Origin of the sequence: Bacteroides oleiciplenus YIT 12058 (assembly GCF_000315485.1) — a bacterium.
Classification (GTDB): Bacteria; Bacteroidota; Bacteroidia; order Bacteroidales; family Bacteroidaceae; genus Bacteroides; species Bacteroides oleiciplenus.
Genome location: NZ_JH992942.1, coordinates 57,672 through 158,631, shown reverse-complemented (window position 1 = coordinate 158,631; position 100,960 = coordinate 57,672). Strand labels below are relative to the sequence as shown.

Annotated in this window: 65 protein-coding genes and 1 riboswitch (1 of these 66 running past the window's edge); of the genes, 23 read left to right on the top strand and 42 right to left on the bottom strand. The window is 43.6% G+C overall.

Features of this window, described 5'->3' with window-relative positions:
- The first annotated feature begins 27 nt into the window (after positions 1-27).
- From HMPREF9447_RS29270 to HMPREF9447_RS14195, 11 genes are all read left to right on the top strand, one after another.
- On the top strand, positions 28-153 hold the full coding sequence (locus HMPREF9447_RS29270; protein WP_009130427.1) for a hypothetical protein: 126 nt from the start codon (positions 28-30) through the stop codon (positions 151-153).
- 83 nt (positions 154-236) lie between these two features.
- Entirely contained in the window at positions 237-2,708 is a 2,472-nt protein-coding gene (locus tag HMPREF9447_RS14240; RefSeq protein WP_009130426.1) for a leucine-rich repeat domain-containing protein, read from the top strand.
- 172 nt (positions 2,709-2,880) lie between these two features.
- Entirely contained in the window at positions 2,881-4,083 is a 1,203-nt protein-coding gene (locus HMPREF9447_RS14235; protein WP_052315201.1) for a Wzz/FepE/Etk N-terminal domain-containing protein, read from the top strand.
- Positions 4,076-5,755: an ABC transporter ATP-binding protein gene (locus HMPREF9447_RS14230; protein ID WP_044138198.1), complete on the top strand. Its 1,680-nt coding sequence runs from the start codon at positions 4,076-4,078 to the stop codon at positions 5,753-5,755. Before HMPREF9447_RS14235 ends, HMPREF9447_RS14230 begins: the two co-directional genes overlap by 8 nt.
- Before the next feature lie 5 nt (positions 5,756-5,760).
- Positions 5,761-6,633 (top strand): phosphoenolpyruvate carboxykinase (ATP), encoded by an 873-nt coding sequence (locus tag HMPREF9447_RS14225; RefSeq protein ID WP_009130423.1) that lies wholly within the window; start codon positions 5,761-5,763, stop codon positions 6,631-6,633.
- 104 nt (positions 6,634-6,737) lie between these two features.
- The gene (locus HMPREF9447_RS14220) at positions 6,738-7,859 is read left to right on the top strand and encodes a nucleotidyltransferase domain-containing protein (protein WP_148374832.1); all 1,122 of its coding nucleotides are present in this window, start codon (positions 6,738-6,740) and stop codon (positions 7,857-7,859) included.
- A gap of 9 nt (positions 7,860-7,868) precedes the next feature.
- Entirely contained in the window at positions 7,869-8,741 is an 873-nt protein-coding gene (locus HMPREF9447_RS14215; protein ID WP_009130421.1) for a hypothetical protein, read from the top strand.
- A gap of 119 nt (positions 8,742-8,860) precedes the next feature.
- Positions 8,861-10,348 (top strand): TolC family protein, encoded by a 1,488-nt coding sequence (locus tag HMPREF9447_RS14210; protein ID WP_009130420.1) that lies wholly within the window; start codon positions 8,861-8,863, stop codon positions 10,346-10,348.
- Positions 10,349-10,362: 14 nt separating this feature from the next.
- Positions 10,363-11,349, top strand: a complete 987-nt coding sequence (locus HMPREF9447_RS14205; RefSeq protein WP_009130419.1) for an HlyD family secretion protein — start codon at positions 10,363-10,365, stop codon at positions 11,347-11,349.
- A 32-nt stretch (positions 11,350-11,381) separates the two neighbouring features.
- Complete coding sequence (locus HMPREF9447_RS14200) at positions 11,382-12,560, top strand: ABC transporter permease (protein WP_009130418.1); 1,179 nt, start codon at positions 11,382-11,384, stop codon at positions 12,558-12,560.
- A complete protein-coding gene (locus HMPREF9447_RS14195; protein WP_009130417.1) occupies positions 12,560-13,795 on the top strand; it encodes an ABC transporter permease in 1,236 nt (411 codons plus the stop codon). Before HMPREF9447_RS14200 ends, HMPREF9447_RS14195 begins: the two co-directional genes overlap by 1 nt.
- On the opposite strand, the gene HMPREF9447_RS14190 is transcribed toward HMPREF9447_RS14195, so the two are convergent.
- Both HMPREF9447_RS14190 and HMPREF9447_RS14185 read right to left on the bottom strand, forming a co-directional pair.
- Complete coding sequence (locus HMPREF9447_RS14190; RefSeq protein ID WP_009130416.1) at positions 13,792-16,074, bottom strand: GH92 family glycosyl hydrolase; 2,283 nt, start codon at positions 16,072-16,074, stop codon at positions 13,792-13,794. The two genes, HMPREF9447_RS14195 and HMPREF9447_RS14190, sit on opposite strands and share 4 nt — an antisense overlap.
- 16 nt (positions 16,075-16,090) lie before the next feature.
- Positions 16,091-17,155 carry an SGNH/GDSL hydrolase family protein gene (locus HMPREF9447_RS14185; RefSeq protein WP_009130415.1) on the bottom strand — a complete coding sequence of 355 codons (1,065 nt, stop codon included), beginning with the start codon at positions 17,153-17,155 and terminating at the stop codon, positions 16,091-16,093.
- 622 nt (positions 17,156-17,777) lie between these two features.
- Between HMPREF9447_RS14185 and HMPREF9447_RS14180 the strand changes: the two genes are divergently transcribed.
- The gene (locus HMPREF9447_RS14180; RefSeq protein ID WP_009130414.1) at positions 17,778-19,679 is read left to right on the top strand and encodes a TlpA family protein disulfide reductase; all 1,902 of its coding nucleotides are present in this window, start codon (positions 17,778-17,780) and stop codon (positions 19,677-19,679) included.
- Between the two features lie 88 nt (positions 19,680-19,767).
- Here HMPREF9447_RS14180 and HMPREF9447_RS14175 read toward each other — a convergent pair whose 3' ends face one another.
- Positions 19,768-21,318 carry a Gfo/Idh/MocA family protein gene (locus tag HMPREF9447_RS14175; protein WP_009130413.1) on the bottom strand — a complete coding sequence of 517 codons (1,551 nt, stop codon included), beginning with the start codon at positions 21,316-21,318 and terminating at the stop codon, positions 19,768-19,770.
- 183 nt (positions 21,319-21,501) lie between these two features.
- On the opposite strand from HMPREF9447_RS14175, the gene HMPREF9447_RS14170 reads away from it, so the two are divergent.
- The 3 genes from HMPREF9447_RS14170 to HMPREF9447_RS14160 all read left to right on the top strand — a co-directional run bounded on the left by HMPREF9447_RS14170 (position 21,502) and on the right by HMPREF9447_RS14160 (position 25,309).
- Complete coding sequence (locus HMPREF9447_RS14170) at positions 21,502-21,864, top strand: BlaI/MecI/CopY family transcriptional regulator (protein ID WP_009130412.1); 363 nt, start codon at positions 21,502-21,504, stop codon at positions 21,862-21,864.
- 96 nt (positions 21,865-21,960) lie between these two features.
- Entirely contained in the window at positions 21,961-23,991 is a 2,031-nt protein-coding gene (locus HMPREF9447_RS14165) for a M56 family metallopeptidase (RefSeq protein WP_009130411.1), read from the top strand.
- A gap of 118 nt (positions 23,992-24,109) precedes the next feature.
- Positions 24,110-25,309, top strand: coding sequence for a peroxiredoxin family protein (locus HMPREF9447_RS14160; protein ID WP_009130410.1), 1,200 nt, complete (start codon positions 24,110-24,112; stop codon positions 25,307-25,309).
- 82 nt (positions 25,310-25,391) lie between these two features.
- Here the strand turns inward: HMPREF9447_RS14160 and HMPREF9447_RS14155 are convergent, their stop codons facing one another.
- Genes HMPREF9447_RS14155 through mnmA form a run of 7 tightly spaced genes read right to left on the bottom strand, consistent with a single transcriptional unit; the run spans position 25,392 to position 32,318 of the window.
- Positions 25,392-26,492: an Mrp/NBP35 family ATP-binding protein gene (locus HMPREF9447_RS14155; RefSeq protein ID WP_009130409.1), complete on the bottom strand. Its 1,101-nt coding sequence runs from the start codon at positions 26,490-26,492 to the stop codon at positions 25,392-25,394.
- A gap of 11 nt (positions 26,493-26,503) precedes the next feature.
- The gene (trmB, locus tag HMPREF9447_RS14150; RefSeq protein WP_009130408.1) at positions 26,504-27,262 is read right to left on the bottom strand and encodes a tRNA (guanosine(46)-N7)-methyltransferase TrmB; all 759 of its coding nucleotides are present in this window, start codon (positions 27,260-27,262) and stop codon (positions 26,504-26,506) included.
- Between the two features lie 3 nt (positions 27,263-27,265).
- Positions 27,266-28,285, bottom strand: a complete 1,020-nt coding sequence (locus HMPREF9447_RS14145) for a branched-chain amino acid aminotransferase (protein ID WP_009130407.1) — start codon at positions 28,283-28,285, stop codon at positions 27,266-27,268.
- A gap of 52 nt (positions 28,286-28,337) precedes the next feature.
- On the bottom strand, positions 28,338-28,553 hold the full coding sequence (gene xseB / locus HMPREF9447_RS14140) for an exodeoxyribonuclease VII small subunit (RefSeq protein WP_009130406.1): 216 nt from the start codon (positions 28,551-28,553) through the stop codon (positions 28,338-28,340).
- Positions 28,554-28,561: 8 nt separating this feature from the next.
- Complete coding sequence (gene xseA / locus HMPREF9447_RS14135; RefSeq protein WP_009130405.1) at positions 28,562-29,800, bottom strand: exodeoxyribonuclease VII large subunit; 1,239 nt, start codon at positions 29,798-29,800, stop codon at positions 28,562-28,564.
- A 39-nt stretch (positions 29,801-29,839) separates the two neighbouring features.
- A complete protein-coding gene (locus HMPREF9447_RS14130; protein WP_009130404.1) occupies positions 29,840-31,207 on the bottom strand; it encodes a S8 family peptidase in 1,368 nt (455 codons plus the stop codon).
- A gap of 16 nt (positions 31,208-31,223) precedes the next feature.
- Positions 31,224-32,318: a tRNA 2-thiouridine(34) synthase MnmA gene (gene mnmA, locus HMPREF9447_RS14125; RefSeq protein WP_009130403.1), complete on the bottom strand. Its 1,095-nt coding sequence runs from the start codon at positions 32,316-32,318 to the stop codon at positions 31,224-31,226.
- A 255-nt stretch (positions 32,319-32,573) separates the two neighbouring features.
- On the opposite strand from mnmA, the gene HMPREF9447_RS14120 reads away from it, so the two are divergent.
- Positions 32,574-33,047, top strand: coding sequence for an HU family DNA-binding protein (locus tag HMPREF9447_RS14120; RefSeq protein ID WP_009130402.1), 474 nt, complete (start codon positions 32,574-32,576; stop codon positions 33,045-33,047).
- Positions 33,048-33,115: 68 nt separating this feature from the next.
- Here the strand turns inward: HMPREF9447_RS14120 and HMPREF9447_RS14115 are convergent, their stop codons facing one another.
- The 4 genes from HMPREF9447_RS14115 to HMPREF9447_RS14100 form a co-directional block, all read right to left on the bottom strand.
- A complete protein-coding gene (locus HMPREF9447_RS14115; protein ID WP_009130401.1) occupies positions 33,116-37,243 on the bottom strand; it encodes a glycoside hydrolase family 2 TIM barrel-domain containing protein in 4,128 nt (1,375 codons plus the stop codon).
- A 149-nt stretch (positions 37,244-37,392) separates the two neighbouring features.
- Entirely contained in the window at positions 37,393-38,850 is a 1,458-nt protein-coding gene (locus tag HMPREF9447_RS14110) for a LamG-like jellyroll fold domain-containing protein (protein WP_009130400.1), read from the bottom strand.
- A 24-nt stretch (positions 38,851-38,874) separates the two neighbouring features.
- The gene (locus HMPREF9447_RS14105) at positions 38,875-40,617 is read right to left on the bottom strand and encodes a RagB/SusD family nutrient uptake outer membrane protein (RefSeq protein ID WP_009130399.1); all 1,743 of its coding nucleotides are present in this window, start codon (positions 40,615-40,617) and stop codon (positions 38,875-38,877) included.
- Between the two features lie 11 nt (positions 40,618-40,628).
- Positions 40,629-43,820 (bottom strand): SusC/RagA family TonB-linked outer membrane protein, encoded by a 3,192-nt coding sequence (locus HMPREF9447_RS14100; protein WP_009130398.1) that lies wholly within the window; start codon positions 43,818-43,820, stop codon positions 40,629-40,631.
- Positions 43,821-44,117: 297 nt separating this feature from the next.
- Here HMPREF9447_RS14100 and HMPREF9447_RS14095 point away from each other — a divergent pair, with 297 nt between their 5' ends.
- Positions 44,118-45,539 carry an alkaline phosphatase gene (locus tag HMPREF9447_RS14095; RefSeq protein ID WP_009130397.1) on the top strand — a complete coding sequence of 474 codons (1,422 nt, stop codon included), beginning with the start codon at positions 44,118-44,120 and terminating at the stop codon, positions 45,537-45,539.
- A gap of 45 nt (positions 45,540-45,584) precedes the next feature.
- Here HMPREF9447_RS14095 and HMPREF9447_RS14090 read toward each other — a convergent pair whose 3' ends face one another.
- Both HMPREF9447_RS14090 and xyn10D/fae1 read right to left on the bottom strand, forming a co-directional pair.
- On the bottom strand, positions 45,585-49,601 hold the full coding sequence (locus HMPREF9447_RS14090) for a hybrid sensor histidine kinase/response regulator transcription factor (protein ID WP_009130396.1): 4,017 nt from the start codon (positions 49,599-49,601) through the stop codon (positions 45,585-45,587).
- A gap of 177 nt (positions 49,602-49,778) precedes the next feature.
- Complete coding sequence (gene xyn10D/fae1 / locus HMPREF9447_RS14085) at positions 49,779-51,929, bottom strand: bifunctional endo-1,4-beta-xylanase/feruloyl esterase (protein ID WP_009130395.1); 2,151 nt, start codon at positions 51,927-51,929, stop codon at positions 49,779-49,781.
- A 322-nt stretch (positions 51,930-52,251) separates the two neighbouring features.
- Here xyn10D/fae1 and HMPREF9447_RS14075 point away from each other — a divergent pair, with 322 nt between their 5' ends.
- Positions 52,252-53,307 (top strand): porin, encoded by a 1,056-nt coding sequence (locus tag HMPREF9447_RS14075; protein ID WP_009130394.1) that lies wholly within the window; start codon positions 52,252-52,254, stop codon positions 53,305-53,307.
- A 28-nt stretch (positions 53,308-53,335) separates the two neighbouring features.
- On the opposite strand, the gene HMPREF9447_RS14070 is transcribed toward HMPREF9447_RS14075, so the two are convergent.
- The 4 genes from HMPREF9447_RS14070 to HMPREF9447_RS14055 all read right to left on the bottom strand — a co-directional run bounded on the left by HMPREF9447_RS14070 (position 53,336) and on the right by HMPREF9447_RS14055 (position 59,340).
- Positions 53,336-54,544, bottom strand: a complete 1,209-nt coding sequence (locus HMPREF9447_RS14070; RefSeq protein ID WP_009130393.1) for an ATP-binding protein — start codon at positions 54,542-54,544, stop codon at positions 53,336-53,338.
- A 174-nt stretch (positions 54,545-54,718) separates the two neighbouring features.
- The gene (locus tag HMPREF9447_RS14065; protein WP_009130392.1) at positions 54,719-54,961 is read right to left on the bottom strand and encodes a DUF3098 domain-containing protein; all 243 of its coding nucleotides are present in this window, start codon (positions 54,959-54,961) and stop codon (positions 54,719-54,721) included.
- A 14-nt stretch (positions 54,962-54,975) separates the two neighbouring features.
- Positions 54,976-58,110, bottom strand: coding sequence for a glycosyltransferase family 117 protein (locus tag HMPREF9447_RS14060; protein ID WP_009130391.1), 3,135 nt, complete (start codon positions 58,108-58,110; stop codon positions 54,976-54,978).
- A gap of 141 nt (positions 58,111-58,251) precedes the next feature.
- Positions 58,252-59,340: a hypothetical protein gene (locus tag HMPREF9447_RS14055; RefSeq protein ID WP_009130390.1), complete on the bottom strand. Its 1,089-nt coding sequence runs from the start codon at positions 59,338-59,340 to the stop codon at positions 58,252-58,254.
- A gap of 534 nt (positions 59,341-59,874) precedes the next feature.
- Between HMPREF9447_RS14055 and HMPREF9447_RS14050 the strand changes: the two genes are divergently transcribed.
- The 4 genes from HMPREF9447_RS14050 to HMPREF9447_RS14035 all read left to right on the top strand — a co-directional run bounded on the left by HMPREF9447_RS14050 (position 59,875) and on the right by HMPREF9447_RS14035 (position 64,087).
- Positions 59,875-60,726, top strand: a complete 852-nt coding sequence (locus tag HMPREF9447_RS14050; protein WP_009130389.1) for an exodeoxyribonuclease X C-terminal domain-containing protein — start codon at positions 59,875-59,877, stop codon at positions 60,724-60,726.
- A gap of 54 nt (positions 60,727-60,780) precedes the next feature.
- A riboswitch (TPP riboswitch) is annotated at positions 60,781-60,875 on the top strand.
- A gap of 61 nt (positions 60,876-60,936) precedes the next feature.
- Positions 60,937-61,557, top strand: a complete 621-nt coding sequence (locus HMPREF9447_RS14045; RefSeq protein WP_009130388.1) for a thiamine phosphate synthase — start codon at positions 60,937-60,939, stop codon at positions 61,555-61,557.
- Positions 61,558-61,574: 17 nt separating this feature from the next.
- Positions 61,575-63,293 carry a phosphomethylpyrimidine synthase ThiC gene (gene thiC, locus HMPREF9447_RS14040; protein ID WP_009130387.1) on the top strand — a complete coding sequence of 573 codons (1,719 nt, stop codon included), beginning with the start codon at positions 61,575-61,577 and terminating at the stop codon, positions 63,291-63,293.
- A 20-nt stretch (positions 63,294-63,313) separates the two neighbouring features.
- Positions 63,314-64,087 carry a sulfide-dependent adenosine diphosphate thiazole synthase gene (locus HMPREF9447_RS14035; protein WP_009130386.1) on the top strand — a complete coding sequence of 258 codons (774 nt, stop codon included), beginning with the start codon at positions 63,314-63,316 and terminating at the stop codon, positions 64,085-64,087.
- A 74-nt stretch (positions 64,088-64,161) separates the two neighbouring features.
- On the opposite strand, the gene HMPREF9447_RS14030 is transcribed toward HMPREF9447_RS14035, so the two are convergent.
- From HMPREF9447_RS14030 to HMPREF9447_RS13940, 17 genes are all read right to left on the bottom strand, one after another.
- Complete coding sequence (locus HMPREF9447_RS14030) at positions 64,162-64,764, bottom strand: thiamine phosphate synthase (RefSeq protein WP_009130385.1); 603 nt, start codon at positions 64,762-64,764, stop codon at positions 64,162-64,164.
- Positions 64,765-64,768: 4 nt separating this feature from the next.
- On the bottom strand, positions 64,769-65,596 hold the full coding sequence (gene thiD / locus HMPREF9447_RS14025) for a bifunctional hydroxymethylpyrimidine kinase/phosphomethylpyrimidine kinase (protein WP_009130384.1): 828 nt from the start codon (positions 65,594-65,596) through the stop codon (positions 64,769-64,771).
- Positions 65,597-65,608: 12 nt separating this feature from the next.
- Complete coding sequence (locus HMPREF9447_RS14020) at positions 65,609-66,664, bottom strand: Gfo/Idh/MocA family oxidoreductase (protein WP_009130383.1); 1,056 nt, start codon at positions 66,662-66,664, stop codon at positions 65,609-65,611.
- 74 nt (positions 66,665-66,738) lie between these two features.
- The gene (locus tag HMPREF9447_RS14015) at positions 66,739-68,769 is read right to left on the bottom strand and encodes a DUF3857 domain-containing protein (protein ID WP_009130382.1); all 2,031 of its coding nucleotides are present in this window, start codon (positions 68,767-68,769) and stop codon (positions 66,739-66,741) included.
- A gap of 698 nt (positions 68,770-69,467) precedes the next feature.
- Positions 69,468-70,946, bottom strand: a complete 1,479-nt coding sequence (locus HMPREF9447_RS14010) for an IS1182 family transposase (RefSeq protein ID WP_009130381.1) — start codon at positions 70,944-70,946, stop codon at positions 69,468-69,470.
- A 737-nt stretch (positions 70,947-71,683) separates the two neighbouring features.
- Entirely contained in the window at positions 71,684-72,700 is a 1,017-nt protein-coding gene (locus tag HMPREF9447_RS13995; protein WP_009130379.1) for a metallophosphoesterase family protein, read from the bottom strand.
- A 57-nt stretch (positions 72,701-72,757) separates the two neighbouring features.
- Positions 72,758-73,237, bottom strand: a complete 480-nt coding sequence (gene ispF / locus HMPREF9447_RS13990) for a 2-C-methyl-D-erythritol 2,4-cyclodiphosphate synthase (RefSeq protein ID WP_009130378.1) — start codon at positions 73,235-73,237, stop codon at positions 72,758-72,760.
- Between the two features lie 119 nt (positions 73,238-73,356).
- Positions 73,357-74,658, bottom strand: coding sequence for a histidine-type phosphatase (locus HMPREF9447_RS13985; protein WP_009130377.1), 1,302 nt, complete (start codon positions 74,656-74,658; stop codon positions 73,357-73,359).
- A gap of 27 nt (positions 74,659-74,685) precedes the next feature.
- Positions 74,686-76,383, bottom strand: coding sequence for a RagB/SusD family nutrient uptake outer membrane protein (locus tag HMPREF9447_RS13980; RefSeq protein ID WP_009130376.1), 1,698 nt, complete (start codon positions 76,381-76,383; stop codon positions 74,686-74,688).
- A gap of 21 nt (positions 76,384-76,404) precedes the next feature.
- Complete coding sequence (locus HMPREF9447_RS13975) at positions 76,405-79,347, bottom strand: SusC/RagA family TonB-linked outer membrane protein (protein ID WP_009130375.1); 2,943 nt, start codon at positions 79,345-79,347, stop codon at positions 76,405-76,407.
- Between the two features lie 274 nt (positions 79,348-79,621).
- Positions 79,622-81,241 (bottom strand): DUF6377 domain-containing protein, encoded by a 1,620-nt coding sequence (locus HMPREF9447_RS13970; RefSeq protein ID WP_009130374.1) that lies wholly within the window; start codon positions 81,239-81,241, stop codon positions 79,622-79,624.
- A gap of 156 nt (positions 81,242-81,397) precedes the next feature.
- Positions 81,398-82,027 (bottom strand): DUF6266 family protein, encoded by a 630-nt coding sequence (locus tag HMPREF9447_RS13965; protein WP_009130373.1) that lies wholly within the window; start codon positions 82,025-82,027, stop codon positions 81,398-81,400.
- A 307-nt stretch (positions 82,028-82,334) separates the two neighbouring features.
- Positions 82,335-83,951, bottom strand: a complete 1,617-nt coding sequence (locus HMPREF9447_RS13960; RefSeq protein WP_009130372.1) for a sulfatase family protein — start codon at positions 83,949-83,951, stop codon at positions 82,335-82,337.
- Positions 83,952-84,004: 53 nt separating this feature from the next.
- On the bottom strand, positions 84,005-85,870 hold the full coding sequence (locus HMPREF9447_RS13955; RefSeq protein WP_009130371.1) for a RagB/SusD family nutrient uptake outer membrane protein: 1,866 nt from the start codon (positions 85,868-85,870) through the stop codon (positions 84,005-84,007).
- A 22-nt stretch (positions 85,871-85,892) separates the two neighbouring features.
- Positions 85,893-89,282, bottom strand: a complete 3,390-nt coding sequence (locus HMPREF9447_RS13950; RefSeq protein ID WP_009130370.1) for a SusC/RagA family TonB-linked outer membrane protein — start codon at positions 89,280-89,282, stop codon at positions 85,893-85,895.
- Positions 89,283-89,425: 143 nt separating this feature from the next.
- Positions 89,426-90,424 (bottom strand): FecR family protein, encoded by a 999-nt coding sequence (locus tag HMPREF9447_RS13945; RefSeq protein WP_009130369.1) that lies wholly within the window; start codon positions 90,422-90,424, stop codon positions 89,426-89,428.
- Between the two features lie 73 nt (positions 90,425-90,497).
- Complete coding sequence (locus tag HMPREF9447_RS13940; RefSeq protein WP_009130368.1) at positions 90,498-91,103, bottom strand: RNA polymerase sigma factor; 606 nt, start codon at positions 91,101-91,103, stop codon at positions 90,498-90,500.
- 295 nt (positions 91,104-91,398) lie between these two features.
- On the opposite strand from HMPREF9447_RS13940, the gene HMPREF9447_RS13935 reads away from it, so the two are divergent.
- Positions 91,399-92,844 carry a retropepsin-like aspartic protease gene (locus HMPREF9447_RS13935; protein WP_009130367.1) on the top strand — a complete coding sequence of 482 codons (1,446 nt, stop codon included), beginning with the start codon at positions 91,399-91,401 and terminating at the stop codon, positions 92,842-92,844.
- Positions 92,845-92,846: 2 nt separating this feature from the next.
- Here HMPREF9447_RS13935 and porV read toward each other — a convergent pair whose 3' ends face one another.
- The 5 genes from porV to HMPREF9447_RS13910 form a co-directional block, all read right to left on the bottom strand.
- Positions 92,847-94,019: a type IX secretion system outer membrane channel protein PorV gene (gene porV, locus HMPREF9447_RS13930; protein WP_009130366.1), complete on the bottom strand. Its 1,173-nt coding sequence runs from the start codon at positions 94,017-94,019 to the stop codon at positions 92,847-92,849.
- A gap of 49 nt (positions 94,020-94,068) precedes the next feature.
- Positions 94,069-97,902 (bottom strand): type IX secretion system sortase PorU, encoded by a 3,834-nt coding sequence (gene porU, locus HMPREF9447_RS13925; protein ID WP_009130365.1) that lies wholly within the window; start codon positions 97,900-97,902, stop codon positions 94,069-94,071.
- A 16-nt stretch (positions 97,903-97,918) separates the two neighbouring features.
- Entirely contained in the window at positions 97,919-98,536 is a 618-nt protein-coding gene (locus tag HMPREF9447_RS13920) for a fumarylacetoacetate hydrolase family protein (RefSeq protein ID WP_009130364.1), read from the bottom strand.
- Complete coding sequence (locus HMPREF9447_RS13915; protein WP_009130363.1) at positions 98,536-99,198, bottom strand: redox-sensing transcriptional repressor Rex; 663 nt, start codon at positions 99,196-99,198, stop codon at positions 98,536-98,538. The genes HMPREF9447_RS13920 and HMPREF9447_RS13915 overlap by 1 nt, the downstream gene beginning before the upstream one ends.
- A 99-nt stretch (positions 99,199-99,297) precedes the next feature.
- Positions 99,298-100,960, bottom strand: partial view of a DUF5686 and carboxypeptidase regulatory-like domain-containing protein gene (locus tag HMPREF9447_RS13910; protein WP_009130362.1) — the 3' portion only. 827 nt of this gene lie beyond the right edge of the window; only the last 1,663 of its 2,490 coding nucleotides appear in the window; the start codon falls outside the window, past its right edge; it ends in the stop codon at positions 99,298-99,300.

The following is a 100,960-nucleotide window of genomic DNA, read 5'->3' as shown; positions in this document are numbered from 1 at the left end:
TTTTAATATTACTAACAATTAAATTTTATGATTATGAAAGTAGAAAAGGAAATGAAGTATGAAGCTCCGGAAGTGGAAGTTCTGGAAGTGGTTGTAGAAAAAGGATTCGCAAGTAGCGGAGATTTTAACGACGGTGATACAGAAGATGCATAGCCAACAGTTAAAGCATTAATTCTTAAACAAGGAATAAGTGTACTAAAGCTACAAAGAAATTATTTAATTAAATAAAAAAAGAAATGAAAAAAGAATTATTCACACTGGCCAGCGCGGCTCTCATCTTTGCCGGTTGCGCCAACGAGGAATTGCTTGACATTACAACACCTAAAGTAGAAAGTGAAGGTATTACCTTCGGTATCATTGATGATGCCATTACACGTGGTGACATTAATAAAGATCCGGCAGATGGTAAATTTAAGTCTTATTGGAATGCTGAAATTGACGAAATCTCTATTGCTTATTTTGGCGTAGAAAAGAATGGTGCTGGTGATATAACCTTGTGGAATGGATTTACGGGCGCAACAAGAGGTGCTAGTTCAGAGGTTACCGCTAAAAATTTGGGTACTGATATTGCTACATATAAAGCTACGCGCACAGGTAGATCCGGTTACTTTACAGCCAAAGAACCCGCGAGTCTTTTGACTTTTAAAGAAGACAAGAAAGCAGCTTTCCGAGTGTTCCGTACAAATAAAGCTTCTCTAGGGAATACAGATTTGATTTACGAATCTACTGACGAAAATGTAGAAACAATGAAATTGGCAGTGGCTGCCTTCAATACTCAAGATCAACCAAGCAAAAAAGCACCATTTGGCAACTTTGTAATGGTAGCTGACACTATAGGTGGTATAAATTCTGCCGATTTGGCTGTAGGTGAAAGTTTAAATTTGTCTTTCGAACGTGCTTTCTCCTGTTTGGTATTCAATACCAAAGGATATAATGTTGATACTTATGGAAAATTAGTGAGTATTGAAGTAGAATTGACTACAAATGATATCGCTTGGGATGATGCTACTGGTAAGGTGGATATTGCTAAAAAAACGGATGGAGAATGGGTTCTTTCTGATGGTAATGGAACAAAAAAAGTGACGTTGACTCTAAACCAAAGCAATAGTGGTCTTGAATGGAGTGATGATTACTATGCCTTCATGCAAATTCTTCCTGTGAAGCGTTCTGACTTGGAAAACTACACTGTTAAGTTTGAATTTGAGTATGGAACAATTCCTTTAGCGAAATCGTCTAATAGGTCATGGCTGGCTAATAATTTCTATACGATAGAACTTGACCTCACAGCACAGGACTATGTCGTTTTAGGTACTACTATGATTGTTAATAAGAATATGCCTACATTAGAAGAAGGAAATTTTCCTGGTACGAGTACAGCGGCATCAACTATTACGACTTTCACCTCTGATGTTCCATTGTCAGCTAGTCAGCTTGCAGATTTGAAAGAGAACTACACAGGAATCACTAATTTGACATTGGCCAATCCTGCTGCTGATTTGGGAACAAATCTGGAAAATGTAACTAAAGGTAGTAATATCACTACATTGACTTTGACAGCAGCTACTACGGCTCCGGTTATTACCTCTCTTACTGGATTTACTACACTGAATGGTCTGGCGGTAACTTCTGTTCCGGCAGGTGCTTACAAGGATAATACTGTGATTAATAAACTGAATTTCCCGAAAGTTGAAACTATCGGTGCAAATGCATTTGAAGGAGCTACGAATATTACGACAATTGGATGTGACAACGAAGCATTAGTTATTGGTACTATTGAAGGGAAAAATAAAACCTCAGTTTTGACTACCATTGGTGACAATGCTTTTGCCGGAGTAAGTCTGACATTGATTGATGCTCCTGCACTGACTTCACTTTCAAACCTACCTTTTGGTTATAAGATGGATAATCTTTGGACTAAAGTATTGCTGCCCAAATATGATTGGAGTGAAAATATGGTTTGCGTCCAGTTATTGAGTGGAACGGCATTGACTGAAATAGACCTTTCTGGAGTTAGTGCTATTGGTGGAAATACAAGTATTAGTTTAGAGAATAAAACAGCTCTTACAAAGGTTATCTTGAATGAAAATACGGCTATTGGAGCCAAAGCTTTCAAGGGCGCTGGTACTACTGGTTTTGAAGTTGAGAATATTAATAAGATAACCTCTGTAGGTGATGAAGCTTTCTCCGGCTGCACTAATTTGACTGCTGCTATTGACTTTGAAAATGTTATCACGGAAATTGGTAAGGAAGCGTTCAAGGGTACTGCAATCACAGCATTCGATTTTACAGGCATCACAACTATCGGAGAAGGAGCATTCCAAAATGTTGCAACATTAACTTCTGTAGTTATTGATGATGTTGCTACACTCGAAAAGAATGTGTTTAATGGAGCAAACAATTTGGCTACCATGAGTTTGAAGAATGTAACGACTATTAAAGAAGGTGCATTGACAGGACTTAAAACTGGTGCAATAATAATGTTTAATAAAGTATTGACAGACATTGACGGAAAAGCATTCCATGCTACTTTGGGTGCGGAAGCAGGTACTGAAGGAGATCCTATCATAGTAAATACTAATACTTCATTGGGTTATAATCTTTATGTATCTAGAAATCAAGAAGGTGTAAATGGCAATGTACTTACTTGGAAATCTGGCGATAAGTATTACCAAGCTACTTTCGCATCAATAGTTAAAGTATTTGATTAAAAAGTAGATTATAGATAAGGCATATGTCTTATCTATTGGGGAGTACAATCCCTATAAAGTAGAGGGTTGAATTTATTGAAACCTGAATAGAATTGAAGTTTAGGGGGATGTCATACAGATTGACATACCCCCTTTCTTATAATATATTAAATAATTCAGCGTGGTTGAGATCATGAAATCATGGTGTGATAATTATAACTTGGGGGCGAGCAATATAACAAACGAAGAAAGCGTGAAACAATCCGTTCAAGAGCAAGAAATCAATTTGCTGGAACTGGCAAAGAAACTATGGAATTGCCGGAAACTGATTCTTACAGTCTGTGGCATTGGAATTATAGTTGGAATGGTTATAGCTTCCGGCATTCCCAAAGAATATACAGCCAGCACTTTTATTGTGCCGGAAAATTCGCGCAGAAGCACTTCTTCAGGTATAAGCGAGCTCTCTGATATGGCCGGCATTGACATGAACTCTTCCTCTACTACCGAGAGGGATGCTATTTTTTCGCTTCTGTATCCTGATATCATCAAGTCTACACCATTTCTAGTCCAGCTTTTCGATGTCGAGGTTCGTGAGCAGAAAGACAGTACCGCAATACCCCTCTCGCAGTATCTGAAAGAACGACAGAAAAGCCCGTGGTGGAGTGCCGTCACGTCGGCGCCATCCAAGTTGATGGGCTGGGGTATGTCTCTGCTCAGTGAGAAACCGAAAACAGAAGAAGCATCTCGAAAAATTGATATTTTCCGATTGACCCGTGAAGAAGCAGGTATGGCGGCAGCTATAGCTTCAAGAATCGGTATTGATATAAATAAGAATAAGAATAGGAGAAGGACCATTACCTTGTCTGTCACCATGCAAGACCCACTAGTAGCCACCATCGTGGTGGACACCGTGCTGGCACACCTGAAGGAATATGTAACGGCATACAGGACGGGCAAGGCGCGTCGAATCCTGGCATATAACGAAGAACTCCGCAATAAGGCGCAGGCGGAGTTTCGTGCCGCCCAGGAGGAATATACCCAGTACGCGGATGCCAATCGGGGATTAGTGGGGATGGCTTCGCGCGCCGAGTTGGCAAGGTTGCAGAATGAAATGAAGCTGGCTTTGTCAGCTTATAACCGGACGGAACTGCAAGTACAGGCTGCCCAGGCAAAAGTGGAAAAGGTTATTCCCGTATTGGCGGTTATTCAGCCTGCGATAGTTCCTCTCGCTCCGTCGAAGCCCCGGAAGATGATAATACTTTTGGAATGCGTCTTGCTGGCCGGGGCAGGAAGTGTAAGCTGGATATTGTTTGTGAAGGACTTTATAAGAACAATGAGACAGAAAAGTAAAGATTGTAAGCGGGAGAAAGTAAGCAGTCAAATGACAGATGATTAAAAGAATAGTTCAGATGTTGCCGGAAGGGCAACGTAAACGCAGTATATGGGTGGCCTTTTCGGTATTGCTACGTGCCGTCCTCGACTTTGCCGGAGTGGCGGCACTGGTGCCGATACTGCTGGTGGTGGTGAAACAGGATGGTGGACGGGGAAGGATGCTGGCGTTGTGTGGAGCCGTGTTGCTATTTGTATTGTTAAAAAACACGTTGGTAGTACTTCTGGCACGTGTACAAAGCAGCTATCAATTGGAAATTTATCGTGAATTCAGCCGCCGGATGTTTGCCAATTACTATCATCGCGGACTGCTTTTTCTGAAAGGGAAGAGTAGCGTACAACTGGGACACGAGGTAAATTATGTCTGTTATACATTCAGTTCGTGTGTGCTGGCTCCGGTCTTTCGTATAGCAGGAGAAGCTGTGCTGGTGCTGCTGATGGTATCCGCTCTTGTTATCTGGGAACCGCTTGCCGGACTCTTGCTCTGTGCTTCCTTTTTTCCTCTGGCTGCTCTGTATGTGGGTTTGGTACGGAAGCGTCTGCGCCGTTATGGCATGGAGGAATTGGAAGCACGCCGCAAGCAAAGCCGCACGGTGGTGGAGGCTTTCCGTGGGTATGCAGAACTGGAAATTGCGCAAGCTTTTCATACTTCGCTTGCTTCTTTCGACCAGGGATTGGAACTTATTATCCGCAGTCGCTTACGGATGGAAGTGTACCAGTTATTTCCGTCATTCCTCTCGGAAATAGCCATAGTGGGCGGACTGGCATTGCTGATTGGCACGGGAAGCGGTGATTTGGGATTGATAAGCGGTGTATTTGCAGTAGCAGCCTTTAGACTGATTCCTGCAGTAAGAAGTATATTGAACAGTTGGGTGACGCTTCAGAATGCTTCGCATACCATAACAGTCGTGGAAGAAGGCATAAGCGATGAACCACGGCAAAATGCGCAAGGTTATCGACACCAGGAAGAGGATACACCGGAAGGAACATCGTTTACATTCGGGCATACGCTTGAATTACACGGACTCGGCTTCGCTTTCCCCGACGGATACACGTTGTTCAATGGTCTGAATTTAAGTATCCGTTGCGGTGAACGTATCGGAATACGTGGAGCAAGCGGTGCAGGAAAATCAACCATCTTTAATCTGATGCTCGGATTCTTCCCCCCTACATCCGGCAAGATACTTATAGACGGACGAGAACTGACTGTTGCTAACCGTAGTGAATGGCATAAACTCGTAGGATATGTGCCGCAGGAGATATTCATCATAGAAGGTACACTTGCCGACAACGTTGCACTGGGGCAACCACAAGCTGACCGAAGGAAAGTGATACAGGTATTGAAACAAGTACAACTTAAAGAATGGGCTGATGAACTGCCCCAAGGATTGGACACCCCGTTGGGTGAATACGGCAGCCGGTTATCCGGCGGGCAGAAACAGCGAATCGGCATTGCACGGGCACTTTACAAAGAAGCGGAAGTGCTGTTTTTTGATGAAGCTACGTCGGCTTTGGACAACAAGACTGAACAGGAAATCAACCATGCCTTGGAGGCTCTTTCGTCACAGCATCGGGAGTTAACACTGGTTATCATAGCTCACCGGGAAAGCTCGCTGGCTTTCTGTGACCGGATATTCGATCTGGACACTTGCGAAATAGTATATAACAATAAGGAATAAGAAAAATGGAACAGGATTATTTGATAGCCGGACACCGTATCCGGATAGAAGGAGGCAGACTGGTTACAGCAGTAAGGGCATTGACGGGCTTCACTCCATTTAAGGTGGCGGCAGACGGTGAACCCCTTTGTCACTTTATAGAATCTTTCGGAGGAGCACCCACATTCAAGGAGATGCTGTATGCGGATGAAATAGACGGTATTGTCAGTCACTTTGGTCGTTATAATGGCGGATTCCTCTTCGTGATGGCACCTCCTGAGGGTGGGACACTTGAAATGTGGCTGGACGAAAGCAAGCGGATAGTCAGTTTTAAGGGTAATTATAACCTGCGGTTACTTCGGTTTGCCTGCTGGATTGCTTATGGAGTAGCAACGGCACCTCTTGAAACTGTGGCAATTCATACCAGTACCATTGTATGCAAAGGGAAAGCGATTCTTTTTTTGGGAGAAAGCGGCACAGGCAAAAGTACACACACCCGCCTGTGGCGGGAACATATAGAAGGAGCCGTTCTACTGAATGACGACAGTCCCATTATTCGTATCATTGACGGGAAGCCATGGGTGTATGGTAGCCCGTGGAGTGGAAAGACACCTTGCTATAAGAATGAGAGTTATCCGCTGGCAGCATGCGTACGATTGTCCCAAGCCCCTTATAACCAGATAAAAAGACTCAGTATAGCCCAGGGATATGCCGCGCTTCATCCCTCGTGTCCGCCTGACTTCGCCTACAGCGATGAACTGTATGATTCTATCAGTGGAGTCCTGAGTATCTTGCTTTCCACTGTGCCGGTTTATCATCTGGCTTGTCTGCCCAATGCAGCGGCTGCCCGGCTTTCTTATGAAACAATATTTGGCATATGCGAAAAAGATAAAAAGTGAAAATAACCTGCACACGGCATAAAAAATGAACAAGTTCATTTTTTATGCCCTTGGTTTGCATTATCTTTGCCCCGGAAAAGAAAACAGTGAATCCAGCAGATAATATGACTCTTATACAAAAACAGTTTTTCGCACTTGTGCAATCAGGCCTATGGGGTACAACTGCAGATGTTACCTTATTTGATATACAAACTGATTGGCAACAATTGTACCAATCTGCCAAAGTGCAAGCTCTACTGGGCATTGCCTTCGATGGCATGCAAACTCTGCCGCAAGAACTGCGTCCCAAACGTGACCTTTACCTGAAGTGGTGTAACACGGTGCTGCAAGTAGAAGAAAACAATCACATCCTGAATCAGGAAATCGCTAAAGTGTTTACGCTCTATCGTGCCAACCAGATAGAGCCGGTCCTACTGAAAGGACAAGGAGTAGCACTAAATTACCGGAATCCCCTGCATCGCCAATGCGGGGACATTGATTTATATATAGGCCCCAAAAACTACGAAAAGGCCAATAAGTTGCTAAGGCAAGAATCGACCAGCGAACATGAAGAGAATCATAAACACACGTGCATACACTGGCACGGCGTGGATATAGAGAATCACCGCGTGCTCTCCCGACTCAGTTCTCCCTCCTCCGACCGGAGTTTCCAGCAAGAGATAGCCCGATGGCATGGCACCTCTGCTTGCCGGAATCTGGAAATTGAAGGTTACCCGGTAACTCTCCCTCCCCTATCATTCGATGCAGCCTACGTACTAATGCACTCTGCACTACATTTCCTTAATGAAGGAATCGGGCTCCGCCAAGTATGCGACTGGGCCAATATACTCCATGCACGGCGAGAAGAGATCGACCTCAAAGAAACCGCCAAGCTTTTGCAGGAATGGGGATTAAGCAAAGCAGCCAAAATCTTCGGAGTGGTAGCCGTCAATTATTTGGGACTCCCCATAGAAGAGCTGCCCATACCCTACACCGAGAAAGATATAAAAACCGGTGAATGGTTACTTAATGACATCTGGCAAGGAGGCAACTTCGGGAAGTTTGACCAAAAGCGCAAGCAACGCCCCAAAGGATATTGGCGTGGGAAATGGTATACTTTCACCCGAGCCGGTCAGCGATGCCGGGAATTCGGAGCCTTGGCACCGGCCGAAGCACGTTGGTACCCCCTTATGCTTGCCGTTCACTCCGCCCAGGTGCAATGGAATAAATTGTTGAACAGAATTTAATCAGGAAATATGAAAAAGAATAAGTCTCTAATCGTCATAGGAACCCTACTAGTTCTATTGTTAGTAGGACTCACCGTTTTATTAATCTCGGAAAAGCAAACCAACAAAGAACTGGTACAGGAATTTCAACTGGAAAAGGAAGACCTGGAGAATGAATATACCAACTTTGCACAACAATATGATGAGTTGAAACTGACTGTTTCCAATGATTCCCTGTCTATTTTACTGGAACAGGAACAGACAAAGACCCAACGTCTGCTGGAAGAATTGCGCACTGTGAAAAGCAGTAACGCCAGCGAAATACGCCGCCTGAAAAACGAACTTGCCACTCTGCGTAAGGTCATGATAGGCTACATCAACCAGATAGACTCACTGAACCGACTCACCGCCCATCAGAAAGAAGTCATTGCTCAGGTTACACAGAAGTATAACGATGCTTCCCGCCAAATCAGCAATCTATCGGAAGAAAAAAAGAACCTGAACAAAAAAGTGACCCTTGCCGCACAACTGGACGCTACAAATATCAACATACAAGCCGTGAACAAACGGGATAAAATAGCCAAAAAGGTGAAAGATGTAGTGAAGTTCAAGATAGGATTCACCATCGTCAAGAATATCACAGCCGAAACAGGCGAGCGCACCATCTACGTACGCATCACTAAGCCGGACAATGATGTATTGACCAAAAATCCTGCCAATACATTCCCTTATGAAAACCGCGAGTTGGGATACTCCATTAAAAAGTACATTGAATACAACGGGGAAGAACAAAACATAACTGTGTACTGGAATGTGGAAGAATACCTGTATGCAGGCACTTATCGAGTGGATCTTTTTGCGGATGGAACACTCATCGGCTCACAATCATTTGCATTGGACTAAAAAAAAGTTTAAAATATTTTGAGGTTTCATCGAAAGCCTATACATTTGCATCGTTGTTTATGCAATTATTGTTGCATTACAAACAACTTTTTAATCACCTTAATTAATGTATAGACACGATGAGAAAGTTCTTCTGTTTCATTTGGTTGGTATGTCTGACCTTCTCAGTCGGTGCGCAAGAGGTTTTAAGCCTCGATAGTTGCCGTGCATTGGCAATTGCCAATAACAAAGAACTACTGATAAGCCAGGAGAAAATAAACTCTGCGCATTATCAGAGAAAAGCAGCGTTTACCAATTACCTCCCCGACATTTCCGCCACCGGTGGATATATGCGTACCCAAAAAGAAATCTCATTGCTGAGCGATGCCCAGAAAGGTGCTTTAGGTTCCATGGGAACCCAAGTGAGCGGCGCCATGCAAAACGGTATACAGGGCATATTGACCCAGCATCCCGAGTTGACACAAAATCCGCAGTTTATGGCGTTGATTCAGGCATTGGGCAACGTCGATGTCGCCACTCCACTGAATGGACTTGGAAATTCCCTCGTTGATGCATTCCGCACAGATACCCGTAACATGTATGCCGGCGCACTCACGCTGACCCAACCTTTGTATATGGGTGGCAAGATACGCGCTTACAACAAAATCACCAAATATGCCGAGGAACTGGCACGTCAGCAACACGGTAGCGGTCTGCAAGATGTAATCCTCAGTACCGACCAGGCTTACTGGCAAGTGGTATCGCTTGCCAGTAAAAAGAAGTTGGCAGAAGGCTACCTTCAGTTATTGCAGAAACTGGAAAGTGATGTAGACAAAATGATTGCCGAAGGTGTTGCTACTAAAGCAGACGGGCTTTCGGTTAAAGTAAAAGTGAATGAAGCAGAAATGACATTGACCAAGGTGGAAGATGGATTGAGTCTATCCAGAATGCTACTATGCCAATTATGCGGTCTGGATCTCTCCTCACCTATCACGCTGAAAGATGAACAGAAAGATGACCTTGGTCCCAGTCCGGTAGCAGCTAACGGAGTCGATTTGAATACGGTGTATGCCACGCGCCCGGAAGTGCGCAGTCTGGAACTCGCAACCGAAATCTATAAGCAAAAGATAAACGTCACCCGCTCCGAATATATGCCGTCACTGGCTTTAATGGGTAGCTATATGATGACGAACCCTTCCGTCTTCAACGGTTTTGAAAAGAAGTTCAAAGGAATGTGGAACGTGGGCGTCGTGTTGCAAGTGCCCATCTGGCATTGGGGTGAAGGTATGTACAAGGTAAAAGCTGCCAAATCGGAAGCCCGCATCGCTCAATATCAACTTGACAATGCTAAAGAAAAGATAGAACTTCAAGTCAACCAGTCGGTTTTCAAAGTAAACGAAGCTGCCAAGAAGCTGGCTATGGCGGAAAAGAACCTGGAAAAAGCGGACGAGAACCTGCGTTATGCTACCCTCGGATTTGAAGAAGGAGTCATAGCTGCCAGCAACGTGCTCGAGGCACATACAGCTTGGCTTTCAGCTCAATCGGAAAAGATAGATGCACAGATTGACGTGAAGCTGACTGACATTTATTTGAAGAGAGCGTTGGGGAAATTAAAAATTGAGAATTAAAAATAAAAAAATAGATGGATACCAAATCACAAAACAGTAACATGCTACTGGCGTTCTTAACGCTGACTGGCGTCATTGCCATCGTAGCCATAGTCGGTTTCTTCATGTTGCGCAAAGGACCGGAAATCGTACAGGGTCAGGCTGAAGTCACGGAATACCGGGTATCGAGTAAAGTACCGGGACGTATTCTGGAATTTCGTGTGAAGGAGGGACAAAGTGTGCAGGCCGGAGATACACTTGCCATACTGGAAGCTCCGGATGTATTAGCGAAACTGGAACAGGCGCGTGCCGCGGAAGCTGCTGCACAGGCACAGAATGACAAAGCTCTGAAAGGTGCCCGCCACGAACAGGTGCAGGCTGCGTTTGAAATGTGGCAAAAAGCCAAGGCAGGACTTGCCATAGCTGAGAAATCTTACAAGCGTGTGAAGAACCTTGCCGATCAGGGAGTAATGTCTGCACAAAAGCTGGACGAAGTTACAGCGCAACGAGATGCTGCCGTGGCTACCGAAAAGGCTGCCAAATCCCAGTATGACATGGCCAAGAACGGTGCTGAACGTGAAGACAAGGCTGCTGCAGCTGCCATGGTGGACCGTGCAAAAGGGGCTGTTGCTGAAGTGGAGTCTTATATCAAAGAAACTTATCTGATAGCACAGACTGCGGGAGAGGTTTCGGAAATCTTCCCGAAAGTAGGTGAATTGGTAGGAACCGGTGCGCCGATTATGAATGTCGCCATATTAGATGATATGTGGGTAACGTTTAATGTCCGCGAAGATTTATTGCAAGGTTTGACCATGGGTACGGAATTTGAGGCTTTTGTCCCGGCACTGGATAAGAATATCCGATTGAAAGTGAACTACATGAAGGACCTCGGCACATATGCAGCATGGAAAGCTACGAAAACAACCGGACAGTTTGACCTGAAGACTTTCGAGGTGAAAGCACTGCCACAGGAGAAGATGGAAGGGTTGCGGCCGGGAATGTCGGTGATACTTAAGAAGTGATTAGAGATTAGTGATAAGTGATAAATAAGGGGATGGTACGAGATAAGAAATACATAGCTTTGTGGAACGTCATGAAACGGGAAGGCCGTCGGCTCGTTTCACGACCGCTATACTTGTTTTGCATGGTGATAGCGCCATTGTTCTGCTATGTGTTCTTCACTACGCTGATGGACTCGGGGCTTCCTGTAAATATGCCCGTAGGGGTGGTGGACCAGGACATGACGTCCACTTCACGCCAGTTGGTGCGCAACCTGGATGCTTTTGAACAGACCGCCGTGGTGGCCCATTATCCCACCATTAACGAAGCACGCACCGCCATGCAGAAGGGGGAGATTTACGGCTTCTATTACATTCCGCAAGGCACCACCTCCAAAGCACAATCCCAACGGCAGCCGACTGTATCATTCTACACCAACAACACGCTGCTCATTGCCGGTTCCCTGCTCTATAAAGACATGAAGATGATGAGCGAGCTGGCATCGGGAGCTGCCGCACGCACCAGCCTGTATGCCAAAGGTGCTACCGAGGACCAGGCTATGGCATTTCTGCAACCCATCATCATCGAGACACACCCGCTAAACAATCCGTGGCTGAACTACTCCGTATACCTGTGCAACACCTTCGCACCGGGTGTACTGATGTTGCTGATTTTTATGATAACAGTTTATTCCATCGGTGTGGAAATAAAAGACCGCACGGCTCGCGAGTGGCTGCGCATGGGAAATAATTCCATCTATATCTCCCTTGCCGGAAAACTGCTGCCCCATACGGCTATCTTTTTCCTGATGGGCATACTGTATAATGTATACCTATACGGTTTCCTGCATTTCCCCTGTAACAGTGGAATCATGCCGATGTTGCTTGCCACCCTCTGTCTGGTGTTGGCTTCGCAAGGCATGGGTGTACTCATGATAGGTACGTTGCCTACTCTACGTCTGGGATTAAGTTTTGCATCTCTTTGGGGAGTACTTTCGTTCTCCATGTGCGGACTGTCATTCCCTGCCATGGCCATGCATCCCGTATTGCAAGGATTGGCTAATTTGTTCCCGCTACGCCACTATTTCCTGATTTATGTAGATCAGGCATTGAATGGTTATCCGATGATTTATTCATGGATGAACTATGTGGCATTACTTATTTTCATGATGCTTCCTTTCTTCATCGTTCATCGTCTCAAGGAAGCGCTGATTTATTATAAATACGTGCCCTAATGAAACATCTGACGTTCAAACAGAAAGTAGTACAAGGTATCCACGATTTATTCTATATCTGGATACGGGAATTCCGCACAACCTTCCGCGATCAGGGTGTGCTCATCTTCTTTGTGCTTGTTCCGTTGGTATATCCGCTGATTTATGCTTTCATTTATACAAACGAAACGATACGTGAAGTCCCTGCCGTAGTGGTGGATAATTCCCGCAGTGCATTGAGCCGCGAATATCTGCGCAAAGTGGATGCTAGCCCGGAGGTAAAGATTGTGGCATATTGCGCGGATATGGAAGAAGCCAAGCTAATGCTGAAAGATCGTCTGGCTTATGGCATCATCTATATACCTGCTGAGTTCAGCAACGATATAGCCCAGGGGAAGCAAACACAAGTCAGTCTGTTCTGTGATATGAGCGGATTGCTTTATTATAAATCTCTGCTGAACACCAATACAAGTGTATCTCTGGATATGAATGCCGACATAAAGATACAACGGGCAGGCAATAGCACCAACCGTCAGGACGAAATCACTGTATATCCGATAAGATATGAAGACGTCACCCTTTTCAACCCGACAAACGGCTTTGCTGCCTTCCTGATACCTGCTGTATTGATACTGATTATCCAGCAAACTTTATTGCTCGGTATCGGACTTTCCGCCGGAACTGCACGCGAAAACAATCGTTTCAAGGACTTGGTGCCCATCAACCGGCATTACAACGGTACGCTACGCATTGTTTTCGGCAAAGGTTTGAGCTACTTTATGGTATATGCTCTTGTGTCAGTCTATGTGCTTTGTGTAGTGCCACGTTTGTTCAACCTCATCCAGATAGGACAGCCGGGAGTACTGACTCTTTTCCTGCTACCCTACCTGGCTGCTTGTATCTTCTTTGCCATGACAGCCTCGATTGCCATACGCAACCGGGAGACGTGTATGTTGATATTCGTATTCACATCTGTGCCCTTGTTATTCCTTTCCGGCATTTCCTGGCCGGGAGCGGCAATGCCTGATTTCTGGAGATATTTTTCGTATATCTTCCCATCAACTTTCGGTATCAACGGCTTTGTACGTATCAATAGCATGGGAGCCAGTCTCAACGAAGTAGCTTTTGAATACAGGGCTTTATGGATACAGACAGGTATCTATTTCCTGACAACCTGTTGGGTATATCGCTGGCAAATAATTCAAAGCCGGAAGCATGTGATCGAGAAATATAAGGAATACAAAGGCAAGCACTAAATCGGCTCTGCCCCCATTTCAAATTCCAGGACACCGCCTTTCACAATCTCATCATGCGTTATCCATAAGTGGTTCAACTTTTTGCCATTCAAGGACACGGAACGAATATAGATATTCTCCGGTGAATTATTATGTGCTACGATTTTGAAGTTTTTGCCGGAATAAAAGTGTGTGTCCAAATTGATTTCAACCGCATGGAAGACAGGACTGGTAATCTCATAACGCGGATTACCCGGACACACCGGATGGATGCCCATAGCTGCCAATACATACCATGCCGACATCTGTCCCACGTCTTCGTTTCCACATAGTCCCAGTACATCATCTCCATAGGCTTTATCACAAATCTTCCTGGTCCACTTCTGCGTCAGCCACGGACGAGAAGAATAATTGAAGAGAAATGGTACATGATGATTAGGTTCATTGGGATGGTTATAATAGTCGTTCCACAAAAAGTCTTCCGGAACATTGGCAAAGAACTCTTCCAGCTCTGCATCGAACTTTTCCTGTCCGCCCATCAAAGCCTTCATTCCTTCTATATCATGAGGAACAAACCAGCCTTGCTGGAAAGGGTTACTTTCCGTTGTGCCCTGGTCCTGTACTGTACGGCCACGCCAAGGCAGCCAACCGCCTCCTTTCACACGTGTACAAAACCATTTCACACTATCATTCCAGACATTCCGATAAGCTCCCGCCCTCTTTTCATATTCAGCCGCTTCCTTCTTCTTACCCAAAGAATGCATAAGTTGTCCCAGACACCAGTCCGTATAAGCATATTCCAGCGTATGGGAAAGACTGCCGGGAGTATAACCCAAATCTCCATTCCCAAAATGCTCCTGAGTATTGGCAGCATATTCCACCGCTTTCTGCACATCATACTCCCGTATACCTTTTTCATAAGCATCTGCCAGCACAGATATGGCCGGGTTGCCTAGCATACAACCGGAATATGCATTCACAACTTCCCAACGCGGATAATATTCTTTTCCACTTAATTGGGCTATCTGAATCAAAGAGTTTATTTCATCATTCACCAAACGGGGATTGATTAACGTTTGCAGAGGAAACTGGCTGCGGAACACATCCCAGCCACTAAAAACCGTACGATAGGTAAAGTTCCCTGTCCTATGAATTTTCTTGTCCGCCCCCACATACTGACCGTCACAGTCGGAGAAACAGCGCGGATCAATCATTGTGTGATACAAAGATGTATAAAAGATGGTTTTATCCCTCTCAGCTCCTTCTACTTTTACGGAGGATAAAGCTTGATTCCATAACTCCCGCGTAGCCATTCTTATCCGTTCAAAGTCCCAATCCGGAATATCCTGTTCCAAGTTACGCTGCGCCCCTTCCATGCTGACAAATGAGATGCCGCATTTCAGCAGGACCTGGTCGCCCTTCTGTGTGGGAAACTCCGTATAAAAGCCTAAATGCTTTCCTTGTACTTTTTCAGGAGCTTTCAATATCTGCGCATCTCTTATATAATTAAAATAGACAGGATTGTCATTTGCATCATTCTTTCTGCTGATACCATCGGGGATAGAGGCACTCCAAACGCCGTATTCCGCTAACGGGCGGTCGAAACAGCAATAGAAATAAACAGTGTAGTCTGCTTGTCCGGAACCGTTTCCCCAACCTCCACAGGCAGGTGTGCATTTCATCCAGCCCCGGATTGTGTATTCATTCACCTTTTCTACATATTGCTCATCAGAAGTACCGCCTATCCTACGGGCCAGATCTATCTGAATACGCGATGTCTCCGATTCAGGATAAGTGAAACGCAGGATTCCTGAACGGGGTGCGGATGTCAGTTCCACCTTAATCCGGTAGTCTTGCAACTGTACAGAGTAGTATCCCGCTTGCGTAATCTCCGTATCATGAGAATATCTGGAACGGTAACCTTCCTCCGGTTTATTATCGGTTCCTTTGAAAGTATGCAACGGCCCGGTAGTGGGCATTACCAAAAAATTGCCCAAATCACCATACCAGCCAATGCCGCTTAAATGTGTGAAACTGAATCCTTCGATCGTTGAGTGATGCCACGAATATCCGGGACCATTATCACCTCCGGTTTTAGTATCCGGACTCAGTTGTACCAATCCAAAAGGGGTACAACTACCCGGAAACGTTTTGCCCAAGCCATGACCGGATTTTCCAGCCTCAGCCGAAGTTGAAGCACCAATAATCGTATTGACATAATCTACCGGTTCTTTCTGAGCATAGCCGCAGAAAGAAAGCGAGATTAGTAAAACTGACACCAAAAATCTGCCTTGTTTCATTTGCACAAATAAAGAGTTATCGAATATGTTTCTTAATTAATGGATACAAAATTTCTGCATAGCGCATAAAGCCCAAATCTGTAAAATGGACGCCATCGACGGTTGCTTCACCATCATGGCCGATGATATCTTTGGAAGAAAGAAAGTAGATATTCTTATCACCTTGTTTCTTCAGCGACTGAAAAATAGCTGCGATTGTTTCATTCTTATGCTTCACTTCCTGCGCAACTTTTTTATCGAAGCGGGAGTGAGGAAAAATAGGATCTTCTACAAAGAGAATAGGGGTATCAGGATGCTTGGCACGAACAATAGAATAAAATTTCTCCGCACGCTCTTTCATCTGTTCCACCGTAGCGTTAGGCAAAAAGTCCAGAATAAACATAGAAGCATCAACGGAAGCTAATACCTCAGCTATTTCCAAATCGAGCAAAGCATTGCCACTAAAACCTAAATTGATACATTCACGATTAAGCCAGCGTTCCAGAATATTGGTGTGAGCCATACCGGGGCGAGATGCACAGCCACCTTGCAAAATACTGGTTCCATAGAAAACTACCGGTTTCTTACGTACCGGCAAGTCGACAGCCGGCTGTTCAATCATTGAAAGACTATCTACTCCGATAGCCAACGAAGTGACCCCGTCATACAAAGAAAGGTATAAAAGATATTCACGTTCTTCGGGGACCATGTTTTTTACCATTGTGGCTTCGTTGGTTTTGCCTTGCGGACGTCCGCTGCCGGCAAATACCCACTTACCATCTTGCAGGCAGTAAAGATCGAGTCCCTTGATACCTGTGGGCGTCATGTGATTCATACTCATATTATTCCGGACTTCCCACTTTGCCGCAATGCAAGTGGAGTTGGAGCGGAAGCGCAGGGCAAGTCCGGCACTGTTCCGTCCTAAATCCCAGAGAGGTTTACGGGAAATGTGTTCCAAAGAATCCGGAAGGCGTTCATAACGGGTAAGTGTGGCATCTGTAGCTTTACCCAAAAGAGGAAAAGCAGAAGCATCGTGATAGAGGATTTGGGAATTGGCTGACATGGTCAGCAACAATCCTACAATAAAAAGTCTGGTTCTCATGATTAGTAGATATTAAGATAAGCCAAAGGTACACTGAAAAATAACAAATCCCATTGGTTTTGCATCAATTAACAAACGGGGTTGTATACTACATTCGTATCAGTTCCCACGAAGGGGAACGAGCGTTCACGCAGTAGGGAACTACAGTTTCCACGGTAGGAAACTACAGTTTCCTCTTATGGGAACTGGAGTTTCTAAGGCTTGGAAACGAGCGTTCCTAAGCATAGAAACGAGAGTTTCCTGGCTATAGGAAACTGCAACCACTTATATATCAATACATACAGAACAGTATCTTTAAAACAAAACAAAGGGAGTGAAACCCTCAGAAGCAAGCATTTACGCAGGTTCTTCATCCTGTAACCTCCATCAGCAAAACAATACAAGAAAAAAAATGAATGGCTGAAGGCTGAAACAACAACCTTCTGGAAGCGGAATAGAATGTTTCTGTAGCGGTTATGAATAGAAGAGGCGATTATTGCGCAGCTCAAGGCTGAAAGCCTTTCAGGCTTAGGCTGCGCTAAATTATCATTTGATTCATTTCTTTTCACTTTTGCATCAATTAACCAACAAAAGGTTGCTCCTTTACGAAAGATTCGTAACTTTGAACAAAAAACTACATATTATGAAACGACTCAATTTATTACTCAGCAGTTTGTTGCTATGCATATGCTGCACTATTCAAGCTAAAAACAAAGTGATAGAACAGCCTCCGTTCATCGTAAGCAGCACCACTTCTATCGAAGTCAGCAAAGTCGAGATTAGCGATACGGCTACCATCCTGCACATCTACGCCAAATATCGGCCTAAGAACTGGATAAAGATTGCCGCAGGAAGTTATCTGAAAGACAATAACGGAGAAACTTATCCATTGCGTTCGGGCATAGGCATCACACCGGACAAAGAATTCTGGATGCCGGAATCGGGTGAAGCAGAATTTCAATTAGTATTTCCTCCCCTCCCCGACTCGGTTACTTCCGTAGACTTCACCGAAGGAGCCGACATAGAAAACGGTTTCAGCATTTGGGGGATACAACTGAAAGGCAAGAACCTGCCGAAGCTGATACTGCCCAAAGAAGCCGTTGTACATAAGGCGGATATGAAAGCTGAATTACCTGAACCAGTCGTCGGATACGGTAAAGCCGTTCTGAAAGGTAAGTTGCTGGACTTCTACCCCGGCATGCCGTCGCCAATCACCCTGGTGGCATGGGAAAGTGCCAAAGGTGACCTGTCGGAAATCCTGATAGATATTCAGTCGGATGGAAGTTTCAGCAAAGAAGTGCCATTGACAAGCAGCACGCCATGTACGATATACATGTCCGGTAGCAGTCCACTCCAGATTTTCATGGAACCGGGACAAACCACAGAAGTATACATCAACTTGCGTGAAATTTCCCGTCGCAACTCCAAATTCCACAAAGAGGGAAAACCTTACGGAGAAATCATATACGTGAACGGTCCGTTGGCTGCCATAGCGCAAGAATTGAACCGGGATATGCCTGATACGAACATACAACAGAAAGTGTATAAGAATATAAAGGAGTTTGCCGGAATAGGTATAGATGCGTATAAAGAACGTATAGTTAAAATTTCTGAGGAAGTGCAAGCAGAAATAGACAAACTCTCCTGCAGTCCGGCAACACGCCAGTTGCTCACGAACAACAATAAGCTGTCTACCATCGGATTATTACGTTCAGCAGCTAATTCACTGACATCGGCTGCCATCGAGGCTAATCAATTGAAACGGGAAGAAGCACAAAAGTATTTTCAGGAACTTGCCAGACAAGTACCCGACGACTATATTCCCAATGCTGATTTTGCACTACTGAATATTCCGCAAACAACCTTGTCCAGCCAATACGTAAACGTCATAGCAGTCTATTACAGCCGAAGTGAAGACTTTGCCAAAGCATGGGGAACCGACAGCGGCATCTTCTTTGATATTGCCCGAACCATTCCTCTCTACCGGGGTATCAAAGACTTCACACCGCTAACCGAAGAGCAAAAGGCAACTCTTGCTACCCTGCCCACCGCCTACCGCAATATGGTGATTGCTGCCAACGATGATTTACTGGCAAGGATTGAAGCTAATAAGAAAAAGACGGGTTTCACCGTTAATGAGGCCGGAGAGGTCAGCGACGAGGATCTTTTTGCCTCCATCATCAGCAAATTCAGTGGCAAAGTGTTACTGGTTGATTTCTGGGCTACTTGGTGCGGTCCATGCCGCATGGCCAACAAAGAGATGGTACCCATGAAGGAAGAACTGAAAGACAAGGACATCGTATATCTGTACATCACCGGCGAAACTTCTCCGTTGAAGACCTGGGAGAATATGATTCCTGATATTCATGGTGAACACTACCGTGTGACGGCTGCTCAATGGAACTATCTGGGTAAGAGTTTCAATATTTCAGGTGTTCCCACCTATCTTATTATAGACCGCGAAGGAAATGTAAAATACAGGCAAGTAGGTTTCCCCGGTGTGAACACCATGAAGGAGGAACTTCTAAAGGTTGCCGCTAAATAAGAAAAGAGAGTAAACCTGCACAAGGTGAAGTTGATAAAACAAACACTGCCCATCATTTTCGTGGAAATGATGGGCAGTTGCATTTAGCTTATTTCTTATCCAGTTCCACTTGCCACTCTTTGGCTCCCTGTTCCTTCAATTTACTTGTAATTGCCTTAGCTTTGTCCATAGTCTCTTTTTCTTCTTCGGGACTTGCATAGGCAAACTTATAGCCTTTCACAACATTCCATTCGCCACGGGTAAAGTCAGGAAACTCTACAGCGGCACAATTGTTATCCATAGAAAGCTCACCCAGTTCGGCCAGACAGCACCATTCAGCTAGGTCATACACATCCAAATCTAAAGGCAAGCCATTCTGCAAACAATACACCAATCGGCTATCCATAATAAAGTCCATACCTCCATGACCTCCTACTTCTTTAGCCATCTCACCGTATTTCTTTAATATCGGATGCTGGAATTTATCTACAAGCGCCTGCATCTCTTCCTTCGGCAGGAAACTATGCGTATTCAGATTGTCAACTTGCGGTTCTACGCCCGAAGCAGCCAGTTGTTTGGAATCAAGGGCATATCCCTCAATCGGATACTTATTTGCAAACCCTTTGGTACCGGTTAGTTGATACAAACGGTTATAGGGCTGCGGCGTCATCACATTATGCTGTATCTCAATTACTTTTCCATTTGCAGTACGGATCAGGGTAGTAGTATGGTCACCGTTGCGAAAATTATCGCATGCCTCTCCGGTTCTCTTTTCTACCAAATCTTTACCTACAACGGACTTCGTATCCATAGCCACCAGAGTCACCATACGGTCGCCACGATGAATATCAAACGCTTGTGCCACAGGACCAAGACCATGCGTAGCATATACATCCCCACGGTGCTTCTTGTTGTAATCCAAACGCCATCCCAACTTATCGTTCTCACCATCTTTCCAGTAATGATCCCAAAACGGGCTCAGTTCGTGGATATAAGCCCCCTGTCCGCGGATAATTTCACCAAATACGCCTTGCTGGGCCATATTCAGCGTATTCATTTCAAACCAGTCATAGCAACAGTTTTCCAGTATCATGCAGTGCTTGCGGGTCTTTTCGCTCATATTAATCAAGTCCCAGCACTCCTGAAGATTCATGGCAGAGGGCACCTCTATTGCCACATGCTTTCCATTTTCCATAGCACACATAGCTACGGGAAAGTGATGCAGCCAATCGGTAGCAATATAAACAAGATCTATATCATCACGTTTGCAAAGTTCTTCATATCCTTTTTCTCCGGAATAAACGGCGGCTTTAGGCAAGGATGCTTTCTCCAGATATTTCTGGCAGTTCTCAGCACGCGATTGCTCATAATCGCAAAGGGCCACAATCTGCGTACCGGGGATGTGAGTGAAGCGTTCCACAGCTCCGGGACCACGCATACCCAAACCAACAAACCCTACACGAACTACTTCCATCTTCGGAGCAGTCAGCCCGATTACACTTTGCTGCCCAGCCGGACGCTCAGGAGTTTTCACTACAATGGTTCCATTCTTCCACTCCCACTGAGTTCCCTTATCATTAGTCTGCACAGTAGAATTCTGAGAAGTGCATGCACACAAAGCGACACACATACCCAATAACAATGATTTCAAAATCCTCATAACTATTAAATTTAAAGTATTAAGTTTGTATTGTATTACAATATATAGGACTACAAAAATACATCACTGTGGGAATAAATGTCACATACGCTGCAATAGTTTAGATTAATTAACTCACTGCCCGTTGCTTTATTACGAACTTTTCGTAGCTTTGCATTGAATTCATTTTAATACTTTATTTCCATGGAAAAATTAACAATACAAGAAGAAGAAGTAATGATCTACATCTGGGAACTGGGTAGTTGCTTCGTAAAAGACATTGTTGCCAAATATCCCAAACCGGCACCTCCTTACACAACAGTAGCGTCCATCGTTAAAAACCTAGAACGCAAAAAGTATGTCACAGCCGCCCGTGTAGGAAATACGTATCAATACACGCCTGCCATTCGTGAAAGCGAGTACAAACGTACTTTCATGAGTGGCTTCGTGCATAACTATTTTGAGAATTCATACAAGGAAATGGTTTCTTTCTTTGCCAAAGAGCAAAAAATTTCGACCAATGACCTGAAAGATATAATTGATATGATTGAAAAAGGAAAAGAATGAAGATTTATGATTTTTGATTTATGATTTATATCATCCGAAATAAGGGGGAACTTTTCATAAATCAAGAAATACATAATTCATAAATTATAAATTGATATGTTGGCCTATTTTCTAAAAATCAACGTAGCCATTGCGCTGTTTTATGCGTTCTACCGGCTGTTTTTCTATAAAGACACGTTCTTCACGTGGCGCAGGGTAGCATTACTCTGCTTCTTTGCCGTATCTGCCGTCTATCCGCTACTGAATATACAGGCATGGATTACAGAGCAGGAGCCCATGGTAGCAATGGCAGATTTGTATGCCGACATCGTTTTACCGGAACTCACCTTTACACCGGAACAAGCCACTTTCGACTGGAAAACGCTTTTGCTCCAAACGGCGGGTTTCATCTATTGGGGAGGAGTAGCCTTGTTAGCTATCCGCCTCCTCATACAACTTGCAGGTATTATCCGGCTGGCTTTCCGCTGTCGGAAAACACGAATTGAAAATACCAATGTACATCTGCTCAAACAAGCGGGCGGACCTTTTTCTTTCTTTCACTGGATATTCATTCATCCGGATTCGCACACCAAAGATGAACTAAGCGAAATATTAATTCACGAGCAAACCCATGCCAATCAATGGCATTCCATTGATGTACTTGTCAGTGAAAGCGTATGCGTATTCTGCTGGTTCAATCCCTTTGCCTGGCTCATGAAACGGGAAATCCGCACCAATCTGGAATATCTGGCGGACAACCGTGTATTGGAAACCGGGCATGATTCTAAAGCCTATCAGTATCATCTGTTAGGATTATCCCATCATAAGGCTGCAGCAACTATCTATAACAGTTTTAATGTATTACCCTTAAAAAAACGCATCAAAATGATGAACAAAAAGAGAACCCGAGAAATAGGGAGAACTAAGTATCTTATGTTTCTCCCCTTGGCAGCCTTACTTATGATTATCAGCAACATCGAAGCCGTGGCACGCACCACGAAAGAAGTTGCCAGAGATGTCATAGAGGCTGTGGAAGATAATCTGACGCCGGATACAACGGCGCCGGATATGGAAGTTGCTACTGAAACGGCACCGCTGGAAACACCGACACCGCAACAGGATAAAGACAAGCTTGTGACTTACAAAGGAGTAGTAGTGGATAAAGACGGAAAAGCAGTGGAAGGTGCTGAATTCCTCATTAATGGTAGCCACAAACTACCAAAAGATCAATCGTATGTCACGGGAAAGAACGGTAACTTTTCTTTCAAAGCATTCGAAAACGCAAAAATGGTGATAATTTGGAAAAAAGATGGAAAAATGATGGGAGTACCCGTCACTGTCGACCAAGAAAGCAACTCCAACATGAAGATTGTCATGGATAGGGAATGGCAAAATCCGCCTGCCAATGATCCGGATAATCCTGTATTTGAAGTAGTAGAACAAATGCCTGAATTTCCGGATGGCGGAATGTCAGGAATGATGCAATTCTTATCGAAAAACATCAGATATCCGGTGAATGCACAGAAGAATGGTACACAAGGACGCGTTACTGTACAATTTATTGTAAATACGGATGGAAGCATCTCCAACATAGGAATTCTCCGTGGAGTAGACCCTGAATTGGACGGTGAAGCAGTGCGCGTTATCAGTGCAATGCCACATTGGAAACCCGGTACACAGGGAGGTAAGCCTGTACGGGTGAAATATACCGTTCCTGTTATGTTCCGCTTAAATGATGAAAAGAAGGAAGAATTCAAACCTGTACCGAAGATTGATGAGTCAATAGTCGTAGTAGGTTATGCAAGCCAGGAAAAATCACCAGTAGAAGAAGATGTGGTTTTTGAAGTCGTAGAACAAATGCCTTCATTTGCCGGTGGTATGGAAGGACTGATGCGGTATCTGTCCAAAAACATTAAATATCCGGTAGCGGCACAAAAAGCAGGAGCACAAGGACAAGTAATTGTACAAGTTATCATCGACTCAAATGGCAACGTTACAAATCCGAAAATAAGTAAAAGTGTAGACCCTTCACTGGACGCAGAAGCAATTCGTGTGACTTCAAACATGCCTAAATGGCAACCGGGCATGCAGAGAGGAAAGGCTGTCAATGTGAGATACACATTCCCTATTGAATTCAAGTTACAATAAGGAAATCATAATCAGAGAAAAATTCTCTCTTACACAATAGATTATCCGCAAGTCCTACCCCTGATCGTTTATTCCGATATCAGGGGCAGGATGCAGATAATCATTAAATTCTTATACCATGAAAAAGCTACTTGTTCTATTATCCTTCTTATTCACAATCAACGCAGGCAACGCCCAAGAAAACAAAAAGGAGTATCTACAGAAAGTACTCAATAACCTCGAAAAGGTAGAGTCAGCAAGCTACACGAGTTTTAATGAATCCTGGCAACCTGGTGATACAGTTCCAATATTCACTTATTCTCGTTATATCAATGAATATAACAATCCGAAAGATAGTACCATTGGAGCAAGTTATGCATCTTTCGAAACGAAGGACATGGATAAAATGGACTTCTGCTATAATGGAAACAAAAGAGTATTGATATATGATGATGACAAAGCAATTGTAGAAGACGACTTTACCGCCCGACCACTCCCTTTCAGATTAGTGGAGCCACCATTTTATAATTATACAAAAAACATTATTAAATATGCTCTGCAAACGAAGGATAATATAACTGTTGACTTACAGGATAAAGGTGACGATTACTTTTTCAGATTGGTTATTGAAGAGGATACACAAGTGGAATTCTTCGGTAAAGCCTATCACATGCCGGAGACACCTTTTTACACCGAACCCACTTCAATCTATGAAATATGGATACATAAATCGAACAACCTACCTTATAAAGCACGGAGGGAGATGTCGCACAGTATATCCGCTAAAACTATCACAACCGTAGAATTCAACCGGTTATCCATCCAAGATTTCAATATGTCTGATTATTATCCAAAAGAATATACTATTGAACCATATCGCTATGGTAACCAGAAGCCTAATTCAATACCCGACCTTACAGGTCAACTAGCGCCGGAATGGACTTTAAATGACTCCAATGGCAATCCGGTATCACTTGCCAACTTAAAAAGCAAAGTGTTGCTAATCAACTTTACCGGAATAGGCTGTGGTGCCTGTCAGGCTGCCGTTCCCTTCCTGAAAGAATTGAAAGGCAAATTCAGTAATGAAGATTTCGACCTTATAGCAATAGAAGGCTGGAGCCGAAAAGAACATTCCATTCAAGTTTATGCAAATAATAAAAAACTCAATTACACTATTCTGAATGCAAACGACCAAGTAATCAAAGACTATCAAACAGGGAATGCTGCTCCCTTCTTCTTCATACTGGACGAACATCACATTATCAGAAAAGTTATCAGAGGTTATGGCAACGAAAGAACAGACAAAGAAATTATGGACGCTATAACGGAATTATTATAGAAACATGCCCCAATAAAAAAACAGTAGATTGAGCCACTAATTCTCAGTCTACTGTTTTCTTTATTAATCGCAAAAGATACTCTTATTTCTGCATCTTCACCACTTCCGTCGGTGCCATTTCCACATTCCGTTTATCTACCTGGCGAACCATGCTTGCCGCTAATTGCAGGAAAGCACGCCCTGTCACAGTATTCTCATCAAGCGCCACCGGTGTACCTTTGTCGCCACTTTCGCAGATGCTTTGTACAATAGGAATTTGTCCCAGCAAAGGTACATTCATTTCCTCCGCCAGCTTCTTGGCACCTTCTTTACCGAAAATATAGTATTTATTTTCCGGCAGTTCGGCAGGCGTAAACCAAGCCATATTCTCTACCAAACCGAGAATAGGGACATTTACCTTTTCATTGACAAACATATTGATACCTTTACGAGCATCGGCCAATGCTACGGCTTGCGGAGTACTGACTACGATGACCCCTGTCAAGGCAAGCGTCTGAACCACTGTCAGGTGGATATCGCTTGTACCGGGAGGCAGGTCGATAAGGAAATAATCGAGGTCGCCCCAATTCGCATCCGCTATCAGTTGCTTCAAGGCATTACTTGCCATACCGCCACGCCACAGAGTTGCTTGGTCAGGGTCTACAAAAAAACCGATAGAGAGCAGTTTAATGCCATATTTCTCAACAGGTATAATCAAATCACGACCACCTATATTCTCTGCATAGGGGCGTGCATCTTCCACCTGGAACATCTTCGGCATAGACGGACCGAAAATATCAGCATCGAGCAGCCCAACCTTGTAACCCAGCTTTGCCAAAGACACCGCAAGATTGGCAGATACCGTCGATTTACCCACACCTCCTTTTCCGGAAGAAATTCCAATAATATTCTTCACTTGCGGCAGCAACTTGCCCGGTTCGGGACGTGCAGCCTGCTTACTCTCCGTAGCGATGGAAACTTCAATGTCCTTAGACACATACGTGTGAATAGCCGCTTCTGCCGCCTTTACCACAGATTTCATGAAAGGATCGGTCGGTTTCTCGAATATCAGAGAGAAACTAACCTTCATCCCGTCAATACGTAAATTATCGGCAACCATCTCCGCCTCTACGAGGTTCTTTCCTGTGCCGGGATATCGCACTGTTGCCAGTGCATCTAAAATCAGTTTAGGATAAAGTGTCATTATTAAAATTGTTATTTTGAAGTTTGCAGTCCACTCCGCTTGCTGCGGTTATAACTGCGATACTCATCTAACTCTATTTCCACATCGGGTTCATGCAGTTCGCCCTCTTCAGGCAGATGAAACTTGATATACTTGATGTTCAGCCCGCGATCCAACCACTGTTGTTCATAATAAGTCTTAATACTGAGAATATCATCAGCCATGCCAGAGTGATACAGGTCTTCTGTCATTACATCTACCGGAAGGTGATTCTCCTCAATCATGTAGCGGGTATAAGTGAACATAAAATTACTATCTGTCTTGAGATGGATGATACCATCCGGTTTCAGAAATTTGCGATAACGCTCCATAAAATAAGTGGAGGTCAGACGCTTGGTTGCTTTCTTCATCTGCGGGTCAGAGAAGGTCAGCCATATTTCACTTACCTCATTCTCCGCAAAGAAACGGTCGATAATTTCGATGTTCGTACGCAGAAAAGCAACATTCTTCATGCCAGCCTGCATCGACTCCGTGGCACCAGACCACATACGGGCACCTTTAATGTCAACTCCGATAAAGTTCTTTTCGGGAAATAGCTTTCCCAGACCTACGGTATACTCACCACGTCCGCAACCTAATTCCAAAACAATGGGACGGTCATTCCCAAAGAATGACTCGTTCCATTGTCCTTTCATCTCAAAGGGCACGTTATCTACTGCTGAATAAGGATATTCGAACACATGCGGATAACTTGCCATATCGGCAAACTTCGCTAACTTACCTTTACTCATGCGTTATTCCACAATGGTTACCCAGCCGTGCGTGTCAGGTTCGTCGCCATATTGGATACCACGCAGCTTGTTGTACAACTTTGTGCAGATAGGTCCCGGTTTACCATCTTTGGCTATCACATAAGAATGTCCATTTTCAGGGTCATCAATGCGTTCAATCGGACTGATAACGGCAGCTGTTCCGCAAGCACCGGCTTCCTCAAAAGTCGTAAGTTCTTCTTCGGCAACCGGACGGCGTTCCACCTTCATACCCATGTCTTCGGCCAACTGCATCAAACTCTTGTTTGTGATGGAAGGCAGGATGGAGGAAGACAGAGGAGTGATATACGTATTATCTTTAATTCCGAAGAAGTTGGCAGCACCACATTCGTCGATATATTTCTTTTCTTTTGCATCCAGATAGAACTCTGCGGAATAACCAGCCGCATGAGCTTCATGACTGGCACGCAAACTGGCAGCATAGTTACCACCAATCTTATAAATACCCGTTCCGAGCGGAGCAGCACGGTCATACTTACGTGTGATAACATAAGGAGTAGCAGCAAAACCACCCTTGAAGTACGGGCCTACCGGAGTTACAAATATCAGGAACATATATTCATTAGACGGACGTACACCAACCTGTGCACCTGTCCCAATCAGTAACGGACGGATATAAAGGGATGCACCGCTTTCGTAAGGCGGAATGAAACGTTCGTTCATCTTCACTGCTTTCAGCACAGCTTCCTTGAAACGTTCTGTCGGCAATTCAGCCATCATAATACCGCGACAGGTGGATTGCAAACGAGCTGCATTCTCTTCCAAACGGAAGATGCGCACCTTACCATCTTTTCCACGGAAAGCTTTCAAGCCCTCGAACGCTTCCTGACCATAGTGCAGACAAGTAGCTGCCATATGCAGATTGACCTGTTCGCTACTGCTGATTTCAAGTTCTCCCCACGCACCTTCGCGGAAATTAATTCTCACATTATAATCTGTCTTCATGTATCCGAATGACAGATTAGCCCAATCTATTTCTTTCATATCTCAAAGTATTAGTAATCTCATTACGTACATTCTGCAACAAATTTACTCTTTATTCTTCACATTCTCGCTTCTCCGACAGTAATTTTTCAATTTCCTTATCGGCTTTGGTCAATTTATCGCTGCAAAACGCAATAATCTCATTCGCTTCCTTTATTTTTTCGGCAAGCGCATCAATTTCCAACTCATTATTGTCTATTTGACGGACAATCTTCTCCAAGCGCTCCATGGCTTGGGAATAAGTTTCTTTTTTCTTCGGAGTAGGCATAAGAGTATTTATGATTTATGATTTATAGTTGAAGTTACTTCTCCCCGATAGAAGCGGGTGAGTATTTCATCATTCTCATTCAGGAAAGCAGCATCTTTCACAACTTTCCCATCTTTCAAGGTGATACTGTAACCACGGGCAAGCATCTTTTCAGGAGAGGCATCAGTCAGGCGTTGCTTCAACAGTTCCAGACGATGACGCTGATGCGAAAGAGAAGACGTAACTGCCTGAGAAATATCTCTTCGGGCAGTCAACAGGGTTAGCTTGGCATCAGAGATGCGGCGAACAACGGCAGAGGGAATACGATTTCTATATAAATTCAGTTTCCGGTGTTCTTCCGTCAGGCGGGAAAGGACGCTTTCGTGCAAGCGACTGACAAGAACTTCCAGCCCGTCGGCAGCAAGGTCCATGCAATCAATAAGATATTCGGCAGCGGCTGTCGGGGTTTTCACACGGGTATGCGCCACAGAATCGAGTACCGTATCATCTCTTTCATGTCCTATTCCGGTGATAATAGGCAATGGAAATTGTGCACAAGCAGCAGCAAGCAGATAAGTGTCGAAGCCGGAAAGATCGGAAGTAGCTCCACCTCCACGAATGATGACTACAGCATCAAAATCATTCTGACGATTTAATATAATATCCAAAGCTGCCAATACAGACTCTTCTACACGATCGCCTTGCATCAAAGCAGGAAATAGCTCCGTATAGAAGAAAAAGCCACGGGGATTATTCTGCAACTGGTGGCAGAAATCGCCATAGCCGGCAGCCGTAGGGGAAGAAATTACGGCAATACGTTGCGGCAAATCGGGCATCTCCAACTCTTTATTCAAGGTAAGTACACCTTCTTCTTCCAACTGTTTCAAAATCTCCCGGCGACGGCGTGCCATATCCCCCAAAGTATAGGTAGGGTCAATATCCTGCACCGTAAGGCTATAGCCGTAAAGCTCATGGAAACTGACAGAAACCTGCACCAGCACCTTGATGCCGGAAACAAAAGCCTGTCCTGTAGTCTCTTCAAAGTAAGGTTTCAACAAACGATATACATTCGCCCAAATTGTTCCCCTCGCTTTGGCTACCAGGCTGTTGCTGCGGGAATCTTTTTGAATGAATTCCAGATAGCAATGTCCGGTGCTGTTAGTACGCACGTCGCTCAACTCAGCCTGCACCCAATACTCACCGGGCAGACATTGTTCGAGGCTGCGACGCACCAAGGCATTAAGTTCTAAGAGAGATAAAGTTTCCATTATTTTCGATTATGAATCTTATTTCGCCACTGATTCGTCTTAATTCTTTGACTTATAATCATTATACGCCTTCCACATATCAGGCACTCCATATCCGTAAATATTATCCGGGAAAGCCGCACGGTCACCAGCCCGGCGCACAAGTTCCACCAGTTCTTTTGCCGTCAGCTTCGGGCAAGCCTGCCACAAACAAGCCACCATGCCACACATGATGGGAGAAGAGAAAGAAGTTCCATTTGCCCGTCCCTGATTTCCATCCGTACGGATGACATCAGATCCGGCGCCAACGGCCACAACATCTGGTTTCACACGGCCATCAGCCGTGTTACCGATAGAAGAGAAGGGAGCCAGCACAGCCTTCTTATCAATAGCACCCACTGTCAGTACATTGTCAGCATCTCCCGGAGGGGTTATCTTCTTCCAGGAACCCATACCCGAATTTCCGGCACTGCACACCAATACCATTCCCTTATCTGCAATAAGCGAAGCCTGACGTGACATCAGCGCATGATGCCCGTCCAAGTCACGGTATTTATAATTTTTCGATTTATCATCAAACGCATAGTACCCTAAGGAGGTATTCAACACATCCACTCCCACGCTATCGGCAAATTCAACGGCAGCGGCCCAATAATCCTGTTCTACCAGATGCTCGGAATATTCATCTTCACTACGGAGCAACCAGAAGGAAGCTTCGGGAGCCGTACCTGTCATAATACCAGGCTGGTTCGTACCAATGCAGGAAAGTACCGACAAGCCATGACTGCTCTCAGCAAAGATGTCAGCTTGAGGATTCACAAAATCTTTCGTACCGAGAATACGGATATTCTGCATAGCAGTAATCTTATCTACATTATGGAAGCCGGCATCAATAACCGCAATCGTCATACCCTGCCCTTTGAATCCGGCTTCGTGGAGCTTATCGCCGTTGCTCAACTGAATCTGAGTAATGGCACGTCCGTAAATGCTATCCGGATGTATTGTCGGCTGATTGATTACAGAATCCCGTTCCGTCGCCATCGACGGTTTGTCGGCACCGGGAAAAATCCAGACCTTTTCTGTGGAAAGAACAAAAGGCAGCGCTTCAATTCGGTCAATCAGAGTTGTATCGTTGCAAGATACCGTTACAAAATTATTCCATTTTCCGGTCACTACGATAGTAACTCCTTGCTTGCGGATTTCATCTATATATTTACGGCAAACCGGAAGGTCGGTAGAGTCAATGGGAAGATTCTGTTTCTTGCGGCGTTCGATTGCTTTTTCAGACAGGAACTTCTCCGGCTGTTTCAGCGAATACTCTGTGGCGGCCTTGTCTTTCAGACTGATGCGATACTTCAATGTATCTTGCTGTGCCGATACCCCTGTTGCAAACAAGACAACAACTAAAAGGGAAAACAATTTTCTCATGCTATTATTTAATTACTTATTTATTTTCTGAAATAACCAGCCCGATGCCGCGTTGTGAAGCAATGAAAGAGCCTCCCACTACCCGCCTTCCAATATAGAATACGGCTGACTGACCGGGTGCTATTGCTGATGCTTCGGACAAGAAATGTACAAATAGCCGTCCGTCTTCCAACCTTTTCACCGTGCAGGGAATCGGCTTGCTACGATAACGGATACGTACCGCCAAGTCTGGAGCCGAAAAGAATTCCTGTTCATCGATGATGTTATCCTGTTCGGTCAGCATATATTCAGTCTGTAGTTGTTCGGCATCTCCCAGCATCACTGTATTTTTCTGCGGATTTATCTTCAACACATAAGCCGGTTTGCCTAAAGCTATTTCCAGGCCTTTCCGCTGTCCGATGGTATAATAAGGAAAACCTTTATGTTCGCCCAACTTCACCCCTTCGGAATTGACAAACCATCCGGGACCGATTTCACGGTCTATTTCAGGAGAATGTTCGCGCAGGAAGTCCCGATAATCACCCTTGATGAAACATACCTCCATGCTCTCCCCTTCTTCTGCCTTCAACTGATAACCTTTCTCGCGCAAATACTCCCGTACTTGCAACTTAGTATAGGTGCCCAGCGGAAAAAGGCAACGTCTCAGCACATCCTGCCCCAGTCGCCAGAGAAAATAAGACTGGTCTTTCTTATCGTCATCTCCGGCCACTATATATATATTCCCGTTCTTTTCTTCCAGACGGCTATAATGCCCGGTAGAGATAAATGCGCAATCCAGTTTATCCGCCCATTCAGTGAGTATGCGGAATTTAAACGTAGGATTACACATCACGCACGGATTAGGTGTCCGCCCCTGACAATATTCATCAATAAAGTTCTGCACAATTACTTTGCGAAAAGCCTCACGTTCATCGGCCACATAGTGTTCGATGCCCATGCTATCGGCAAGCTGCCGCGCCTCCACCGGTTCATCTCCCCACACCCACATGGTTAGTCCGACTATCTCATACCCCTGTTCTTTCAACATCAGACAAGTGGCAGTACTGTCAATACCGCCGCTCATACCCACCAATACTCGCTTCTCAGGTCTGTTCATTTTTAGAATATTCATTCAATTAGCTTACAAAAATAAATGATTTCGGGGAGAAGAAATAGAAAAGGCATACCTTTTTCACATGACTTCACATCATTCTCTTTTGTTTCCCCCTATCATTCCTTATCTTTGCAGTTACTAAAAACTTACGAGTTGTACAACTGGAGCAGCCTAAGTTGTACGACTGGAGCTGTACGAGTTGTACAACTCGTAAGTTCCCCGTAGTAACCAAAAACAAGAATAGTAGTAAGTTCACAACTTAATAGTAGTAATATGTCAATTCCATACTTAGTAAGACAGAAAACAAACCTGCTGAATAAGGCAAAAAGCGGACTATGGTATGCCGTCATCCGTAAGTTTCAACGCCGTGGCGGAGTAAACGAAAAAGAACTGGGAGAACTGGTAGCCATGCGCGGAGGTTTCAACCGCGGAATGGTGGAGGGAGTGCTGACCGCCGTCAGCGAAGTTATAGAAACGGAACTCAGCAAAGGACAATCGGTCACCATACGGGGATTCGGTACCTTTCAGACTGCCTTGACCAGCAAAGGATTCGAGCATCCGGGCCAGGTGACTCCCGGAGAAGTCAGTGTATCGAAGGTCTATTTCATGGCAGACCGCAATCTGCTCAGACGCCTCAAGAAGGTAGACTGCTATCGCATACCCTTAAGCTATTACCTCCCCAAAGAACTACTGACACCTGAAATTCTGGAAGAAGAAAAAGGATTGAAAGAGGAAGGAATTATATAAGATATATAAATTGACTTTAAACAAAAAGAGTTTGCCATAAGCGTTAATAACTTATGGCAAACTAAAGATTACATCGGCACAATAGTCACTCCCCACTGATACTCTTGGTTAGCAGGAATAAGATATTGTGAATCGGGGATAGCTCCCCAACTGTCATACCCGCCTACTCCCATTTGTTTCATATCAATGCAGACTTCCACAAAATTTTCAGGCGTTATATCATTGATATGAGTCTGGCGCGGTCTCACATTTTTAGCAGCTATAGTGTCATGTTTCAATTCTTCTTCATTGCGGTTGAGCCATTGATAATCTCGCAGAATAGCCTCTTCACCGTCAAAGTCCTCTATTGAATTGCGCAATGCGGTAAAGCCCATAGTATGGTCAGCATAAATTGTCAGCCCTTTACCATTCTTTTTTTTCAGAGTAAGCCAGCGGGTATCGGTACGGTGCCCATTCTCCTGTGGCCGTACATACGGAAAATACATCTGCTCGGCAGTATTTTGGAATAAATCTACAGTTACCCCAGCATTGCGATCTATGTAATTCTCTTCCGGACCACGCCCGAAATAGGTAATTAAGTTCATATCCACGGGCAGACGAAAACGCATTCCAATACGTGGTACCACAAGTTCCGTTCTTCTTTTCTGAATATCCTCACTACCCAAAGTAAAAGGATCTATTTCTATCCTTGCATCTCCTGTCCGATTGGTTTTCTGTTCCACAGGGGTAAAAGTATAACTAGCCTTTATTACACCGGAAGGATGGATACGATAAGTGACAATATATCTGTTCCCAGCAGGTAATAAATAGTCAACAGCTAGTACGGCATCTTTACCATCCATTTTTACATTCGCATCTGCAACCTTGAAGTCTTTGCTGGCCTGTTTCCACGTTTGTAACCGTTTAGGCGACTGACTTCCATAATCATTATCATTGGGCGCACGCCAAAAGTTGGGTTGAAATCCAAAATTATCCGTGAAATATTCAGTGCCGTTCATTTTATAGGAAGTAACCAGTCCTTCTTTCTTGCTAAATACAAAATAGACTTTTGACGATGCTACTTTCAGCAACTCGTCTTCTACACTGCAACTTAACGCCGGTCCATCAACTTTGTAAATACGCGCCAATGGCTCTATTGGCAAACGAATTTGTTCTTTAGCTATTTCATAACCTACAGGAATTAAAGCTTCCTGCTGAGTAGTCGTCACACTAAATTCCACAAAATATTCGGTTCCCGCTTTTGGTTTCAATCCGCTCACATTCACGTTCAGTTGTTTACTATCCTGAGGTGCAATATCCAAACATACTTTGCCACTACGAATCGTTTTAGCATTTTCTTTCACCTTATAATGAATCATGTATTTCTTCAGATTCGTAAAATAAAAACGATTCTTGACGATGAATTCACCACGAACCAGATCTATAGCCTCAAAGGCTATATTCTGATGCACATATTTCACTTCACTATAAGCTGGATGAGGAGTGCGGTCAGGGTTGACAATGCCATTACAACAAAAGTTACCATCGCTCGGCATGTTTTTCCCAAAATCTCCTCCATAAGCCCAGAATGAACGTCCATTTTCATCTTGTGTTAGAATCCCCTGGTCCACCCAATCCCAGATATATCCACCTTGCAGATTGGGATACTTATAAATAGCTTTCCACTGATCCCAAAGACTACCGGTAGAATTACCCATAGCATGTGCATATTCGGATGGCACTACCGGACGGTCACTTCCATTCTTTCCGATGTTTTCCAACCAGCCTGCACTTGGATATTGCGGGACGTACAGGTCTGAGTTCCACTCCCACTGAGCACGTTCATAATTCACCGGACGATTCATAATATCCTTGTCCGCCTGCTTCATCCACAAATAGGTCTGATAAAAATTATAGCCGTTCCCGCCTTCATTCCCCAATGACCAGAACGTTAAAGAAGGATAGTTCTTATTACGTTCGAACATATTAATCGTACGATACATGTGAGGTTTCAACCATTCGGGATTATTCCCCAATGTACCACCTTTTCGTAAATCATAGCGCATGCCGTGACTTTCGATATTGGCTTCGTCATAAACATAAAAACCATATTCATCACACAATTCGTAAAAACGCCGGTCTTGTGGATAATGGCACAAACGGACTGTATTGATATTGGCACGCCTCATCAATTCAAGATCTTTACGCATCAACTCCTCGGTAAGATAATGCCCGGTTTCCGGATCATGCTCATGAATATTCACACCTTTCAATTTCAACGGTTGTCCATTAATTAACAAAACCGTGTAATTTTTTCCACTAGCAGACTTTTGTTCTATTTCCTTGATTTCAATACGACGGAACCCCACATTAAATGGCACCACCTCGCTTATTTTACCATTCTCCCTGACAGTCATCATCAACTTATACAGATTCGGAGCTTCCGAAGTCCAAGTTTCCACATCCGGCAATTGCCGTTCAAAAGTTGCCGTGACCATCCCTTTCGATTTCATGGACACATTCTTCTCTCCGGTAGCAACCACTCTGCCCGAGCAGTCAATCAATTCATATCCAATAGCCAGATTGGCATTAGTGTCCTTATGGTTCTTTAAATCAAGAGCCAAACGAAAAACACCATTCCTGTAACTGTCATCTAAAGTAGAAGTTATACGAAAATCTTTTATGGAAGCTTTTGGCTGCGAATAAAGAAACACATCACGTTCAATTCCGCTCATACGCCAAAAGTCCTGACACTCCAGATAAGAGCCGGTACTCCAACGAAATATTTTCAGTACAAGTGTATTTTCACCTGATTTCAGATATCTATTAATCAGATATTCCGCTGGATTCTTAGAGTCCTCGCTATACCCAACTTCATGCCCGTTTATATATACATAGCATCCTGACTTGGCACCTGCAATATGCAAATAAACGTCACGCCCTTCCCAATCGGTTGGTAAAGTGAACTCCTTACGATAAACACCCACCGGATTTTCTTCCGGCAATTGAGGAGGCTGCGGATTACTCGATTGAAACTCATAGCACTGATTGGTATAGATGGCGGTCCCATACCCTTGTAGCTCCCAGTTTCCAGGAACCTTGATACTCTTCCATCCGACCACAGCAGCCGTAGTATCCACAACATCAGCCGGAAGTTCCTTGTAGGAATCTACATAATAGAATTTCCAAATACCATTCAAGAGTTTATAATACGGGCTTTCTTCATACCGCCCGGTCATAGCCTGCGCACGGTTGGCATACGTCATAAAAGAAGTTCGGGGATTTTGCGTATTTACAGAAGTCGTCTGAATATCTTTCCAATAAGGCAGATGCGAATACTTGAATGAACGCGAAGGCACTCTTCCGCGTCCTTTCACAAGAATAGAATCTCGAGTAATCTCTACTGTGGAGTATGCATTTTGCGTTTCCGTCTCTATCATGCCTTCCTGGGTAATCATCGGGATTCCTTTGTAATATCCAAATGCCCCGGCATGATGATGTCCTGAAAATACAGCTTTTACACATGGATATTTCGAAATCGTATTCAAAATCTCTATATTGTTTAAAGCCGTAAATTCACCCTGCGGATAAAGCGGATGATGTGTAAAAATCAGCACATTGTTATGATTTCTTTCACATTTTCCCAACAAGTCATCCAGCCATTTCATCTGCTTTCTGCTGATTCCTCCATTCCACCTGTAGGCTTGTTTTCCTTCGGTTTGTTTTATTTGCTCCAACATCTCAGCCAATTCCTGTTCTTTTTCAGTTCCCGTTACATTAGCATAAGCTGACACTTCATTAGTGTTCAACATGATGAAAACCCAATTTTGCTTCTTGAACGAGTAATATTCGGAAGGCATACTCAACTGTCGATAGAGAACAGAATTATCTGTCACTTCTTTATAATCATGATTACCCGTAATATGATAAATCTTGTTATTAAGATGAGCGAGAGAGGACATTATCATTTTTAAATCACTGTTCTTCCTGTCAATAATATCCCCCAGATTAATAGTAAACTGGACATTCTGCTGATTGAAATAATTGATGCAAGTATCCAGTTTCTGCAATGCCTGCCTATAAAATCGTGCATTTTCCGAGGGGCAGTCTGCATACTGTGTATCGGCAAACAGCCCAAATTTAAGGATAGGAGAAATATCCTGCGCTAATGCACTGCCTCCCAGAAAGAACAAGCATATAAATAGTCTGATAAACATTTTCATGGTAATTTATTTTATAGTTATAAACAAAACGAAGAATCTGTATACATAAACTTGAATGCTTACAGATTCTTCTACTTGTTCAGTATGAGAATACAATCAGGAAATTCCTACATATATAATCTCATTATCTAAAACCTATTGATTCAATTGGTTATATCTGAGTTGCTCAATACTCCTTTATACAATTTAGCATATACAATCTTTCCAATGAAAGGATTTTGTATTGAAGGAGTAGCCGTATCACGATAATCTCCACCAATTCCTAACAGATAATCAGGTGCTTGGTCTTTTTTGGGGAAATTAAATGTTCCGGATACTTTTACTTCTTTCACTTTAGTACCATTAATATACATCCTGAAAGTTGTTTTATCGTATGTAACAACAGCATGGTAATAAATATCTTTTCCTAATTGAATAGGAGTCTGAAAATTATTATTTGGCAATACCCACTTATTATTTGCCCTATAATAAAACGCCAGTTGGCTACCGCTGGTAATTTCATACCCTAATCCACCGCTTTCCATTGAGGAGAATGGATTTACTCCTCCATCAGGAGAAAATAGGATTTCCATAGAAAACATCCCTTTCATAGCTTTACCAATAGCATCTTCTTTACTATAAGGAATATAGAAGAAATTACTTCCATCAAAAACGGCCTCATATTTCTCATACAAACTATTCCAACGTGTTTCTATGGCATTCGTCGTTCCTTCTACAACGGGCAAAGAAGATATTTCTTCATTCATATTAGTAGCTATCCCCTTATCTGCAAATTGTACATCCATGATTAATTTCGGAATTTTTTCATTAGGAAAACCTATTATGAGAACGGTCAAATGACTGTATTTCTTTATTTTTTCATAAATGTCCGGTTCATTATAATAGATTCTATAATTCCACGAATATTGTCTTACAGGCCTGTTATTGACTTGCGCATTCTCAAAGTTCGTTTTCATAGCCTGATAGACGTCAGAATCAAAACTTATTCCGTCAACATTATTTTCCTGCATAGATTTCAGCCAACCATCACAAATTTCCTTTTGTTCTTGTTCGGTTTTTCCTACCAGACTACTCCAAGTAGAGTAAAAACTTACATGCCATCCATCATTTGCAAATGAAGTCAGATGTGTGATATAACGACTTTCAACCAAAACACGTTGCTTGATATTATATTTGCTGTCTAGACGATACAAGGTTTCACGAATAATCGCTTCATTCTCATCCGTACTCAAATCCTTAAAATCAAGCCATAAAAAATTAAAATCAGGTTTCATTACAAGGAGATCATCCATATACTCCTCAAAAGTTTGGCCTGTTGAAGTTTCCAGTTCATGCCCAATCATCAAAACAGGAGTACCACTCTCTCTGGAAACATGAATATCTACTTCAAAATTACTTATCCCATAATCGACAGCATCCTGTAACTTAACAATATCATTGCACTTATGGGCTCCCAAAATCATTGTTTGACCAAAATCGTCAGTAGAAAGAATACCTCTGGTCATAGGGTCGTCAACGTTAGTATTCAATAAATCAGAAGAACATGATGCCAATATCATCGTTCCCAGTAATAAACCAAATAACATCTTGAACTTTTTCATAAACATATATTTTTAATTCAATTATTAATTCCACCCCGGATTATTAGGTTTCAAATCCGGATTCCTTTCAATTTCGACTCCCGGTACGGGCCACAACAAATCTTTCTCTGTGAATACGCGAGTTACCAGTCTTCGTCCGGTTATTCCGTATACGTCTCCCGGCAATACTTCCAAGGCAACACCCCAGCGACGAAGATCGAACCAACGATGTCCTTCCGCAATAAGTTCAACGGCTCTTTCGTGTTTGATGCGTGTCAATACCTCTTCTTTAGAAGAAGCTTTCAGCCATGCAGGACCACTGTTGATAGCAGGCATATTGGTAGAAGGGCGTTGGCGCACTTTATTAATATATTCTACTGCCGTAGCTTGGTCATTCAACTCATTCTTGCACTCTGCATACATTAGGAACACATCTGCCAGACGGAGTATTGGAAAGTTAATAGGAGTATGTTCCCTATTATTTATCTCTCCATTCATATTACCTTCGGGTACAAATTTCCGGAAAATGTACGACTCTGTTCTGGCAGGACTCAATCGAATAAAGCCGTTTGTTTCATTCGGAGCTATGTTCCGGGCAATTATAAACTCACAAGTCTTAGGCTGATTATTTACCCACCCCGGATAAGTGGTATAAGGCATAATGATGGTTTCACTCATTCTCGGGTCACGTTTCGGATACATCTCGAGCAACTTGTCCTTGTATTCGGGATAAGACGCAACCGTTTTACCTCCTTCTGCAAGTACCGATACAAAGGTTTTGTCCTTCACGTCCGTACTGCTGAATCCTGGAATAACTTCTTCCCAATCAAAAGGTTTGCCATCCTTATACTCATACATGCCCACCAACGTAGCGGACGGTAGCACGACATTCCAGCAACTGCCATACGTAGCACGGCTACCCATATAGAAAGTCATTGGCATACCATAATCCTTGCCTACACCTCCTGAGTTCTGAATAGCGAAAATCATTTCATCGCTTTGATCGCCTTCCGAAGTGAATAACTTAGCATAATCAGCATACAAAGAGTAATTATATCCTCTGCCCGACGGATCCAATATAATTTCCTCGAAGTCCTTGGCGGCTTTTGCATACTCTTTCGTATACAGATATACTTTTCCACGCAACGCATAAGCGGCTCCCAGTGTCACGCGCCCATAGTCATCTTGTATCCTCTTTACAGGAAGATTACTATTAACAGCGGCATCCAAGTCAGCAAGGATGAACTGCACGACTTGCTCTTCAGAGCTTCTGGGCTTCTTTAAGTCATTATAATCTGTACTCAAGTTTACACTTTCGTCATATAGCGGCAATGCTCCATAGAAATTATAGAGTTCGAAATAATACAAGGCACGCAAAAATCTGGCTTCTGCCAAATACTGGCTTTTAAGTTCTTCACTCATACTTTCTATCCCAGGTACCTTCTGTAGCACCAGATTGGCTCTCATCACCCCGTCGTAAAGGGACTTCCATTTATCCTCCACTAAGGCATGCCGATCATTATAAGTACCTAAGATTACCGGTCCGAAACCCTGAGAATCATATCCCACCCCTATATCCGACATACAATCATAAGCAAATCTCATTCCAAAAGCATTATCTTCTCTGAGAGCTGCATATACTCCCATCATTCCTTGTTTGGCATGAGTTTCCGTTTGCCAGAAGATGCCATCGCTTATTTGGTCGGCCGGATACCTGTCCAGATCATAACAACTATTCAAGCACATTGATGCAACAAATGCACCTAATATTATTCTATACTTTTTCATAAAACATCAATTTAAAATGAAAGATTAACTCCAATAACAGCCTGTCTCATAGAAGGGTAGTCGACGCCAGAGACTTCCGGGTCCAGACCATCATATTTGGTAAACGTAAAGAAGTTCTCTAAGCTACCGTAGATTCTCACACGCTCTATAGGCAGAGATGGGAACGCCGTTCTCGTAAAGGTGTATCCTAACTGGATATTCTTAATTTTAAGGAATGATCTATTCTGAATCCAGAAGTCACTAATCAATGTATTCCGGTTATCACTGAATTCCAGTAAGCGGGGATAGCGAGCTGATCCCTGAATACCTTCATACCAACGACCATCTGCTATCTTCTTGTTGAGCTGATAACTGTGTCGAACAACCGGACGAAAATAATTATCCAGCCAATAAGTTTCCACTCCGGTGACCCCCTGTAAGAGAACAGAGAAATCGAAACCTTTATAAGCCCCTCCCAAGTTCAAGCCGAAAGTACATTTCGGAGTAGCTCCATTACCGATAATCGTACGGTCATCATCATTAATCACACCGTCACCATTCAAATCTTTATATAGCAAGTCTCCCAGTTCCGGACGATTAGAGGGAAATGTTTTTTTAGGCTTGCCTGTACTTGGATCAATCGGAGTATTATCCACTAACTGCTGCACAAAGTCCAAATCCTGCTGTGTCTGCACAATGCGGTCAACAACATAGCCATACTGAACATTTATCGAATAACCTTCTTTAATCATATCAGCATTAGTAATAGCACTTTCATTGCCCTTGAACTTGGTTACCTTGTTGTTTATAAAAGTGATATTACCATTCACGAAATAAGAGAAATCCTTTATCTTATCTTGCCAGCCCAAACTAATCTCCACACCTTTGTTTACCACTATGCCTGCATTTTGTCTTGGGATAGTTGCATTTCCGTTCACAAGCGGAGCCGGAAGATCAATCAGGATATCTTCCGTCTTTTTATGGAAATATTCGACCGTACCGGTAAAACGGTTATTTGCCAAACCGAAATCCACCCCTACATTAAAGATTTTCGTCTTTTCCCAAGTCAGGTTTCCATTAGGAATAGCCTGCATAGCCACTCCGGTAGCTATATTATTATTCAGGATATAGTTGGATGCCGAATATAAAGATTGAGCATCATAATTACCTTCAATATCCGCATTCTTACTTCTCAACGCATTGTTACCCAACACACCATACGAAGCGCGTAGTTTCAGATTACTCAATGTCAGTTTCTCCGATAAATCTTTCACAAAAGGTTCTTCACTGATTCTCCAAGCAGCGGAAGCTGAAGGGAAATATCCCCAACGGTTACCCTCCATAAAACGGGAAGAACCATCAGCGCGGAGATTCACTTCAAACAGATATTTGTTATCCCAGTTCAATTTCAGTCGACTAAAGTAAGAACGCATCACCCATTCCACCGTATTACCTGAAGACGAAGCAGCTCCGGTGGCGCCATCAATCACTCCCAGTCCCGGATCCAGCAAGTCCTGCTTGGTTGTCTTGAACCACTTATAGCGGAACAATTCCTGACTAGCTCCCACCATAATGCTATAATCCAGTTTGGAAACCTTATTCTGATAAGCAGCGGTCACATCCATCAGATAGTCATTCCATTTGTAATCACTGTTCATGATGTGAGTTTTACCAATGCCGGTAGAAGCCACCACATCGTTCAGGAAATTCCATTGCTCCAGAAATACCGGTTTAGCATCATCCGTCTTATTACGATACATATAGTTGAATGATCCAGTCAGCGTAAATCCTTTGAAAGGAGTCAATGTTCCGTAAAAACGGCTTTTCACATACCGTTCTTGGATATCTCCCGCAGTATTATATAAACGATAAATAGGATTATTGGCTGCATTCTGAGCATCGTCCTGGTCATTATTTACAGAACCCAACCGACCATCAGGAGCACGAAACACCATACCCGGAGAAGTAGCGGCAGCGTAAGTAAAGACATCTTCCATTTTATTCGTACCCTGCTCCGTAAAAGATACATATCCATTAATATTAGTTCCGATCTTCAACCAGGAAGTTACGTCAATGTCCAGATTAACGCGTGCTTGCGTCTTTTTATAACCAGAATTATCCATCACCCCCGGTGAGTGCAGGAAGCCAAAAGAAGTATAAAACTTGACTTTATCCGAACCACCGCTAATTGAAACACTATGGTTGTTACTCAAAGATGTTTTAAACAACTCATCCATCAGACTTGTATTTGGATATTTCAACGCATCTTTTCCTTCATTGGCACGCCACAATTTGATGGCATCATCCGAGTATTTGGTTGGCAAGTTTGAATTGGAAAAACCTTCATTAATCAATTCCATGTAATCAGCATAGTTAGACACTAAATCAAAGGTTTTTCCTACAGACTCCCAAGAAAGATAACCATTGTAATCAACTTTTGTCTTACCCTGCTTACCGCTGCGTGTAGTAATCAAAATAACACCATTAGCAGCTCTCGAACCATAAATAGCTGCTGATGCAGCATCTTTCAGAACCGAGAGATTCTCAATATCCTGAGGTTGTACGCTGTTTAATGAGCCTTCTACTCCATCAATAATGACAAGTGGCGCCGAATTATTCAGGGTTCCTTGGCCACGAATCATTATAGACGCCGTGTTATCACCCGGTTTGTTTGAACTGGAAGTTACCTGCACACCGGCAGCCATACCCGCCAATCCCTGTGATACATCTGTAATCGGACGACTTTCGCTCATTTCCGCCATATTGATATTGGCGACAGAGCCCGTCAGGTTTACCTTCTTTTCAGAACCATATCCTACAACCACGACTTCATCCAGTGACTGTGCATCTTCCGTCAAAGCTATTTTCAGCTCTGTAGTATTGCCGGTAATTTTAACTTCTTTAGTCAGATATCCAATATAAGAAATCTGAACAACACTGCCGAGCGGTACATTGTCAAGCGTGAAATTTCCATCAATATCTGTAATGACTCCATTGCTTGTACCTTTTATAATTACATTAGCGCCGATAATCGGTTCACCCTGTACATCCAGTACTTTGCCTTTAATCGTTTTTTGTTGTGTGATACTCTCTACCATATCAGCATGGGGTGATGTAGAATTGGTTCCTGTCGCCCATAATGATCCGGTAGCAATTAAAGCTAGCGATGCTCCCAATACCATTCTTTTGGGAAGAGAGCTGCAATGTTTGAGGTTTCTTTTCATAAGTACTAAAGATTAGTTGTTATTAACGCTGCAAGTTTACGCCTTTTCACCTTATAGGCATTATCCAAATCGTCCAAAGAAACAATGAAAATTATCCGTGGACATTTTTAATAGGATTCAGGAAAATTTTCATAGATATACATGTCATTTCTATTTCAATGTCACATCTTTGTAAAAATCATCCCGACAATAATCATATACATTCTGTACAATATTACAATCCGGTCCTATTAAATAGCACTAATATTGCAGCAATAATATTTCAAAGACTCAAACAAATCACTAAAAATAAATATTATGAGAAAACTTTCATCTTTATTACTCTTGATGGTCTTATCCATCTGCTGGAGTTATGCACAACAAGCCAAATATGTATTCTACTTTATTGGCGACGGAATGGGTGTCAACCAAGTGCAAGGTACAGAAATCTATCAGGCAGAACTGGAAGGAAAAATGGGAATTTCCCCTTTGCTATTTACTCAGTTCCCCTATTCTACTGTCGCAATTACCAACTCGGCCACAAACAGGGTTACAGACTCGGCTGCCGCAGGTACAGCACTTGCCACCGGCCGTAAGACTAAAAACAACGCTATTGGCGTATTGAAGGATCAGGAAACTCCAATTAGCAGTGTAGCTGTATGGGCAAAGAATAAAGGCTGCCGGGTGGGCATTGCCACCAGCGTCACCGTCAACCATGCAACTCCCGGAGCCTTTTACGCACATGCCGCTAAGCGTACCCTTTATCACGAGATTGGAAAAGACTTATATAAGACCGGCTTCGATTTCTATGCCGGTTCCGACTTCCGGGATGCAACGGACAAGAACAATCCCACAACTGAAAACTTATATGAGATGGCCAGCAAAAACGGATATACCATCGCACGCGGTTATAAAGATTATCTAAAACAGAGCAAAAAAGCTGATAAGATGCTCCTACTGCAAACTGAAGAAGCCTCTAAACGTGAATTTGTAGCCATTCCTTATGCCATCGACCGTAAGAAGGGGGATATGACTCTTCAGGACATCACTCGTTCCGCCATCAATTTCTTGTCGAAAGATTCATCCAAAGGCTTTTTCCTGATGGTGGAAGGAGGAAGAATTGACTGGGCCTGCCACAGCAATGATGCCGCAACCACATTTCACGAAGTAATAGACTTCGACAATGCCATCAAGATAGCTTATGAGTTTTATTCGCAACATTCGGATGAAACGCTGATAGTTGTCACAGCCGATCACGAAACCGGAGGCTTTGTACTGGGAACAGGTACTTACGACCTGAATCTACAGGTATTGAAAAACCAAAAAGTCAGCGAAAATGGCTTCACCCGCATCGTTAACGAAATGCGCGCCAAGACCAACAATCAAGTGAGTTGGGAAGCTATACGACAGGCCTTGAAAGACAATTTCAGTTTCTGGGATAAGATAGAACTAACTACCGAGCAGGAAGCCCGATTGAAGACGGTTTATGAAAAAAGCCTGATGCATCAGGAGATGAAGCTGGAAAAGAGCGAATATGCACAAGACGAACCGATAGCATCGGAGGCTAAACGTATTATCAATGAAATAGCTCTCGTAGGCTGGACCAGCGGAGGACATTCAGCCGGTTATGTTCCGGTATTTGCCATTGGAGCAGGGGCAGATTTGTTCCAAGGCCGTATAGATAACACAGAGATACCTACAAAAATTGCTCAGGCTGCCGGATACCCTATAGATTTCTAAATGATTTTGAATTTATCTTAGGCGCAGATTACGTGTAATCCGTGCCTAAATCTCCGAATCTTTTCTTTTCTGATAACTCTGTGGCGTACATCCGTACTGATTTTTGAAACAACGGCTGAAATACACCGGCGAACTGAATCCACAGCGATCGCTTACCTCCGCAATCGGCAAATCAGCATATCGGCGAAGAAGAGTTGCAGCATATTTCAAGCGGTAATTGAGCACAAAGTTATTAGGAGTCATGCCCGTCAAAGCTTTAAATTTGGAATACAGCAAAGAGCGACCTATACCAACTTCCTTACACAATTCCGGTATATCAAAATCAGGATCATCAATATGTTCCTCAATGATTTGTGACGTTTTGCGCAACATCTCCTGATCCAGCGGATTAATGCTGGTCAAATCAATTTCCGACAGAGGTTTCTTACGAAGTTGATGTTGTATCAGCAATCTGTTCCTTACCAGATTATTAGCTCTTGCCAAAAGCAACTGTGCATTGAAAGGTTTGCTTATATAGTCATCCGCCCCACGATTCAGCCCCTCAATGCTCTGCTCCGTATTGTTGAGCGCAGTAAGCAGAATAATAGGAATATGACACAAATCAACATTATTCTTTATTTGCAGGCACATTTCAATTCCAGTCATTTCAGGCATCATAATATCTGATATAATCAGATTCGGCTTATGCTCGTAGGCTTGAGCAAGCCCTTCTTTTCCATTATTTGCCAGGTAGACTTGATAGAAAGGTTCAAAAAGCTGTTTCAAGATTTGCAGCAGTTCTTTATTGTCTTCCACCAGCAACAGTTTCCTGTCGTTCTCCTTTGCCGTTTCCTGCAATAGTGAGTCTTCCGGTACAGGCACTTCATAAAAAGAGGCTATTTTCTCGCCTAACAATGGTCCTGTAGTAGTCATCATATCAGATACACTATCAACAAATTGAATATGTTCGTCTTCCTGATAGATACTCATGTTGAGCGATAAAGTAATTGTAAAAGTGCTGCCCTTCCCTACCTCACTTTCTACAGAAATTGCCCCATGATGTTTTTCTACGATGCTTTTGGTCAAAGCCAAACCGATGCCTGTACCTGGAGATTGTTCGTTTCCCTTCTGATTCCTGCCCTGATAAAAGCGGTCGAAAATACGGGCGGAATCCAAATCTGAGATGCCACTACCAGTATCGCAAATCTGTATCTTCACATTACTGTTATCAGTGGCAATTATCATACCTATTTTCCCTCCGTCAGGGGTATATTTAAAGGCATTTGAAAGCAAATTAAAAAATACTTTCTCTAATTGCTTAGCATCAAACCAGCACACTATCTCCACCGGATTGCACTGAAAATCATAGCAAATGTTACGTTGATGTGCAAAGTCACTGAACGAAAGAAATATCTCTTTCAGGAATTTCCCTATATCCCGCTTCTCTATTTGCAATATAAAGCGATTCTGGGTAAATCGCCTGAAGTCCAGAAGCTCGGAAACCAAATTAGTCATCTGCTGTGCACTCTGCTTTATTTTCAATACCTTGTTGTATACTTGCGGAGGAAGCATCTGATTTTGCAACAAAGTATCAATATGGCTGACAATCAGTGTCAAGGGAGTACGGAATTCGTGACTCACATTAGTAAAGAATACCAGCTTGGCATGATTCATTTCTTCTATATGCTGTTTCTCGATGCGCTCCTTTTCCAGAGATTGCGCCAAAGCCTGTTTTGCCAACCGGTTTCGGGCATAGTAAGTGATGCCCGAAACAATTGTAATCAAATAGAATATCCATGCCCACCAGGTGGCATACCAAGGAGTTGCAATGTGAATAGCCAATTGAATGGGGGGCTGGCTGGAAGCATGCGCCATACGCACATAAAGCGTATACTCACCCGGATCGAGATTCGTATATCTGGCCTCCGGAGTCGGAGTAAATGTCCAGACTTTATCCAATCCTTCCAATTTATATTCAAAGCCTTGCTGCGCATATTTGTTCTGATAATCAGAATGGGCAAACTTGATAAGCAGATTATTTTCCTCAGTATCCAGCATTAGCTTCTTCGCAAAAGGAAGCGCTGCAGTGAGTATTTTATTTTCAGGTGACGGTTCTATCAACCGATTGTTAACATGAAGAGTGGAGAAATAAAGAGAACTTATCTCTACCTGGGAAGCATGAAATTCTTCTTCCGCCAAAAGAGTAACCCCTTTGGTATCTCCAATATAGATTTTATTGTCTGAAGAGACATAAATCCCGCAATCCCGGATGATCGGAGCCTTGAGATAGACTTCTTTCTGTCCCAAGCTGGTAAATGACTGCTCTTTCGGATCAAAAAGTATGATTCCCCGGTCTCCGGTAAGGATAAACTTATTGCTGGCAGTCTGTTTCACATTGTAACAATAATTGCTGGGCAATGTGCTGTTCTCCGTATTATAAACAATCATTTTCCTGGTATTCCGGTCATAAAACAGTAATCCGCTTCCTAACGTACAGATATATGCACCGTCTTTCGTCACCCGTACATGCGATATGCTGCCCTTATAGCCCATATCCTGCAGCTTGAGAGTACTTCTTTGAGTAACATCAGAAAGAGGGACAATCACAACTTTGTCTGCCTGGTTAGCATAGAAGTTTCCTTCTGCATCAATATCAAAATTTATACAGTAAGACTCCGGTTTGAACAGAAACGTAAAGTGATTAGTCACCGGATCGAGTTGAAAAACACCTTCACGGGAAGAAAGATAAAGTTTACCATTCCACATCTTGACCTGATAGATGAAATGGCGCGGAGCCGGAGTATTTTCCAACTGATGTTCCAGATAATTATAAAAGCTTTTTTTCTGAAAATCATAACGTGACAATCCTCCTAAGTGAGTTCCGATATACAGGTAGTCATTCTCCCGGTCATAGCAGATACTCTTTACATTGTTATGCGGAATAGAGTTCGGCCCCCCCGCTGTAAATTGATGTACCAGTTCCCAGTTTTCATTTATGCAACCTAAACCTCCTCCGTCAGTACTGATCCAAAGATTTCCATGTTTATCAGCCGTCATCTCACCAATATATGAATAATATAGATTGGAAAGATTTCCGGCCTGGTAGTCATAATGTACAAATCCACTGCGATCGGGAGTAAAGTAGTTCACTCCTCCATAGAAACTTCCTATCCAGATAGTTCCCTGTTGGTCAGTATAAAGAGAAAAAATGGAAGGATGATTCAAGCCTCCCACATACTGAGGTATCTGTATCAGTGTATAGGTTTGCTTCCGGACATCATACTTTTGTAAACCTACGAAAGTTCCAAACCAAATATTATGCTCATCATCCTCGACAAAGGCACGTATCTGCATATTGCGGATACCAGCACTTCCGGTAAGTGCATAAGGAACTTTTTGCAATACATTATCCTTGAGCCGATACAATCCTTGCATGCGAGTGCCTATCCACACTTCTTCGTCCGAACTCTCGAAAATGCAATATACATCTATATTTTCCAGTAAAAACCGGGATGGTTGGAGTGTGTTTTGAGGAATGATATACATTCCCTCCATCATGCCGACATATATATTGGTTTTGCTAATTGCCAGCGTGTTTACGGTATAAGGAGGAAGTTTCACTTTCGACCGGGCGGTATGCTGTCGGCAATCGTAAGCGAAAAGAGAATCTTTCCGGGCATACCATATTTCATTCTGATAGACAGCCAAAGCAGTAGTAGCATTGTCTGCCGTATATTGCTTAAATGTGGAGGTATGAATGTCATAGCCAAACAAATTATTATCAGCTATGAAGAAAATATTGCCATCGATATCATGAACAATGAAAGGTACATAATTACCAATCCAAAGTTTTTCCCCATCCGCATCTGTAATTTCGCCCTTGACATAAGTAATTTGTTCTCCATCATACATATTGATACCTTCCTGCGTTCCAAACCACATTCGTCCCAATCCATCCTGGGCAATACTCAAAACCGAAGGTTGTGATAGTCCATTTTGTAAGCCCAAATTACGGAAATATTCGGCAGTTGCCGGAAGTGTGCTAAATAGCAAAAAAAATAGAGATATGATTCTGTTTTTCATTAGTATGGTTTCCGCATTTTATTATGAATGCAAAAATAAGGAAAAAAGAATATAGCTCCTACTAAAACAAAGTTTATTGTTGAAAGAACTGCCCCAAAAAGTTAGACACAAAACTTCAAGAGTGCAGTTCATATCCAACTCTTGAGGGACTTTATTTTTATTTTTTAAGGCATATCCTTATTTGAAAAGCAACTGTGCCATGTGATACAAACTTCTACGCCAAGTCAAGAATTCATGCGCCGTATCGGGAGAAACGAACGATGTAGCCTTAAAACCGGCAGCCTTGAGGTCATTCACAGCCTTAGTCACACCATCCGGATTCTCCTTGCTTCCGCAACTGATGAAGATAGATTCCACCTGCTTTTTATCCTTGATGTCGTCCGGTGCATAAGTACCACCGCTCAGCAGCCCGTAATAATTGAATACTTCCGGATGACGCAGAGTAATCAGTTTCGTCTCAAAACCACCCATAGAAAGCCCTGCCATAGCACGGTGCTTCTTGTCAGCCTGTGTACGGAAGTTACTATCAATATAAGGTATCAGTTCGTCAACCAGCACCGTTTCAAACTCCTTAGCCGTGAACTCTTTGATATGCCCAAATTTCACATCATTCGTCATACCATACGTCATTACGATGATGAACGGTTCAATCTTGCCTTCGGCAATCAGATTGTCCATAATCAGATTCGCATGCCCCTGGTTGGACCATGCCGTTTCATCTTCTCCCCATCCGTGCTGTAAATAGAGAACCGGATATTTCTTCTTATCCTTGCCATAAGTGGGCGGTGTATAAACAAATGCACGACGGTGAGTGTCTGTACTCTTGGAATAGAAATAAACCTGCTGAACATTGCCGTGAGGCACTTGTTTCATGGCATAGAAATCTTCGTCATGAGCCGGAATTTCAATACCGCTTTCCCATCGGCAAGAACCGTAATAATTCTTGGCGCCCGGATCATTAAACACACCGCCGTCGATAGTGAGGTGGTAATAATGGAATCCCTCGTCCATAGGGCCATCTGTAGTACCCACCCATACACCTTCTTTATCCTTGCGGAGAACTGTGCCGCCACGACCGCCCAGTCCAAGGCTGACAATGACTGATTTGGCATCAGGAACAACTACACGGAAGCGGGCATATCCTTGCGAATTAACCATAGGATATTGCTGTCCGGGCTGATTAAGCACAGAAGGACGGAAATCTTCTTTCACCACAGCATTATCACGTGCCGGATCAAAGTCCTTAATGATGCTATAGACACGTTTTGGCTTGTAATTCTCATCGTAAGGCAACGGATAATTGCGTGCGCCGAGCCATGAATCGCGGTCGGAAAGATTCCAGAAAGTAACATTGTCTACCACATCCTTATGCTTGCGAAGCACTTTAAACAGGCGAGCATACTGATCTTCCTGAAGCGTTTTGACTACCTGACTGATGTTGCCGCCATCACGGCTGAAGTTGAGCTGTCCTCCCATTTCCTGATTGGCACGAATATCCAACTCGGTAATATGGATATGTCTCACTATCGTAGAGTATTTTGTCAAGGCAGCATCTACATCTTCCATGCTCGGACCGTAGACATTGTAATGTCCCTGCATGCCGATACCATCAATGGGCACACCTTCTTCCTTCATGGATTTCACCATATTATAGATGCGGTCGCGCTTTCCGGGATCGGCAGCATTATAGTCATTGTAGAAAAGCAGCACGTTAGGGTCGGCCTCACGGGCATAGATAAAGGCTTTCTTAATAAACTCGTCACCGGCTATCTGATAAAGGGGGGAATTGCGATACGGGCTTGGTTGCTCTCCCATGCCTCGCCGGCCACCCTGCCATCCACCATCGGAGATAGCTTCGTTCACCACATCCCACGCATATATCACATCTTTATAACGCTCCACGATGGCTGTGATGTGATGCTTCATATTCTGGAACAATTTCTCTTTCGACACAAGATTGCCTTTTTCATCCTTATACATCCATTCTCCTATCTGGGCATGCCACATCAAGCAGTGCCCACGTAACTTGATTCCGTTGCTACGGCAAAAGTCGGCAATCTTGTCGGCATTATCCCAATTGAACTGTCCGTAGGCAGGCTCGGTGGGTTGCGGCTTCATATCGTTTTCTGCCGTAATACTGTTGAAGTCTTTTTTGATGATGGCAATCTGTTCGGGATTTGCGATGTTACGCATATTAACAGCCACGCCGATAGAGAAGTAATCTTTATAAGCATCCTTCAGTCCCGTTTCGTCGCTTTGTGCGAACCCGGTATTTACGTTCATGGCAAATGCCAATGCGCAAAGGGAAAATTTAAATAAATGTTTCATCTGATAATTATTAAAAAGGTTTTTCATTGTATATCCTTATACTATGATATCATATATTCATTACTTAATGTTTGCTATTGGAAACGGTTGCAAAAGAATGCTTTTTTTAGAGAGAATCCCCATATCTGTGTTACAAGTTTTTTCGCTTATGTTACCCCCTTTAATAAAAAGTGAAGGAAAACGTCTTTTTATAGTTGACGCCACCACTAAAATGAAAAAGAAAAAAGATAATTGTAACCAAAACGAAATACACATGACATAAAAACATAACACGTATGTCTGAACTTTGCCGCCATAAATTAATCGACTACAACTAAGAATTATGAAGAAAAGCGCATTGATGTTGCTCATCATTTTGTTGCCACTGGCTGTGAAAGCTCAAACTCCATACCGCAACGAAGACGGAAAGAAGATTGATAAAGAAGAGCTGGAAACAAAAGACTATCTTCCGGAAATACATGGTACTATCCGCACCAAGTTCGAGTATCAGACAGAAATGGCTGCCAGCCGCTTCGAAGTGCGCAATGCGCGTATTAGTATTACTGGCAACGTATTACCGATAGTGGCTTATAAAGCAGAAATCGACCTTTCCGATGAGGGACAAATCAAGATGCTGGATGCCTACGCCCGCCTCTTCCCGGTAAAAGACCTGACAGTAACCGCAGGACAAATGCGTGTGCCGTTCACCATTGACGCCCACCGTTCTCCGCACCAGCAATATTTTGCCAACCGTTCATTCATTGCGAAACAAGTCGGTAACGTACGTGACGTTGGCGTTACATTGGGATATAAACTCGGAACTGAAATACCTGTTACATTAGAGGGCGGGCTTTATAATGGTTCGGGACTGACCAACCAGAAGGAGTGGCACAAAGAAGTGAATTACTCCGCTAAAGCGCAATTCCTGTTTGCCCAAAAACTTAATCTAGCTTTAAGTATACAGAGCATTCAGCCGCAGGATGTACGGATAAACTCTTATGACATCGGTGCTTTCTACGAATTCGGTCGCTTCCACATCGAAGGGGAGTATCTGTACAAAACATACGCAGACAATGCTTACGACAATGTACATGCCGTGAACAGTTTCATCAACTACGATTTGCCCTTACGAAAGGTATTCAACAAAATGTCTTTCCTGGCACGCTACGACATGATGACCAGTCAAAGCGATGGAAAAGCCATTGATGAAGAAACCGGCGCATTAGTCACTACCGACTACAAACGGCATCGCGTAACCGGTGGTGTCACTTTCAGCCTCAGCAAAGCGTTCCGCACCGACCTTCGCCTAAACTTCGAGAAATACTTTTATGCTAAAAACAGCATTGCTAAAGAATCAGAGCAGGATAAGATTGTGTTGGAGCTGATGGTACGGTTCTAAATATATCGAACGAAATCCCGAGGTGCTATCATAGCACCTCTTTCTTCAGAAAGTCCGACAAATGCAGATGTTGTATGCCTTGCACATCTCCTCCACGATTAAACTCGTCCAAACTGACAACATACTTTGGATAATTATCCGGTATATTCATCAGATTGCCAAACTCCCGTTCCCGGGTTTTGTCATCTATCATCAGATAAACGACCTGCACATACACTCGCTTACCTTGTTTCACCCCAACAAAGTCTATCTCTTTCTGGGCATTGTCACCCACATACACATCATATTGCAAGGAACTGATATGGAGATAAACAGCATTTTCCAGTAATTTCTGTATGTCCCGCTGCAGATTGAAACCCAGATGGCAATTCCGCAAACCTAAATCTTCAAAGAAATATTTGTCACCAATCTCAAACTTCCTCAATCCGGAGACATCAATCCTACCTATTTTATTAATTAAATAAGCACTGCTCAGAGCTTTCAGGTAATTAATAACCTGCGGAGTAGATATATCTACCTTTTGTGACTTCAAATACTTACTAATATTATTTGCAGAAAAAAGACTTCCTACATTATCAGCCGTATACAATGCCAATGTCTCAAGGAAGTCTACATTGCGGATTCCCTCACGCTTCACTACGTCTTTCAACAATATGGTAGAATAAATATTCCGAAGATACTCAAATGCCAGTTCATCCGTCAGTTGCAAACGAGATAAGTAAGGGAGCCCGCCATAAGTGAGATACAACATCAAACTTTGGTTGTTATCTTCCAATTGATGAAACTCTAAAAACTCAGGATAATTCAGACTGTGTACATGAAACTCCACATATCGTCCTGAAAGATAAGTAGACAACTCTCCTGAAAGCATTTTAGCGTTGCTACCGGTAATATAAATATCGCAGCTATCTCTTGCCTGTAAGCTACGCAGCACATGCTCAAAGCCATCAATATCCTGCACTTCATCAATAAAGAGATAGTTATCCACACCTTCCTGAAATTTATCGTGCAAATATTCAAACAAATCCGTATCATTCCGAATGCCCCTGAATTCTTCGTATTCCATATTGATATAGAGAATGTTTGCTTGGGGATTCTCTTTAAGAATATCAATTTGAAGCTGTTTTAAGATGCAACTCTTCCCTACCCGCCGTTGTCCGGTCAGTACTTTGATGATGCCCTTCCCAATAAAAGGACGTATTCTATTTGTATACAAAGGACGATTTATTAGCTTCATACTTTTATAATTTATGATTAACAAACAATGCAAATATAGCAATTTTATTAAGTATAAATTATAAGTTCTGTAAAAATGCGACATTTATTAAATATAAATACAAGTATTACGGGCGCTTCCTACACGATATTTTTCTCATCGCCCCAAACATATCATATCAAAACTTGGAAATAATCAGTTCCGCCCGGACCGGTACAGGATACCGAATATATTAATAAAATATCCTGTCAGACATATAATGGGAGCTACCCTTATACGCAATCCGCTGAATATATCAGGGTTGTAGGCGGCGGGGGTACTCCCCTCGCCGCTCATGAACAGATATCCCACTATTATTATTACCGAACCAATTAGCAGAATCACATAATTTCTCTTGCCAAATACCGTCTCGTTCTGCTTCATTATTTTTGTTCCCATATTCTTCTTTAGTTTTAGTTCTTATAACCCATGTTTGGAGCAAATAGTGCATATTTATCTTCAAACCGCCTGTTGCTCTCTTTATATCTCTCTTCATCTACCTTCTTCAGAAGTTCATTGCATTGGTTCCATTGCCAGAATTTATAGATACAATCATTGCGGACCATTTCCCTACGGCTCCCCTTTAATGAAAAAGCCCAGTTGGTATAATCTTCTGCTTCGGCTATCAAATGCTCTGTCAGGGTTATCGCCTTCATCTTTTCACCCAATGCGGCATAGGCTGTTGCTATGCTATAAGAACCGCTTTCATACGTTTCGGGAACATTATATCCCGGAACAGCCTGTTCCGCATAAGCAAGTACTTTCTTTGCACGCGTATTGTCTCCTTGGGTTATCAGTTCTTTGGCCAGTTGCGCGAAAAGCCTGCGATGATACCAACACGTACGCAGGGTTGTTTCATCCAGATAGAGTCCCGGAGTATTCAGCCCACCATATTTATATCTGTTCATTACATTGTCATAAAGCCTTTCCACATCTACTGCATAAGGCCTGTTTTCGTCGGCATCTCCCCACTTCTTATAGTCAAAAGGTGTAAAGCGGAATGCTAATCCTTCTTGCACAAAGTAATTGTCAAACTTCAGTTTACTGACATTCCTTACGGAGATTGCAAGGTAAAGCGGACGTTCCCAATTACAGTTCGCCAGTATCTCCAGCATCAGTAAATCTACTTTGTTCAGCATACGTATATCTTTTAAAGGAATATAAAGTTTGTCCGGTATCGCATCTTTCAGTTCTTCCCCCCTCAAACGCCGGATTGCTTTAGGAAGCATGATTCCCGAACGGAGCAGTGCGTCCTTATCAATGTGGATATTTATCGTATCCGTAGGGATTACATTAAATTCCTGTCTCTCTGAGAATATCCAATATTTCAAGATATTTTTTACTTCAAACGGGTCTTCTCCAAAACTGTCACGTGCTTCCTCCGGATTTCTCCGGTACAATTCCTCTATTTGCTTTTTCAGTTCCGGGCGTACGGCCACATATTCGTTTTTACCTTCCTGATATTGATTCTTATTCCAACTTATAGGCAGTCCGGGAGCATTATACAACGGACATTGCTGCTGATAAATATACCAATCTGTCTGCGCGTAACTTAGATTGCAGACACGTGCATCCCTGCGCACTTTCTCCGTATCCTGATTATACCACAATGGGAAAGTATCATTATCCCCGTTACAAAAGATAATCGGATTTCCCGTATCGGGAAGAGTCATCAGATAGTTAGCCCCAAAGTCGCGACAAGTGAAACGGGTACTCCGGTCATGGTCATTCCACGTCTGAGTGGCCATTTGCACCGGTATCAATAAACAGATTGTCATTAATACACCGACTTGTACCGTAGAAGTCGTTTTCCGGCGAAGCGCATCACACAATCCGGCAGCACCTATCCCTATCCAGATAGCAAAAGCATAGAACGAACCGGCGTATGCATAGTCCCGTTCGCGCGGCTGACCGGGTGTTTGATTCAGATAAAGTACAATAGCCAGTCCTGTCATAAAGAAAAGGAAAAACAGCACACTAAACTGCTGTCTGCCCCTCTTGCTGCGGTTCCATTGCCAATAGATGCCGAACAGCCCTAATAATAGCGGCAATCCGTAAAACACATTGTGCCCTTTGTTCTGGCGCAGGGATTCCGGCAATAAGCTCTGGTCTCCCAATCTTAAATTATCCAACCAGGAAAATCCTGTTATCCAGTTCCCATGTTCCGGTTCGCCACTTCCCTGCACATCATTCTGCCGTCCTACAAAGTTCCACAAGAAATAGCGCCAATACATATAGTTGAGTTGATAGGTAATGAAATAAGTCAGGTTTTCTTTTTGTGTGGGAGCGGCCTCGTTTCCTCCTGTCCAATTTTTGTAAGAAGAAGCCATGCGTTCATTCCACATCCGAGAAAACAGCATGTTCTGAGTATAGTATACATCTTCTTTATGCCGGATTATTTTATATTTGCCTTCTTCTTTATCCGGGCGGTATACGGCACTCCCTTTTGTCGTTTTCACTCTGTAATAGTCACCCTCGGGCACATATTCCGGTTCGGAAGCGTAGGTTTTTCCATAAAGCAGGGGAGCACTTTCATACTGCTCTCGGTTCAGATAACTTTTGAGCGTAAAAATGTTGTCCGGCGCATTCTCATTAAGCGGAGTATTGGCGTTGGCACGAATCAGTATCACCGCATAAGTGGTATAGCCTACGGTGAGCATAAGCAAACACCATAAAGAAGTATGCAACATACGTTTTCGGAAACGATAAATGGCTCCGGTCAGTACGAAAAATGTTAAAGCTAAAAAGCTTATCAGCCCTGTGTGGAAAGGAAGCCCGAATACATTGACAAAAAGCAGCTCGAACCAGCCTCCCATGTCAGCCATGCCCGGAATATAAACAAAAAGAATAAATATAATGAGAAGACCGGATATAGCAATTGCAGCAGCTACTCCTTTAAGCGATATCGTCTGATATTTCTGATAATAGAAAACCAACACAATGGCCGGGATACAGAGTAAATTAAGCAAATGCACTCCGATTGACAGCCCTATGATATAAGCTATCAGGATAAGCCAACGATCGCCATATACCGAATCCGACTCATCTTGCCAGCGAAGAATCATCCAAAACACCAGTGCCGTAAGAAAAGAAGAGAAGGCATAGACTTCACCTTCTACCGCACTGAACCAGAATGTGTCACTGAATGTATATGCCAAGGCTCCTACAAATCCTGCCCCCAAAATGATGATAACATCCGTCGTTGAAAAATTCTGCTCATCATTTATTATCAGGAACTTTACTAACCGGGTGATACTCCAAAAAAGAAATAAGATACAACCAGCACTCAGCAACGCATTCAGAAAATTAACCATCCAGGACACTTGTGACGGGTCGGAAGCAAACTGGGTAAACAAGTTTCCAACAAGCATATAGAAAGGCGCACCCGGCGGATGTCCCACTTGTAACTTTTCGGCACATGAAATAAATTCGGGACAGTCCCAAAAACTGGCAGTAGGTTCAATCGTCATTCCATATACAAAAGCTGCTATCACAAAGACAATCCACCCACTAAAATCATTCCACTTTTTAAATAATAAGTTGCTCATTGTTCTGTAACTTTTTTGTTTGCAAAGTTATAGAACAGGCCTATAAAAGAGAAGAAATTTATCGGACGAGTACGGACGCTCTTCCAGAATAATCAACTGATAATCAAAACATCACATTAACAGATACAGACAAATTCAGACCTACAATGATTTTATGATATCTTCCAACGATTCTTTAGAGTTTGCCAACATCAGTTTCTCCGTTTTTATCCTGGAGATTCTCCGAGTCAGAGTCTCAACAGTCAGTTTCATTAAATCAGCAAAACAAGCAGGCTGAACGCCTTCGCGTAAAAAGGCACATACCCTTAAGTCCTCCTCTGTAAGTTTCGGACTTATCCCTCTCAATTTGGATACAAGCCCGTAAACACTTTCCTGAAGTCGCAAAAGTTCTATCCAGTCTTTCTCAGAGAAAAAAGATATTTTAGAAGATAAACCCGTTCGTTCCTTCAACTGACGGACTTTTGAAACAACCGGAGAATTTTCATAAATATGTTGTTGAAGGAATTGATATTTTTCTTCGAGATAATTACACTGCATCACCAGTTTGTCAGATTCAACCTCTTTCATCTGCATTTCTTCCTTAAAGGTATCCAGTTGCGAATGTACTGTCAGATGTTTCTTCCAAAGTAACCCAAACAAAAGAGACATAACACCCAATAAACCTAAGGCAGAAGATAGAATAACAGTCGAATTATCTTTACTGTCAATCAACATCAACTGGCTGGCGTATGCTTTTCTTTCCATCTCCAGTGCTTCGTCAAAGTTTTCATATTTCTGATAATACAAGCTACATCTCTTACAAATCTTAGTCATTTGCTCATATTCTTCTGCTTGTGCAGCTAATTTTATTGCTTCTTTGAAATGAACTTCAGCGTCTTTCTCCTGATTCAAATCACTTTCTACACATGCCAGATAATAATAGGCTCTTGACTTTTGAAGTTCATTTCCGTATTGCTCATAATAAGATACGGCCTGACGAATCTGATTATCAGAGGAATGAGGTATATTCTTATCTTCGTTGAATTGAGTACAAAGCAAATTATATTCTGCAAGTTGCGCCTCATTCATTTGGTTCATTCCAATCGTTTCAAGAATAATGGATGCCGTATCCGGATCTTGCTCTATTAATTGGGCGGCTTTGTCCAATCCTTGTTTCACATTAGTCCCCTCCGGATGGCATGCAGCCAAAGACAGGACAAATACATACAATAAAATTCGAAGATTTCTCATTGTCTCAATTTTTAATCTCTGTATACAAATATGCGACAAATTTATAAGATTATTGTTAGAGTAACGAATATTTCTTCCTTCTTTTAGTAAACCCTAATTCTGATATAACAATTGTCTAAAAATCACTTCATCGCATACGGAGAAATCAATTTATGCCATATACCTATTTACGTTCTATGACTCTTATCGATAAAATTTCAAATATGCCTCCAGAAGTATCTGTGACGTATCCGAATCGTACTTGCTCCGTACCTGCTCCGTACTTTCTTCGTGTAGAGGTACCTCTGACCGAAGAATGTACGGAGCAAGTACGGCCCTGATACGATTCGGGTACGGTACAGATACGAAAAGAACACATCACGAAAGAATAGGAGATTATATAAAAAAAATACCAATATTCATATAAATCAGAAGCGTACCATCAGACAAACTCAATTCTTTTCTTGAATATCTATGAGCTCTTCCTAAACTTTTCTATACAAAACTTGCTTATTTGCCCGAAAAATCGTATATTTGACTTAAACAAGTCAGATTATGTCAAATCCGATTATCCCGGGCATTCCCGAAGCTGAACAAGACCTGTTGTATAAAAAACTAAACGAATACAATCTGGGAAGAGCCTCTTACAAAGAGGCTGGTGCCTATCTTGTTGTGTTGCCTCGTCCCGAGTATCCCCGCTACTCTTTATGGATTTATTCGCCCTTGCCTGAACGGCAGTCCATCTTTTACATTCAGGACCTTTCCGAAGATATCAATGAGAGCTTGCGGGCGGCAAGCAGCTTGTTTTATTATTCTCCACGCTGCATGCTACTGGTGGAATACAATGCCAAACGCATGCAGAGCAGAGGAGACGACATTATTTCCATCGGTAAATATCACGGGCATTTCCTTCACGAAATCTTTCGCATCGACCCGGGATATATCAGTTGGGTTGCTTATAAGTTCACCCCACGCATCCCAAAACAGGAACGCTTTGTACAGATCGCGCAGATATATCACTCCGTCCATCTCGATATCCTGAAACAACAGGCACGGCAGAAATATTCCACCAGCCGTTTTCTGGGAAAGGAAGGGGAGAAAGTGGCAGACCTTACCTTGAAAGTGCTCCGCGTGCGACTGGAAGACGATCCTTACAAAACTATCGTAAAAGGAAATACCCCTTATTTCTACGTCCGGCAGATACTTACGCTGGAAGATTCTATCGGTAACCTCGTCACTTTCCGGACAAGTGCCCGCACAGCAAGCCGAGAGTCGTGCCAACTGCCGGGTACGGAACATGCTTTCCAGCCGGGAGAAACAGTATACATTGCTTCGGCACGCATCGCACGTACCTACACTTTGGGGAATAAGCAGTACACCCGCCTCAATTATGTTAAGTTTAAATAAGCTTAAAATATAAGCCGTTATCTTTCCCGTTAAAAACATTCGTCCTTACTTTACCGTCAGAAAAGGGGGTGCTATAAAAATAGCTGAGATTATACCCAATGAACCTGATACGGTTAGTACCGTCGAAGGGAATTTTCTTTCTATATTCTACTATTCGTTTATACTACTATCCCTTTCTGTAAGTAGAACCTCTAAAAATTCAGAGTTTGAATGTTTGACGTACAATTCATTACGCATTTTACGGCATCCATTTCATACTTGGACTCCGCACGTATAGCCCTCGAAGGAGGGTGCCGCTGGGTACAGCTTCGGATGAAAGACGCTTCCGAAGATGAACTGAAAGCCACAGCCATACGCGTGCAGGACCTCTGCCGCCAGTACAGGGCTACCTTCATCATTGATGACCACGTAGACCTGGTGAAACAGATTGGTGCGGACGGTGTCCATTTAGGAAAATTGGATATGCCGATAAAAGAAGCAAGGGAGAGACTGGGTAAAGGTTTCATCATTGGCGGAACCGCCAACACTTTTGAGGACATCAGGCAGCATGTTGCCGATGGCGCGGACTACATTGGTTGCGGCCCCTTCCGCTTCACCACCACCAAACAGAAATTATCACCCATCCTAGGACTGGACGGCTATCGCTCCATCCTGACGCGAATGAAAGAAGAAAGTCTTTCAATTCCCGTCGTCGGCATTGGCGGAATTACGCGTGAGGATATTCCGGCATTGAAAGCCGTAGGGCTAAGCGGGATAGCACTGAGCGGTGGAATCCTGAAAGCCGGAGATCCGGTGCGTGAGATGGAGACAATCATACAACAGACCGAATAGCAATCAATTATTGAACCATGGAAGATAAAACAAAAATCACCTATCCCGATTCCGAGAAAGTCTACATGCAGGGTGAGCTTTTTCCTTACCTGAAAGTGGGCATGAGAAAAGTGAATCTGACCCCTACCGTAGTAGTGGAAAACGGGAAAAAAGTTATCACGGAAAATGCTCCCGTGTACATCTACGACACAAGTGGAGCATACAGTGACCCGAACCAGAAAGTCGACTTAAAGACAGGTCTGCCCCGCCTCCGCGAGCCGTGGATACAGGAACGGGAAGTGGAACGGCTGACGGAAATCAGCTCCGAATACGGCAAGATGCGCCTGGCAGACAAGAGCCTCGACTCCCTCCGCTTTGAGCATATCACCCTGCCCTATCGTGCCAAAGCAGGCAAGCAAGTTACGCAAATGTACTATGCCAAACAAGGCATTGTCACCCCGGAAATGGAGTACGTTGCCATTCGCGAAAACATGAACTGCAAGGAATTGGGCATAGAAACTTACATCACACCGGAATTTGTGCGGGATGAGATTGCGGCAGGACGTGCCGCACTGCCCGCCAATATCAACCACCCCGAAGCAGAGCCCATGATTATCGGTTCTAAATTCCTCGTCAAGATAAATACGAATATCGGAAACTCCGCCACTTCTTCCACTATCGAAGAGGAAGTAGAAAAGGCTGTATGGAGCTGCAAATGGGGAGGTGACACATTGATGGACTTGTCCACAGGAGAGAACATTCACGAAACGCGTGAATGGATCATTCGCAACTGTCCTGTTCCGGTGGGCACAGTTCCCATGTATCAGGCAATGGAAAAGGTGCGTGGAAAAGCCGAAGACCTGACCTGGGAATTATTCCGGGATACACTTATCGAACAGTGCGAACAGGGAGTGGATTACTTCACTATCCACTGCGGTATCCGTTTAAAAAACATACATTTCGCCAACGAACGCCTTTGCGGAATGGTGAGTCGGGGCGGAAGCATCATTTCGCAATGGTGCAAAATGCATCAGAAGGAGAGCTTCCTCTATGAGCATTTTGATGATATATGCGATATATGTGCGCAATATGACGTAGCTCTTTCACTGGGTGATGGTTTGCGTCCGGGAGCCATACGGGATGCCAACGACCGGGCGCAGTTTGCTGAACTGGACACAATGGGGGAACTCGTAGAACGTGCCTGGGCAAAGAATGTACAGGCATTCATCGAAGGCCCGGGACACGTGCCGATGCATAAAATCAGGGAAAACATGGATCGTCAGATAGAGAAGTGCCACGGAGCACCATTCTATACCCTCGGCCCGTTGGTGACAGACGTTGCACCGGGTTACGACCACATTACAAGTGCCATCGGAGCTGCACAAATCGGTTGGTACGGAACAGCAATGCTTTGTTATGTGACTCCGAAAGAACACCTTGCTCTGCCACAAAAAGAGGATGTGCGTGTAGGTGTAGTCACTTATAAGATTGCCGCACATGCCGCCGACCTTGCCAAAGGACATCCGGGGGCGGAAGTCCGGGACGATGCTTTGAGTAAGGCACGTTATGAATTCCGCTGGAAAGACCAGTTCAACCTGAGCCTTGATCCGGAAAGGGCACTCCAATATTATAAAGAAGCCAATCACCTGAATGGAAAGTATTGCACCATGTGCGGACCTAATTTCTGTGCTATGCGCATTAGTCAGCAGTTGAAGGATTGCAATTATGATGCAGAGAATGAAGAAATAGAAAAATAACTTTTTAAACTTATTATATTATGATTGAAACTAAAGTATCCAAAGGTATCATCAGTACCTATTTTGAGAAATTAGAGAGGAACCTTGATTTAGACGTTGCTATTGTCGGTGGCGGTCCTTCGGGCATAGTAGCTGCCTATTATCTGGCAAAGGCCGGATTAAAGGTGGCACAGTTTGACCGTAAACTTGCTCCCGGCGGCGGTATGTGGGGTGGTGCCATGATGTTCAACCAGATTGTCATCCAGGAAGAAGCGATTGATATTGTAAAGGAATTCAATATCAACCATGAGAAGTATGAAGACGGACTATATGTTATGGACTCAGTAGAAAGTACTTCTGCCCTGCTCTATCAGGCTGTTCATGCGGGTGCTACAATATTCAATTGCTATTCTGTAGAAGATGTCATCTTCAAAAACAACACAGTAAACGGAGTTGTAGTAAACTGGACTCCCGTATTGCGCGAAGGCATGCACGTAGACCCGTTGAACATCCTTGCAAAGATAGTAATAGACGGAACAGGACATGACAGCGAAATAGCTGCTACCGTAGCACGCAAAAACGGCATCCGTCTGGCAACAGAAACGGGTGGTGTGATTGGCGAGCGTTCGCTGGACGTAGTGGCAGGAGAGGAAGAGGTTGTAAACGGTACGAAGGAAATCTATCCGGGACTTTATGTTTGCGGTATGGCTGCATCTGCCGTTTCGGGCACTCCGCGCATGGGACCAATCTTCGGTGGAATGTTGATGTCAGGAAAAAAGGTAGCTGAGGAAATTATTGCGAAGCTGAAGAAATAATCTTTTGCAAATTGCCTTTTCTTACTATATGAGGTTGTGTCAACACAGCCTCATATTTCTTTTCTGTGGGAGCACTATCCGGCAGCTTCTTTCAGTCTTCCGAAGTGGAAAAGGACTTCTTTTGCATCCTCCCACGTCCGGTAGCGGTTCCATATATCTCCCAACAAGGCTGCACCGCCAAAACCAAGGGCTTTTATTTCTGAAAGGTTCGCCGCGCTTATTCCACCTAAAGCAACAACTCTTTCATTAATAATCCCTTCAACCTGTGCCTGCCGCAAGGCTTCCTGAGAATACCCCGAATGATATCCCTGCTTGGAAATACTATCATAAACAGGACTCATCAGTACATAGTCAAAGTGAGAAGCCGTAGCTTTCACCTCTTCAAGGCTATGGCAAGCACGGCTCAGTAATCCTTGATACCCTTTCGGTGCTTCCGGATGACGGGAGTTCAAGTGAATTCCCCCCAAAGAAAACTCATCCTTCAGCGGAAAGAAATCATGAATAACAATCTGTTTCCTGTATTCCACAGGAATCCCATGCAAAAGATTCCCGACTTCATGAGCCGTAGCATCCGGCTTACGCAGGTGCAGCAAGTCCAGTCCAGCTTCAAATAGTCCGGTGATAATCCGGGCTTCCTCCGGAATGAAATCCGGAGATGTAATAACAATAAGTTTCATATTTCTATTCCTCTGTTACGGGGTTCACTGGGTTTACCAGATATGGGAAATGGCACAAAGGTCCGTTCCCCTGTCCTATATGTAAATCTTTCCCGGCTTCAATGGCCTTGGTTATATATGTTTTAGCCAGCTCCACCGCTTCATACAGAGGAAAGCCTTGTGCCAGAAAGGTTGCGATAGCCGATGAAAGAGTACATCCCGTGCCATGCAGGTTTCCGGTATGAATGCGTCTGGCACCAAAGAGATGGAGTTCATGCCCGTCATAAAGCACATCACACATTTCGTTGCCTGTCAGATGTCCGCCTTTGACCAGACAAGCACATTGATACTTCTCATACACCAGATGTGCGGCAAGTTCCATATCATCCACCGTATGGATGGGCTGTTGCAACAATACTTCTGCTTCATGCAAATTAGGAGTTACAAGAGATACAACCGGAAGCAGCTTGGTGCAAATAGCTTCTACCGCTTCATCCGTCATAAGCTTGTGCCCACTGGTAGAAACCATGATCGGGTCGAAAATAACCTGACGCGGAGAGTACTGATGCAGCACACGCACAATTTCATTAATAATCTCCACATTCCCAGTCATACCTATCTTAATGGCATCCGGTTTCAAATCTTCCATTACAGCCTCCATTTGCCGGCCAACCACTCCTGCTTCAACAGGATGTACCCCCTGCACACCTAATGTATTCTGCACCGTTATCGCGGTTATTGCCGTTGCCGCATATCCACCTAATGCCGATATGGTCTTTATGTCCGCCTGTACACCCGCACCGGCGGAACAATCAGAGCCGGCAACAGAGAGAACAATTACTTTCTTATCCATATATACTGTAGCTTACAGTTTTATGACGCTCTGCGTCCTGCTACTCGCCCACGCTGCTTCAATCAGGCGAATAATGCCAACTACCTCACGGGCATTGCTTTGCAAAGGTACACCTTGACGAATATGCTGATAGATATTCTCATAAAAGGCAGCATAGTTTCCGGGAAGGGTAGGATAGGATTCACGTACTACATTACCGCCCTTTTCCGTATGGAGTATGCCCCACTGAGTCCGGTCTTCTTCACCCCAATGCGGAGTGGTTGGCAGTAAACCTTTAGTTAAAGCCTCTTCCTGAGGGTCAAGGCCATATTTTACAAAAGAGCCTTCCGTGCCGTGAAGAACAAAGCGAGGTTCATGCTCACACATCAGGTAACTGGCTTTCAGAGTAATTTTTACTTCCGGTGCTTTTGCCGGTTTCAGTAAGTGGATAATGAAGTAATCATCTACCTTACCTCCGGTACGCAACACATCTATATCAGCAAATACAGCTTCGGGCATACCGAACAACTGCACAGCCTGATCTATGACGTGGGCCCCCAGATTATATGTCAATCCGCCACCGCTTTCTCCCGTTTCTTTCCAGGTATTCGGTTTTATGAAGTTCCGGTAGCGGGGAAAGGTAGATTCAAATTCTACTAAACGGCCTAACAATCCTTTAGCCAATATTTCTTTCACAGTCAGGAAATCACAATCCCAACGACGATTCTGGTAAACACTTAAAGTGAGTCCTTTCTCCGCAGCAAGAGCCACAAGTTCTTCACCCTCTTCCACGGTAGTTGTAAAAGGCTTTTCTACAATCACATGTTTGCCTGCTTCGAGGGCACGGCGGGCATGTTCGTAATGGAAACTATCCGGCGTATTCACTACCACCAAGTCCAGTTCCTTCATGCCTATCAGCTCATCGAAACTGCGCACAATGCGGGATTGCGAATACTTTGCCCGCGACAATTCTTTACTGCGTTCCACAACAGCCGTCAACTCAAAATGAGGATTAGTGGAAATAAAAGGGGCATGAAACACCTGCCCCGACATTCCGAAAGCAGCTAATCCGGTTCTTATCTTATCCATGATAAATCTATTTTCTTCCGGCAAAACTAATGATTTTATCACTCACTTACCACATGAAGCAGGAAAATTTATAACTATAGCTTTTTCAGTACAATGAGCGACTGGTTCATTTCCACCGCCTTGTGCCATATTTCCTGCAACTGTTTGTAATGGTCGGGAGGCAATATGGAAGAATCCAGACTGAATGAATAGTTCACAACGACAGTATTCCCATTTCTTTGAATTGCATATCTACATAGTAATTTATTATCTTCCGTCTTCACCGTCCGTGTGTGGGGAATTTCCTCTATCTCATACCCTTCGGGAAGCGTCAGAGTACACATTAGCTTGACCTTATACGGATAAGAGAACTCAACCGGAAGAATTCGTTCCGACTGTATGAAAGGATTCTTGGTCAACTGCGGAAAGAGTAACGGATTGATGTATATGCGATTATCCACCTGATCTGATTCGAGCACAAAGTCAAAATCTTCCTTGATAGTAGTGAAATCATCATCTGTGTCTGTCAACTTCAGATTACTGACGGTCAGTTTTTCCTTAACCTGCTCTTGTCTATTCCCCAGACTATCTTGCTGTAAATGCTCTTTCCGATATTCCAGAGCCTGATGTCCTTTCAATATTGTAGTCCGGTGTCCTGTAATCCGGTTATCCTGAGCAGTGGCAGTAATTAGCATAGTGGCCTGGTTGAGAGAAATATCCTGAAGATCCACCCATTTTTTGTTTTCCGGCACATCGGCAGAAAGTATACGCGCCTTGCTTACAGATAATTCAAGGGGCAGCACATCGAGAGCCGGTATATCCATGGAACTATCCAGATAGACGTACTTATTCTTCGCAGCATCATAAACGGCAACAACAAACGTATTCAGCTTCTGGAGGGAAGGGAAATTATACGGCAACATTCCCAACGAACGGCGGCTCATAACAACAGGATAGGCCTTAGTTCCGTACGTTCTGAGCATATTGATAAATATAAAATTCAGGTCGGCATTACTACCGCTTCCTTTTTCCATCACCTTATCAAGATTTTCACTGTAGAGTTTATACTCTCCGTTCCAGGATATCTTTTGCTTCAATAACTGGAAGGTTTTGATGACTTTCTTATTAAAATCCAGCTCTCCGGAATTATTGAATTGCCGGATTTCTTCCACATATAGATTCTTCCACATCAAATGCTTACCGAAGTTCTCGTTTTCCTGTCTTGTCAATCGCTTATCCACATCTCCCCATTCAACACTATACGGTTTATAATCTTCCCCCGGATAGTTAGTGCCTTGCAGATCAAAACTGATTTGTATCTTATAGTCTCCCGGACACCAGCAATAGGACTCATCCTGACGGATAGCAGGCAGATTCTCCGAAATAAACGTAAGTTTCCGCGCCGAGATAGTGAAATTATGGGCAATCTTTGATACACCATTTTCAGTGTGCTGCTGGGCTTGCATGGAAGATTTCTCCTCAACGACATCTATATACTGGCGACCTCTGAACTCAATGTTGTACACAAAAACATGAGGAATCGTTATTTTATATTGGTTATATATCACAGGAAGTTCTTCCTGCATCATCCAGTTCTCAATATGTACGGAATAATCGGAAGTAACCTTATAGTGATACTCAATGACCGTCCCAACCTTGACGGCTGGTAATGAGAATTTCAACACTTTATAATAAGAATTCACCCGCTCGTTAGAAACAAAATCTCGTTTCAGACGACTCTTTACTATTTTCCCATCTTCCATATTGTAGGAGCATCCGTCCAGATCAAAAACCTGATCCTTCTCTTTATTCCGGTCGGCAGGTGCATAATAAGGAATAGCAACATCAGCATACGACACTCCTTGCGGTTTCAAGACCTTGATACGCACCCAATGTTCCGTGACCAATTGGAACCCGTCATCGTAAGTAAAGCCACTGACTCCCTTATGAAACAGGTAAATAGCCGTGGCTGTCGTATCAGGAGTATATGTTGTCAATGACAACTCTTCTTTGGAGGGCCTGCCATATTTCAGGTCAGGTTTGATGACTGCTGCCGCCTGCTGGGAGAAAACTGCCGGGAGGTACAAAAGACTGAATACACAAAATAGAAGTAGCTTATTTTTCATGATTTGACTTTTAAGGATTACCAGTTACACAAAACTAATAATTTATACAATACAACCATGCTTATCCGGCTAAAACTTTTCAGAATAAAATGATGATTTACTGAGTATCTGTCATTCTGAGTTTGTCGAAGAAGCTCATCCCTATTACGATAATACAACTTTGTGCCAGAGAGTAGATCTTTCGGCTACGTTCAGGATGACAGATAATACTACTTAATCATTAACCTCACTTCTTTTTCTGTTATAAAGTAAATGACAAAAGGACTTATTCATGGTACAATATAACTCATATATTTCAATTTATTCTAAATGCCTAAAAAAATTATTCTTTTACAAAAAGCGAACATCTAACCCGGAGCGTATATTTAGGGGGCCTCAGTCGTATACTTAGGGTATCTCAGTATACGACTGAGGTACTCTAAATATACGACTGAGATGACCTCCATTTATATACGCTCATAATCAAACCGTTACGTTTCTCTATTCAATCGACAGGAAATTCAAACAAATTAGCAAAAAATGTTTCACGCATTTCATACAGATTTGAATCAAACGGACTATCTCCATTCCCCTCCTCCAGTTGAGGTTGTGTAAAAAGTAAGAATCAAGTGTTCTTTGACATTTTGTATTAAAAAGGAAATGCTCTTTATCTCTTTATTTTGGAATTTCTATTGTTGTCCTTTGGCAAATGACCGCTATTAGGTATACTTAATACCCCAATAGTGGACTTGTTGCAATAGTACCTGTATGCTTTGAATGTTAGTCACCCTTCTTAGGTTATAGCATGTTGCGTACAAATCTATTTCAGCCTGTACCTTTTCCTTTCCTCTGAGTAGGAGTGGTATTTGCCCCATCCAGTATTTAAGAGTTCCGAAGGGATGTTCTACCAATGTTTTTCGTAAATGTATAAGCGCTTTGTATTTCATCCCCTTACACTTCTTCATATACTGTCTTATGGGTTCGGCATCTGCCCTTCGGTAGATAATCCGACCTTTTTTCGATGTGGTGCAGAACTTTATCAGGGGACAACCCTTGCAGTCTCTTCCCTGATATTTTCTATAAAGCTTTCCATGTTTACGAACTTGCCTGTCTTTAATAGGTAATATCTTTTCTTGGGAGCATATATAATAGTCATTGTCTGCATCATAGGTAAAAAAGATTCCGTGCTCCCGATCTTCTTTAGGAGAATGGTCTCCTTCATTGAAAGGAACGGCAATCACTTTGCCTTCTTCTTCAAGGGCCAGGATCTGTTCTTCATTGGCATAACCGGTGTCGGCAACGGCTTGGGTTACTTCTACCTGAAGGTCTTCCTGCATGGCATGAATCGAAGATTGAAGGTCTTCAAAGTCATTTGGGTGGTCGGTAACCTGCATGGCACCTATCAGATGATGTTGGGAATCTACCACTGATTGGACATTGTAAGCCGGAAGAAAACCGTTGCGGGTCTTCATCAGGCGAGCTTCGCGGTCAGAGGGAAAGCTTCTTTTGGAACCTTCATCCAGCATACGCTGTTTTTCCGCCTGAAGTTCTTCAACCTGTTGGCTCAAATGGGCTATCTTCTCCAGTAGGGAGCTCTCCACACCGAGATCGTCCGAGAGTTCGGATAATTGTTCCTGGGCTGTTTCCACCAGATCATTTTCATTAAGCTGGTGCAGATACTTCTCTAAACGGGTATCCAACAAGGCTAACTGTCGATTAATACCATCTAAAGTAAGACCGTCACGATTGGTATTGGCTTTGATTTTACTGCCATCAACAGCTACCAATTTGCCTGAAATATAACCGGAACTGACCAGAAAGCGGCGGAAATCAAGGCAACATTCATGAATGCCCGAAGTTTGTTTGGAACGGAAATCGGCAATAGTCTTATGATCGGGATGGAGATTACCCAGAAGCCAGATCAACTCCATATTACGCAGAGTCTCGCGCTCCAGTTTACGGGAAGAACTGAGACTGTTTAAATAGCCGTAGACATACAGCTTGAGTAAAGTACCAAAGCTATAAGCCGAACGGCCTGTAGGACTGTTACCTTTATAAGATGAAAAATCAGGGTGCAATTTGATAAACTGATCGACAAAAACATCAATCAGACGAACAGGGTTCTCACAAGAGATATAAGAATCTAAAGACTCGGGAAGAGTCAGTTGATTACGATCAAAAGGTTGAATATAGCCCATAAAATTAATCCTATTGTTATCAAAGCAAAGATATAAAATCCTTTTTATACAATATGTCAAAGAACACTTGATTCTTACTTTTTACACAACCTCCAGTTGGAGGAGGGGTGCCCAAAGGGCGGGGTGGTAGGTGAGAAAAGAATTCATTAATGTTCTTATTAATAGGTATTTTATTGCTTACCTACCACCTCCCCCTACGGGTACTCCTCCTCCAACTGGAGGAGGAGAATGAAGATAGTATCGCTTATCATTTACTTCATTTCTTATCAGTTATAGCAGACCAAACAATAGTTCATCGTCCAACAGTGCAGCTTCCTATCAGACTGAATATTCCAGATGGGAGAATATAGCCGAAAGACATTATAATTCTATAACTAATACAGGTTTTAAAGTGCGAGATAAGCAAGGTAATAAAGGCGGAAGTGCCATGCAAGGTATGAATAGCGGCAATTATGTGCAAATGAAAAAATCTTTCCGAGATGCACAAAGACAAATGCGTAACATACGCAACAATGCCCAAAGACATGGCGTGACAATAACACAATCAAAATGGGAAACAGCCACTATCGCATATTAAAAAAGATTTCTAAAAGTCATCGTACGATAAGTGATAAAACTACCCATAAGTAGTTGTCCAATAACCTATAGGTAGTTGGGCAACTACTACGTAATAATCATCCAATTACCTATAGGTAGTTAAACACTGTTCTAAATGTTCGGTGGCGTATATGCAAAAACTATTCCGTCACCAGCGGACGCTTACGCCAATCATCCTTCACGTAACTATCGGGATAAACAGTCTTATCTTTCAATTCACCACCTTTCAGGCGTATCCAGGAAGTAAAGGTACGTTCTCCTTCCTTCAGTACAATCACGCGGGCACCATTAGAAAGATGGTTATACTCCGTATTGCCCCCTGTGAAACGTCCGTAAGCCAACACGATGCCTTTCCACATTACCGAATAATCATTATCGTGGTCATGCCCTACGAATGTCCCCATCACATCGCCGGCTTCTTTCATAGCAGCAAACATACCGGTATTGATGGCAGCCGCACAGGCTTTCTCCATACGTGTACCGTAGAGGATAGCATTCTCATCGGAAGCCGCCTCATTGTATTCAGGCAGAGGGATATGGAAGAATGCCAAAGCAGGCAAAGGCTTTCCGCCGTTCTGTGCAGTGAAAGCGGCACTTTGCTGACGATACCAGTTCACTTGGTCGAAAGTAAGCCAGTCATAACCTTTCACATCCGGCAGTTTGGAGTAAGAGTGAGAGTCGAGGCAATAGAGCACGGATGCGTCTTTCTTGCCATCCGAGGACTTCACCGTAAGAACATAGTCGGGAGACTCTACAGCTCCACGGTCGGGCTGGATATTATAAGGCAGGGTGCGAATGATGTCATACAATTCAGCGCGTGTCTTTCCCTGTTCATTGTCGTGGTTACCGAAAGTCACTACGAACGGTATCTTACGGGAAGAAGCACAGGATAGCACTGTACGCATAGCCGTATCAGCAGGGGCGGCATAAACCACATCTCCTGTAAAAACAACTAAATCGGGATGTTCGGCATCAAGCACTTCATTGATACGCTTCAAAGCAATATCCGAAGCCGGGTTACCATATTTGAAATGGATGTCGGTGAACTGAACGATTTTGAATTCTCCGTTCTTGTTAAACTTTAAGGGGGCAACCTGTGCCTGGCAGAACAGAACCGTAAGAAAAGCCAGACAGAGGGCTAAAGAAATTCTCTGCATGTGAATGATTAGTTTTAGGTAGTTATTTAGGTTGAAATCAGTTATTATAGCAATTCGTCATTTTTTGGTGATTAGAACTGTTGCGTAGGCTGAGATGCCTTCTTCACGGCCTGTAAAGCCAAGTTTCTCTGTCGTGGTAGCTTTGATGGATATATCGTCTTCGTCTACCCCCATCACTTCGGAAAGTGTCTGTTGAATGGCGGGAATATGAGGTTTCAGTTTAGGACGCTCCGCACAAATGGTCGCATCGATGTTTCCTACGGAGTAACCTTTCGTCGCAATCAGTTCTACTGTTTTCTTTAATAATATCTTGCTGTCGATGTTCTTGAATTCTCCTGCGGTATCGGGAAAATGATAGCCGATATCACGCATATTGGCGGCTCCCAGCAAGGCATCACAGATGGCATGGATAAGCACGTCGGCATCCGAATGTCCAAGTAACCCCTTTTCATGTTCCAGGCGGATACCGCCTAACCAAAGTTCGCGCCCCTCCACCAACTGATGGACGTCAAAGCCAAAACCTACACGTATTTTCATATCGCTTTTCTTCTTTTTAATTTGGATGAATGCACGAAAGTACGGAAAAAAAGCGAGGTAACAAGAAAAGAAGTTCGCTCAAATACACAAAGCGAACTTCTTTCACATTTTTAAATCAACTAATCTCTATCCGGCAGTTGGGACAGCAGGTCTTTGTAGAAAGCCCTTACATCCTTCCAGTGATAGAAAGGAGCGATGTCGGTCTTCACCGGAATGCTCACTTCTTTTTCATTCAGCATAAACTTCACAATGATATCATCCGTAGTGCCTTTCTTACGGAAGAAAACAATCTGCACATTGGCTGCCATCGGAACCATCTTGAAGTTACACCATGCCTGATAAAATTTATCCGGATCTGATTCTTCGTTGTAACAATTCTCCAACCTCAGCAATCCCACCAGAGGAATAACGTTACCATCATGCCCGAAGCGAAAGGTGGCCGAGTTCGTACCGGAAGCTACCGCTTCGTCGGCCGAGTCAAGGATATTTTCGACGAGAGATTTTGCATTAGCCAGCATCAATCCGTTCGTCATGGGTGAAGGACCGTCACAAACGTAGTTCTTGTAGTTGTGTATCTGCCAGATGTCGAACAATTCCTGTTTCTCAAAGATATCATAGAAACACACATCAGGCTCCACGTTCTGCATATCCGAAGCCACCCAGTACAGACCGCGCATCAGTTCTTCGGGATTCACATTCTTGCGGATATACTCTTTACTATTAAACAAAGTATTTACCAGACGTTCCGGGCGCACATGTTCCTGCTCGAACTTACGGTATTCCTCATACCAGGGACCTTTACGGGAAGTAAACTTCATGGCTTCCTGTGTATGGAAGTTCAGATAATCCATATATTTATTGCTCGACTCACGTTCAATCTGCATCTTCGGATTAAACTCTTTCAGGCGTTCGCAAAAAGCATCCATACTGAGCACGCAACGTATAACAACCGTAGAACGCGCCGACATCTGCGGTTCGCCCTTAAATATTTCGGGGAATGCCTGATACATGCGCTCGGCAATGCCGCGTTGCTGTTTCACCCCTACCGGACTTAAATCGCCTCCATGTCCTTTCGCGTCTTCCCAAACAATATCCAGACGCTTGCGGACATCTTCTCCCAAATCGGTTAACGCTCCCGCTTTATGAGCTTTCTCAAAAACCTCCATTACGCGAACGTAGTCTTCATCCGCAATCAGCCAGCGGGAACCATGACGGCCATAATGACTAATATAAAACGGTTCATAACCTTTCGGAGCCTTGGTTTGAACTCCCGACGGACCGGGATAAGCATAATATACACCACCCGTTGTAGCAATATCATCGAAGATTTCTTCGCGCGTGGCTTGTGCATACGAGGTATGCACTGCCAACGCACCTAAAAAAGTCAATGAAAGAAAAACTCTCTTCATTCCTAATTTCATGGACACTTTGTTTTTTATAGTTTATATTTATTTCTGATAATCCGGATTCTGCGTCAGATACGGATTCGTTGTAAACTCATCCTGCGGAATAGGGTACAATTTATACTTATCGTCCACATCCTTACCCATATATGTACCTGCCTCGCCATTGCTGCTGCCTTTCCAGTCCCAGTTATATCCCTTTGTGAATTTGCCGAAGCGGATCAGGTCTGTGCGACGAACCAGCTCCATATTCATTTCACGGGCTCTTTCATCTAAAATGAAGTCCAGATTCAACTGACTGTCAGTAATATGGCCGGATACCCCGTCACCATAGTTGCCGGACATATAAGCACGGTCTCTGATTTCGTTGACATAGCCCAGTGCCTCGGCACGCGTACCTTCTGCAGCTCCACGAAGAATAGCCTCAGCAGCCATCAGATAAGCATCTCCCGTACGGAACATCGGAAGGTCTACAGACGAGTACTTAGTGCCGCCATCCACCAATTCCTTACGGTCCTTCGTTACATTTCTCCATTTGATGCAAGCATAACCATTCTCAAATGTCTTTTGAAAGGCCTTACCTTCTACCCAGGTTTCCTTTGTATGGTCGATGGTAAAGAACTGTGCACGCTTATCCTTCTTATTATCTCCCCAAGGATCGTTTTCATAGAAAACCTGGTCAACCTCATCAAATTTATCCACAAGTGCCACCTTTACACGGGCATTTCCCCAACCACGGCTACCTACTCCTGTCTTTACATACTTATCCATCGGACCATTCATCAGCGCTTTAATCAGGAAGTTCGTTCCGGCACTGCTCTGTGCATAGTCAGCATCCTGCACCAACGGCCAGATGATTTCGGAACAAGTATTGTTATCCGCCAGGAAGATGTGGCGATAATCCGAGGCCAATGGATAATTACCTTCCATAATCACCTTTTTGGCATATTTATAGGCATTGGTATATTCATTCTTGCCTACCCATGTTTCTGCATTCAGGTATACACGTGCCAGGAGAAACCAAGCCGATACACGGTCCACACGACCATATTCATTCCGTTTCGGTTCTTTCAGCAATGTTGTCAGCTCTTCCGTTTCGGAAACCACATAGTCGTAGATTTCCTGACGTGTCTTCTGATGAGGAATTGTACCTACATCCATCGTTTCATCAATGAAGGGACCCGAGCCGTACAAATCGCAAATCATACTGTAGCAATAAGCACGGATAAAGCGTGCCTCAGCACGGTAATAAGGCATTTCAGCCTGCAAAGCATCATATACGCCACGGGCTTTCAGCTTCCCTTCCGCACTTTCGCGCAGAAACTCATTGCAGTAGTTAATGGCCATATAAAGACGATAGTATGAGTAACAAATAATCTTTGTCGAAGGGTCCCAGTTCATATACAGCAAAGACAAACTTCCATGGCTGCCACCGGAATGGAAAGCGATTTCATCCGTACAAGCCTCTTGCAGATAGAACAGGGCACGCGTGTAGCCACTATATCCCTCATCAATGCCCGGCACATCACCGTTACCGCCATCACCGCCCTTTTGCCCGGTCTGGATGAGGCTGGCATAGCATTTTGCCAGCACTCCGATGTAACCCTCAGGGGTAGAATAAACCTTTTCGCCCACCAACTCATTGTCGTCCAAAGGCAATGTATCCAAATCTCCCAGACAAGAAGAGAAAAGAAACAGGGATACCAGACATATACTTGCTAACTTGAAATATTTCGTTTTCATTGTTTTCTGTTTTATCATGAATTAAAAATTAAGATTTACTCCCAGCATGAACATACGCGGACGCTGATAGATGTTCTTATCGATGCCACTGTAGATTTCCGGATCGAGACCACTGTAACCCGTCAGTGTACATACGTTCTGTACTGTGAAAGAGAGGCGAAGGGAAGTCTTGTCATTCCACAATCTGTCGAAGGTGTGTCCCAGCGTGATATTGTCGATACGGAAGAAGTCACCTTTTTCCAGGAAGTGGTCGGTATAGATGCGTTCCTGCGTGAATCCTGTTTCGAGTGTAGAACGCAGAATATTGCTGGAAACGCCTGTTCCACCATAAAGACCGTCCAGGGCATCGGAGGCTTTCACATAGTTGTAAACATAAGCACCGAAGCTTCCGTGACCGTTGATACCCAAATCCCAATTTTTATAAGTCAGGCGAGTAGAAAGACCGCAATAGTAAGGAGCTTTGGAACTCTTGCCTGTCACATACTTGTTGGCATCTTCTTCGCTGCTGGTGATAGAACCGTCTTTGGCAACATATTTTCCGTCCAGCGGTTTGCCGTTGTCGTCGTAAGCCTGTTGCAACAGGTAGAAAGTATTCGGAGTTTCACCTACCATGTGGACTTGCAAATATTTACCCGTACCGCCGGCATTACCTGTCTTCACGTAGTTGTCCTCACGGTCGATGGTATTCAGCTTCGTTATTTCAGAAGTATTCCAGGTGAAGTTACCGCTAATAGACCACTCCCAATCCTTATTCTTTACAGGAATTACATTGATGCCTATTTCCAGACCTTTACTTTTCATATTACCGATATTGGTTTCAATCATGTTGGTAAAGTTGCTTCCGGCAGGAACAAAAATCTTATTCAGCAAATCTTTGGTAGTACGCCAGTAATAATCGACCGTACCGGAGATGCGGTTATTCAGGAAACCGTAGTCGATACCGATGTTATAAGTTTCCGTGGTTTCCCACTTGATGTTGGCATCGTAGCCGTTAGGGCGGTAAGTAGTATACCATTGATTCCCGAAGTAATAGCGTGATTCGTCATAAGATGCCGTATAAGTCGGCAAATGCTGGTAGTAAGAACCGATGGATTGCTGACCGGTCTGGCCATAGCTTAAACGGAGTTTCAGGTCGGACAGAGCTTTGAAGTTCGAGAGGAAAGCCTCTTCATTCACACGCCACGCAGCAGCAACTGAGGGGAAATATCCCCAACGGTTATCGGGAGAAAAGCGTGAAGAAGCATCGGCACGCAGGGTAGCAGTCAACATATAACGTTGTTTCCAAGAGTAATTTACACGGCCATAGAAAGAGAGCAGGTAAAGTTCCGCCTCAGCATGTTGGGGAGTAGCTAGTTCTTTACCTTCGGTGTCAGTGGTTACACTGTTGTTCTTATACCAGAAACGTTGCCAACCGTAACCTGCCATAGCATTGATGTGATGGTCTTTCAGTTCCTTGTCATAGTTGGCATAGAAATCGAGCAAGGTGTTCCGCTTATCCTGATGATAGGTATAACGCTTACCCGTACCATCATTCTGATTACCCGTATACATAGAGGGTGCAAGGTCGGGAACATTGTCATGATTGTCATTCGTCTGAATATCGTACCCCATATTGAGGTTAAAACGCAAGTCTTCGAAACCATGTACCTTATAATCCAGGGCGATGTTACCGATAGAACGTTTCGTCTTGTTCAGTTTATCGGCCAGTTCAAGGTCGGCTACAGGATTTGAAGAAGCCAGTGTGATAGGTTTGCCGTCATTCATCCACGTATAATATCCCAAACCTACATTTCCTTCATAATCCTCATAAACAGGGCGGGTAGGATCAAAAGAGATAGCACTGCCGATGACACCTGTTGAAACCGGTTTATCGTTCTCTATACTCCCCTTTACGTTGATATCTACAGAAAGATGCTTGTTGAAGAACTTCGGAGACAAACCTACGCTGGCATTGATACGCTCGTAGTTATTATTCTTCAACGTACCGTTCTGGTTAGTATAGCCTACGGATACACGGTATGGCATGCCTTTCAAAGCCCCGGTCATGGAGAGGTTATGGTCCGTGCCGAGTGCCACGCGATAGATTTCTTTCTGCCAGTCTACATTGGCATTGCCTAACCGGAAAGTTTCGGGCGCATTGCCATGTTCTGCAAAAGCCTTGCGGAATTCTTCGGTGGAAAGTACATCCATATACTGATATACATTGCTCACCGTCATATTCCCGTTATAGTTGAAAGACGGACGTGTAGTGCCGTCACCTGTACCTTTCTTAGTGGTGATGATGATGACACCATTGGAGGCACGCGAACCGTAGATAGCTGTAGCCGAAGCATCTTTCAGCACCGTAAACGAGGCGATGTCATTCGGATTGATGGCACTGATAGAGGTATTGCTCACAGGCACACCGTCAATAACAATCAACGGGTCGTTATCTGCCGACAAAGAGGCACCCATACGTATGCGGATGGTACCTCCGCTACCCGGAGCACCGTTACCCGGAACAATGTTCACACCGGCAACTTTACCTACCAGGGCATCTTCGGCAGTCAGTTGTTTACCCTTGTTCAGTTCGTCCGGCTTCACAGTCAGCAAAGAGCCGGTCACGTCGCCTTTCTTCACCTGACCATAACCGATGACTATGACTTCGTCCAGCATTTCGCTGTCTTCGAGCAAAGTAACCACAATGAGAGGTTTATTTGTTACGGCAATTTCCTGCCCTTTATAACCGATACTTGTGATGGAGAGTATATTTCCGGTAGCTGCCTTTAGCGTGAAGTTACCGTCTACATCAGAGATAGTACCTACGGATGTGCCTTTAATCAGAATGTTAGCCCCGATAACCGCTTCACCGGTAGCGTCTTTTACATGTCCTTTCACCACAATGTCTTGTGCTGAAAGCGACAGGGATAGTAGTAATCCCAACAAAGGGAGAAGTCCCTTGACAAGTCTAAAAATGTTTTTCATAAGGTTATTATTATAATTAATAAAAAAGATAATTCAGTCTACATTTTACCCAATAAAAACTAATACCCAAAGAAGACTTATTGTTAACTTTATTTTCTACGGCAAAGTTAGAGCATTACTTTCAGGGTAAGCGACCTGAGTAGATGGGCAGAGTAGACGGAAGTAGAAATAGAAAAGAGATAAGTATCTGATATACAGAAAACATCCACCTATCCTCATGAACTAGGAAAGTAGATTAAAGTAGACGTTTGAGGAAAACAAAAGGAGGCTATTTTCATCCTATTTGCTGCACCGCCTCCATAAATTCCTCTTTAGAAAGCTGAGATTTATTCCGCACTTTCAAGCGATAGTTATATACTGTTTGGGCAGAATAATGAAGGAAATTAGCAATCTTGCCGCTATCGGTGATTCCCAACCGGATGAGAGCAAAGACACGCAACTCCGGCGTCAGCAACTCACCTTCCTTCGGATAAATGCGCTCATCTTCCTGAAGCAAAGTGTTGAATTGCTCAATGAACCTGGGGTAGAGTTTAAGGAACACACTATCGAACGTATAGAAGAACTCCTTCAGTTCATTAGCTACGAAAGAAGAAGAATTAACAGTCTTGTAAAGGTCATCCAACTGTCCGGTTTTAATTTTCCGGGCAAGCATTTTCCGTTGTTCCTCCTGCTTGTTGATGTAGAGCGAACACATATTGAAGACGTAACCGATGTATTCTTCCTTCACCTGGTTGGACTCCTGCAATTTATCATTCAATGTATGCAAGTCCGCATTGATATGCTTGAGTTCCTCATTCATATCATTCACTGCTTTCCGGGCAACGTTCAGCCGCTTCATCTGGTAGAAAATGAATATCAGGGCAATCAGCAAGATTATCAGTAGAGCAGAAGTCAAGATGAACAAGGCAACCATCTGTGTCTTCTCCTGCCGCAACTTGTTCTCATAAGTCCGGCTAATAATGGGCAGCATTTCCGAAATCTCCTGTGTACGGTAGCGGGCATTACAGAATGTGGCATCCTGCATGGAACATTCGATATAGGTATAAGCACGGTTAATATCCCCTTCCTGAAACAAGAGGTTCGCCAGTTTCCAAAGAGAAATATATTCCTTCGTTGCTGCCTGGATGTCGGCGATAGCGGAAATAATCAGATATTTCTTCTGTAGTTCTGTCTTCCCCATCACACCATAAGCATTCGCCAACCCGATGGAAGGAATGGCAACGCTATATCCTTTCTGTTTATGCGTCTCGTAACAACTGTTCAGTATCTCGATGGCTTCATCGTATTTTTCCTCGTACAGAAGTTTCTCACTTTTCATCAGCAGATAGCCCTGCGAACCTGGCTTCCGGATATTGAGAATAGAATCTTTATACTGATAAGCAAGGCTCCGGTAATGATCTTTCATCTTATCGGAAAAAGCATAATCCGCCATTAATGTGTAAACCTGGTGATACTGATAATAATAGTAAGAAATGCCGGAAGCATCCAAGTCACTGGATTTAATGCCGTCCAGTATCTCCAACCCTTCCTTATACATGGCCACTCCTATCATGACCTCAGCCACATTCAGTTCTGCGGAATAAATATGAAGGGGATTCTTCATGCGCTTGGCAAGCTCCACACGCTGGTTGGCAACCCACAGGGCAGAGTCCATGCGGTAAGAACGGTATTTGCCGAACAATTCGCGATAGACATCAAAGCGTTCCTGGTCCGAATGAGGCAAACGGAGTTTCCGTTGCAAAGCATCTATCTGTTCCTGGCGTTCTAATGTATATTGGGGGCGGTTCCTGATAGACATATCAAGTACCCGAAGCAAAGAGTCTGTTTCATTGGCATAAGAATACAGGGACAGGGATACAAAAAAGACTGCCAAAATTACTTTCAGTTGCCTCATATGGATTTCTTTCACGGTTTAACAATAAATCTTCACGGACAAAAGTACGGAATAAATATTTGAAAAAGGAAAGTTTTCCTGTTCTTTCAGCGGAATTTTACCGGTAACGTTTGACTTGCTTCATTCACAATACAAATCCTATGCCCCCGTCACCTATCACCCATTCCACAAGCACACACTGTTTGCCGTCATTTTTCCATCCGCGCTACTGAATCCCAAATAGACAGCCAACGACTCCGCTTTCCAGCCATCGGGCAGAACCAATGTAGCTTTGCCATCCTGCCTATGGGCAGCGTTCACGTCATATACCGGCTGTCCCAGCTCCTTGTTGTAAACCAGCAACAGGACTACATCTGTCCCGGCAGCATTCCCCTTATCGCTATTATCAGTCCAGAAAAAGGATACTTTATCATCAGCCACCTCAGCCGTAGCACCCTCTGCCGACGTCAGTCCGCCATGCGACACCAACACTCTGTCAAAGTCGATAACGGGTCCATCCTCCCCCGCCACCACAGCCGCACCCAGTATGCACGACACAGCCACATTGAAAGGCGAGCGGACTGCGGCAAACTCCCGATAACCTACACGCAAAAAGGGCGTCAACATCTTCGCAAGCCTAATGGCCACACCAAATTTAGAACGGGCCGAACGCTGCTCATCCGAACGCGACGGATTGCCTCCTGTGGGTAACGAACGCACGTAATACCCATTCTTGCCTTTGCACCCCACTACCGGTCCCACCTTACCGGAAAAACCGCCGATAACCCCATCTTTTACTTTTCCCATAATCTTATATGTCTTAATTATTTTTCTATCTATACGCACAAAAGTAAGGAAAAGAAATCGCTTCACACTATAAATCTCCAGTAAAAGGATGAGCTATCAGATTCTTTTTTCTATGCTGCTCATACACTACTGATACACTGCTGATACACTACTCATACACTACAAATGAGTGTATCAGTTCTGTTTTGACTTATTCTCTATACCTGATAAAATTATATCCAGTATAAGTCAAAACAGCAGATACACTCATTTTTACTCCAATTCAAGAATTCTTTTAAAGCTCCTGAATATCCTGATTTCTATCCTGTCATTCCGCCCAGTCAGGTTTGGGGAATTCCCTCACCGGACTATATCGGATGTAGGAGTCGAATATCTCTTTATCAGGCCCCACAGTGCGGGGATCTTCCGAGCGCTTCAGTTCATTTACTAAAGCCTGTCTCAGTTCTTTTTCAATCGCAGCATAATCCTTTTTCCCTATCAGATTATAAAGACAGAACGGGTCATTTCCAATATGGTACAATTCAAATTCAGGACGTTTACCGAATGCCAGTTCAAAGTAAGGCTGGATGGCAGGATCTTTATAATGCTCTATCAAAAAAGTTTTTGAAGGCGCATCATCCACATCGGTAAAAGCCCGGTCGGAATGAAAAGTCCCATCTTCACCTATCCCGTACATGGGATATAATTCGCCTGTATCCTTATTCATCATCTGAGGAGCTCCGGCAGGCCAACGTTCCGGTCTGACATTCCAGATTAACAGATAATCCTGATTGCGGACAGCACGTTGCGGATATCCCAGATTTCTCCAACGGGAAGAGGAATGTCTTTCGCGCCCCATGTACACATACTTTTTCGTTTTATCTACTATTCCTTCTTTTTCCGATCGGAGTATATTCATGAAACTGCGCCCCGAAATAGGAAGCATTCCATCCGATTTCACTCCCGCCATCTCCAGGATAGTAGGAGCAATATCGACAAAGCCTATCGGATCATCTACCCGGCGTTTACCCGGAAAGCCTTTCGGATAACTGACCGCCAAAGGGACATGTGCACCATATTCAAAGCAGTTGGCTTTTGCCCGAGGGAAAGGCATACCATTATCTGCCGTTACTATAACAATTGTATTATTGAGTTCACCTATTGAATCCAGATATTCCAGCATTTTAGCCAAATGCGAATCAGCCCATTCTATTTCTACCGCATAGTCCAACATATCCCCTCTAACCTCTTCCGTATCAGGAAGGAAACCGGGAACATCCACTTGTTCCAGTTTTTTTCCATTACGTTTCCACGAGCCTTTTTCATAAACACGATGAGGTTCGGTAGCTCCATACCAGAAATAGAAAGGCTGTCCCTCTTTACGTTGCTGCAAGAATGAACGAAAGTTTTCATAATAATTAATCAATCCAATCCCTTTAGCCGTACGTGGATCTGATGGGCTATTTTTTTGATACCTATGCTTATTGAAGGGATGCCCGGCAGCATTTCCCTTTCTCCATAAGGAGTCCTCATCACTGCGTGCGTATTGAAAAGGATCGACTCCTTTGCCGGTAAACCCGGTGTAATATCCACTTGCCTCCAGAAGGTCGACAAACGGAACATGCTCTTTCATCCAGGAAGAGGCGTGCTGCCCGGACTGCTTGTTTTGCCAGTGGTGGCGTCCCGTCACCAGACTACTTCTGGAAGGGGCGCTTCCCGGAGAACCACCATAACAGTTGGTAAAGTAGATTCCGTCAGAAGCTACTCTGTCGAACCCGGGTGTGCTTACAAATCGGCTGCCGGCAAAACTTGTATGTGCATAGCTTTGGTCATCGTTTATCACAAACAAGATGTTCGGCCGTTTATCCGGTTCTTTCTTTTCTTTGGTTCCGGCAAGTACTCCCGAACTTAGTGAAATCAACACTGCTCCAGTGACAGATCTCATAGTGTTATCAGTTAAAAACATATTTTTTTGATTTGATTCTTCCACTAAATTACTTAATCACCCTCGTATACCAAAGGAGGAACATTCTTTTCCGTACCGGGATACCCCTTATTCTGATTGATTATTCCTCCGGAGTTCGTATTGATTGCATACGAAGGAATAGGCCAGAATATATGGAAAGGTGAGCAGGTGAAATAGTTTCCGTAGGGAGTCCGGACACCTTTATTATAGAAGTCACTGACTTCCACCACTCTGTCATACCAGAAGTTATCTTCTGTCAGCCTGTCCATAGTGTACGTCTTTCCATTATAGCAGGAGATTCCTGTCCGGGCATAAATAATAGCCATTCGGGTTAGTTCCACTTTACGTGGTTCTTCATAATACAATTCCCTTGCCCTTTCATCTAATACGGCACCTGTCTTTTGCTTTTCAATATCTGCAGCCGAATACATGTATTGTGCATTGGCCCTTTTCCTTATGGTATTTATATCGTCGGCTGCTTTCTGCCATTCACCCTTCCATACATATGCCTCGGCCCTGAGCAAATAAGTTTCGGCTAAACGGAAAATATAGAAATCACCAGGTCCTCCTTGCGGTTGCACACGGTCAGGATCAGGATACCAAGTTTTATAGTGTGGCCAGCTAAACCAGCATCTGATAGTGTCATTACATAAAATGTTCCCCTGCTCATTATATAATTGAAGATTTTTCCCATACCACTCATTTCCGTTTTTCTTCAGTGCGGGGCTGTTATAGACCAGCATTTCCATTGTCATCCAGTTTTCGTTATCCGTCCGGTGCCTGTAATCAGAAAAGTCTTCTACCTTGTTGATGGTCCATACACCTTTTTGTGCATACCAGGTAGGGCGGATACGGCTGATTCCTCTGCCGTATTTTTCAACAAGGCCAATTTCATTTTTAGCTGCATCCGACAAACCGTTTGCTCCGTTAGGGGTTTTAATAACTCCCGTCAACCCATAGTAAGGAAGTGCATTACGCATCACATAGGTGCCATTCGTATTTCCTTCCATGCCATATCTATTGATGGCTAATAATAATCCTTCCGTGTTTTCCGGCAAGCTCTTATTTTCAATACGGAACATGTCCCATACCACATCTTTATTGGCAACACCCTTGTCTGCTCCAAACCGCTCAGTGCACAGTTTATGAACTCCTCCGCTGATAACTTCGGTCGTAATACGGATCGCATCATCAAATCTTCCTTCAAGCAAATAGTACTTGGCCAATAGATGCTTGCAGGCAGCTTTGGTCACCTGTCCGCCATTTACTTTATTAGCTTCGGGAACATGCTTTGCTGCAAACTCCAGATCTTTTATCATTTTCAGCCAGATAGATTCTTTGGTGGTGGTATAATAGTCCACTTTGGGCTCGGTAAGTTCTTCCAAAACCAAAGGTACATCTCCATACTGCAAGGTTTTCATGTAGTAGCGATAGGCTCTTACAAAATAGGCACTGCCCAACAATGCATTCTTTGACTCTTCCGATTTGAATGTAGCCTGATCGATTCTGTTTATAATCGTATTGCAGTTTTTAATGTTGATAAAAGAATTATCCCAATACCACCCGATTCTGGTGTATGCCAGGTCATCATTTTTTCCATCGGGCAGCATCTGATTATTCAAATCCTGCCACGGGGTTGCCTTATCGGTTGTACCGTCTACGGCTATATCCGAATATTTCATATTGGTGCAGAATGGTGCCTGGTCAGTGCAGAATTCTCCCCGGAAAGTGGTCATTGCTTTGTCCAATACCGCTTGCAACCCCGCCTCATCGGTCAATGCATTTTCGGGAGCATAAAAAGACAAAGGGTCAGGGTTGAGGAAATCTGATCCGCAGGAACAGAAAAAACAAATGGTAAAAGACAGGATTGCTGCTTTATATTTCATAATGGTTTTCATATCTATATAATTTAGTTTAGAATTAAAGTGTCATATTCAATCCAAAAGTGAAGATTCTTTGTGAACGCATTCCGTCTTCGGGGTCACCGAACTTCCAGTCTTTAGCCCATATCCCCGCATTCTTCACATTCAATGAAAATTTAAGGTTGGATATAGGAGTCTTCTTCAAAAATTTGGAAGGCACCTTATAAGCCAAAGCTACATTTTCCAAGCGTATATAAGACTTGTCAAACCATACTGAATAGCTCACCCCTTTAGCGGGAGCAGACCTCAACCGGGCATAATCATCCAATTGATTTTCAGGAGTCCAATAAGGAATATCTCTGGAGTTACAGCGATCTTCTATATGGTCGTCATGTTTTGCCAGATTATAACTTCCCTTATGTCCCCAAAGAGAATAGAGGACGAAGGAGAATTCAAAGTCATTGAACAGTCTGAAAGTGTTGCTCAATGTCCACGAGAATCGTGGGGTCTTATATCCCAAGAACTGTTTGTCTTCATCTGTCAGCAGTCCATCATTATTTACATCTTCCAACCTGAAGTCACCGGGTGCCTGGTTCCATTTGGCAGCCTCTTCTTCTTGTCCGGTCTTCCAGGTTCCCAGAATTTTATAATCCCATATCACATCTTTTGCCTGACCTATAAACCAGTTATTGGTTTTGTCATCCGGCTCTTTCCGTCCTACAAAGTTACCATCTTTATCAAACACGTCATACTTTTCACCGGTTATCGAAATGATTTTATTCCTGTTCAGGGCAAAGAGCAGATTGGAGGTCCATTCAAAATTATGCTGTTTCATATTGGTGCTGCTCAGAGAAAGTTCAAGTCCTTTATTCCTTATCTCTCCCAAATTGGCGTACACTCTTTTGTATCCGGTGATGGTGGGAAGTTCTCTGTTGACCAGTACATCTGTGGTCGACATATAATAGGTTTCTATTGTTCCGTTTAAAATGCCATTGAACAGCCTGAAATCTAAAGCAAGGTTATACGCTTCGGTCTTTTCCCATTTAAGCTTTTTATTTCCCATCGTATTTATTTCCAGAGTAGGAATGATAATCGGAGTTCCACTTACATCAGTATTCAGTGATTTCTCAGCAAGCATCTTGGACAAGGCAGCATAGTTATCAATGTCTCTGTTACCGTTTATACCCCAGGATGCTCTTAATTTAAGATAATCAACAAACTTCACTTTAAAAAACTTTTCTTCTGAGAGTACCCATCCCAGAGCTGCGGCAGGGAAGGTGGCACGCGGATTGGAGTAGCCAAACAGGGATGATCCATCTCTTCGCACCGACAAAGTCAGCAAATATTTATTCATGAAGCCATAGTTAAGCCTTGCCATCAAGGCATCCGATGTCCGGATCTCATCATTACTCGAAATTTCCGGTAAGTTTCCTATAGACATATCATGATACCCAAGTATATCGTTTGGACTGAAATTCTGGTTATTCATTTTCTCCGTATCATTACGGAACTGCTCGGCGTTTACCAAAAATGTAACATCCACCTTGTGTTTCTGTGCAAAGGTTTTGTTCCAGTTTATAATATTATCAACCTGCCATTCCCTCCTCAATGAATTTTCACGGGAAGCACTTCCTCCGAATAACTTCCACTGTGGATGTGCAGAGGAGTCGTGTGTATGGTTGTGGTAAAAAACGAACCGGGTTGTATAGTTTACAGTATAAGTGATGCCAAATGGTAAATCCAGAGTTGCATAGATCTTAGGGAAGAGCGTAAAGTATTCCTGTTCCCGCGACCTGTATGTGGGATTCAACAACGGGTGAAGTGCCTGATTGTCATCATTCGGATATAATCTTAATGTTTCCTCATCATCCTCATAAAATGAGCTGTAAGGGGTCAGTTTGGTGTATTGGTTCACATCCGCAGGTACAGAACTTTCGTCACGGTAGGAGAACTGTGCATTCAGCCCCACTTTTAAAAAGCGGGCAGGTTTTCCCTCTATATTCACCCGCGAACGTATGGTAGAAAATTCATCCCCTTTTACCAATGACTCATTTGTCATATATCCCAGCGACCAATAATAAGAGAAATCTTCTTTTTTTCCGGAAAGGCTCAGGTTGTAATCTTGTCTGGGACCATTATGAAAAATATAGTCCTCCCAGTCAATGCTTCTTCCTGATTTGTAATTCTCAATTTCCAACCCGGTCAATCGTAAACCGGATAACCAGGCATCTACAAGATTGTCCTGTGTAGTACTATGGTAAGCCATCCATTGATCCAGATATTGAGGATCTATCGTACGCGGATCATCAAAAGGACTCCAAGGAGTCTGTGGCACAGTTGCACTATAGACTGATTTAAACATATCGGAACGCCATTTGATGAAACCTTCTTTGTCATAAGGTTTCACCCTGTTCGCAGCAGTAGATATCCCTACACTTCCGCTAAAGTTGATAACAGGCTTCTGGGAATTTCCTTTCTTGGTCGTAATAGCAACCACTCCGTTTGTAGCCCTTGAACCATAGACGGCAGCCGAACTTGCATCTTTCATTATATCCAGCTTCTCAATATCATTCGGGTTGATATCCGAAATGTCACCATTATAGATAACTCCATCGACAATAATCAGCGGGCTCGAGCCGGCAGTCAGCGTATTATCGCCACGAATCATCATATCACTACTTCCTTTCGCGGATACGGAATATCCTACACTCATACCCGGAATACTGTTGCGTAGTAAGTCGCTAACACTTGACGGAGTATAGTTTTGCATACTCTCCGCTTTAACCTGGGAAATAGATCCGGTCAGGTCACTTTTCTTCGCAAGACCATAACCAACTACAACTACTTCATCCAGTATTTGTGCATCTTCCTGTAAAATGACTGTTATATTTTGTTTGTCCTGCACAGGGATTTCCTGTGTAAGGTATCCGATATAAGAGACCTGCAAAACCGCTTTTTCTGCAACATTCAGGGAGAAATCTCCATCCACGCTGGTAATTGTACCGTTCGATGTTCCTTTTTCCATAATATTACATCCAATGATGGGTTCTCCATGATTATCTTTAATTACACCAGTGATTCGTTTGGTTGTTTGTTGAGCAGATTTACTCGTTCCATCTGCCTTGAAGATAACAATGTGATTATCTTCTATTATATATCTCAGATTTTCTCCTTCAAAAAGGCAGTCTAAAATTTGGGTAATATTGCCATTCTGAATATCAAGGGAGACTTTTTTCTTCAGATTAACTTCTTCATTGCGATACCATAAAGAATATTCTCCTTTCTGTCTGATCTGCCCCAAGGCTTCTTCTAATGTCACATTCTTTAAATGAAGAGACAGATTTTTTACTTGTGAATGGGCTACTTCCGTGGATGCAAAAAAGAAAGCAATCACAAGAAATAAATAATAAATGTAGTGAGGTTGTTTATTTTTTAATTTTAAATCCATATTTTTGTATTGATTTTAGGTTTGTAAATCCATGAATTATTACAGACTCAAGTCTTATCCAAGCGAAAAATGTTAGCGCATTTTTCGCTTTTCTATGTACGATACTATTTTATCATAGGCACTTCTTTTTTAGGGTTAATAATTTACTTCTTAGCACTTTTATTTTCATCTATATAGATTATATATTCTTCTATTCTGTATTTTAAGCGGTTATCTGCAGTTATCATTCGCAATATTTGTTCCAGATTCTCACCCCGTAGGAAGTCTCCGGTTAAAACTATATTCTCAATATTAGGAGACGTTATATGGATATGGACATTGAAAATACGTTCAAGCTGTTTGGTGATTTCTTTCAGAGGAAGTGCCCTGAAATAATATGCCCCGTTCCTCCACGATGTATAATGAGTAATATCTACGTTACGCGTGGTCAGGGAATGATTGTGTTTATCATAATATGCCTGTTCTCCGGGGGTGAGGAAAATCCTGTTCTTTTTGTCTTCGCTCTGCACCTCCACCTTTCCTTCTGATAAAGAAACTTCAATCCAATCATCTTCTTCATAGGCTTTTACATTGAATTGAGTGCCCAATACTTCGATGCTGATCCGGTCAGCTTTCACAATAAAAGGATGTCCCGCATCATGGGTGACCTCAAAAAAGGCTTCTCCTTTTATTTCAACTTCCCTGTTCTTCGCAACAAAAGCACTGGGATAAGTGATGGTGGTTCCTGCATTCAGAACAACCTTACTCCCATCAGGTAAAGTAATCGTCGACAGCATACCGAATGGGTTGGACATTTCTATCTGCTGACTATTTATCTGATTAAACCCTTCTCTATAGGAGAAGTAACCGGTTATTCCCAATAAAATGGCAATAGAAGCAGCTACCGTGCTGATTTTTAGAATACGACGAATGTATCGGCTCCTGTTTATCCGTTTATTAACTTCTTGCAGGATGCCGGACTTCATTTCTTCCTTCTTTTTTTCAATGTCAGAAGAAAGTCTCATTTCACTAATCAGTTGACGAAAACTACGATTGTCATGAGTCAAACGGCTCCATTCTTCTAACGTCGCTTTCTCATGGTCACTGATATCATGAATCAATTCATTCCGTAGAATGTCAATAGGGTTATTTTCCTCACTCATAATTATTGTTTCTAAACAGAGGAGTACACTCGATCAGATTTCATTTAAAAGAAACCTCACGTTTTTTATTTCTTTAACTAATGACAGGAAAGAAGAGGGACCATAATAGTGAGAGAGTAAGGTCGGGATAATAGGGTTTGATTTGTTTGATGATCTTTTCTATAGCAATTTTCATTTGTACGCGTACCGTGTTTTCCGATATACAGAGTTTCTCTGCAATTTCTTTGGGCTTCAACCGTTCCTGGCGGGCCATCAGGAAGATTAGACGGCATTTTTCCGGCAGTTTACCCACAATTTCTCCCAACAGTTGTTCCATTTCCTTATAAGAGATTTTATCATGGGGGGATTCTTCTTCTGTTATTTCTAACTGAACCGATAATTCATCCAATGAAACATGGTTATGTCTACCTATTTTTTTGTGGTAGTGCGTCACTTCGTTTCTTACGGATATAAATAAATAAGTTTCCAGATTTTCTATATCCTTCAGCCGTTTGCGTGATTGCCACACAGCAAAGAACACATCTGCAACTACTTCCCGGCAAGACTCAGTGTCTTTCAGGAAATAATAAGCATAACGAAACACCTGGTCATAATACATTTCATAGAATATATTAAATGCGAGTGTGTTTTCCTCTTGAATCATTCCTAAGAGGCTATGGATATCTTTTACATCTTTCATCAATTCTATTTTTCAGAACAAACTTACATAAAAAGATGGATTCCTAAGAGTATTAGATAATTCTGAGAGACAAAGATATAAATGTTTATTTTTGCTTCCAAATTTAATTCGTGTAGATTCCTATAAAACATATCCTCATTATTACAGTAAGATCAGCTCATCAACACCCGGGTGTTAGCAAGAAGAGGTATTAATAAAAAGCAGCATTCGGTTTAAAGAAAGCAGGCGAAAGAATAGACAAAACATTTTTTTTCGTATATTTGAAAGATTATACAATCTGCTAATACCCACAGACATGAAGAAGATATTTCTCGTTGCAATTATCTGCACAAGCCTCAGTGCTTTCGGCCAAACCGCCAACGAGCGGGCAGCAAGCTACATGAATCAGGAAAACTGGTTTGAGTTGCAACGGGAATTTACTGCCTACAAAGACTCATTAGACCCTTTCCTGCAAGGCTTTGGACAAGCATTGCTATGCAACTTCTTCAACCGCCCTGAAGCCGCCTGCGAAGTTATCGGCAAATTGCTGGCCGAACAACAGGAGAATATGGGATTTGAAAATACAACTTCCATGATTTACCTTCTCACCGAAAACCTGAGCAAGCTGGGAGCAAACGATCAGGCCGCCGAAACTCTGAAAAATTTCTGCAACCAACTGGAGGGGCAGGTGGATAGTGCCTTTCTTGCCGGATATCGGATAAAAGAAAAAGAATATCGTGTTTTGTCCGGCTATGCCTTATACCAATGGGAGAAACCGGATACGGATTTAGTGCTACCTATCCGCATAGACAGTGTGGGCAAGAGCGGTTCGAGAGCTACCACCATAACTCTGGAAGGAAGTGTGAATGGAAAAGAACAGAACTTTACGCTGGATACGGGTGCAGGCGTCAATGTAGTTACCCCCGAAATAGCGAAAGCCTGCGGTATGAAAATACTGGATGTAGAAATCACGGCAAACGGAGTAGGTACGGGAAGCGGACAACTTGCCATTGCCGAAGAGATAAAACTCGGTTCCCTTGTGATGCGAAATGTCCCATTCTATGTGTTGGATATGAAAACCGGGGAAGAAAAGGCCGACCGCTACATGAAACATCTGGAAGCCATCATCGGACTGCCTATCCTCAATCAGCTCCAAGAAGTTAAACTGGATTTCCGCACCAACCGCCTGACTATTCCCAAAGACCTGACTCCTGCACCGGGTTTTGCCCCGAACATTTGCTTTACAGGAAAAAATATTCTTGACCTTGAAGTTGTATATGACCATGAATTATTGCGAATGAACTTTGATAGCGGCTCTGGCCTCAGCCAGTTGAATTACGATTACTTTGAACGGCATAAAGGCCGCATTGAACGAATAGCAGAGAGGGATTCAATGGGAGTTGGCGGTTTCGGCGGGACAGCGCGGGTATGTATCTATAATTTACCGGGTGCATGCTTCCAGATAGGCGAATATATAGGATGTACCGACAGTATCAGTGTAGTGGCAACGCCTGAACAAAGTGGACTTCACTTCGCCGGAGATGGAATTATAGGAATGGATATATTCCGGAGTTTCAGCACAGTTACGATTAATCTGAAGGATATGTTCGTGAAGACAACACCACGGACACAAGGGGTAAATGCAATGATATACGACCCTAAAAAGCTGCATCTGAATATACAGGAAAAGGACCTGAAAATAACAGATATACTATTAGGAATAGCTGGCTTGTATCTGAACATGTGGAACGACCACCGCTAAAATCATCTTCTGCGACGTCCGAACAAGTCTTTTATTCCGTCAAGATCGAAGCCTAACGTAAAGCGGAGTGTCTGGTCGAGCGGATTGCTCTGCGCCGTAGATACCAGATAAGCTGCATCCAGCGAGAATACACTCATCTTGAAGCCTGCACCGAACGAGAAGTACTTACGGTTTCCCTTATTTTCATGCTCCCAGTGGTAGCCGCCACGAACGGAGAACTGTTCGTGATAGGTATATTCCAAACCCAACGACCACTGTATCTCCTGCAATTCTTCCTTGAAACCACCGGGGGCGTCACTGAAAGATTTAAAGATACCTTTAATGGGTGAAATATCATTGTAGTCACGATCCAGACGTTCTTCATATTCTTCCTGCGACTCATCTTCTCCACGAATGGGACGGGTGGGAACCATGTATTTATTAGCATCAAAGCTGACTCCAACCGTATTGTAATCATCTATCGGAAACAGCAAAGAAGCTCCCAAGCGCAGGTTGGTAGGCAGAAACTGGCTGGTATTACCGCTATCATAAGAAATCTTCGTACCGATATTAGAGGCATTCAGTCCGAAAGAGAGCATACACTCGCGCTGTGCGAAAATAATATAATTGGTATAATAGAACGCAATGTCGGCAGCAAAGGCTGAGCCGGCAGAAACCTCTTCATCTTCCCTGTATGCCAAATCAGAATAAATATAGCGCAAAGCAACGGCCGCAGAGAAATGTTCGGAAAGCATACGGGAGTAAGCAACATCTACCGCCATTTCATAAGGTTTGATAGTATAGCCCGGGGAATTCGCATCCTGATACCCTACAGGTACCTCACCCAAAGAGAAGTAACGCAATGAACCGCTGACAGCCTGATAGTCTCCGATACGATAATAGCCCGCTACATACGCCAGGTCAATATCATTCACCAACTTCCGCAACCAGGGGGTATATGAAACTGCTACTCCAGCACGGCTGATAGTGAACGGGTACTTTGCAGGGTTCCAATATTGGGAATTTACGTCCGGGTCGGTTGCTGCACCGACGTCTCCCATACCGCCACCACGGGAATCGGGGGCAATGCCTAAAGAGTTGACGCCGGTATTGACAGGGTTAAACTGGTTCTTATCTTGTGCAAAAAGACTTACGGACAAGAGAGCTATGATAGATACTATGATAAATTTCTTCATACAGTGTTATTTTATGGGACTGTCTTAATAAAACTGCAAACAGCCTCATTTATTGTGACAGGATAATGATTTTCTGCGCTTTCGTACTTTCACGGCTACCATCGGAGACAATGGAAGCACGGTACAGATACACACCGGGTGCCAGGCGTTGTCCGCCATTACTGCATAAATCCCATTCTACATAATAGGTTTGTCCTTCGGATATGCCCTGTTCAAGGTGTGTCCACAACTCCCGCCCGGAAAAATCATATACCGACATACGCACAGCAAGCGTAGAGCCGGGACGATTATGCGATAGAACAAATGTTGTGCTCTCCCTTGCAGGGCTCTGCGTACAAATCACAGAGAAAAGGTTGGGACGCAATCCACGAACGACTTCAAAATCCAACGTCTTTGTAGAAGAGTTATTCAGCAAATCCCAGGCACGGAACGAAAGAGTATGCTTTCCTTCGGCAAGGTCGGGCACAGAGAAGTGCACCATCCCCTGGGTATAATCTCCGGCTGTGGGAGTATAATAATCATTCAGATTATAAGTCAGCACCGCACTACCGTCAATGCAAAGCGAAAGGTCATGCCCAATACCGTTGCCCACCGTATTGATACCGTCAGCATCTTCCAACTCTGCCACAAACAGAGGTGTATTATTGGTTTGTCCGCCGGAGTGGAAATCCGGAGTATTCAAATAAATCGTCATCTTAGGACCTAAAGTATCCGAAGAAATCTCATCAGCCGTGCCACCTACCAGAAAGTGATCAAAATATCCTCCCGCTTCATTAGTCCGGTCTGCACTCAGAGCATAAAGGCTCAGCAGACCTTCTTCATCCGAATAGTTGATATCCAGCGGCACGGGGAAAGTAAATTCAAAACGCCCCCAACGAACGGAATCACTGCCAGAGAAAAGTGTTTTGCTGCGCTCCGTATAAGTATAAGCTCCCTCGTCCCGATTGTCGAGCGTGGTAACCTGCTCTTTACTGTCGAGCACGGTGGGGTGCACCGTACCGGTAAAGTCCTCTGCCGGATTACCTTCAGGAGTCAGAATATGTCCTTTGACGGTAATCTTGCTGCCAGCTTTCGCTTGCGGATAGACGGCACCTTCTTCCGCCACATTCACTCCTGCAAATTCATCTATTTGTACCTGATAATCGGGATATGCTAAAGTCAGGGCAGGATCACCGATAAGGGCGAAATTCAGTTTATTCTTATCGTTCGCCAAAGACTCGTCGCATTTGGAGAGGCGCATGATGTCTCCTAAGCGGAGACGTTTGCCTTCGGGACGGGAAAAGATGTGACGAAGGAAAGCCTGGTTCAGGGCGGAGTTCTGTGAAGCATATACCACACGGGAGGTGGTGAGCAAGGCAATGGCACCACCTTTTGCATTCAGAAAGGCCTGTTCGCCTGCTGAAGTCTGTATATCGTCAAAGCGGGTGAAGTCGCAGGTAGCTGTTATCCACAAAGGAAGACGAGGAGAAGACATTTTGGTGATATCGTTGGTCGTCAACAGGTTTTCTGCTGCCCAGGCGGAAGTACTTCCATGTCCTGTGTAGTTGACTACCAACATTCCCTTGTCGAACATTTGCAGAAGACGCTTCGTTGCATCAGGATAGGTTTCTCCGGTAGCAGAAGCCTCACGGCGGAAAGCATCAGCATAAATCCGGTTGACAAGCAGGGAGGGATAATTCCGTTCAGTATAACTTGCCAGTATTTCAGATTGGGAGATGTGCAGGTTCTTATCTCCATCATCAGATACATAACAGACAGTATGTTTCCAAGGGCCTGCATGCTTGTTTTCCATATAAGCAATGGTCTTGTCTACAGCCGCTTTTGCCTCGGCAGCCGTGCGGACAGGAAAACGTCCGATGCCGATATCCAACATGGCAGCCGTCAGATTATCACTTTCTTCATCATCCAGAAAACCGAAGTAGTCATCAGTCACATAGGAGTTGGTTTCTTCGATAGAGTTCTCTGATTGATAGGAGAGCAAATAATTATCCGGTCGGTAGTTTTTCCAGGAAGAGGTCAGCATGCGGTTGTCATAGCTGCAATCTCCAAAGAACAACAAGTATTTAGGACGTTCGGCAGCTTTAGGGAAACGGTCGTAGAGCATCTTCATCAGGCGGCGGTAGGCTGTTCCGTCCGGCGTTCCGGAAGAGAATTCATTGTAAATTTGTGGAGCAGGAATGACGACAACAGACATTCCATCCTTTTCACGATGCGCCTGTGCCAATCGTTCTGCCTGTGTCATCAGGTCGGTCCGGTCGGGAGAGATGATTACCATGTCGGTTGCTTCCAGAGAGTGCAGGTTCTGGTTCGCTACGCAGCCTGCAGATTCTACTGTTTCAAAGCCTGACGCTTCGGGAGTGACAGCTACAAACTCACGCAGTTTTCCCGCAGGAATGGTGAATGTATAGGTACCATCCGCAAAACGTCCTTCTATTCTACTGATATTTGCAGGGTCAGTCACATCCCAGATTACGGTGGTGGCAGTAGCACCGGATAGCACGAATGTGGTTTCCTTATTGATAGAAGCCAGAGAACGGAAAGGAAGATAGGGAGTGTTCAGAGCAAGTTCGCGGGTGTAGTTCAAGGCAATATAATCCAGACGGCCCGATGTTCCCGACGGACGGGTATGAGTGACGGTTACTGTGGCAGTCTCCGAATTTGCTCCCTGCCAGGAGGTATTTATGGCGGCAGAAGTAGCTTTCGTATAATACTGGTTATCGGATGAAATAGATGCCAACGAAGCACTGCCTTGTGCCACGCCATCCACCGAGACAGCATAAGAAGTAGACACTCCAATGGAACGGGAGGCAAATATAGTAGTCAGATATCCGGTCCCTCCGGACACAATGCCCGGCAAATGCAAGGTATAGTTTTTCGCATTTCCTGCAACATAATCATAGTCTTCATAAAGCTCCCTGCCGGTATTGGCCCAGCTATATGCATCTTTCTCATAAAGGGCATAAGAGTTGAATGTAGTCAGTCGGTTGGCAGCAGTGCCTTGTAAAGAAGGTAGCACTTCGGTTTCCATTTCCGGAATATCATCCCGGTCGGTCAGGAAATAATATCCTTCGTCGGAGTAGAAGTTACGTTCGCGGACAAAATAAGAGTTTTTGGTATCAGGCTTCCAGGAAACAGTGCCACGTGCATAAAACAGCACACCGTCCGACAAACGCAGCAAGGGGACTTCCGGCAAATCGGCTGCCGGATGTTCACTGAAACGCTGGGACAGTAAATAGCCACCATACCCGAATACCCGCACTTTCTCCGGTCTTGAAAAGCCCATCTTCTTCAATTCGGCATTCGTAATCTTAAAAACTCCGGTGTTCCGGACACGTATCTTCGTCCAACGACCGGAGGAAAGAAGTGAATTAGTACAGTCTTTCAGAGAAGTTTTAGTTGAGGAGATTGCAGTGCTTCGGGTGGTTGTTCCCTCTCCCATTCCCTCTCTCTTCGGGAAAGATTTCACCGATAGTTTAAAGGAGTTCAGCCGCTGATAACTACCTTCCCGATAGACCACGGGAACAAAGTGTATGGAGAGAAAACCGCGATGTGCGGAGACTTTGATGAACGAAGTAATCTGCGGAGATACCGGCAAGCCTTCCCCGAAAGCTATGTCTGCATCCGAAAGCCGGCGCAAACTGTCAAGCCGCGCTTCTAAAACCGCCGCCTCACTCTTGCTTAATCTCTGATATTCCGGAAACTCTATTTCAACTTGATAAGTAAACGAACGGAAATCGTCCTTCAACGGAAGTTCTCGCGTTACTACGGGAAGCGTTTGCGCGGACGGCAACTCCTGCCAGTTCAGCGTAATGAATTCCTGCGCCGAAACCGGAAGAAAGAGAGCAATAAAGCAACAAAGCAACCAGCAACGTTTGATGAACATATATTAATAAATTGACTCAACGAATATAAAAGTCGAGCAACTTATCTTCTCCGAGGTATCCTTGTAAATGCTGTCCTATCTGTACCGGACCTACGCCTGCGGGAGTTCCCGTAAACAACAGGTCACCAATTTTCAGCGTCATGAAGCGGCTGACGTATGCTATAATTTCATCCACTTTAAAAAGCATATCCGAGGTATTTCCATGCTGCACTTCCTGTCCGTCTATTTCCATACGGAAATCGAGTTGCTGCACATCTCCTCCTGCTTGTTCCAAAGGGACAAATGTACCGATAGCCGCCGAATTGTCGAACGCTTTGCAGAGTTCCCAAGGATTGCCTACCTCGCGAAACTTGCGTTGCAAATCGCGCGCGGTAAAGTCAATACCCACCGTCACCGCGTCATAATAACGGTTTGCAAACCGCGGTGCAATATTCTTTCCCAAACGGCAAATGCGTACCACCACTTCTGTTTCATAATGAACCTCATCCGAAAAATCGGGAATAAAGAAAGGCTTTCCGTCTTTCAATATCGCCGAGTCGGGTTTCATGAAGATAACCGGCTCTTTATTTACTAACGTATGCCCCAGCTCTTTATTGTGCAGTGCATAGTTCATTCCAACAGCAATAATCTTCATTATTCGATTTCGTTAAAATTCAGACGGTTGAACATCACCGCCAAATGAGCATATAGAGAAGTATTCTGGACAACAATATTCTCCGGCACGCGGATACGGAAAGGGGTGAAATTCCACACTGCCTTAATGCCGCCGGCTATCATTGTATCCGTAATCCGTTGGGCTATCTCGATGGGTACGGTCAGTACGCCGATATTCACATCATATTCGCGCATCTTTTGTTCAAAATCGTTAGAGTGGAAAATGGGAATACCATTCAGTGTAGTGCCTACCAATTCAGGATTGACATCAAATGCCGCCACTATTTCCAATCCGAAATGCTTCAAACCGGAGTCGCGCAACAAAGCACCGCCCAAGCTACCCACTCCGAAAAGGAATGCTTTATGCATATCGGTAAATCCCAGAAAATCTTCCAGTACGGCAATCAGCGTATCAACTTCATAGCCCACACGCGTACGTCCAGAGATATTCACATAAGACAGGTCTTTAGCTATCTGGGAAGCATCTATATTGATTTCTTTGGATATTTGCGTAGAAGAGACAAACCGTTCGCCCCGTTGTTTGAGTAGCTTGACATTCGACAAGTACCACGGCAACCTGCGCAAAGTAGGCTCCGGCACTTTCATGCTATCCTTATATTGAATTGCCTGGTTCGTGGTCATTTTCTTCATTTCTTATAGGTTACGGATTGACAAAAATACGCTTTTTTCCGAAAATGAACAGTCATACAGAAGAAAGTTAACATAATTTCTACAAAAGTGTCACTCACCGACAATCAGAGATAAGGGCAAGCTAATGGAAACTCCTGCTGAATGGTACTTCAGGCAATCGAAACCGACAAACACCCCTATCCGCGCCATATCTGAAAACCCGATTGAATAGCCCAATTCCGTGTAAGGTCGTTGTCCATATATCACAATAGAACGAAGATGCAATGCTTCATCAAAAGATTTTCTTGACAGAAAAGGAAGATGTTTCAGAAGAAGATACGGGGTGTACCAGGAGACGTTTGCCTGAGCCCAGCGGGTATTGGTAGATAAAGCGTAATTATCCAACAGGCTGAATCCGGTATCGAAAAAACGTTCCGTAACCAGAATGCGAGTGGAGGCAAAATGCTTGAAGTCAGGAAATTGCAGATTCTTCACATTCCAAAATGTACCTGCACTTACCGACCAATGCAGACGGTTGAACATACCGAATTCTATATCTTGCTTAGCAGAGAATTGCATCAGATGATAGGAAGTTATATAGCGACTTCCATCCATCGGAAAGGCTCTGTCATATTTCAGGGCAAAAGTCGGATAAGGGGAATCTTCATACACTTTCTTACCTTTCGACATGTGATAGTAATGTGCCGGGGTATATTCCAGTTCGAAAGAAGCTTTCAGAATATCATTGTCGGGCATCGACCGGAAAGCATCGTTCTCCGGCAGGTTTGGCTCAGCATCTCTCTTGAACCAGCTATGCCTGATGTGATTATCCAGCATCTTTCTGCGTTGCCAGGAAAGTGAGGATGAAAAAAGTAATCCGTTGAATGGTTCTATAGCGTGGTTCACAGTAAAGAAAGTATTCTCATAGAGTTTCAGATGATTATGTCCAAACAACGAACTGGACATCGCATTTATGAAACGGGATTCTCCGCTTTCCGAATTATAGTCGGCAGAGACCACCCCACCGGAAAGGGATAAACGACCACGATTCCGTGGAGCATAATCTAATGTAAGTTCTCCTTGTCCTACCCAATTCTTCCGGGCTGTAGTATAGTAAAACGAAGGAACAAAGCGAAGGGTGGAAGCCTGGGACAACTTCACTCCCGTCTTTAGCTTAGCTCCTAACCAAAAACCATCGACAAAATTATATTCGGGAATATAAGAGGTAAGATTAGGTAAAGTCAGCCAGGCATTTTTATTGGAAGTACTGAACGTCTTTCCCCACATGATGGTATTCAACACCTGAGCGAGACCTTTTTTCTGATTCGCTTTATTCCCTCCGGGCAGTGAATCCTTCAGAACAATCTTTTCTTTGTATTGATAACTCTGCACTTCTTCCAATCGCAACGGCACGCTACGCACGGCAGTCCAGTAAAGGGAATCCCGCTTATCGGCAAGTGAATCAACCTGAGTATCTTTACGGCCAATGCGGGCAGGTCGTTCATATTTATGTTTTTTTGGTTGCGCTGCACTGTTCGCTGTAACCTCCGCCGTTTCTTCTTTTTTTGTTTCTTGTGGTTGGATGTCTGTCTTCACTTCCGTATAGTGCACTGCCGCCAGATAGGATGCTTCCGCCTTAAAGCCCATTATGTCAATAAAAGAAGACATCGTAGTGGATACCGGAAGGAAAACAGAAGGTTGCACTTCCTTGCAGGTAACTTTGATTTGTGCTTTCAGACCTCCGCCACGAACACTGACATCAGCAGCAGATATG

Coding starts and splice junctions, on each gene's coding strand:
- HMPREF9447_RS29270 (WP_009130427.1), top strand. CDS start 28: ATGATTATGAAAGTAGAAAAGGAAATGAAGTATGAAGCTCCGGAAGTG.
- HMPREF9447_RS14240 (WP_009130426.1), top strand. CDS start 237: ATGAAAAAAGAATTATTCACACTGGCCAGCGCGGCTCTCATCTTTGCC.
- HMPREF9447_RS14235 (WP_052315201.1), top strand. CDS start 2,881: ATGAAATCATGGTGTGATAATTATAACTTGGGGGCGAGCAATATAACA.
- HMPREF9447_RS14230 (WP_044138198.1), top strand. CDS start 4,076: ATGATTAAAAGAATAGTTCAGATGTTGCCGGAAGGGCAACGTAAACGC.
- HMPREF9447_RS14225 (WP_009130423.1), top strand. CDS start 5,761: ATGGAACAGGATTATTTGATAGCCGGACACCGTATCCGGATAGAAGGA.
- HMPREF9447_RS14220 (WP_148374832.1), top strand. CDS start 6,738: ATGACTCTTATACAAAAACAGTTTTTCGCACTTGTGCAATCAGGCCTA.
- HMPREF9447_RS14215 (WP_009130421.1), top strand. CDS start 7,869: ATGAAAAAGAATAAGTCTCTAATCGTCATAGGAACCCTACTAGTTCTA.
- HMPREF9447_RS14210 (WP_009130420.1), top strand. CDS start 8,861: ATGAGAAAGTTCTTCTGTTTCATTTGGTTGGTATGTCTGACCTTCTCA.
- HMPREF9447_RS14205 (WP_009130419.1), top strand. CDS start 10,363: ATGGATACCAAATCACAAAACAGTAACATGCTACTGGCGTTCTTAACG.
- HMPREF9447_RS14200 (WP_009130418.1), top strand. CDS start 11,382: ATGGTACGAGATAAGAAATACATAGCTTTGTGGAACGTCATGAAACGG.
- HMPREF9447_RS14195 (WP_009130417.1), top strand. CDS start 12,560: ATGAAACATCTGACGTTCAAACAGAAAGTAGTACAAGGTATCCACGAT.
- HMPREF9447_RS14190 (WP_009130416.1), bottom strand. CDS start 16,074: ATGAAACAAGGCAGATTTTTGGTGTCAGTTTTACTAATCTCGCTTTCT.
- HMPREF9447_RS14185 (WP_009130415.1), bottom strand. CDS start 17,155: ATGAGAACCAGACTTTTTATTGTAGGATTGTTGCTGACCATGTCAGCC.
- HMPREF9447_RS14180 (WP_009130414.1), top strand. CDS start 17,778: ATGAAACGACTCAATTTATTACTCAGCAGTTTGTTGCTATGCATATGC.
- HMPREF9447_RS14175 (WP_009130413.1), bottom strand. CDS start 21,318: ATGAGGATTTTGAAATCATTGTTATTGGGTATGTGTGTCGCTTTGTGT.
- HMPREF9447_RS14170 (WP_009130412.1), top strand. CDS start 21,502: ATGGAAAAATTAACAATACAAGAAGAAGAAGTAATGATCTACATCTGG.
- HMPREF9447_RS14165 (WP_009130411.1), top strand. CDS start 21,961: ATGTTGGCCTATTTTCTAAAAATCAACGTAGCCATTGCGCTGTTTTAT.
- HMPREF9447_RS14160 (WP_009130410.1), top strand. CDS start 24,110: ATGAAAAAGCTACTTGTTCTATTATCCTTCTTATTCACAATCAACGCA.
- HMPREF9447_RS14155 (WP_009130409.1), bottom strand. CDS start 26,492: ATGACACTTTATCCTAAACTGATTTTAGATGCACTGGCAACAGTGCGA.
- trmB (WP_009130408.1), bottom strand. CDS start 27,262: ATGAGTAAAGGTAAGTTAGCGAAGTTTGCCGATATGGCAAGTTATCCG.
- HMPREF9447_RS14145 (WP_009130407.1), bottom strand. CDS start 28,285: ATGAAAGAAATAGATTGGGCTAATCTGTCATTCGGATACATGAAGACA.
- xseB (WP_009130406.1), bottom strand. CDS start 28,553: ATGCCTACTCCGAAGAAAAAAGAAACTTATTCCCAAGCCATGGAGCGC.
- xseA (WP_009130405.1), bottom strand. CDS start 29,800: ATGGAAACTTTATCTCTCTTAGAACTTAATGCCTTGGTGCGTCGCAGC.
- HMPREF9447_RS14130 (WP_009130404.1), bottom strand. CDS start 31,207: ATGAGAAAATTGTTTTCCCTTTTAGTTGTTGTCTTGTTTGCAACAGGG.
- mnmA (WP_009130403.1), bottom strand. CDS start 32,318: ATGAATATTCTAAAAATGAACAGACCTGAGAAGCGAGTATTGGTGGGT.
- HMPREF9447_RS14120 (WP_009130402.1), top strand. CDS start 32,574: ATGTCAATTCCATACTTAGTAAGACAGAAAACAAACCTGCTGAATAAG.
- HMPREF9447_RS14115 (WP_009130401.1), bottom strand. CDS start 37,243: ATGTTTATCAGACTATTTATATGCTTGTTCTTTCTGGGAGGCAGTGCA.
- HMPREF9447_RS14110 (WP_009130400.1), bottom strand. CDS start 38,850: ATGAAAAAGTTCAAGATGTTATTTGGTTTATTACTGGGAACGATGATA.
- HMPREF9447_RS14105 (WP_009130399.1), bottom strand. CDS start 40,617: ATGAAAAAGTATAGAATAATATTAGGTGCATTTGTTGCATCAATGTGC.
- HMPREF9447_RS14100 (WP_009130398.1), bottom strand. CDS start 43,820: ATGAAAAGAAACCTCAAACATTGCAGCTCTCTTCCCAAAAGAATGGTA.
- HMPREF9447_RS14095 (WP_009130397.1), top strand. CDS start 44,118: ATGAGAAAACTTTCATCTTTATTACTCTTGATGGTCTTATCCATCTGC.
- HMPREF9447_RS14090 (WP_009130396.1), bottom strand. CDS start 49,601: ATGAAAAACAGAATCATATCTCTATTTTTTTTGCTATTTAGCACACTT.
- xyn10D/fae1 (WP_009130395.1), bottom strand. CDS start 51,929: ATGAAACATTTATTTAAATTTTCCCTTTGCGCATTGGCATTTGCCATG.
- HMPREF9447_RS14075 (WP_009130394.1), top strand. CDS start 52,252: ATGAAGAAAAGCGCATTGATGTTGCTCATCATTTTGTTGCCACTGGCT.
- HMPREF9447_RS14070 (WP_009130393.1), bottom strand. CDS start 54,544: ATGAAGCTAATAAATCGTCCTTTGTATACAAATAGAATACGTCCTTTT.
- HMPREF9447_RS14065 (WP_009130392.1), bottom strand. CDS start 54,961: ATGGGAACAAAAATAATGAAGCAGAACGAGACGGTATTTGGCAAGAGA.
- HMPREF9447_RS14060 (WP_009130391.1), bottom strand. CDS start 58,110: ATGAGCAACTTATTATTTAAAAAGTGGAATGATTTTAGTGGGTGGATT.
- HMPREF9447_RS14055 (WP_009130390.1), bottom strand. CDS start 59,340: ATGAGAAATCTTCGAATTTTATTGTATGTATTTGTCCTGTCTTTGGCT.
- HMPREF9447_RS14050 (WP_009130389.1), top strand. CDS start 59,875: ATGTCAAATCCGATTATCCCGGGCATTCCCGAAGCTGAACAAGACCTG.
- HMPREF9447_RS14045 (WP_009130388.1), top strand. CDS start 60,937: ATGTTTGACGTACAATTCATTACGCATTTTACGGCATCCATTTCATAC.
- thiC (WP_009130387.1), top strand. CDS start 61,575: ATGGAAGATAAAACAAAAATCACCTATCCCGATTCCGAGAAAGTCTAC.
- HMPREF9447_RS14035 (WP_009130386.1), top strand. CDS start 63,314: ATGATTGAAACTAAAGTATCCAAAGGTATCATCAGTACCTATTTTGAG.
- HMPREF9447_RS14030 (WP_009130385.1), bottom strand. CDS start 64,764: ATGAAACTTATTGTTATTACATCTCCGGATTTCATTCCGGAGGAAGCC.
- thiD (WP_009130384.1), bottom strand. CDS start 65,596: ATGGATAAGAAAGTAATTGTTCTCTCTGTTGCCGGCTCTGATTGTTCC.
- HMPREF9447_RS14020 (WP_009130383.1), bottom strand. CDS start 66,664: ATGGATAAGATAAGAACCGGATTAGCTGCTTTCGGAATGTCGGGGCAG.
- HMPREF9447_RS14015 (WP_009130382.1), bottom strand. CDS start 68,769: ATGAAAAATAAGCTACTTCTATTTTGTGTATTCAGTCTTTTGTACCTC.
- HMPREF9447_RS14010 (WP_009130381.1), bottom strand. CDS start 70,946: ATGGGCTATATTCAACCTTTTGATCGTAATCAACTGACTCTTCCCGAG.
- HMPREF9447_RS13995 (WP_009130379.1), bottom strand. CDS start 72,700: ATGCAGAGAATTTCTTTAGCCCTCTGTCTGGCTTTTCTTACGGTTCTG.
- ispF (WP_009130378.1), bottom strand. CDS start 73,237: ATGAAAATACGTGTAGGTTTTGGCTTTGACGTCCATCAGTTGGTGGAG.
- HMPREF9447_RS13985 (WP_009130377.1), bottom strand. CDS start 74,658: ATGAAATTAGGAATGAAGAGAGTTTTTCTTTCATTGACTTTTTTAGGT.
- HMPREF9447_RS13980 (WP_009130376.1), bottom strand. CDS start 76,383: ATGAAAACGAAATATTTCAAGTTAGCAAGTATATGTCTGGTATCCCTG.
- HMPREF9447_RS13975 (WP_009130375.1), bottom strand. CDS start 79,347: ATGAAAAACATTTTTAGACTTGTCAAGGGACTTCTCCCTTTGTTGGGA.
- HMPREF9447_RS13970 (WP_009130374.1), bottom strand. CDS start 81,241: ATGAGGCAACTGAAAGTAATTTTGGCAGTCTTTTTTGTATCCCTGTCC.
- HMPREF9447_RS13965 (WP_009130373.1), bottom strand. CDS start 82,027: ATGGGAAAAGTAAAAGATGGGGTTATCGGCGGTTTTTCCGGTAAGGTG.
- HMPREF9447_RS13960 (WP_009130372.1), bottom strand. CDS start 83,951: ATGAGATCTGTCACTGGAGCAGTGTTGATTTCACTAAGTTCGGGAGTA.
- HMPREF9447_RS13955 (WP_009130371.1), bottom strand. CDS start 85,870: ATGAAAACCATTATGAAATATAAAGCAGCAATCCTGTCTTTTACCATT.
- HMPREF9447_RS13950 (WP_009130370.1), bottom strand. CDS start 89,282: ATGGATTTAAAATTAAAAAATAAACAACCTCACTACATTTATTATTTA.
- HMPREF9447_RS13945 (WP_009130369.1), bottom strand. CDS start 90,424: ATGAGTGAGGAAAATAACCCTATTGACATTCTACGGAATGAATTGATT.
- HMPREF9447_RS13940 (WP_009130368.1), bottom strand. CDS start 91,103: ATGAAAGATGTAAAAGATATCCATAGCCTCTTAGGAATGATTCAAGAG.
- HMPREF9447_RS13935 (WP_009130367.1), top strand. CDS start 91,399: ATGAAGAAGATATTTCTCGTTGCAATTATCTGCACAAGCCTCAGTGCT.
- porV (WP_009130366.1), bottom strand. CDS start 94,019: ATGAAGAAATTTATCATAGTATCTATCATAGCTCTCTTGTCCGTAAGT.
- porU (WP_009130365.1), bottom strand. CDS start 97,902: ATGTTCATCAAACGTTGCTGGTTGCTTTGTTGCTTTATTGCTCTCTTT.
- HMPREF9447_RS13920 (WP_009130364.1), bottom strand. CDS start 98,536: ATGAAGATTATTGCTGTTGGAATGAACTATGCACTGCACAATAAAGAG.
- HMPREF9447_RS13915 (WP_009130363.1), bottom strand. CDS start 99,198: ATGACCACGAACCAGGCAATTCAATATAAGGATAGCATGAAAGTGCCG.